The sequence below is a fragment of the Xanthomonas sp. LMC-A-07 genome, from assembly GCF_030208825.1.
Lineage (GTDB): Bacteria > Pseudomonadota > Gammaproteobacteria > Xanthomonadales > Xanthomonadaceae > Xanthomonas > Xanthomonas campestris.
Genome location: NZ_JARVTF010000005.1, coordinates 230,686 through 342,533, shown reverse-complemented (window position 1 = coordinate 342,533; position 111,848 = coordinate 230,686). Strand labels below are relative to the sequence as shown.

The 111,848-nt window shown below is 66.0% G+C and carries 112 protein-coding genes, 1 tRNA gene and 4 other RNA genes (2 of these 117 only partly in view); 68 read left to right on the top strand and 49 right to left on the bottom strand.

Annotation, left to right across the window (positions count from 1 at the left end; genetic code table 11):
- Positions 1-182: the final stretch of a glucose/quinate/shikimate family membrane-bound PQQ-dependent dehydrogenase gene (locus QRM89_RS04500; RefSeq protein ID WP_285447385.1), read on the top strand. 2,290 nt of this gene lie to the left of the window's left edge; only the last 182 of its 2,472 coding nucleotides appear in the window; the start codon falls outside the window, past its left edge; it ends in the stop codon at positions 180-182.
- A gap of 218 nt (positions 183-400) precedes the next feature.
- Here QRM89_RS04500 and QRM89_RS04495 read toward each other — a convergent pair whose 3' ends face one another.
- From QRM89_RS04495 to hutI, 5 genes are all read right to left on the bottom strand, one after another.
- Complete coding sequence (locus tag QRM89_RS04495) at positions 401-1,138, bottom strand: hypothetical protein (RefSeq protein WP_285447384.1); 738 nt, start codon at positions 1,136-1,138, stop codon at positions 401-403.
- 173 nt (positions 1,139-1,311) lie between these two features.
- Positions 1,312-2,979 carry a urocanate hydratase gene (hutU, locus tag QRM89_RS04490; RefSeq protein ID WP_285447383.1) on the bottom strand — a complete coding sequence of 556 codons (1,668 nt, stop codon included), beginning with the start codon at positions 2,977-2,979 and terminating at the stop codon, positions 1,312-1,314.
- 15 nt (positions 2,980-2,994) lie between these two features.
- The gene (gene hutG / locus QRM89_RS04485) at positions 2,995-3,837 is read right to left on the bottom strand and encodes an N-formylglutamate deformylase (protein ID WP_285447382.1); all 843 of its coding nucleotides are present in this window, start codon (positions 3,835-3,837) and stop codon (positions 2,995-2,997) included.
- Positions 3,838-3,871: 34 nt separating this feature from the next.
- Positions 3,872-5,413 carry a histidine ammonia-lyase gene (hutH, locus tag QRM89_RS04480; protein WP_285447381.1) on the bottom strand — a complete coding sequence of 514 codons (1,542 nt, stop codon included), beginning with the start codon at positions 5,411-5,413 and terminating at the stop codon, positions 3,872-3,874.
- Between the two features lie 12 nt (positions 5,414-5,425).
- The gene (gene hutI, locus QRM89_RS04475; RefSeq protein WP_285447380.1) at positions 5,426-6,631 is read right to left on the bottom strand and encodes an imidazolonepropionase; all 1,206 of its coding nucleotides are present in this window, start codon (positions 6,629-6,631) and stop codon (positions 5,426-5,428) included.
- Between the two features lie 60 nt (positions 6,632-6,691).
- On the opposite strand from hutI, the gene QRM89_RS04470 reads away from it, so the two are divergent.
- Together QRM89_RS04470 and hutC are read left to right on the top strand one after the other, a co-directional pair.
- Positions 6,692-8,062: a formimidoylglutamate deiminase gene (locus tag QRM89_RS04470; protein ID WP_228425039.1), complete on the top strand. Its 1,371-nt coding sequence runs from the start codon at positions 6,692-6,694 to the stop codon at positions 8,060-8,062.
- A gap of 52 nt (positions 8,063-8,114) precedes the next feature.
- Entirely contained in the window at positions 8,115-8,852 is a 738-nt protein-coding gene (gene hutC / locus QRM89_RS04465; RefSeq protein ID WP_285447379.1) for a histidine utilization repressor, read from the top strand.
- 178 nt (positions 8,853-9,030) lie between these two features.
- Here hutC and QRM89_RS04460 read toward each other — a convergent pair whose 3' ends face one another.
- The 3 genes from QRM89_RS04460 to QRM89_RS04450 all read right to left on the bottom strand — a co-directional run bounded on the left by QRM89_RS04460 (position 9,031) and on the right by QRM89_RS04450 (position 11,242).
- Positions 9,031-10,029, bottom strand: a complete 999-nt coding sequence (locus QRM89_RS04460) for a restriction endonuclease (RefSeq protein ID WP_285447378.1) — start codon at positions 10,027-10,029, stop codon at positions 9,031-9,033.
- Positions 10,030-10,270: 241 nt separating this feature from the next.
- Positions 10,271-10,831 carry a phasin family protein gene (locus tag QRM89_RS04455; RefSeq protein ID WP_012438652.1) on the bottom strand — a complete coding sequence of 187 codons (561 nt, stop codon included), beginning with the start codon at positions 10,829-10,831 and terminating at the stop codon, positions 10,271-10,273.
- 135 nt (positions 10,832-10,966) lie between these two features.
- Positions 10,967-11,242: a polyhydroxyalkanoic acid system family protein gene (locus tag QRM89_RS04450; RefSeq protein ID WP_014507417.1), complete on the bottom strand. Its 276-nt coding sequence runs from the start codon at positions 11,240-11,242 to the stop codon at positions 10,967-10,969.
- A 111-nt stretch (positions 11,243-11,353) separates the two neighbouring features.
- Here QRM89_RS04450 and QRM89_RS04445 point away from each other — a divergent pair, with 111 nt between their 5' ends.
- Positions 11,354-12,163, top strand: a complete 810-nt coding sequence (locus tag QRM89_RS04445; RefSeq protein WP_011036768.1) for an FHA domain-containing protein — start codon at positions 11,354-11,356, stop codon at positions 12,161-12,163.
- On the opposite strand, the gene msrQ is transcribed toward QRM89_RS04445, so the two are convergent.
- Entirely contained in the window at positions 12,105-12,761 is a 657-nt protein-coding gene (gene msrQ, locus QRM89_RS04440) for a protein-methionine-sulfoxide reductase heme-binding subunit MsrQ (protein WP_285447377.1), read from the bottom strand. The genes QRM89_RS04445 and msrQ overlap by 59 nt on opposite strands.
- A gap of 150 nt (positions 12,762-12,911) precedes the next feature.
- A complete protein-coding gene (gene msrP, locus QRM89_RS04435; RefSeq protein WP_285447376.1) occupies positions 12,912-13,880 on the bottom strand; it encodes a protein-methionine-sulfoxide reductase catalytic subunit MsrP in 969 nt (322 codons plus the stop codon).
- A gap of 175 nt (positions 13,881-14,055) precedes the next feature.
- On the opposite strand from msrP, the gene serC reads away from it, so the two are divergent.
- The 3 genes from serC to aroA all read left to right on the top strand — a co-directional run bounded on the left by serC (position 14,056) and on the right by aroA (position 17,842).
- Entirely contained in the window at positions 14,056-15,141 is a 1,086-nt protein-coding gene (serC, locus tag QRM89_RS04430) for a phosphoserine transaminase (RefSeq protein WP_285447375.1), read from the top strand.
- Between the two features lie 66 nt (positions 15,142-15,207).
- A complete protein-coding gene (pheA, locus tag QRM89_RS04425) occupies positions 15,208-16,410 on the top strand; it encodes a prephenate dehydratase (protein WP_285447374.1) in 1,203 nt (400 codons plus the stop codon).
- 115 nt (positions 16,411-16,525) lie between these two features.
- Complete coding sequence (aroA, locus tag QRM89_RS04420; protein WP_285447373.1) at positions 16,526-17,842, top strand: 3-phosphoshikimate 1-carboxyvinyltransferase; 1,317 nt, start codon at positions 16,526-16,528, stop codon at positions 17,840-17,842.
- On the opposite strand, the gene QRM89_RS04415 is transcribed toward aroA, so the two are convergent.
- A complete protein-coding gene (locus tag QRM89_RS04415; protein WP_285447372.1) occupies positions 17,826-18,389 on the bottom strand; it encodes an energy transducer TonB in 564 nt (187 codons plus the stop codon). The genes aroA and QRM89_RS04415 overlap by 17 nt on opposite strands.
- Positions 18,390-18,502: 113 nt before the next feature.
- Positions 18,503-19,159: an energy transducer TonB gene (locus tag QRM89_RS04410; protein WP_285447371.1), complete on the bottom strand. Its 657-nt coding sequence runs from the start codon at positions 19,157-19,159 to the stop codon at positions 18,503-18,505.
- A gap of 109 nt (positions 19,160-19,268) precedes the next feature.
- On the opposite strand from QRM89_RS04410, the gene serS reads away from it, so the two are divergent.
- The 4 genes from serS (at position 19,269) to QRM89_RS04390 (ending at position 22,612) form a co-directional block, all read left to right on the top strand.
- Positions 19,269-20,549 carry a serine--tRNA ligase gene (serS, locus tag QRM89_RS04405; RefSeq protein ID WP_115540116.1) on the top strand — a complete coding sequence of 427 codons (1,281 nt, stop codon included), beginning with the start codon at positions 19,269-19,271 and terminating at the stop codon, positions 20,547-20,549.
- A 277-nt stretch (positions 20,550-20,826) separates the two neighbouring features.
- The gene (locus QRM89_RS04400; RefSeq protein ID WP_285447370.1) at positions 20,827-21,846 is read left to right on the top strand and encodes a LysR family transcriptional regulator; all 1,020 of its coding nucleotides are present in this window, start codon (positions 20,827-20,829) and stop codon (positions 21,844-21,846) included.
- 174 nt (positions 21,847-22,020) lie between these two features.
- Positions 22,021-22,110 (top strand) — tRNA-Ser (locus tag QRM89_RS04395).
- 139 nt (positions 22,111-22,249) lie between these two features.
- The gene (locus QRM89_RS04390) at positions 22,250-22,612 is read left to right on the top strand and encodes a hypothetical protein (protein ID WP_285447369.1); all 363 of its coding nucleotides are present in this window, start codon (positions 22,250-22,252) and stop codon (positions 22,610-22,612) included.
- A gap of 379 nt (positions 22,613-22,991) precedes the next feature.
- On the opposite strand, the gene QRM89_RS04385 is transcribed toward QRM89_RS04390, so the two are convergent.
- From QRM89_RS04385 to QRM89_RS04355, 7 genes are all read right to left on the bottom strand, one after another.
- The gene (locus QRM89_RS04385) at positions 22,992-24,176 is read right to left on the bottom strand and encodes an FAD-dependent monooxygenase (RefSeq protein WP_285447368.1); all 1,185 of its coding nucleotides are present in this window, start codon (positions 24,174-24,176) and stop codon (positions 22,992-22,994) included.
- 43 nt (positions 24,177-24,219) lie between these two features.
- Entirely contained in the window at positions 24,220-24,669 is a 450-nt protein-coding gene (locus QRM89_RS04380; RefSeq protein WP_228879281.1) for a MarR family winged helix-turn-helix transcriptional regulator, read from the bottom strand.
- 219 nt (positions 24,670-24,888) lie between these two features.
- Positions 24,889-24,960, bottom strand: a non-coding RNA gene (locus QRM89_RS04375) — sX9 sRNA.
- Positions 24,961-25,017: 57 nt separating this feature from the next.
- On the bottom strand, positions 25,018-25,695 hold the full coding sequence (locus QRM89_RS04370; RefSeq protein WP_285447367.1) for a glycosyltransferase family 2 protein: 678 nt from the start codon (positions 25,693-25,695) through the stop codon (positions 25,018-25,020).
- The gene (locus QRM89_RS04365; RefSeq protein WP_285447366.1) at positions 25,692-26,288 is read right to left on the bottom strand and encodes a class I SAM-dependent methyltransferase; all 597 of its coding nucleotides are present in this window, start codon (positions 26,286-26,288) and stop codon (positions 25,692-25,694) included. Before QRM89_RS04365 ends, QRM89_RS04370 begins: the two co-directional genes overlap by 4 nt.
- Positions 26,285-27,046, bottom strand: coding sequence for a PIG-L family deacetylase (locus QRM89_RS04360; protein WP_285447365.1), 762 nt, complete (start codon positions 27,044-27,046; stop codon positions 26,285-26,287). Before QRM89_RS04360 ends, QRM89_RS04365 begins: the two co-directional genes overlap by 4 nt.
- The gene (locus QRM89_RS04355) at positions 27,034-28,029 is read right to left on the bottom strand and encodes an acyl-CoA dehydrogenase (RefSeq protein ID WP_285447364.1); all 996 of its coding nucleotides are present in this window, start codon (positions 28,027-28,029) and stop codon (positions 27,034-27,036) included. The genes QRM89_RS04360 and QRM89_RS04355 overlap by 13 nt, the downstream gene beginning before the upstream one ends.
- Positions 28,030-28,150: 121 nt before the next feature.
- On the opposite strand from QRM89_RS04355, the gene QRM89_RS04350 reads away from it, so the two are divergent.
- From QRM89_RS04350 to QRM89_RS04340, 3 genes are all read left to right on the top strand, one after another.
- A complete protein-coding gene (locus QRM89_RS04350) occupies positions 28,151-28,327 on the top strand; it encodes a hypothetical protein (RefSeq protein ID WP_183111275.1) in 177 nt (58 codons plus the stop codon).
- Entirely contained in the window at positions 28,311-28,928 is a 618-nt protein-coding gene (locus QRM89_RS04345; protein ID WP_075285787.1) for a DUF488 domain-containing protein, read from the top strand. Before QRM89_RS04350 ends, QRM89_RS04345 begins: the two co-directional genes overlap by 17 nt.
- 175 nt (positions 28,929-29,103) lie before the next feature.
- Positions 29,104-29,334 (top strand): DUF1653 domain-containing protein, encoded by a 231-nt coding sequence (locus QRM89_RS04340; RefSeq protein ID WP_165349476.1) that lies wholly within the window; start codon positions 29,104-29,106, stop codon positions 29,332-29,334.
- Between the two features lie 35 nt (positions 29,335-29,369).
- Here the strand turns inward: QRM89_RS04340 and QRM89_RS04335 are convergent, their stop codons facing one another.
- Complete coding sequence (locus QRM89_RS04335) at positions 29,370-29,588, bottom strand: hypothetical protein (RefSeq protein WP_285447363.1); 219 nt, start codon at positions 29,586-29,588, stop codon at positions 29,370-29,372.
- Positions 29,589-29,649: 61 nt separating this feature from the next.
- Between QRM89_RS04335 and QRM89_RS04330 the strand changes: the two genes are divergently transcribed.
- Positions 29,650-29,874 (top strand): hypothetical protein, encoded by a 225-nt coding sequence (locus tag QRM89_RS04330; RefSeq protein ID WP_161960811.1) that lies wholly within the window; start codon positions 29,650-29,652, stop codon positions 29,872-29,874.
- A gap of 230 nt (positions 29,875-30,104) precedes the next feature.
- A non-coding RNA gene (locus QRM89_RS04325) (sX9 sRNA) lies at positions 30,105-30,179 on the top strand.
- A gap of 159 nt (positions 30,180-30,338) precedes the next feature.
- Here QRM89_RS04325 and QRM89_RS04320 read toward each other — a convergent pair.
- On the bottom strand, positions 30,339-31,076 hold the full coding sequence (locus QRM89_RS04320) for a DNA/RNA non-specific endonuclease (protein ID WP_042598859.1): 738 nt from the start codon (positions 31,074-31,076) through the stop codon (positions 30,339-30,341).
- Between the two features lie 251 nt (positions 31,077-31,327).
- On the bottom strand, positions 31,328-31,669 hold the full coding sequence (locus tag QRM89_RS04315; RefSeq protein ID WP_141763469.1) for a hypothetical protein: 342 nt from the start codon (positions 31,667-31,669) through the stop codon (positions 31,328-31,330).
- A gap of 91 nt (positions 31,670-31,760) precedes the next feature.
- On the opposite strand from QRM89_RS04315, the gene QRM89_RS04310 reads away from it, so the two are divergent.
- On the top strand, positions 31,761-31,925 hold the full coding sequence (locus QRM89_RS04310) for a hypothetical protein (RefSeq protein WP_183111662.1): 165 nt from the start codon (positions 31,761-31,763) through the stop codon (positions 31,923-31,925).
- Positions 31,922-34,789 carry a PAS domain-containing protein gene (locus QRM89_RS04305; RefSeq protein WP_285447362.1) on the top strand — a complete coding sequence of 956 codons (2,868 nt, stop codon included), beginning with the start codon at positions 31,922-31,924 and terminating at the stop codon, positions 34,787-34,789. Before QRM89_RS04310 ends, QRM89_RS04305 begins: the two co-directional genes overlap by 4 nt.
- Positions 34,790-34,811: 22 nt before the next feature.
- On the opposite strand, the gene QRM89_RS04300 is transcribed toward QRM89_RS04305, so the two are convergent.
- Positions 34,812-35,186, bottom strand: coding sequence for a response regulator (locus QRM89_RS04300; RefSeq protein WP_081340786.1), 375 nt, complete (start codon positions 35,184-35,186; stop codon positions 34,812-34,814).
- Positions 35,187-35,379: 193 nt separating this feature from the next.
- Here QRM89_RS04300 and QRM89_RS04295 point away from each other — a divergent pair, with 193 nt between their 5' ends.
- Complete coding sequence (locus QRM89_RS04295; protein WP_115572835.1) at positions 35,380-36,876, top strand: ATPase domain-containing protein; 1,497 nt, start codon at positions 35,380-35,382, stop codon at positions 36,874-36,876.
- The gene (locus QRM89_RS04290) at positions 36,863-38,935 is read left to right on the top strand and encodes an ATP-binding protein (protein WP_184396033.1); all 2,073 of its coding nucleotides are present in this window, start codon (positions 36,863-36,865) and stop codon (positions 38,933-38,935) included. The genes QRM89_RS04295 and QRM89_RS04290 overlap by 14 nt, the downstream gene beginning before the upstream one ends.
- A 37-nt stretch (positions 38,936-38,972) precedes the next feature.
- Here the strand turns inward: QRM89_RS04290 and QRM89_RS04285 are convergent, their stop codons facing one another.
- The 14 genes from QRM89_RS04285 to QRM89_RS04220 form a co-directional block, all read right to left on the bottom strand.
- Positions 38,973-39,698 (bottom strand): tetratricopeptide repeat protein, encoded by a 726-nt coding sequence (locus QRM89_RS04285; RefSeq protein ID WP_285447361.1) that lies wholly within the window; start codon positions 39,696-39,698, stop codon positions 38,973-38,975.
- On the bottom strand, positions 39,698-40,099 hold the full coding sequence (locus tag QRM89_RS04280) for a cytochrome c-type biogenesis protein (protein WP_225443923.1): 402 nt from the start codon (positions 40,097-40,099) through the stop codon (positions 39,698-39,700). Before QRM89_RS04280 ends, QRM89_RS04285 begins: the two co-directional genes overlap by 1 nt.
- 47 nt (positions 40,100-40,146) lie before the next feature.
- Complete coding sequence (locus QRM89_RS04275) at positions 40,147-40,689, bottom strand: DsbE family thiol:disulfide interchange protein (protein ID WP_285447360.1); 543 nt, start codon at positions 40,687-40,689, stop codon at positions 40,147-40,149.
- Positions 40,686-42,683 carry a heme lyase CcmF/NrfE family subunit gene (locus QRM89_RS04270; protein WP_012438593.1) on the bottom strand — a complete coding sequence of 666 codons (1,998 nt, stop codon included), beginning with the start codon at positions 42,681-42,683 and terminating at the stop codon, positions 40,686-40,688. Before QRM89_RS04270 ends, QRM89_RS04275 begins: the two co-directional genes overlap by 4 nt.
- A gap of 66 nt (positions 42,684-42,749) precedes the next feature.
- Positions 42,750-43,220: a cytochrome c maturation protein CcmE gene (gene ccmE, locus QRM89_RS04265; protein WP_040941453.1), complete on the bottom strand. Its 471-nt coding sequence runs from the start codon at positions 43,218-43,220 to the stop codon at positions 42,750-42,752.
- The gene (gene ccmD, locus QRM89_RS04260) at positions 43,217-43,420 is read right to left on the bottom strand and encodes a heme exporter protein CcmD (protein ID WP_011036838.1); all 204 of its coding nucleotides are present in this window, start codon (positions 43,418-43,420) and stop codon (positions 43,217-43,219) included. The genes ccmE and ccmD overlap by 4 nt, the downstream gene beginning before the upstream one ends.
- Positions 43,417-44,175 carry a heme ABC transporter permease CcmC gene (gene ccmC, locus QRM89_RS04255; protein WP_042598868.1) on the bottom strand — a complete coding sequence of 253 codons (759 nt, stop codon included), beginning with the start codon at positions 44,173-44,175 and terminating at the stop codon, positions 43,417-43,419. The genes ccmD and ccmC overlap by 4 nt, the downstream gene beginning before the upstream one ends.
- A gap of 8 nt (positions 44,176-44,183) precedes the next feature.
- Entirely contained in the window at positions 44,184-45,518 is a 1,335-nt protein-coding gene (locus QRM89_RS04250; protein ID WP_285447359.1) for a S8 family serine peptidase, read from the bottom strand.
- Positions 45,515-46,168, bottom strand: coding sequence for a zf-HC2 domain-containing protein (locus QRM89_RS04245; protein ID WP_285447358.1), 654 nt, complete (start codon positions 46,166-46,168; stop codon positions 45,515-45,517). The genes QRM89_RS04250 and QRM89_RS04245 overlap by 4 nt, the downstream gene beginning before the upstream one ends.
- Positions 46,165-46,746: a sigma-70 family RNA polymerase sigma factor gene (locus QRM89_RS04240; RefSeq protein WP_011036842.1), complete on the bottom strand. Its 582-nt coding sequence runs from the start codon at positions 46,744-46,746 to the stop codon at positions 46,165-46,167. Before QRM89_RS04240 ends, QRM89_RS04245 begins: the two co-directional genes overlap by 4 nt.
- Positions 46,747-46,808: 62 nt before the next feature.
- Complete coding sequence (locus QRM89_RS04235; protein ID WP_285447357.1) at positions 46,809-47,594, bottom strand: hypothetical protein; 786 nt, start codon at positions 47,592-47,594, stop codon at positions 46,809-46,811.
- A gap of 258 nt (positions 47,595-47,852) precedes the next feature.
- The gene (locus QRM89_RS04230) at positions 47,853-48,248 is read right to left on the bottom strand and encodes a c-type cytochrome (RefSeq protein ID WP_042598872.1); all 396 of its coding nucleotides are present in this window, start codon (positions 48,246-48,248) and stop codon (positions 47,853-47,855) included.
- 33 nt (positions 48,249-48,281) lie between these two features.
- Positions 48,282-49,628, bottom strand: coding sequence for a cytochrome c (locus QRM89_RS04225; protein WP_042599102.1), 1,347 nt, complete (start codon positions 49,626-49,628; stop codon positions 48,282-48,284).
- 56 nt (positions 49,629-49,684) lie between these two features.
- Positions 49,685-50,278 (bottom strand): cytochrome b/b6 domain-containing protein, encoded by a 594-nt coding sequence (locus QRM89_RS04220; protein WP_042598873.1) that lies wholly within the window; start codon positions 50,276-50,278, stop codon positions 49,685-49,687.
- Between the two features lie 330 nt (positions 50,279-50,608).
- On the opposite strand from QRM89_RS04220, the gene QRM89_RS04215 reads away from it, so the two are divergent.
- The 14 genes from QRM89_RS04215 (at position 50,609) to QRM89_RS04150 (ending at position 64,202) form a co-directional block, all read left to right on the top strand.
- Positions 50,609-51,031 carry an FdtA/QdtA family cupin domain-containing protein gene (locus tag QRM89_RS04215; RefSeq protein WP_114997883.1) on the top strand — a complete coding sequence of 141 codons (423 nt, stop codon included), beginning with the start codon at positions 50,609-50,611 and terminating at the stop codon, positions 51,029-51,031.
- Positions 51,028-51,699 (top strand): acetyltransferase, encoded by a 672-nt coding sequence (locus tag QRM89_RS04210; protein ID WP_115572841.1) that lies wholly within the window; start codon positions 51,028-51,030, stop codon positions 51,697-51,699. Before QRM89_RS04215 ends, QRM89_RS04210 begins: the two co-directional genes overlap by 4 nt.
- 4 nt (positions 51,700-51,703) lie before the next feature.
- Positions 51,704-52,657, top strand: a complete 954-nt coding sequence (locus tag QRM89_RS04205; RefSeq protein ID WP_285447356.1) for a hypothetical protein — start codon at positions 51,704-51,706, stop codon at positions 52,655-52,657.
- Positions 52,644-53,576 (top strand): GNAT family N-acetyltransferase, encoded by a 933-nt coding sequence (locus QRM89_RS04200; RefSeq protein ID WP_285447355.1) that lies wholly within the window; start codon positions 52,644-52,646, stop codon positions 53,574-53,576. Before QRM89_RS04205 ends, QRM89_RS04200 begins: the two co-directional genes overlap by 14 nt.
- Positions 53,576-54,688 carry a DegT/DnrJ/EryC1/StrS family aminotransferase gene (locus QRM89_RS04195; RefSeq protein ID WP_285447354.1) on the top strand — a complete coding sequence of 371 codons (1,113 nt, stop codon included), beginning with the start codon at positions 53,576-53,578 and terminating at the stop codon, positions 54,686-54,688. The genes QRM89_RS04200 and QRM89_RS04195 overlap by 1 nt, the downstream gene beginning before the upstream one ends.
- Positions 54,685-55,938, top strand: a complete 1,254-nt coding sequence (locus QRM89_RS04190) for an O-antigen translocase (protein ID WP_285447353.1) — start codon at positions 54,685-54,687, stop codon at positions 55,936-55,938. The genes QRM89_RS04195 and QRM89_RS04190 overlap by 4 nt, the downstream gene beginning before the upstream one ends.
- Positions 55,935-56,885: a glycosyltransferase gene (locus tag QRM89_RS04185; protein ID WP_285447352.1), complete on the top strand. Its 951-nt coding sequence runs from the start codon at positions 55,935-55,937 to the stop codon at positions 56,883-56,885. Before QRM89_RS04190 ends, QRM89_RS04185 begins: the two co-directional genes overlap by 4 nt.
- A complete protein-coding gene (locus QRM89_RS04180; protein WP_285447351.1) occupies positions 56,882-58,012 on the top strand; it encodes a hypothetical protein in 1,131 nt (376 codons plus the stop codon). Before QRM89_RS04185 ends, QRM89_RS04180 begins: the two co-directional genes overlap by 4 nt.
- Before the next feature lie 37 nt (positions 58,013-58,049).
- Positions 58,050-58,904: a Wzz/FepE/Etk N-terminal domain-containing protein gene (locus tag QRM89_RS04175; protein ID WP_285447350.1), complete on the top strand. Its 855-nt coding sequence runs from the start codon at positions 58,050-58,052 to the stop codon at positions 58,902-58,904.
- A gap of 161 nt (positions 58,905-59,065) precedes the next feature.
- Complete coding sequence (locus tag QRM89_RS04170; protein ID WP_228439991.1) at positions 59,066-59,911, top strand: class I SAM-dependent methyltransferase; 846 nt, start codon at positions 59,066-59,068, stop codon at positions 59,909-59,911.
- Between the two features lie 12 nt (positions 59,912-59,923).
- Positions 59,924-61,138, top strand: coding sequence for an amidohydrolase family protein (locus tag QRM89_RS04165; protein WP_285447349.1), 1,215 nt, complete (start codon positions 59,924-59,926; stop codon positions 61,136-61,138).
- 8 nt (positions 61,139-61,146) lie between these two features.
- Positions 61,147-61,845, top strand: coding sequence for a class I SAM-dependent methyltransferase (locus QRM89_RS04160; RefSeq protein ID WP_285447348.1), 699 nt, complete (start codon positions 61,147-61,149; stop codon positions 61,843-61,845).
- 123 nt (positions 61,846-61,968) lie between these two features.
- Complete coding sequence (locus tag QRM89_RS04155; protein WP_285447347.1) at positions 61,969-63,093, top strand: glycosyltransferase family 4 protein; 1,125 nt, start codon at positions 61,969-61,971, stop codon at positions 63,091-63,093.
- Positions 63,090-64,202 carry a glycosyltransferase family 4 protein gene (locus QRM89_RS04150; protein ID WP_161961911.1) on the top strand — a complete coding sequence of 371 codons (1,113 nt, stop codon included), beginning with the start codon at positions 63,090-63,092 and terminating at the stop codon, positions 64,200-64,202. Before QRM89_RS04155 ends, QRM89_RS04150 begins: the two co-directional genes overlap by 4 nt.
- Positions 64,203-64,219: 17 nt before the next feature.
- Here QRM89_RS04150 and QRM89_RS04145 read toward each other — a convergent pair whose 3' ends face one another.
- Together QRM89_RS04145 and QRM89_RS04140 are read right to left on the bottom strand one after the other, a co-directional pair.
- Complete coding sequence (locus QRM89_RS04145; protein ID WP_285447346.1) at positions 64,220-65,434, bottom strand: nucleotidyltransferase family protein; 1,215 nt, start codon at positions 65,432-65,434, stop codon at positions 64,220-64,222.
- Positions 65,435-65,486: 52 nt separating this feature from the next.
- Entirely contained in the window at positions 65,487-66,974 is a 1,488-nt protein-coding gene (locus tag QRM89_RS04140) for a radical SAM protein (RefSeq protein WP_285447345.1), read from the bottom strand.
- Between the two features lie 220 nt (positions 66,975-67,194).
- Here QRM89_RS04140 and QRM89_RS04135 point away from each other — a divergent pair, with 220 nt between their 5' ends.
- Together QRM89_RS04135 and QRM89_RS04130 are read left to right on the top strand one after the other, a co-directional pair.
- Complete coding sequence (locus QRM89_RS04135; protein ID WP_285447344.1) at positions 67,195-68,283, top strand: HPr kinase/phosphatase C-terminal domain-containing protein; 1,089 nt, start codon at positions 67,195-67,197, stop codon at positions 68,281-68,283.
- A 39-nt stretch (positions 68,284-68,322) separates the two neighbouring features.
- On the top strand, positions 68,323-70,023 hold the full coding sequence (locus QRM89_RS04130) for an ABC transporter ATP-binding protein (protein ID WP_285447343.1): 1,701 nt from the start codon (positions 68,323-68,325) through the stop codon (positions 70,021-70,023).
- Positions 70,024-70,103: 80 nt separating this feature from the next.
- On the opposite strand, the gene QRM89_RS04125 is transcribed toward QRM89_RS04130, so the two are convergent.
- Entirely contained in the window at positions 70,104-71,510 is a 1,407-nt protein-coding gene (locus QRM89_RS04125; RefSeq protein ID WP_285447342.1) for an MFS transporter, read from the bottom strand.
- Positions 71,511-71,931: 421 nt separating this feature from the next.
- On the opposite strand from QRM89_RS04125, the gene QRM89_RS04120 reads away from it, so the two are divergent.
- A complete protein-coding gene (locus QRM89_RS04120) occupies positions 71,932-72,933 on the top strand; it encodes an LLM class flavin-dependent oxidoreductase (protein WP_042598887.1) in 1,002 nt (333 codons plus the stop codon).
- Positions 72,934-72,993: 60 nt separating this feature from the next.
- Positions 72,994-73,494, top strand: a complete 501-nt coding sequence (locus QRM89_RS04115) for a pyridoxamine 5'-phosphate oxidase family protein (RefSeq protein ID WP_285447341.1) — start codon at positions 72,994-72,996, stop codon at positions 73,492-73,494.
- 31 nt (positions 73,495-73,525) lie between these two features.
- On the opposite strand, the gene QRM89_RS04110 is transcribed toward QRM89_RS04115, so the two are convergent.
- Positions 73,526-74,200, bottom strand: coding sequence for an exopolysaccharide biosynthesis protein (locus QRM89_RS04110; protein ID WP_042598888.1), 675 nt, complete (start codon positions 74,198-74,200; stop codon positions 73,526-73,528).
- Positions 74,184-75,494, bottom strand: a complete 1,311-nt coding sequence (locus QRM89_RS04105; RefSeq protein ID WP_014507468.1) for a hemolysin family protein — start codon at positions 75,492-75,494, stop codon at positions 74,184-74,186. Before QRM89_RS04105 ends, QRM89_RS04110 begins: the two co-directional genes overlap by 17 nt.
- 273 nt (positions 75,495-75,767) lie before the next feature.
- On the opposite strand from QRM89_RS04105, the gene QRM89_RS04100 reads away from it, so the two are divergent.
- From QRM89_RS04100 to QRM89_RS04090, 3 genes are all read left to right on the top strand, one after another.
- Positions 75,768-76,394: a DUF47 family protein gene (locus tag QRM89_RS04100; protein WP_011036867.1), complete on the top strand. Its 627-nt coding sequence runs from the start codon at positions 75,768-75,770 to the stop codon at positions 76,392-76,394.
- A gap of 9 nt (positions 76,395-76,403) precedes the next feature.
- Complete coding sequence (locus QRM89_RS04095; protein ID WP_011036868.1) at positions 76,404-77,531, top strand: inorganic phosphate transporter; 1,128 nt, start codon at positions 76,404-76,406, stop codon at positions 77,529-77,531.
- Positions 77,532-77,741: 210 nt separating this feature from the next.
- Positions 77,742-78,503 (top strand): YdcF family protein, encoded by a 762-nt coding sequence (locus QRM89_RS04090; protein WP_285447340.1) that lies wholly within the window; start codon positions 77,742-77,744, stop codon positions 78,501-78,503.
- Between the two features lie 54 nt (positions 78,504-78,557).
- On the opposite strand, the gene QRM89_RS04085 is transcribed toward QRM89_RS04090, so the two are convergent.
- A complete protein-coding gene (locus tag QRM89_RS04085; RefSeq protein WP_285447339.1) occupies positions 78,558-80,054 on the bottom strand; it encodes a S10 family peptidase in 1,497 nt (498 codons plus the stop codon).
- 142 nt (positions 80,055-80,196) lie between these two features.
- Between QRM89_RS04085 and QRM89_RS04080 the strand changes: the two genes are divergently transcribed.
- Positions 80,197-80,994: a CDP-diacylglycerol diphosphatase gene (locus QRM89_RS04080; RefSeq protein WP_285447338.1), complete on the top strand. Its 798-nt coding sequence runs from the start codon at positions 80,197-80,199 to the stop codon at positions 80,992-80,994.
- Positions 80,995-81,261: 267 nt separating this feature from the next.
- Here QRM89_RS04080 and parE read toward each other — a convergent pair whose 3' ends face one another.
- Positions 81,262-83,151 carry a DNA topoisomerase IV subunit B gene (gene parE / locus QRM89_RS04075; protein ID WP_273672906.1) on the bottom strand — a complete coding sequence of 630 codons (1,890 nt, stop codon included), beginning with the start codon at positions 83,149-83,151 and terminating at the stop codon, positions 81,262-81,264.
- Between the two features lie 163 nt (positions 83,152-83,314).
- Between parE and QRM89_RS04070 the strand changes: the two genes are divergently transcribed.
- The 9 genes from QRM89_RS04070 (at position 83,315) to truD (ending at position 91,263) form a co-directional block, all read left to right on the top strand.
- Positions 83,315-83,554 carry a hypothetical protein gene (locus QRM89_RS04070; protein WP_019237729.1) on the top strand — a complete coding sequence of 80 codons (240 nt, stop codon included), beginning with the start codon at positions 83,315-83,317 and terminating at the stop codon, positions 83,552-83,554.
- Positions 83,555-83,720: 166 nt separating this feature from the next.
- Positions 83,721-85,385 (top strand): CTP synthase, encoded by a 1,665-nt coding sequence (locus QRM89_RS04065; RefSeq protein ID WP_103699625.1) that lies wholly within the window; start codon positions 83,721-83,723, stop codon positions 85,383-85,385.
- Positions 85,386-85,796: 411 nt separating this feature from the next.
- Entirely contained in the window at positions 85,797-86,627 is an 831-nt protein-coding gene (gene kdsA, locus QRM89_RS04060) for a 3-deoxy-8-phosphooctulonate synthase (RefSeq protein WP_011036875.1), read from the top strand.
- The gene (locus QRM89_RS04055) at positions 86,624-86,986 is read left to right on the top strand and encodes a hypothetical protein (RefSeq protein ID WP_228426648.1); all 363 of its coding nucleotides are present in this window, start codon (positions 86,624-86,626) and stop codon (positions 86,984-86,986) included. The genes kdsA and QRM89_RS04055 overlap by 4 nt, the downstream gene beginning before the upstream one ends.
- A 125-nt stretch (positions 86,987-87,111) precedes the next feature.
- Entirely contained in the window at positions 87,112-88,404 is a 1,293-nt protein-coding gene (gene eno / locus QRM89_RS04050; RefSeq protein ID WP_011036877.1) for a phosphopyruvate hydratase, read from the top strand.
- Positions 88,405-88,407: 3 nt separating this feature from the next.
- On the top strand, positions 88,408-88,773 hold the full coding sequence (gene ftsB, locus QRM89_RS04045; protein WP_011036878.1) for a cell division protein FtsB: 366 nt from the start codon (positions 88,408-88,410) through the stop codon (positions 88,771-88,773).
- Positions 88,770-89,567: a 2-C-methyl-D-erythritol 4-phosphate cytidylyltransferase gene (gene ispD, locus QRM89_RS04040; protein WP_115004454.1), complete on the top strand. Its 798-nt coding sequence runs from the start codon at positions 88,770-88,772 to the stop codon at positions 89,565-89,567. Before ftsB ends, ispD begins: the two co-directional genes overlap by 4 nt.
- A gap of 5 nt (positions 89,568-89,572) precedes the next feature.
- Positions 89,573-90,064, top strand: a complete 492-nt coding sequence (gene ispF, locus QRM89_RS04035; RefSeq protein ID WP_076055558.1) for a 2-C-methyl-D-erythritol 2,4-cyclodiphosphate synthase — start codon at positions 89,573-89,575, stop codon at positions 90,062-90,064.
- A gap of 95 nt (positions 90,065-90,159) precedes the next feature.
- Positions 90,160-91,263: a tRNA pseudouridine(13) synthase TruD gene (truD, locus tag QRM89_RS04030; protein WP_285447337.1), complete on the top strand. Its 1,104-nt coding sequence runs from the start codon at positions 90,160-90,162 to the stop codon at positions 91,261-91,263.
- Positions 91,264-91,381: 118 nt separating this feature from the next.
- Here the strand turns inward: truD and QRM89_RS04025 are convergent.
- Positions 91,382-91,457, bottom strand: a non-coding RNA gene (locus QRM89_RS04025) — sX9 sRNA.
- A 60-nt stretch (positions 91,458-91,517) separates the two neighbouring features.
- Positions 91,518-92,057: a Smr/MutS family protein gene (locus QRM89_RS04020; RefSeq protein ID WP_070693324.1), complete on the bottom strand. Its 540-nt coding sequence runs from the start codon at positions 92,055-92,057 to the stop codon at positions 91,518-91,520.
- A 99-nt stretch (positions 92,058-92,156) separates the two neighbouring features.
- Here QRM89_RS04020 and surE point away from each other — a divergent pair, with 99 nt between their 5' ends.
- Genes surE through QRM89_RS04000 form a run of 4 tightly spaced genes read left to right on the top strand, consistent with a single transcriptional unit; the run spans position 92,157 to position 95,022 of the window.
- Positions 92,157-92,936 (top strand): 5'/3'-nucleotidase SurE, encoded by a 780-nt coding sequence (surE, locus tag QRM89_RS04015; protein ID WP_285447336.1) that lies wholly within the window; start codon positions 92,157-92,159, stop codon positions 92,934-92,936.
- Positions 92,933-93,610: a protein-L-isoaspartate(D-aspartate) O-methyltransferase gene (locus tag QRM89_RS04010; protein WP_011036884.1), complete on the top strand. Its 678-nt coding sequence runs from the start codon at positions 92,933-92,935 to the stop codon at positions 93,608-93,610. The genes surE and QRM89_RS04010 overlap by 4 nt, the downstream gene beginning before the upstream one ends.
- 18 nt (positions 93,611-93,628) lie before the next feature.
- The gene (locus QRM89_RS04005) at positions 93,629-94,243 is read left to right on the top strand and encodes a YqaA family protein (protein WP_115555835.1); all 615 of its coding nucleotides are present in this window, start codon (positions 93,629-93,631) and stop codon (positions 94,241-94,243) included.
- Positions 94,240-95,022, top strand: a complete 783-nt coding sequence (locus QRM89_RS04000) for a peptidoglycan DD-metalloendopeptidase family protein (RefSeq protein ID WP_042598898.1) — start codon at positions 94,240-94,242, stop codon at positions 95,020-95,022. The genes QRM89_RS04005 and QRM89_RS04000 overlap by 4 nt, the downstream gene beginning before the upstream one ends.
- Before the next feature lie 206 nt (positions 95,023-95,228).
- Here the strand turns inward: QRM89_RS04000 and QRM89_RS03995 are convergent, their stop codons facing one another.
- On the bottom strand, positions 95,229-95,603 hold the full coding sequence (locus QRM89_RS03995) for an Mth938-like domain-containing protein (RefSeq protein WP_285447335.1): 375 nt from the start codon (positions 95,601-95,603) through the stop codon (positions 95,229-95,231).
- 16 nt (positions 95,604-95,619) lie between these two features.
- Positions 95,620-95,925 carry a ribosome assembly RNA-binding protein YhbY gene (yhbY, locus tag QRM89_RS03990; RefSeq protein WP_011036888.1) on the bottom strand — a complete coding sequence of 102 codons (306 nt, stop codon included), beginning with the start codon at positions 95,923-95,925 and terminating at the stop codon, positions 95,620-95,622.
- Positions 95,926-95,990: 65 nt separating this feature from the next.
- Between yhbY and rlmE the strand changes: the two genes are divergently transcribed.
- From rlmE to QRM89_RS03955, 7 genes are all read left to right on the top strand, one after another.
- Positions 95,991-96,623, top strand: coding sequence for a 23S rRNA (uridine(2552)-2'-O)-methyltransferase RlmE (gene rlmE, locus QRM89_RS03985; protein WP_012438562.1), 633 nt, complete (start codon positions 95,991-95,993; stop codon positions 96,621-96,623).
- Between the two features lie 61 nt (positions 96,624-96,684).
- On the top strand, positions 96,685-98,625 hold the full coding sequence (gene ftsH / locus QRM89_RS03980; protein ID WP_016945233.1) for an ATP-dependent zinc metalloprotease FtsH: 1,941 nt from the start codon (positions 96,685-96,687) through the stop codon (positions 98,623-98,625).
- 312 nt (positions 98,626-98,937) lie between these two features.
- Positions 98,938-99,840, top strand: a complete 903-nt coding sequence (gene folP, locus QRM89_RS03975) for a dihydropteroate synthase (RefSeq protein WP_285447334.1) — start codon at positions 98,938-98,940, stop codon at positions 99,838-99,840.
- Positions 99,840-100,823, top strand: a complete 984-nt coding sequence (miaA, locus tag QRM89_RS03970) for a tRNA (adenosine(37)-N6)-dimethylallyltransferase MiaA (RefSeq protein ID WP_285447333.1) — start codon at positions 99,840-99,842, stop codon at positions 100,821-100,823. Before folP ends, miaA begins: the two co-directional genes overlap by 1 nt.
- A gap of 76 nt (positions 100,824-100,899) precedes the next feature.
- Positions 100,900-101,178 (top strand): RNA chaperone Hfq, encoded by a 279-nt coding sequence (gene hfq, locus QRM89_RS03965; protein WP_011036893.1) that lies wholly within the window; start codon positions 100,900-100,902, stop codon positions 101,176-101,178.
- Between the two features lie 11 nt (positions 101,179-101,189).
- A complete protein-coding gene (gene hflX / locus QRM89_RS03960) occupies positions 101,190-102,509 on the top strand; it encodes a ribosome rescue GTPase HflX (RefSeq protein WP_011036894.1) in 1,320 nt (439 codons plus the stop codon).
- A 411-nt stretch (positions 102,510-102,920) separates the two neighbouring features.
- Complete coding sequence (locus tag QRM89_RS03955; protein WP_016945236.1) at positions 102,921-103,415, top strand: CinA family protein; 495 nt, start codon at positions 102,921-102,923, stop codon at positions 103,413-103,415.
- Positions 103,416-103,604: 189 nt separating this feature from the next.
- Here the strand turns inward: QRM89_RS03955 and QRM89_RS03950 are convergent.
- Positions 103,605-103,679: non-coding RNA, sX9 sRNA (locus QRM89_RS03950), on the bottom strand.
- Between the two features lie 360 nt (positions 103,680-104,039).
- Between QRM89_RS03950 and QRM89_RS03945 the strand changes: the two genes are divergently transcribed.
- From QRM89_RS03945 to alaS, 6 genes are all read left to right on the top strand, one after another.
- Positions 104,040-106,457, top strand: coding sequence for a TonB-dependent receptor (locus QRM89_RS03945; RefSeq protein WP_285447332.1), 2,418 nt, complete (start codon positions 104,040-104,042; stop codon positions 106,455-106,457).
- Between the two features lie 425 nt (positions 106,458-106,882).
- A complete protein-coding gene (gene ubiB / locus QRM89_RS03940; protein ID WP_285447331.1) occupies positions 106,883-108,559 on the top strand; it encodes a 2-polyprenylphenol 6-hydroxylase in 1,677 nt (558 codons plus the stop codon).
- Positions 108,560-108,625: 66 nt separating this feature from the next.
- Positions 108,626-109,267 carry a transcriptional repressor LexA gene (gene lexA, locus QRM89_RS03935; protein WP_115530210.1) on the top strand — a complete coding sequence of 214 codons (642 nt, stop codon included), beginning with the start codon at positions 108,626-108,628 and terminating at the stop codon, positions 109,265-109,267.
- A gap of 172 nt (positions 109,268-109,439) precedes the next feature.
- Entirely contained in the window at positions 109,440-110,471 is a 1,032-nt protein-coding gene (recA, locus tag QRM89_RS03930; protein WP_285447330.1) for a recombinase RecA, read from the top strand.
- A 115-nt stretch (positions 110,472-110,586) separates the two neighbouring features.
- Positions 110,587-111,075, top strand: coding sequence for a recombination regulator RecX (recX, locus tag QRM89_RS03925; protein ID WP_285447329.1), 489 nt, complete (start codon positions 110,587-110,589; stop codon positions 111,073-111,075).
- Positions 111,076-111,176: 101 nt separating this feature from the next.
- On the top strand, positions 111,177-111,848 hold the start of the coding sequence (alaS, locus tag QRM89_RS03920; protein WP_285447328.1) for an alanine--tRNA ligase. Its footprint extends 1,977 nt past the window's final position; only the first 672 of its 2,649 coding nucleotides appear in the window; it begins with the start codon at positions 111,177-111,179; the stop codon falls past the right edge of the window.

Here is a 111,848-nt window from a genome sequence, read left to right as displayed (position 1 = left end):
CGATCGACCTGGCCACCGGCAAGGAGCTGTGGCACGCCAAGCTGCCGGCCGGTGGCCAGGCCAATCCGATGGTCTACGCCTACGGCGGCCGCGAGTATCTGGTGATCATGGCGGCCGGTCACCACTTCATGGAAACCCCGGCAGGCGATGCCCTGGTGGCCTACGCGTTGCCGCAGCGGTAAGCGGCAACGCGGTTGGTTGGATCTGTAAATCAGAAACGCGCCGCTTGCGGCGCGTTTCTTTAGCGCGCATCCCTCGCAACCCGTCCAGACGCGCAGCTCGGACAATCAGCCCGAGCGCTCAATTCAAGGCGCGATACGAAGGACCTGCGCGGATGCGTTGTAAGAAAGCAAACGTCCCAGATTCCGCGCTGCACGCCTCAGGCACTCAACCCAGGCACTCAGTTCACAGCACTTGCAAGACTGTCTTGCTCTTCCTTCACGGCATCCTGCACGTCCTGCGCCAGTGTGGCCTTGACGATGATCGAGCGGATGGCGTCGGTGGCCTCTGACAGCGGTATGTCGCTGCTCAGGCGTTGGAAGGTATCGCGGCTGTTATAGCCGGAACCATCCTTGAGGTAGTGCTCGTACATCGACAGCAGATCCTGGCACGCCGTGATCAGCGCAGCCGCGTTGCCACGCAGCAGCGCATGGCCGATCTGGTCGAAGCTGTGCAGGCAATCGGCCAGCCAATGCAGGTCGTAGCGTGCAGTGCTGGGTTCGGGCGCGTTGTGGCCGCGGCTGTAAGCGCTGTAACGGCGCAGGCTGCGTGCCACGCGCGCGACATGCGCAAACAACGTGCCGATTTCCGCAGCGATATCCAGGCGCTGCACCATCACCATCGGAATCACCTGGTCGGGCGTGTCTGAAGACTGCTGCACCGAGGCATTCTGTTCCTGCTGATCGAGCGATTGCTTCAACACCGTGTAGCTGCGTTGCAGGGACTCCAGCTCCAGCGTGGTCGACGCCGCACGTGCTTTCAGCTGCGACAGCGCCGCCTGATAGCGCGCAAGACTGTCCTGGGTGCTGGCGTGCTGCCCGTACTCGGCAGTGAGCTGGCGCCCACGCACGAACGCCAACCCCGTGGCGATGAGCGCCCAGAGTGCGAAGGCAGGCACCAGGTAGATCAGGATGCCCATGGAGGCTCCTCGGAACGATGCATATCTTGTCGGCCAGGAATCGGCAGACTTGAGCGCTTTCGCTTGAAGATGCTCGATGTGCAGTGCCGCGGCCTTTGCGGCAACCGCCAACTAGGGGCTTGCGCGTGGCTTCGCCCCACTGACAGCGCGTGGCGCTGTCAGTGGGGCCAGGCTCAGCTCAGGATGCCCGGCAAATCCAGGCCTTGGTCCTTCGCGCACTCCACGGCGATGGCGTATCCCGCATCGGCATGCCGCATCACGCCGGTGGCCGGGTCGTTCCAGAGCACGTGTTCGATCCGCTTGTCTGCTGCTTCGCTGCCGTCGCAGACGATGACCATGCCGGCGTGCTGCGAAAAGCCCATGCCGACGCCGCCGCCGTGATGCAGCGAAACCCAGGTGGCGCCGCTGGCGGTGTTGAGCAGGGCGTTGAGCAGGGGCCAGTCGGAGACCGCATCGGAGCCATCGGCCATCGCTTCGGTTTCGCGATTGGGCGAGGCGACGCTGCCGGAGTCCAGATGATCGCGGCCGATCACCACCGGTGCCTTCAGCTCGCCGCTGCGCACCATCGCGTTGAAGGCCAGGCCGAGCCGATGGCGGTCGCCCAGGCCGACCCAGCAGATCCGCGCGGGCAGGCCCTGGAAGGCGATCTTTTCAGCGGCCATGTCCAGCCAGCGGTGCAGGTGCGCATCGTCGGGGATGAGTTCCTTGACCTTTGCATCGGTCTTGGCGATGTCTTCCGGGTCGCCGGATAACGCCACCCAGCGGAACGGCCCGATGCCGCGACAAAACAACGGCCGGATATATGCGGGCACGAAGCCGGGGAAGTCGAAGGCGTTGTCGATGCCTTCTTCCAGCGCCATCTGCCGCAGGTTGTTGCCGTAATCCACGGTGGGCACGCCGAGCGCATGGAAGGTGAGCATGGCGCGGATGTGGTTGGCCATCGAGTCGCGCGCGGCGGCTTCCACGTCCTTCGGCGCGCTGACGCGCTGTTCGTCCCACTGCTCGACCGTCCAGCCCTGCGGCAGGTAGCCGTTGACCGGGTCGTGCGCGGAGGTCTGGTCGGTCAGCAGGTCCGGCTTGATGCCGCGCAGCAGCAGTTCGTCCAGCACGTCGGCGACATTGCCGAGCAGGCCGACCGACAGTGGCCTCTTCGCGGTGCACGATTCCTCGATCAGACGCAGCGCCTCGTCCAGCGAGTCGGTCCAGGTGTCCAGGTAGCCGGTGCGCAGGCGCATGTCGATGCTGGAGCGGCGGCATTCCACCGCCAGGCAGGAGGCGCCGGCCATCAACGCGGCCAGCGGCTGCGCGCCACCCATGCCACCGAGCCCGCCGGTAAACAGCCACTTGCCGGCCAGGCTGCCGCCGTAATGCTGGCGGCCCATCTCCACGAAGGTTTCGTAGGTGCCTTGCACGATGCCTTGCGCGCCGATGTAGATCCAGCTGCCCGCAGTCATCTGGCCGTACATGGCCAGGCCTTTTTTATCCAGTTCGTTGAAGTGGTCCCAGGTGGCCCAGCGCGGTACCAGGTTGGAATTCGCGATCAACACGCGCGGTGCGTCGGCGTGGGTGCGGAACACACCGACCGGCTTGCCCGACTGCACCAACAGGGTCTGGTCATCGTCCAGGCGGGTGAGTGCGGCGGCGATCGCATCGAAGGATTCCCAATCGCGCGCGGCGCGGCCGATGCCGCCGTACACCACCAGTTCCTCCGGACGCTCGGCCACGTCCGGGTCCAGATTGTTCATCAGCATGCGCAGCGGCGCTTCGGTGAGCCAGCTCTTGGCGGTGAGCGTGCTGCCGGTGGCGGCGCGAATGACGCGGGTGGAGTCGTGACGGGTCATGCCAAGGTCCTTCAATCAACGGTGAGCGGCGGGCGTGGCGCCCGCGGCGAAATCCAGGCAGGCGCGCAACACATGCCGCAAGACGGCGCGCAGTGCGGCTGCGTGTAGCGGTTGCCACGGCGTTGGCCAGGTGTCCGGTGTGATCTGTTCCGGTTCCTGCATGTAGCCGCGGCAGGCCAGTTCCATCTGCAGCGCGTGCACGCCCTGATCCGGCCGCGCGTAGTGGCGGGTGATCCAGCCACCCTTGAAACGGCCGTTGCGCACGGTGCTGGAGCCGCTGCTGCGGCACAGCTGTTCCACCGCATCGGCCAGTGCCGGATCGCAACTGGCATCGTCGTTGCTGCCGATGTTGAACTGCGGCAATTCGCCGGCGAACAGGTGCGGGATGTGCGAGCGGATCGAATGCGCGTCATAGACCACGATGCGCGGATGCAGTGCGCGCAGACGTGCAATTTCATCGGCCAGCGCAGCGTGATACGGGTCGAACCATTGCGTGCGCCGCAATGCGATCTGTGCCGGATCCGGCGCCTGCCCATCGCGGTACAGCGGCTGATTGTCGAAGGTGGTCAACGGGCACAGGCCCGTGGTGTGCTGGCCGGGATACAGCGAGGCACCACTCGGGTCGCGATTGACGTCGATGACCGAACGCGAAATCGCCGTGCGCACGGTGGTAGCGCCCAGGCTCTGCGCAAAGTCGTAGAGCTGATCCACCCACCAATCGGTATCGCGGCAGGCCAGCCATGGCGAGACGAAGTGGTTGGCCACGCTCTCCGGCAGGTCGGTGCCGGTGTGCGGGAAGCTGATCAGCAGCGGTGCGTCGCCGCGCTGCACGTGCAGCCAGTCGGGCAGGGCGCTCATGCGCGCGCTCCGCGATGCGAGGCGGTGGGCCGGCTCATGCGCTCAGCTCCACGCCAGGCAGTGCGATGCCTACCGCAGTGGCGAGGGCGCCCGAGCGCACCAGCGCGCTGGCGGCCAGCATGTCCGGATGGAAGTAACGGTCGTCCTGCAGCGTGGGCACCGGCGCACGCAGCAGTGCGCGCGCGGCTTCCAGTGCGGCGCTGGAGCGCAGCGGCGCGTGGAAATCGCAGCCCTGCACGGCGGCCAGCAGTTCGATGCCGATGACGTGCGCGGCGTTGTCGGCCATCGCCAGCAGGCGGCGTGCGCCATGCGCTGCCATCGACACGTGGTCTTCCTGGTTGGCCGAGGTCGGAATCGAATCGACGCTGGCCGGGTAGGCGCGTTGCTTGTTTTCCGAGACCAGCGCGGCGGCGGTCACCTGCGGAATCATGAAGCCCGAGTTCAAGCCGGGGCGTGGGGTGAGGAACGCCGGCAGGCCCGAGAGCGCCGGGTCGACCAGCATCGCGGTGCGGCGCTCGCTGATCGAGCCGATTTCGCACACCGCCAGTGCCAGCATGTCGGCCGCAAAGGCCACCGGCTCGGCGTGGAAGTTGCCGCCCGACAACGCCTCGCCGGTATCGCTGAAGACCAGCGGGTTGTCGGACACGCCATTGGCTTCGATTTCCAGCGTGCGCGCGGCCTGGCGCATCACATCCAGTGCTGCGCCCATCACTTGTGGCTGGCAGCGCAGGCAGTACGGATCCTGCACGCGCACATCGCCCAGCCGATGCGATTCGCGGATGGCCGATTCCGCCATTAGCGCACGCAAGGCGGCAGCAGTCGCGATCTGCCCGGGTTGCCCGCGCAAGGCATGGATGCGCGCATCGAAGGGCGTGTCCGAGCCCTTGGCCGCTTCCACCGACAGCGCGCCGGTGACCAGCGCGGCCTGCAGCACGGTTTCGATCTCGAACAAGCCGGCCAGCGCGCAGGCGGTGGAGAACTGGGTGCCGTTGAGCAGCGCCAGGCCCTCTTTGGCACCGAGCACGCGTGGCTGCAGCTGCGCCTGGGCCAGCGCGTCCGCCGCCGGCAGGCGCTGATCGCCGACAAACGCCTCGCCTACGCCGATCATCACCGCGGCCAGGTGCGACAGCGGCGCCAGGTCGCCCGACGCACCCACCGAGCCCTGGCACGGCACCACCGGGGTGATGCCCTGACGCAGCATTGCCTCCAGCAGCGCCAGGGTATCGGGCTGAATTCCCGAGGCGCCCTGCGCCAGGCTGGTGAGCTTGAGCGCCATCATCAGCCGCACCACCGGAACCGGGGTGGGGTCGCCGACGCCGGCCGCGTGCGAGAGCACGATATTGCGTTGCAGGGTCTGCAGATCGTCGCGTTCGATCCGCACGCTGGCCAGCTTGCCGAAGCCGGTGTTGACCCCGTACACCGGCTCGCCCCGCGCCACGATCGCCTCCACCGTCTGCGCGCTACGCAACACCGCCTGCGCGCAGGCAGGGTCCAGGGTGACTTCGGCACCGCGATACAGCGCACGCCACTGCGCCAGGGTGACCTGGCCGGGCTGCAACACAACAGACGCACTCATGACGACTCCGGGTCAGCAAGGATGCCCGCGCCAAACGCGGGTGTGGAGAGGGTTGAAGCCCATGCGGTAGACCAGATCGGCCGGCGCGTCGATGTCCCAGATCGCCAGATCGCACTGCATCCCGGCGCGCAACCGGCCCAGCCGGTCGCTACGTCCGAGCGCACGTGCCGCTTCACGGGTGAAGCCGGCGATGCATTCGTCTACCGTCATGCGGAACAAGGTGGCGGCCATGTTCATCGCCAGCAGCGGGCTGGTCAGCGGCGAGGTGCCGGGGTTGCAGTCGGTGGCCAGGGCCAGCGGTACACCGGCCGCACGTAGGGCAGGAATGGGCGGCAACTGGGTGTCGCGGGTGAAGTAGAACGCGCCCGGCAACAGCACTGCGACGGTGCCGGCGTGCGCCATCGCATCAATGCCGGCCTGGTCCAGATATTCGATGTGGTCGGCCGACAAGGCACCGTAGCGCGCGGCCAACGCGGCGCCGTGTTGGTTGCTCAATTGCTCGGCGTGGATCTTGATCTGCAGCCCGTGCGCCTGCGCGGCGAGGAATACCTGTTCGGCCTGCGCCGGCGAAAACGCCAGGTGCTCGCAGAACACGTCCACCGCTTCGGCCAGGCCCTGCGCCGCCACCGCCGGGATCATCTCCTGGCACACCGCATCGATATAGGTTTGCGCCTGCGCGCCGGGCGGCACCGCATGCGCGCCCAGGAAGGTGGGCACCACCTCCACCTGCCGCAGCGTGGCGAGCTGGCGCGCGACGCGCAGCTGCTTGATTTCGTCTTCCAGCGTGAGGCCGTAGCCGGATTTGATCTCCAGCGTGGTCACGCCTTCGGCGAGCAGCGCGTCCAGGCGCGGCAGGCTGGCGGCGAGCAAAGCGGCATCATCGGCGGCACGCGTCGCGCGCACGGTCGCCACAATGCCGCCGCCGGCCGCGGCGATCTGCGCATAGCTGGCGCCGCGCAGGCGTTGTTCGAATTCATTGGCGCGATTGCCCGCGTACACCAGATGGGTGTGGCAATCGATCAGGCCGGGGCTGATCCAGCGCCGCTGGCAATCGTGGATTTGGGTGGCCTGTAGCGGCGGCGCATCGGCCGCCGGCCCGGCGTACACGATGGTGCCGTCCTGGCAGGCGACCACACCATCGTCCACGCTGCCCAGGCCGCCGTCGCCAGCGTCCAGCGTCATCAACCGCGCGTTGTGCCAAAGGACATCGCAATGCATGGCGCAGGCCTGTGTGGTCTGATATGTATATACAATAGAGTCGGCAACCGAGGGTGTCCAGTGGCAGACCAAACAGTGCAAGCGTTGTGGGCGGCCCGGGCGTTGTTGCCCGATGGCTGGGCCAGCGACGTGCGGATCACCCTGGCGCACGGGCGCATCGCCGCTGTGCAGACGGAGGCCGCACCCGCCACCACCGATACCCGTGCCGAGGTACTGCTGCCCGGGCTGGGCAACCTGCATAGCCATGCCTTCCAGCGCGGCATGGCCGGGCTGACCGAAGTGGGCGGGCGCAGCGGCGACAGTTTCTGGAGCTGGCGCGAGCTGATGTATCGCTTCGTCGACCGCCTGGACCCGGACAGCCTGCAGGCCATTTCCGAGCAGGCGTATGTGGAAATGCTGGAAGCCGGCTTCACCCGCGTGGGCGAATTCCACTATCTGCACCACAGCGTCAGCGGCGCGCCGTACGCGCAGCCCGCCGAAATGGCCGAGCGCATTGTTGCGGCGGCCGCGGGCACCGGCATCGGCCTGACCCTGTTGCCGGTGTTCTACGCGCACTCGGATTTCGGTGGGGTGCCACCGAACCCTGCGCAGCGGCGGCTGATCCACGATATCGACGGCTTTGCCCGGCTGTTGTCGGACTGCGCGCGCAGCCTGGCCGCACTGCCGGACGCGGTGCTCGGGCTGGCGCCGCACAGCCTGCGCGCGGTAACGCCCACGCAGCTCGCCGCGCTGGTGCCGCTGGTGGATGGCCCCATCCACATCCATATCGCCGAACAACAGCGCGAGGTGGAGGCCTGCCTGGCCTGGTCGGGGCAGCGCCCGGTGCAGTGGCTGTACGCCAATGCGCCAGTGGATGCGCGCTGGTGCCTGGTGCACGCCACGCATGTGGAGGCGGGTGAGCTCGACGCAATCATCAGCAGTGGCGCGGTGGTCGGCCTGTGCCCGATCACCGAGGCCAATCTCGGCGACGGCCTGTTCCCGATGCAGGCATTCGCCAGCCGCGGTGGGCGCTTCGGTGTGGGCTCGGATTCGAATGTCTTGATCGATGCGGCCGAAGAACTGCGGCTGCTCGAATACGGCCAGCGCCTGCACCTGCGCGCGCGCAATGTGCTGGCGCCCGCCGACACCTCCAGTGGTCGCTGGTTGTACAGCAGCGCACTGGCCGGCGCGGCGCAGGCGCTGGGGAGTGGGCAGCCCGGGATCTGCGTCGGTGCATCGGCCGACCTGCTGGAACTGGACCCCACCCATCCGGCGCTGCTGGCACGCACAGACGATGCGTTGCTCGACAGCTGGCTGTTTGCCGCACGCGCTGGCGCGGTGCGGCATGTCTGGCGTGCCGGGCAGTGGGTGGTGCGCGATGGCCGCCATGTGGCGCGCGTACGTGTCGCCGCACGCTTTGCCGCCGTCATGCAAACGCTGTTGCACGGGTGATCGGCGCGATCTGCGAAGCGGGCACAATGCAGGTCTCACCGGAGACCCTGTCGTGACCACCGCCACCACCGCCGCACCCGGAACCTTGCATCAGCGGATCCGGCAGGACCTGGAGCAACGCATCCACAGTGGCGACTGGCCGCCCGGGCACCGCGTGCCGCCCGAGCATGAATTGATGGCGCAGTACGGTTGCTCGCGCATGACCGTCAACAAGGTGCTCGGCCTGCTGGCCGACGCCGGCATGATCGAGCGCCGCCGCCGCACTGGTTCGTTCGTCGCACGGCCGCATCCGCATCTGGAGCAGGTGGCGCTGTCGATCCCGGACATCGAAGTGGAGATGACCACGCGCGGCCATGTCTACCAGTTTCAGCTGCTGTCGCGGCGCGTGCGCGCAGTGCGGCAACGCGTGCCGCAGGAGCGTGCGCTGGGCAGCCGCGGCAAGTTGCTGGCACTGGAAAGCGTGCATTTGGCCGATGGCAGTCCGTTCGCCTTGGAGCAACGGGTCATCGACATCACCACCGTGCCCGAGGCGCTGGCGCAGCCATTCGACACCATCGCGCCCGGTAGCTGGCTATTGCGCAACGTGCCCTGGACCCGTGCCGAGCACCGCATCAGCGCGATCAGTGCCGATCCTGCCCAGGCCAGATGCCTGCAGGTTGCCGATGGCGCGGCCTGTTTGGTCATCGACCGGCACACTTGGCGCGGCGACCAGCCGGTCACCTATGTGCGGCAGCTATTTCTGGGCGGGTCTTACGATCTGATTGCACGCTTCGCGCCGGGCATGCGCTGAGCGATTCCGTACTGCGCACGTCGAGCTTGCGCGCGCATGCGGCCGGTGGCGGCAGGGTGCGTACTGGGTAAATGGACGGGTTGGATGAAGCGACGGGCAAGGCGAGCGGTGGGCAAGGTGGTCGCGGCTGGCGGGTGTCGCGCAGAACGCACCGCCCGCACGCATCATTCCGCGCGACTCAAATCGTCGTGCATTGCCGCCAGCGCACCGGCTCGGCAACGCCGGCGCGCGGATTGAGCTGCACCCGCACCGTGCGCAGGTAGGGGTAACGCTCCAGTTCGCGGCAAATCAGCGGCCAGGCGGTCGCATCGTCCACGGTGCGGTCCACCGCCAGCGTCAACTGCGTCAGCCAGATTCCGCGCACCAGTCCCGGCGTCTGCGCCAATGCCTTGGAGACTTCGCGCTGGTAGCCCTGCAACGTGGCGAGGTCTGGCTCGTCGCCGGCGGCGACCGGTGTTGCCGCTGGAGTCGACGTCGCTGGTTGTGCGGCCGATGCCGGAGCCGGCGCAACAGCCGGTGGAGCAGCCGATGTCGCACTTGGTGCGGGAGTCAGTGCTGCAGCGCGTGGTAGTGGCTGCGCGGGCGGCACCTCGGTCGGCTGCAGGGCCACTGCCATCACCACCCCCAGCGTTGCCGCCGCTGCGCCGGCAATCACGGTGTGGCGGATCGCCCGGCGCCTGGCCGCGCCGACCACGCCGGTTTCGATATCGCCGGGCAGGTAGGGCTTGAGCAGCGGCCACAGCCGCGCGCCATTCAGCACCTCGATGGACTGCTTGTCGGCCGCGGCCATGCCTTCACGCTCCATCCGGCCTTCGGTGACCATCACCCCGCCATTGGCGCCGGCCAGGCGGGCCATCGCGCCGAGTTCGTTCACCGCAGCCACGCCGATGCGATACCCGCGGCCATGTTTGCAGGCCACCAGGCGGGTGCCGTGCTCGGTCTGCATCATGAAATCGGCGGTGGGCAGGCCGTCTTGCGGCAACTGGGTGGGCTGCCAGCCGCGCTGGTCCTGCAGCACCCGCAGCACCACGGCGGAAAAGTCGCGCCAATGCATCGCGGCCAGCGCGCGTACGCCTTCGGTCAGTTCGTTGGCGCGTCGGCGCACCAACCAGAGATAGCCACTCACCGCCAACCAGAGCAGGAGTGCAGCCACAAGCGCCAACATCCAATGGGACATGAGTATCTAGCGAAGCAATGGCGCGTCTAACGAAGCAGTGCGCTTAGAAGAATCCTTCGCGGCAGATTCGTCAATGGATCGCGGTCGGTGAATGCACGAGCCGTGACCCAGGCAGCGAAAGACCCGCCAGTCCGAAGCCGTGAGGGGAGGGGAGCAAACGGACTTCGTGTTGCAGGACTGGCGGGTCGTCCCGATTGTCTAAAAAACCATGCTGCTTTGCAACAATCCAGTTACGCAGGGTTTATTCGCCGTCAAAGGCCGCAGTGTGCGTAGCTGCGGGACCACTGCCCGGCGTTGCGGTGCCAGACGCGTTTTCGCTACTCGCGGCCTGTGCGGCCTGGTTGGCGGTGCGGTTGGCCCGCTTGGTCGCAGCCGTGTTCGCGCGCACCTGTGCCTTGAGCGACTCCACCTCGCGACGCAGGTTTTCCAGCTCGTCCTGCTCGGGGATGTTGAGGGTGCGCAATACGCCCTTGACGCGTTCGTCGAAGGCCTTGCCCAGCCGGTCCCAGCCACGCACCGCGGTATCGCGCGCCTGCTCGAACTGGGTTTCTACTTCCTCGCGCAATTCGTCTGCGCTGGCCGCTGCCTTGCGCTGGCCGCTGCGTTCGTACGCGGCGCCTTCGCGTACCAGCGAGTCGAACAGTTTGCTGCCTTCGCTCTGCACACGACCCAGGGCGCCGAGCCCGGCCAGCCAGACGGTCTGCGCCGATTCGCCGAGCCGGCGCGACACCTGTTCGGCCTGCGCCTGGAACCCATGGGCCGCGTTGCCGCGGTTGCCGTTCTGATCGTATCCGGTCGTCATGCGATGCTCCTGTCGGTTGCGGACTGACGTTGCCTCACCCTAGTGCCGGTCCTGCATCGGCCAGGTGAAGCATCCATCAAGCATCCGCCTGCAGGCTATGGCGCAGGTGACTTGCGGCTGAAGCCAGGAGCTGGATCAGGCCAGCTTTTCAGCCAGCAGGCGGCGGATCTCGGACTCGACCATCGGCTGCATGGCCGACAACAAAAAGCCCAGCTCAGCGGTGACATGCACCTGCTGCGGCAGCAGATTGATCGCCCCGTCCACGCCCGCCCGCGCGATGCGCAAGGTGTCGCCTTCCCAGTGCGAAGCGATGCCGTAACGATCGGTCAGCTTGCGTGCCGCCTCCTCGATCGCCGCACGGGCCTGCGCCGGCGTTCTGGAATGGTCGTGGCGGATATCGATACTGGACATGGGTTCCTGAAGTCATGCGATGGAGCGCGCATTGTGCGCATGTGCGGGGCGCGCTCCAAGTGCGGCGGCATGCGCTATGGGGCTGCGGGCAAACCTGCTAGGCTGCGGCGGGTGCGCGATCTGCAAGTTCATTTCACCCACCGGCAGCAGCCGGATCATCCTCTCCAGCCCGGCGTCCACCGGATCGTACGCCATGCCTCCGGCAGCGTGCGGATCGTCGACGATGCCCAGGGCGCGTTGCTGTTGGCGCAGTTCTGCCTGGATCAGCGCGGTCTTTGGCTGCAGGTGGCCAACGGCATTCGCGGCATCCACGTCAACGGCCGGCCGGTGCGGCGTATGGCGCTGTTGCGTGCCGGCGACGCGTTGTATGCCGATGGCGTGGAGATGCTGTTGCGCAGTGCGCCGTCCAGCGCGCCGGCCAACGACATCCAGGACGACGATGCCGGCCTGAGCGAAGTCTGCCTGCTGCTGCGCGGGTTGGGCGGCCGCCATCATGGGCGCAGTTTCACGCTGGACCGTTCGCGTTTGGTCGGCAGCGACCCGGCGGCGGACATCGTCATCGACGATCCGGCCTTCGCCGCTCAGCATGCCCGCCTTGAACGGCATGGCGACCGGGTGCTGATTCGCGACCTCGGCTCGGAAGAGGGCAGCTGGATCAACGGCGTGCAGGTGCGCGATGGCTGGCTGCAAGCCGGTGATCAGGTCGTGTTCGACGCGCGCCACCGTTTCGTGGTGGAAGTGCCCAAGATCCAGCACGACGCCACCTGGCATGTGCCCGAGAGCGACCCGCAACCGTTGCCGCGCGTAAGCGAAGCCCCGACCCGGGCGCCGGTAAAGGTGGCCCGCTGGCCGTGGCTGCTGCTCAGCGCGGTGTTGCTGGCGGCGGCGCTGAGCGCCTTGTTGTGGTTCGGCGCGCGCTGAGCCGTTTCCACACGCGCCACCCCAGCAGCAGCGCCAGGATGCCGGCATACAGCGCCGGCTCGCGGATATCGGATTTGACCAGCCACCAGAAGTGCAGCACGGCCAGCAACCCGATCGGGTAGATCAGCATGTGCAGCCGGCCCCAGTTGCGCTTGAGTCGCCGCATCCAGCCCTGGGTCGAAGTAATCGCCAACGGCACCAGGAGCAGCCAGGCGGTGAAGCCAACCGTGATGTACGGGCGTTTGACGATCTCTTCGAAGATCTGCGTCCAGAACCCGCGCAGGTCCAGCCACAGGTACGCGGTGAGGTGCACGCTGGCATAGAAAAACGCATACAGGCCGAGCATGCGGCGGAAGCGGATCAGCACCGCCTGGCCGGTCAGCTGCCGCAGCGGCGTAATGGCCAGGGTGATCAGCAGAAGGCGCAGCGCCCACAGCCCGGTGCGATGTTCGATCTCGGCCACCGGGTCGGCACCCAGCGCGTCGCTGCCTTGCTGCCACACCTGCCAGAACTGCCAGCCCAGCAGCGCAATGGGCGCGAGCACGGCGGCATGCAGGGCGGCCTTGGCAGCGATCACGGAAACGGATGTCTTGGCCATGCGATCTCGAAGATGAAGCGATGCATCGCAGCCGCGATGCGTTGGTTGTCGTAGGAGCGCACTCGGGCGCGAGAGGCAGTCCCGGGAAAGCCATCGCGCCCGGGTGCGCCCCTACAGACAATGGTGGATGTCACGCTGGGCGTTGCGTCCCTAGAACCACTTTTTCAGATCCATCCCCGCGTATAACGAAGCGACCTGGTCGGCGTAGCCGTTGAAGGGCTTGGTCGCAATTCGCTCCGCAAACAACTTGCTGGCGGTGCCGGCAATGCGGCGCTCGGTCTTCTGGCTCCAGCGCGGATGATCCACGGCTGGATTGACGTTGGAAAAGAACCCGTACTCGGACGGCTGCAGGTCATGCCAGGCGGTTTCCGGCATCTTCTCGACGAAGCGGATCTCCACGATCGACTTGATGCTCTTGAAGCCGTACTTCCACGGCACCACCAGCCGTAGCGGCGCACCGTTCTGCTGCGGCAGCGGCTTGCCGTAGAGCCCGGTGGCGAGCAGCGTCAGCGGATGCATGGCCTCGTCGATGCGCAGGCCTTCGCGGTAGGGCCAGTTGATCGAGCGGTAGCGCACGCCGGGCATCTGCTGCGGGTCGGCCAGCGTGGTAAAGGCCACGTACTTGGCCTTGGAGGTGGGGGCAAAGCGCTTGAGCACTTCGCCCAGCGGCACGCCCGTCCACGGGATCACCATCGACCAGCCTTCAACGCAGCGCAGCCGGTAGATGCGTTCTTCGGCGCTGATGCCCTTGAGCAACTCATCCAGCGACAGGCTGCCGGGTTTTTCGCACTCGCCACTCACCTTCACCGACCACGGCGACAGCTTGAGTGTCTTGGCCGCCTTGGACGGGTCGGTCTTGTCGGTGCCGAACTCGTAGAAATTGTTGTAGCTGGTGACATCTTCCAGCCGGGTGAGTTCCTCGGCGGTGCGGAAGCCGCTGCGCGCTTGCGCGGGTGTCACCACAGTCTTCGGCGGAGGCGGCGGATCGGCCTCGGCGCACCCGGCCACGCTCAGCGCAGGCGTCAGCGCAAGTAATTGCAGCAAGCGCCGCCGGTCGCGATAAACGGCCTCATCGGTGATCTCGCTGGACGGCGTCTTCAAGGCATCGCGAAGTGACATGGCAGGCTCCAGGCAGTGGCTGCAAGGTGAGACTAACGGACCAGGACGAAAGTTCTGCTCCAGGTCTCCAGACTACGCGGCGCAGGGTCAAAAGGATGCAGGTGCAACCGTTTGTCGGCGCTGCCAACGCGGATGCGCTGCGGCATACTAAGAGGCTAGCTCGACAAGGTGTGCCATGACACGCGCGTTCAATTTCAGTGCCGGCCCTGCGACATTGCCGGAATCGGTCCTGCGGCAAGCGCAGGAAGAGATGGTCGAGTGGAACGGCGTGGGTGCCTCGATCGTGGAAATCAGCCATCGCAGCGCCGACTTCATGGCGGTGGCCGCCGCCGCCGAGGCGGACTTGCGCATGCTGTTGTCGATTCCCGACGACTACGCGGTGCTGTTCACCTCCGGTGGCGCGACCACCATCCAGGCGCTGTTGCCGCTGAATTTCGCCGCGCCCGGCCAGGCGGTCGATTACGTGGTCAGTGGTCACTGGGGCAAGACCGCGATCAAGCAGGCCACGCCGTATGTGGACGTGCGCGTGGCAGCCGATGGCCAGCCCGGCGGTTATGTCGACATTCCGCCGGTCGCGAGCTGGACGCTGTCACCGCACGCCGCGTACGTACACATCACTGCCAACGAAACCATTCACGGGGTCGAGTTCCGCGACACGCCGGACGTGGGCACCTTGCCGCTGTTCGCCGACTTCAGTTCGTCGATCGCCTCCGAGCCGCTGGACATCAAGCGCTACGGCCTGATCTATGCCGGGGCGCAGAAGAATCTGGGCCCGGTGGGTATTTCGGTGGTGATCGTGCGCCGCGAATTGCTCGAGCGTGCCGGCCAACCGCGTGCAGACATCTTCAATTACGCCTCGCACGTGGCGCGCGATTCGATGCTCAACACGCCGCCCACCTGGAACTGGTATCTGCTCGGTCTCACCGTCAAATGGATGCTTGAGCAGGGTGGGGTGGCCGCATTCGCGCAGCGCAATGCTGAAAAGGCCGCGTTGGTGTACGGCGCAATCGATGGCTCCGGTGGCTTCTATCGCAACCAGGTGATGCCGACGGTGCGTTCGCGCATGAACATCCCGTTTTTCCTGGGCAATGAGCAGCTCGATGCGTTGTTCGTCAGCGAATCCAAGGCGGCCGGCTTGCTCGCGCTGAAGGGGCACAAGGCCGTGGGCGGGATCCGCGCTTCGCTGTACAACGCCATGCCGGTGGCCGGTGCGCAGGCACTGGTGGCCTTCATGCACGATTTCCAGCAGCGCCACGGCTGAGTCCCCCACAACCGCGGCATTGCCGCGCTGGCGCAGTGCGCCGTTTTATTGAAGGAAAGCCCCCCGATGGCTCCCAAGCCCAAGAACACCAACACCGCTGGCGGCAACGCCAAGTCGGCTACCAAGGCCAGCAGCAAGAAAGCCGCCAAGTTAGCTGGCAAGGACAGCGCCAAGCCACTGGCAGCCGCTGCGCCGGTGCTGGCCGATGTGCGTGCCAAGATCGACGAGATCGACCGTGGCATCCAGGCGTTGATCGCCGAGCGCGCCAACTTCGCGCACCAGGTCGGCAAGGCCAAGGGCAAGCTGGCAGCGGCGGTGGATTACTACCGCCCCGAGCGCGAAGCGCAGGTGCTGCGCATGGTGGTGGACCGCAACGAGGGTCCACTCAGCGATGAAGTGCTGGTGCATGTGTTCCGCGAAATCATGTCTGCGTGCCTTGCGCAGCAGGAGCCGCTGAAGATCGGGTATCTCGGCCCGGAAGGTACCTTCAGCCAGCAGGCAGTGCTCAAGCATTTCGGCCGCTCGGCGGTGGGTCTGCCGATGGCAACCATCGAAGAAGTGTTCCAGGAAGTGGAAGCCGGCAATGCCGATTTCGGCGTAGTGCCGGTAGAAAATTCCGGCCAGGGCACGATCCAAGTCACCCTGGATATGTTCCTCACCTCCAACCTCAAGATCTGTGGCGAAGTCGAGTTGCGTGTGCACCAGTACCTGCTCTCGCGCAACGGACGCCTGGAAGACATCGAACGCATCTACGCGCATTCGCAGTCGTTTGCGCAGACCGCCGGCTGGCTGCGTTCGCACTTGCCCAAGGTGGAGAAGATTGCGGTCTCCAGCAATGCCGAAGGCGCGCGCCGTGCGCGTAATGCCGAGGATGCAGCGGCCATCGGTGGCGAAAGCGCCGCACACGTGTATGGCTTGAAAAAAGTCATCATGAAATCGATCGAGGACGATGACGACAACACCACGCGCTTTCTGGTGATCGGCCGGCAGATTTTTCCATCGTCCGGGCATGACCGGACCTCGGTGCTGGTGTTCATCCACGACAAGCCGGGCGCATTGTTCGACGTACTCAGCCCGTTCGCGCGGCATGGCATCAGCATGAACCGCATCGAATCGCGGCCGTCGCATCAAGCCAAGTGGGAATACGGCTTCTTTATCGACTTGGCCGGCCATGTGGAGGACGAGTCGATGAAACAGGCACTGGCCGAACTGGAAGCGCATTCGGCACAGATCAAGGTGCTTGGCTCGTATCCGGTCGCCATTCCCTGAGCAGCGCATCGGCTGCGGCGCCGCGTCGGCCCTGACGCGGCGCCTGTCTCTACACCGCCTTCCTTCCCAAATGCATTGCTGACCGCAGCGATGCCGTCGCAATCGGATCATTCGCATGAGCAACAGCACGCAACACTGGATCGCACAGCGCGGCACCGCGCTGCAGGGCAGCCTGACCATTCCCGGCGACAAGTCGGTTTCGCACCGCGCGGTGATGTTCGCCGCACTGGCGGATGGCACCTCGAAGATCGACGGCTTTCTGGAGGGCGAAGACACGCGCTCCACCGCGGCGATCTTTGCCCAGCTGGGCGTGCGCATTGAAACGCCGTCGGCGTCGCAGCGCATCGTGCATGGCGTTGGTGTGGACGGCCTGCAGCCGCCGCAGGGGCCGCTGGATTGTGGCAACGCCGGCACCGGCATGCGCTTGCTGGCCGGCGTGCTCGCGGCGCAGCGGTTCGATAGCGTACTGGTGGGCGATGCGTCGTTGTCCAAGCGGCCCATGCGCCGCGTCACCGGTCCGCTGGCGCAGATGGGCGCACGTATCGAAACCGAATCGGATGGCACGCCGCCGCTGCGGGTGCACGGCGGCCAGGCGCTGCAAGGCATTACGTTTGCCTCGCCGGTGGCTAGTGCACAGGTCAAATCGGCCGTGCTGCTGGCCGGGTTGTACGCAGCGGGTGAGACCTCGGTGAGCGAGCCGCATCCCACGCGCGACTACACCGAACGCATGCTCTCCGCATTCGGCGTGGAGATCGCGTTTTCTCCTGGTCAGGCGCGTCTGCGTGGCGGCCAGCGACTGCGCGCGACCGATATCGCGGTGCCGGCAGATTTTTCATCGGCGGCGTTCTTCATCGTAGCCTCCAGCATCATTCCCGGCTCGGACGTGACCTTGCGTGCGGTGGGGCTGAATCCGCGGCGCACGGGTCTTTTGGCCGCACTGCGGCTGATGGGCGCCGATATCGTGGAAGACAATCACGCCGAACATGGCGGTGAGCCGGTAGCGGACCTGCGCGTGCGCTACGCACCGCTGCAGGGCGCGCAGATTCCCGAAGCGCTGGTGCCGGACATGATCGATGAGTTCCCGGCGCTATTCGTCGCCGCAGCTGCAGCGCGTGGCGACACGGTCGTCAGTGGTGCAGCGGAATTGCGCGTCAAGGAATCCGATCGTCTCGCCGCGATGGCCACGGGCCTACGCGCGCTCGGCATTGTGGTGGATGAAACCCCGGACGGTGCCACCATTCACGGCGGCACGCTAGGCAGTGGCGTCATCGAGAGCCATGGCGATCACCGCATCGCAATGGCATTTGCCATCGCAGGCCAGCTGTCCACCGGGACGGTACAGGTCAACGACGTGGCCAACGTGGCGACCTCATTCCCGGGTTTCGACAGCTTGGCGCAGGGCGCCGGGTTCGGGCTCAGCGCGCGTCCGTGAATTCCACCGGCACCTGCACGCTGCTGACGACCGCATGGCCGTCACGCAGCGCAGGTTCGAAGCGCCACTGACGCAGCGTTTCCACTACAGCTTCGTCCAGGCGCGGATCCGGGCTGCCCTGGCGCTCCACGATGGTCACCGCGCTGACGCGGCCCTGCACGTCCAACTGCAGCCGCGCGATGCGGCTGCCGGCGCTGCCATCCTGCAGAGCCTGCGAGGGGTAACTGGGCATCGCGTTGCCGGGCAGCGGTTGCGGCTCCTGGCTGCTGATCGGCGGGCGCACCGGCAGATGCGGGATCATCATTGCCTCACGTGGCGCATCGGACGCGGGCAGGACCTGGCGCGCCATCGGCGCTGGAGCATCAGTTGCCAGCGATTCGTCGCTATGCCGCGCCCACCACCAACTGGGAATGACCACCAGCACGGCAAGCACGGTCGCCCACAACCAGGGCGAGGCACCGTCGCTGTCGTGATCACGCACGCGGCGGCCTGGGTCGCGCGGCAGCGGTGTGGCGTGGTGGGATGAAGACTGTGAGGTGAAGGACATGGCCAACCTCCGGGCGCATCTTTGGGATGACACCCACAGTCTGGTCGGCCTTGCCTGAGGCGCAGCTAAGGCGGCGCCTTCACATCCCGGTCGGCGACCGGGCGAGGTTCAGCTTACTGAGCGGGCTTGAACTCGAACGGGATATCGATACTGCCAGCCACCGGCTGGCCGCCGCGCTGGGCCGGGTGGAAGCGCCAGCGACGCACCGCCTCCATCGCGGCGCGGTCCAGATCCCGCGAGCCGCTGCGCTGCACCAGCGCCACGCCGCCTGGGTTGCCGGCGGCATCCACGTCAACCCGCACCACCACATCGCCCGCATCGCCACGGCGCAGCGCCGCTGCGGGATAGCGTGGCGGCGGCATCTGGCCCTGCATCGGCACGGGCCGATCACCGCCTGCAACGGGCGCGGCGCTGGTCGGGGCGCCAGGTGCACCGGGTACTGCGTCTTCGGGCAGCGGGGCCGGTGCGGGCGGCGCAGGCGGGGTGGTTTCCACCAAAGTGGGCGCGTCTTCGGGCGGCTTGGCCTGCGGCATCTCGATGGAGCCATCCTGCGCCGGTAACGGCGCCGGCAGCGGCTGGATGGTGTCGGCGGGTGCGCCAGCGGTTGGTTGTGCGGGCGAGGCTTTGTAGAAGTCGTCCTTGCGCCCGGTGGCCCAGACCAGCAGGAACAGCAGCAGGCCCGCGACGAACGCGATACCGGCAATTTTCAGGGCGTGGCGGGGCAGACGCAGAACGATGTGGCGATCGGACGCAGGGCGGGGCGCGGGCATAGGGCTCACCTGAAGGATCAGGCCGATTCTGGCATAGCATCGGTGAATCGATCGCAGCGACTGTCGGAACAGGCGATAATCCCCGGCTCCCACCAAAAACGATCCTCCGATGCTAGATCCGGCCCTGCTTCGCCAACATCCCGCCGACCTTGCCGAGCGCCTGCGCAGCACGCGCGGCTTCGACTTGAACACTGCGGAACTGGAGTCGCTGGAGAGCGAGCGCAAGCGGATCCAGGTGCGCACGCAGGAGCTGCAGAGCCTGCGCAATTCCAAGTCCAAGGCGATCGGCCAGGCCAAGGCCAAGGGCGAAGACGTGGCGGCGTTGATGGCCGAAGTGGCCGGCTTTGGCGATGAGCTCAAGGCATCGGAAGACGCGCTGGATGTCATCCGCGCGCAGCTGGAAGGCATTGCACTGGGCATTCCCAACTTGCCGGCCGCCGATGTGCCCGCGGGCAAGGACGAGAGCGAGAACGTCGAGCAGGCGCGCTGGGGCACGCCGCGGCAGTTCGATTTCGCAGTCAAGGATCATGTCGAACTCGGCGCGCCGCACGGCTGGCTGGACGGCGAAACCGCAGCCAAGTTGTCCGGCGCGCGTTTCACCGTGCTGCGTGGCCCGATCGCCCGCCTGCACCGTGCGCTGGCGCAATTCATGCTCGACCTGCATGTGGGCGAGCATGGCTACGAAGAAACCAACGTGCCGCTGCTGGTCAACGCCGATTCGATGCGCGGCACCGGCCAGTTGCCCAAGTTCGAAGACGATCTGTTCCAGACCGAAGTGGGCGATTCGAAGCGTTATCTGATTCCCACCTCCGAAGTGCCGCTGACCAATATCGTGCGCGATGCCATCGTCGACGCCGAGCGCCTGCCGCTGCGCATGACCGCCCATTCGATGTGCTTCCGCGCCGAAGCGGGCAGCGGTGGCCGCGACACCCGCGGCATGATCCGCCAGCACCAGTTCGAGAAAGTGGAACTGGTCACCGCGTGCAGCCCGGAAGACAGCGATGCCGAACACCAGCGCATGACGCGCTGCGCCGAAGTGGTGCTGGAAAAACTGGGCCTGCCGTATCGCAAGGTGCTGCTGTGCACCGGCGACATGGGGTTTTCGGCGATCAAGACCTACGACCTGGAAGTGTGGCTGCCCTCGCAGGCGACTTATCGCGAGATCTCTTCGTGCTCCAACTGTGGTGATTTCCAGGCGCGGCGCATGCAGGCACGCTGGCGCAATCCGGCCAGCGGCAAGCCGGAACTGCTGCACACGCTCAACGGCTCCGGCACCGCCGTGGGCCGCGCAATGATCGCAGTGATGGAGAACTACCAGAACGCCGATGGCTCGATTGACGTGCCGGACGCACTGCGCCCGTACATGGGCGGGCTGGAGCGGATTGGCTGAGCGTCATTGGACTGCTGCGCAGCCGTTTGGCTGCAGGGTCGTGAGCGCATTAGATAGCTGGTAGTCATGCGGCTGCCGCAGCGTTCGGCCGGCCCAAGCGAGCGCCAGCGTTGCATGGGCAACGACGTTCGACGCAGTAACCCAAAAGTGTTCGTAACCCAACGGGGCCGGTGACGGCCCCGTTGGCGTTTGAGGCACGTGGCACAAGGCGTGACGACGGACACGTTCGTTGCTCGATTGGGATAAAGGTGATTAAATATCGCGCATCGTTCTATCCATGGGTACCTGCGCCATGCACGACCTGAATGACCTGTACTACTTCGCGATGGTGGTGGACCACGGCGGCTTTGCGGCTGCCGAGCGCGCGCTGGGGATTCCCAAATCGCGTCTGAGCCGCCGCATCAGCCAACTCGAAACCGACCTGGGCGTGCGCCTGTTGCAGCGCTCCACGCGCCGTTTCGCGGTGACCGACGTCGGCACCAGCGTGCACCGACATGCGCAAACCATGCTGGCCGAAGCGCAAGCCGCGCGCGAGGTGGTCGACCGCCTCAGCGCCGAGCCACGCGGCCTGGTGCGCGTGAGCGTGCCGGTGTCGCTGGCACAGATCCAGTTACCGAAACTGCTGCCGCAATTCCTCGGTAAATACCCGAAGGTGCGGCTGCAGCTCAACATCAGCAATCGCCGCGTCGATGTCATCAACGAGGGCTACGACGTCGCATTGCGCGTGCGTTCGCGTCTGGATGACGACGGCAGCCTGGTGATGCGCAGCTTTGGCCAGGTGCAGGAGTTGCTGGTTGCAAGCCCCAAGTACCTGGACCGCGCCGGGCGTCCGAAGGATCCGGGCGAGCTGGCCAACCACACCACCATGAGCACCAGCGAGGACGAAGCGCACCAGCGCTGGGAACTGCACGGCCCCAACGGCGAGATGCGCCGCGTGGACCTGCAGCCGCGGCTGGCCGGCTTCGACTTCCCGCTGCTGCAATCGATGGCGCGCGACGGCTTCGGCATCACCATGCTTCCGGAGACGGTGTGCGCCGAAGCGGTGCGCAATGGCGAACTGGAAGTGGTGCTGCCGCATTGGTCGCTGCCGCAAGGCATCTGCCACGCCGTGTTCGCCTCGCGCCGCGGCCTGCTGCCGGCCGTGCGTGTGTTTATCGACTTCCTGGCCGAACACCTGCCGCAGGAAATCGAGCGCTCGCGCCTGGATTGCGGCGGCAACTGCGCCGAACTGGCGGAAAAGCTCAAGCGCGCCACCGCCGCAGCGGCCCCGCGCCTGGTGGTGGCCGAAGCCGGCTGAGCCAACGCCGACGCGTGGGCAAACCGGCCCGGGCATGCGAGAATGCGCGCCCGGGAGTGATCCCGGCGGTGGCAGCCCCAAGCAGTTTGGCGGTCACCACCTCAGCGCCACCTGCACTGCATGGTGGCGCTCGTGCGGGCGACCAAGGCCGTTGGCGCACGCACCAGCAGCATCGGAGAGATGGCCGAGCGGTTTAAGGCACCGGTCTTGAAAACCGGCGAAGGGTCAAACCTTCCGTGGGTTCGAATCCCACTCTCTCCGCCATATCGTCTGGTGCGTTCGACCTCGACCGCCGCTAAGCCTCGAATAGTTAACTCCGAAGGCTCTCCTCCCTCCTGCATCTCGACATCGCATTCGCGGAAGACACGGTTCACTACCGCATGTCTCGACATTTCTGCCACGCATGCGTAGCGCGACTCCCAAGCAAGCAGCTGACGCGCCTCTCCGCACCCCAGATGGCCGGTATCTCGTAGTCCGCGGGCGCTTGTGGCGCGCGAACAATCCTGGGCTACCGGCAGAAGCACGCGATGCGCTGGTGCATGCCTTGATGGACGCGCGACGTGCGGTCAAAGCGGCGCTACGTACGCGCGACGCCATGCAGCTCAAAGCAGCGCGCGGTGAGGTGGATGCTGCAAAAACAGGACTCGGTGAGCGTGGGGCGGTCTGGTGGAACGACGGTGCACCCGATTTCAATCGTCACCTGATCAAGAATACGCCTTACGCCGATTGGTTCGCCAAGCAGGAAGCAGGTCAGGAAACGGATTAAGCCTGCTAGCTACCGTGGTACACAGGCGCACTTCCCGCCAAGCCGCCGAGATCAAGAACAATAAAGGGAATTGATGATTGCTTGGCGTAACCACGCTAAGCGCGAAAGAAAATTACGTTCCGCGAGCCTGCGCTGATATGGCGGAGAGAGTGGGATTCGAAGCCCGAAGAGTTCGGCGGGAGTGGGGGCTAAACCCGCATCGAAACTTGCATTGCCTGTTCAGTCATCGAGCCGCGTAGCCTCGTCGCCTACAGCATGACTGCGGTAAGCATGCTGTGCATGCAGGCTGCGCCATAGCATCCAGCTACGTGGTGGCGTGCAGATCCGCTCACTGTTGCATGGCGCAACAACTCACGCGGCGCATCTCATTGCCGCAGCCTCAGTCATAACGCGACAAATCCGGCGCCTGGATGTCCGGGGTCATGAAGGTGTTGGCAAGGCCTTGCACGCTGGGTTGGCTGGCGAGCTTGAGCACGCCGTGTAACAGGCGGATGCCGAGCCGGCTGTGCGGGTTCATCAGGCGTGGGCCGATCTTGGGGACGCCCTGGCCTTGTTCGACCATGGGCCGCATGGCTGCGTCGTAGGCTTGTGCCGCGTGCTCCAGGTCCTGGTTGCGCACGATCTCGCAGGTCAGCACATAGGCGCCGGTGACGGCGAGGGTGGCACCAATGCCGGCCAGGGGTGTTGCGCACCAGGCTGCATCGCCGGTGAGCAACACGCGGCCGGTGTGCCAGCGCGGCATGCGCACCTGGCGCAGTGCGTCGAAGTAGAAGTCGTCGGTGGTGCGCATGCCTTCGAGCACGCGCGGGGTTTGCCAGCCGGCATCGGCGAAGCGTTCTTGCAGGTAGCGCTGCTGCGCGGCCACGTCCCAGTCTTGCGCGCCATCTGGTGGCTGCTGGATCGAGAGCATTGCGCGGGTGGTGCCGTGCCGGTCTGGCCGTAACGAGACGCTGCGGCCGGCGGGGGCGTGATACCAGCGCCACATGCGGTCATCGTCGGCTGCGCGCGGGATGGTGAAGTAGGCGATGGTCAGGTCCATCCAGCGCGGTGCGTTCTCGCCGGGGAAGACCAGCTCGCGTGTGGCCGAACCCACGCCCTCGGCGACGATGACAGCATCGAAGCGTTCGCTGCGCCCGCTGTTGAAAGTGACAATGGCGCTTGCAGCATCGTCTTCGATGGCGGTGATGCAGTCGCCGAAGCGGTAGGTGACGTGGTCACGTGCAGCGTCGTACAGCAGCCGCGCAAGGTCGCCGCGCAGGATTTCCATTTCGGCCGTGGGGCCGTCGCCATCCAGTGCGTCGGTCTTGAATTCGGCGGCGGGCGCGCCGTCGGCGTCCACCCAGGCGGTGCCTTCCTCGCCCGTGCCCTGTGCAAGTGCGGCCTGTTCCAGGCCCAGCCGGCGCAGGACGTCACGCCCAACGCCGCGGATGTCGATGTTCTGGCCGCCGTCTCTGAAGCCGGCGGCGCGCTCCACCACGGTGACGTCGACTCCGTGGCGGGCGAGGGTGAGGGCCGCAGTATTGCCGGCAATGCTCGCGCCGGTGATGAGGATGCGACGCGTCATGGGTGTGCCCGGGCTGGAAATATCAGGCGTGATATTACATGGTCTACGCAGACCGCTCCAGGTTGACGATCAGGCGCTGCAGCAAGGCAACCGTTTGCGCGGCTTCCTGCTGGGTGAAGCCCTGCAGCGCCTCGGCATTCAGATCCAGCAGCACCTGGCCGCCGATCGTCGCCATCTTGCGGCCACTGGCGGTGAGCGACACCAGCGCGGCGCGGCGGTCCTGCGGGGTGGCGGTGCGCTTGATGAGCTTCTGTGCTTCGAGCTTGCCCAGCAAGGCGACCATCGCCGGCTGCTTGACCGCCGAGTCGTTGACCAGGTCGCGCTGCAGCATGGGGCCCTTCCACGACAGCAGCAGGATCGGGCCGATCAGCGCCAACGAGACGCCGTGCTGCCTGAGCGCGCTGTCGACCAGCCTGTTGAACACGCGCGCGGCGTGGTTGGCGAGGTATCCCGGTGCGACTGCGGCGCCGGGGTGGATGTTCTGATCCTGCATGGGCAAACCATGGTGATGCCGTGAGGCCGTGCGGCGATTTTATCGGCGTTGGCGCCATGCAGGTGGGGGCGCGTGCGGATCACCGACAAGCTGCCGAACGAAGCCAGAGGCTGCTTGAGACGTATTGCCACCCCGGAGCGATTCGCAGTAGCTGCGCGTGTCGCTTGGTCAGTCCGGTTTGAGCTCGCTGGCGGATAGGCTGGCCGCCAGCCTTAGAGCGGCTAACAACGTAGCGAGCAGTCGTCAGGTGGGTGCGGACGGCGCGGAGGAACCGGGGTGTACGGGGTACATGCCGATTCCGAGCACCGGCTGCGCAGTCGTTTTGATCGCTGCTCTTAGTTGAGAGGGTCAGCCCAGGCTTGGGCTGGCTGCCAGCAGGGCTGCTTCCAGGCGCAGCAGATAATCGGCGAAGCCGCCACTGGCACGTGCACTGCGGCGCGCACTGGTGTTCACCACCGGGCTGGCCAGGCGCGCGATGCGCATGCCGGCCTGTTCCAGGGCGGCGACCAGCGCGACATCTTCGCTGCTACTTGCGTTGGAAAAGCCGCCGGCGGCCAGATAGGCGGAGGTCCGCATGCCCAGGTTTGCGCCATGCACATGCGGATGGCCGTCGTGCCGGATTTCGCTGGCCAGAAATGCGGCGCGGGTCTGGCTCAGATGATCGCGCCAGTCGGTCACTTCCACGACGCCGCAGAAGGCATCTGCCGCGCAGGCGAGTTGTGCCGCAAGCCAATCGGGCGGGACGCGGGTGTCGGCATCGGTGCACGCCAGCCAATGCGCACCGCGCGCGATGGCCGCGCGTGCGGCGGCCGCGCGTGCAACGCCCACGCCGCCGCACACCTCCTGGGTGATCGCGCCATGCGCGCGGGCGATGACGCCGGTTTGATCGGTGCAACGGTCCAGTGCGACGTGAATCTCGACCGCTTCGCTCTGCAGTGCCGGGTGCTGCGCGGCCACGCGGATGGACTGCAGGCACGGCCCGATCAGCGCCTGCTCGTTATGCGCGGGGATGGTGACCGCGATCATCGCAACTGCTCGCGTTGTGCGATCGAGGGGCCGGCCATCCATGCCTGTAGCAGGAAATCTGCGTCTTCGTAGCGGCACAGGGTGTCGCGCGCCAGCACCTGATCGAGCGCTTGATGCACGTGCTCCGCACTGCGCACCGCGCCTTCGAACGGATGCCGCCAGTGGCAAGCCACCAGGCAACCTTGCGGCGCCAGCGATGTGGCGAACAAGGCGACGGTGCGCTCGAATGCGGTGGCGTCGAGGTAGTAACCGACTTCGCTGAAGACGATCAGGTCGAACTGTTCGGTTGGCCAGTCGGCCGGATGGTTGGCTTGTTGCAGCGTGATGCCTGGGTGCTGCTGCACGCGCTCGCTGGCCAGCTTGACGGCGTGATGGGAAAGATCGGTCGCCAGCAAGCGGGTGCAGCGTTTGCCGAGCTCTGCGGTAAGCTCGCCATTGGAGCAGCCGAACTCCCAGCCGCGGTCGACCAAGGGAAAGGGCAGGGCGGCCAACAGCACGGCGCGCTTGCGTTGCTCGTACCAGCGCGAGCGGTAACCGAACGGGTCAGCGTCCGCGTAGAGCTGCTCGAAGTCGTCGCTGTTCAACACGCTCATGCGAAGAACACTTCGAACGTGCGATCGAAACGCGCCAGCACATGCGGCGGAAGAATCGGCTCGTTGACCGGCGGAGTGCAGGTGCCGAGCTGGGTGGAAAAACACGTGATCGCGCGCTGTTTGGCGGCGTGCACGGCGGGCGTGAGCTCGAAACGCAGCGCGCGGTCGTCCTCGAAAATGCCGTCGCCCGGCTGCGACCAATGCCATGCCCACACCGGATAGGTGAGCAGGCGCGCACCGTGGCGTGCGCAGGCGGCGCGGGTGGCACGCGCGGCGGCTTCGTGGTCGGGGTGGCCGTCGCGGTGCCAGGTGACCAATACAAGATCCTCTGGCTGGAGATAGCTGGCAATCGCGTGCGTCATGGCGTGTTCGTGCTCGTGCAATGCGCCGTCTCCAAGATCGCAATGGGTCACCGCGTGATTGGTCAGCCCAAGGGCCGCCAGTGCCGCATCGAGTTCCTGCCTGCGCGCAGGCGCCAACAGGTGCGGTGCCCAGGCGGGCACGTGCGGGTAGGCCATCTCGCCATCGGTCAGCGCAATCACACAGACCGGAATGCCGTGTGCTTGCGCGGCGGCCATCACACCACCACAGCCAAGCACTTCATCGTCCGGGTGGGGCGCAACCACCACCAGCCGCCGCGCATCCTGCAGCAGCGCGCCCAGTGACACTTGCGGCATGTGCTTGAGCACGGCGGCAGCGCGCCACACCGATTCCGGCGTTCCGGTGCCTTCGATCGACTGCCCTGCTAGAGCGTCCATGCGGCCGCCTCCTGGTGGCAGCGCTCGCCCAGTGATTGCAGGTCGCGCTCTGCATGGTGTTGGCGAATGAAGACCAGCAGATCTGCACACCGCTGCGCATGCGCGCCCTGCATGCATAGCGGGCCCGGGCCGAGCGCGCGGGCGACGCGATCCACGGTGTCGCGGGCGATGGCCTCGACACTGCCGCGCAGCTGCATTACCTCGCGCTGATGCGCCAGGTGTGGCTGCGCATCGATGCGTGCCGCCAGCTCGCGCATGAGCGCACGTGTGCTGGCCAGGCCGGCATCGATGGCGCCAAGGTGCGCAGCGGCGTGTGGATCGCGGCGCACACGCGGTGATTGCCGTAATACGTCTGCCACCGCCGTGGTCGCACCAAACCAACACGCGGCAATGCCGGCGCCGCCGTGCCAGAACCCCGGGCGAGCCAGATAGCCGTCATCTGCGGCGACCAGCTGTGCCGGCGTGGCAGAGAATGTGACGTTGGCCGTTTCGATCGCGCGCATGCCGAGCGCCTGCCACGCGCTGGCATCGATGCGAACGCCGGGTTGATCGAGCGCGACGGCAAACAGGCTTGGAGCACCCTGGTGCGGCGCGGTGACCAGTGCATGCGTGACTTGCGCTGCGCCCGAGCACCAGGCTTTAGTGCCGTGCAATGCGTTGCCGGTGAAGTGCATGTCCGTGCCGGGCGGCTCGGCCGCCCACACGGCCCAGTACTGCCCTGGCTGCATGAGATCACTGCCCAGATCCGCGCAGATGGCCTGCGCGTCGTAGTGCGCCTCCAGCAATTTGGCAACGCACAAGTCCGCCGCCGCGATGTCGGCGAGGATGCGCCAGCGTGCGAGGGTGTTTCCGCGCCCTGGCAAGGGCAGCGTGGGATGCATGGCCAGCCACGTAGTTGCTGCGGCCAGGTCGAGGCCGCTCTGCGCGGATGCTGGAGAAGGTGATGACGAAATGAGTGTCATCGGGCTGATGCGTGCGTTCATCACGAAAAGCTAAGCAGCGCTCGGTGCAAGAGGTGTGAGGCGGTCATCGCGGTGCGGTGATGACGCCGGTTGAGTTGGCTTGGGTGTGCTGTGAGTAGGCATTCACAAGGATTCGTTAGCGGTGCAAGCAACAGAAAGCCTTTATGTCGCGGCGCTGCCGCATTTGCAGCGACGTTGCGAAATTGCAGCCAGCAAACACATGCACTGGCGCAACAGCCAGTTCACCTCGCGTGCGTGGCAGATCTTTTACGGTCGCACTGAACTTTCGCGATCAATGAATCATGGCGATGAACAATGAAACGCCGCAGATCCACGAGGTGCGTGCCTTGGACGAAGCTGATGCCGGTGCTCCCAGCACCCTCTGGACGATTGGTCATTCCACACGCAGTTGGGAAGCGTTTGTCGCACTGCTGCACTTGCACCGCATCGAGGCGGTGGTGGATGTGCGGCGCTTTCCTGGCTCCAGGCGGTATCCGTGGTTTGCAAGTGACGTAATGGCATCGGCGTTGGCCGAGATCGGCTTGGCCTACGTCTGGTTGCCACAGCTCGGTGGACGCCGTCGTGCGCAGCCGGGGTCGCCGAATGGGGCCTGGCGTAATGCCGCGTTCCAGGGCTATGCCGACCACATGAACAGTGCGGAATTCCAGCAGGCATTCACGCAGGTGACCACGCGTGCGGCGAGCACGCGTAGCGCGCTGATGTGTGCAGAGGCGCTGTGGTGGCAATGCCACCGCCGGTTGATTTCCGATCTGCTGGTGCACCGCGGCCATGCGGTGTTGCACGTGATGAGCGAGAAGCCCGCGCAGCCGCACCAGCTGACGCCTGGCGCGCAGGTGGCAGGCGCAGATTTGATCTATCCGCCGCAGCAGGGCGCTTTATTTGCGGAGCACGATGCGTAGCCTGCACGCATCGCGCACAGCGCCTAAGCAAGCTGCAGTGTTTTGACGCAAGTCTGCCAGCACGCGTCATGTCGTCTGCTGATCGCGAGCGCGAGCCCTGCAGTCCGCTGCCTCTGCGCAACGCGGTCGGCAAAGCTACGCTACCCTTGCGCACTTCCACTCATGACGCATGCCCATGCCTTCCTTGCCTCCACTCCCGTCCATTGAGCCCGGCCGTTATCGGCATTTCAAAGGGGGACACTACGAGGTGTTGGGCGTGGTTCGTCACAGCGAGACATTGGCGCCGCTGGTGCTGTACCGCCCGCTCGAGACGGACGTAGGGATGTGGGTGCGGCCGTTCGAGATGTTTGTGGCGCAGGTCGAGGTAGCGGGCATGATGCGGCCGCGGTTCGAACGGATCGGCTGACCGCAGGCCCTGCGTCGCTTCTGCCGCTTCGATGCTTACTCGTCGCGCTGGAGGTCGAGCGCTTGCCGCGATAGCAGGCCAAGTTTGGAGGCGAAGGCGATCACCAGCTCCACTGCTTCGGCGCCATCGTCGGGATAGCGGCGGAGCAGGTCGCGCTCGAACGCTTCGATCGCCTCCCACGGATCCGCGCTGGTCGCCACGCGCCGGCAGAGCTGCTCGAACAGACTGGTGGGCGGGTGAGGTGGGGGCGCCATGGCCGAAGTGTGGCGATGGCGCGTCTCATGTCGTGAGACGGTGTGGCCGATACTGAGTCGGATGGATCGAACCGCGCTGCGCACCCATTTGGATCATCTCGATGCCGCGGTGCCGGCGTTGCTGAAGTCGTGCCCGGACCGCTGCCATTTCTGGCAAGCATTTGCCGGGATGGCTGAGGTCATCGAGGCACGCGCATTGTCGGTCGAAGATGCACGCTTTGTCGGTCGGCGCATCGACGAGATTCTGGCCTGGCATGGTCTTGAAGAGCGCGGCCGTGATGCGTAGGCGCTGCGCGGCGATCCAGTTCCACACGTAAACCGACAGGCCACCGCGCTCGAGGCCAGCCACGGCCACGCGGTGGCTCGGCATCGGGACGCACTGCAGTTGCGGCGCGCGTATGCATCGGCGTGGACGTCGGGCACGAACCTGATCACAAACGCGCCACCGATGTTTAGAGCAGCTATCAAAACTACTGCGCAGCCGCCAGGCGGGCGCGGCCGGTGCTCGAAATCCTCATGTACCCACGTACATTCCGGTTCCTCCGCGCCGTCCGCACCCACCTGACGACTGCTCGCTACGTTTTGTTAGCCGCTCTTAGCAGTGCGGGCGAACGCCAAGAGACAATCTCGCCGGCCTGCAATGCATGGAGCACAAGCAGGTAGCAGCTTTAGCATGTAGCGCGACTATGCGCCGCGCACAAAAGCAAAAAGCCCTGCGGACAGGGCTTCTTGCGTATTACGTCAGATCGGTTAACCCAGGTCGCAATTGCTCGGCTGCGGCCAGGTGGTTGCAGGCAGCATTGCCTTCACTGCGGCGGGTGCGGAGATGCCGATCTCGCTGGCACCGTAGAGGTCTTCCAGCTCGTCGATGCTGACGATGTAGCTGTCGAGCGAGCCAAGCGTGGCGCTGTTGGGAATCAGCCAGCTGATCGCGCGCGTGCCGCCGCCCGGGTTGGCGGTGATGATGGTCTTCCAGAAGAAATCCGGTGTGCGGATGCCGTGGCTGGTCAGAAAATAATCGTTGCTGGTGTCGCTATAGATCACGCCGCCATAGACCTGCACGCTGGCGATATCGCGATAGCACTCGGCGACATTTTCTGCACGCACCCAGATGCCCTGGTTGAAGCCAGCCACCTGCGGCACGATGTTGGACATGAAGTTCGCGCGGCGAATATAGGTGGCGTTGTAGTCCATGTGGTTGGAGGTGACCAGATGGCCACGGTCGTAGCCGGAGCGCACGCTCGCATACGAATTGGTGGTGGTCTGGCCGGCGCAACCGCTGGGCAGGTCGGTGTCGAGAAAGAAGCTGGACGGACGCGCGGCCGAGCCGGTGTCGGCGGTGAGCGTGTATTCGTAACGCAAGGCCGTGCGGTTGGTGCAGTCGTAGCGCAGCAGGAAGCCGCCCTTGTTGAGCGTGACCACCTGGGCCTGGGCACCGGCACTGAAGGTGGTGAGGAGGAAAACGGCGAGGAAGATTCCCAAACGCATAGCGGCACATCTCCGTGGGTGGTGTGTCTGTCAGTTAGGCGCACGCCGCTGGCGCCAGGCACCGGAAAGGTCCGCCGCCTGTCGAGCGAGATACGTGATTGCGTTGATGTCGCGGGCAGCCGAAGGCCGCCTGTGTAGGCCTGTCAGTGAATGGTGGTTGCCGCGCCCCTATCGCCACGCAGTGGCACGCGGTGAATTAGATATCCGTCAAGCGAGCGCGAGCGTCAACGCTGGATTTCGCGAGCTGTGACTCAGCGCAAAAACTTCAACTGTGTAAGAGCGCGATCACCTGCGTGCAAACAAACTGTCGTGCACGTGCTGCATTGTTGTGCATGCGCGCGCACTGAATGCAGCAATTGCTTGGTTGCACGCCAATGGTGCATCAACCCATCAAGACGCGTTCTGGATGCACAGCAAGGCCGAATCGCCAGATCACGGCCGATTGGCAAACACGCAAGCATCAGCATGCGGCGTATTGCACTTACAGCAGCATCCAGCGGCGCGGCGTGATTGAGCGCGCTTGCGTGGCTGATGCCTGCCACACCATCAGCAAAGAACGCGACACCTTCATCAGCGACCTGCGACAACAGCAACCAGCACTCCAGGCGTGCGTGCTGGACGTGGCTGCGCCGCACTCCCATCATTGGCGGCAGCGGCTGCTAGCCATGGTCACCTGCAGCTGCGATGTCGCATTCCCTTTGCTTTCTGGTGTTCAGACACATGTATGCACGCGTGACCACGGATGCCACGGCGTTGCTCGCCAGCGTCAACGCCGTAGAAGTTTTTATCGGCGAGGTGTCGCTGCCGTGCGCGATGATGGCCCTGCATGTGCGGCGGGCGCGCGCGTGACGGCGGAATTTCCGCACGGTGCCAGCACCATGGCGCAAGCGGTGCGCGAGCACGATTGGGCGCTGACGCCGCTTGGGCCGCTAACACAATGGCCGGCACCGCTGCGCAGCGCGGTCAACCTCATCCTCAGCTCGCCCGAAAGCATGTATCTGGTGTGGGGCGAGGCGCTGACATTCTTCTACAACGACGCCTACACCCCGATCCTGGGCCCGCGCCAACGGCGTGCGTTGGGCGCGCCGTTGCGCGCGTTGTGGGCCGATGCGTGGGACGCCGTGCGTGGGCCGATCGAGGCCGCGTTTGCCGGCCACGCGTCGCGCTTCGAGGAAATGCCCATCGGCATGAATCGGCACGGCAGCCCGGAGCAGACCTGGTGGACGTTTTCGTTTTCGCCGATCTATCTGGACGATGGCCGCGTCGGCGGTGCGTTCTGCGTCACCAACGAGGTCACCGATCGCAAGCTGGCGCAGCAGCACTTGGCCGACGAACACGAACGCCTGATCCGGTTGTTCGAGCAGGCGCCGATGTTCATGGCGTTCCTCACCGGGCCGCAACATCGGGTGGAGTTCGTCAACGATGGCTATTCGAAGCTGATCGGGCACCGCGATGTGATCGGCAAGCCGCTGGCCGAGGCATTGCCGGACGCGGCCGAGCAGGGCTACTTGCAGCCGCTGGACGAGGTGTACCGCTCCGGCCGTGCGTACACGGCCAATGCGCTTGCCTACACCATGCAGGCCGAACCGGACGGTGCAGTGGAGCGGCGCCTGCTGGATCTGGTGTATCAGCCGATCACCGGCAGCGATGGCGCGATCTCCGGCGTGTTCATCCAGGGCCTGGATATCACCGACCGCCTCAGCCTGGAACGCGCCGTGCGCGAAGCGGAGGTGCGCAACCGGCAGATCCTGGACAGCGTGATGGATTACGCCATCATCGCCACCGATCTGCAGGGCCGGGTGACGTCATGGAATGAGGGTGCGCGGCGCATCCTGGGCTGGTCCGAGGCCGACATGCTGGGCCAGACGCTGGAGCGCACCTTCACCCCCGAGGACATCGCACGCAAGCAGTTGCTGATCGAAATGGCGAGCGCGTTGGAGACAGGCAGCGGCACGGATGAGCGCTGGCATGTGCGCAGCTCCGGCGAGCGCTTCTGGGCCAACGGCTCGATGATGGTGCTGCGCGAGGAAACCGGCGCAGCCATCGGGTTCGTGAAGGTGTTGCGCGACCGCACCGCCGAGCGCCTGGCCGGCGAAGCGCTGCTCAAGAGCGAGCGCCGCCTGGATGCACTGGTGCGCGCGTCGTCGCATGCGATCTTTTCGGCCAGTGCCGATTGGAGCGCCTTGCGCCACCGCGTGGGCAATGGCGTGCTCAGCGACGACCTGCCGGCTAATCCACGTTGGCAGCAGGAGCTGGTGCATCCGGACGATCGCGCGCAGCTGGCACAAGCCATTGCCACCGCCATCGCAAACACGGCCAGCCTGGATGTGGAGTACCGCGTCAATCTTCCCGACCAGCAAACCGGCTGGACGCAGATGCGTGCGGTGCCGCTGCTGGATGCGCACGGACGCATCATCGAGTGGTTCGGCACCGCCACCGACATCACCGACAAGCGGCAGGCCGAGGCGCAGTTGCGCCAGCTCACCGATACCCTGGAAGAGCGCGTGCGCGAGCGCACCGCCGAGCTGTTGCTGGCCGAAGAAAAATTGCGCCAGAGCCAGAAGATGGAAGCGGTGGGGCAGCTCACCGGCGGGCTGGCGCATGACTTCAATAATCTGTTGACTGCCATCAGCGTGGGGCTGGAGCTGCTGCAGACACGCATTGCGCAAGGCCGTTACGACCGGCTGGAGCGCTATGTGGAGATGGCGCAATCCAGCGCGGCGCGTGCGGCGGCGCTAACCCAACGCCTGCTGGCGTTTTCACGGCGGCAAACGCTGGCGCCCACCCCGCTGGAAGTGGAAGCGCTAGTGCGCGGCATGCGCGAGATCATTGCGCGCACGCTGGGGCCATCGATCGCGCTGCAACTGCGTGCCGATGCACAGGCCTGGCAGGTGCTCGTCGATGCGCCGCAGCTGGAAAACGCCTTGCTCAACCTGTGCATCAATGCGCGTGACGCCATGCCCGATGGCGGTGCCCTGACCATCGCCATTACCAATGCCGAGCTGCGTGGCAGCGCCGCGCAGCAGTTGGAGCTGCCGGAAGGGCAATACGTGTGCCTGAGCGTGCAGGACACCGGCACCGGCATGAGCGAAGAGGTGATGGAGAAGGTGTTCGAGCCGTTCTTCACCACCAAGCCGATCGGGCAGGGCACCGGCCTCGGTCTGTCGATGATCTACGGGTTTACCCGGCAGTCCGGCGGGCAGGTGCGTATGCATTCCGAAGCCGAGGTCGGCACCACCATGTCGCTGTATCTGCCGCGCTTTACCGGCGAACCGTTGCCCGCCGACCAGGCCGCCATCGACGCGCCCACGCTGCCAACGGCCGGCGACAGCAAGACCGTGTTGCTGGTGGAAGATGAAGCGCCGATCCGCATCCTGATCTGCGAAGTGCTGACCGATGCCGGCTACCGGGTCATCGACGTCGCGGACGGCAGTACGGCGGTGGAGCGCCTGCAATCGGCGGAAGTGATCGACCTGCTGGTGACTGACGTCGGCCTCACCGGCGCGCTCAATGGGCGCCAGGTGGCCGATGCCGGCCGTCTGCAGCGCCCAGCGCTGCCGGTGTTGTTCGTGACCGGCTACGCAGCGAGCGCGGCCGTAGGCGCCGGGCAACTGGAAACAGGCATGGAAGTGCTGACCAAGCCATTCCTGGCAGCCGACCTGGAGCGCAGGGTCGGCCAACTGCTCGCACGCTCTGGCGGCGGTGCAGGCTGACTGCCACTGACGGTGCGGCCGGTTACAGCGAAGTGCGGACGGTGTCCAGCAGATCGCGCAGCGTGAACGGCTTGGTGAGCAGACGCATGCCGCTGGCCAGAAAGTCCTTGCGCGCCGATGCCGCACCTGCGAACCCGGTCATGAACACGATGGGCAAGCTCGGGTACAACACACGGGCGCTGTCGGCCAGGTCGCGCCCGTTCATGCCGGGCAGGCAGATATCGGACAACAGCAAATCGAAGACCGGCAGGTTCTGCAGCTGCTGCAATGCAACTTCCGCATCTTCTGCAGCGACCACCGTATAGCCTTCGTCACTCAGGATGTCGGTGGTCATCAGGCGGATAGCGTCGTTGTCTTCCACCAGCAGGATGCGTGCGTGTGCAGTTGCGTGATTCACCAAGAGCCTCAAAACCATCTGTCGCGGTGCAGCGATCTGCGTGCAACGCTAGGGCAGGGGCCGTGAGGGTTGCGTTGGGGCAGGTGTGACGGTGTCCAGCGGCAGGCCTGGCAGCAAGCTGAGCACTTCAGCCGGCTTCGGTGAAGGAGTGAATGCGCGTGTTAACCTGAATGGCCTAGGGACACTTCATCCAATGACCTCAACGCGTATCGCCACGGGAACAAGCGGACTCGACACCATCCTGCGTGGTGGGTTGCCGTCCAACCGGCTGTACCTGCTCGAAGGCCAGCCAGGCTCGGGCAAGACCACGCTGGCGCTGCAGTTCCTGCTGGAAGGCGCGGCCAAGGGCGAGAGTTGCCTGTACATCACCTTGTCCGAAACGCTGGATGAGCTGCAGGAAGTTGCGCAGTCGCATGGCTGGTCGCTGGATGCGCTGCATATCTTCGAGCTGGCATCGGCCGAAGCGTTTCTGGGCGACGGGCGGCAGCAATCCATCCTGCACCCGTGGGAACTGGAACTGGATGGCACCGTCAAGCTCATCCAGGCCGAGGTGGACCGGGTCAAGCCGCAGCGCGTGGTGTTCGACTCGTTGTCCGAATTGCGCCTGCTGGCGCAGGACTCGCTGCGCTACCGTCGCCAGGTGCTGGCGCTCAAGCAGTTCTTTGCACCGCGCAACATCACCGTGCTGCTGGTGGACGATCTGACCGGCACCAGCGAGGGCCGCGATTCGCATCTGCATAGCCTGTGTCATGGCGTGGTATCGCTGGAGCGGTTGACGCTGGATTTCGGCGCCGCACGTCGGCGCATGCAGGTGCAGAAATTACGCGGCGTGGATTTCATTGCCGGCTATCACGATCTGTCGATCCTGCGTGGCGGCATGCGGATCTATCCGCGCCTGATCGCCTCCGACCACCATGTCACCTTCATCGGCGATGCCGTGTCGAGCGGGGTGCAGGAAGTCGACGATCTGCTGCACGGCGGGCCGTTGCGTGGCACTAGCACCTTGCTCACCGGCCCGGCCGGCAGTGGCAAGACCAACGTCGCCCTGCAATACGTCGCTGCGGCGTGTGCGCGTGGCGAGCACTGCTGCATCTTCGAATTCGACGAGCGCACCGGCACCTTGCTGGCCCGTGCCGAATCGCTGGGGCTGGATCTGCGCCGGCATCTGGAGTCGGGGTTGCTCGAGCTGCGCCAGATGGATCCGGCCGAACTGTCGCCGGGCGAGTTCGCCTGGCAGGTGCGCGCCAGCGTGGAGCAGCGCAACTGCCGCCTGCTGGTGATCGACAGCCTCAACGGTTATCTGTCGTCGATGCCGCAGGAAAAACAGCTGATGCTGCAGATGCACGAGCTGCTGTCGTATCTCAACCAGAGCGGCGTGACCACGTTCCTGATCAATCCGCAGCATGGTCTGGTGGGCACGATGTCCACCGGCAACCTCAACATCTCCTACATGGCCGACACCGTCATCCTGTTCCGCTTTTTCGAAGCACAGGGCCGCATCCGCAAGGCGCTGTCGGTGATCAAGAACCGCAGCGGTGCGCACGAAGATGCCATCCGCGAGCTGCGCATCGGCAATTCGGGCATTCGCCTGAGCGCGCCGCTCAACGACTTCCACGGCGTGCTGACCGGGACGCCGCATTTCATCGGTGACGAGGCGCCGCTGCTGGGCAACGATCTTGCGCGGCGTTGAGGCCCCCGGCTGCACGGTCCACATCGTGGCGCCATTTGGCCGTGATGCGGAGAGCATTGCGGTCATCCTGGATCGTCAGGACCTGTCGGTGTGCATCCATGATTCGCTCGCGCAGATGGCGCGGCAGCTGGACGACTCCGCCGGCGTGGTGGTGCTGACCGAAGAAGCGGTGGCCGGTGATGTGGAGGCCTTGACCGCCGCGCTGCAGGCGCAGCCGCCATGGTCGGACATTCCGTTCGTGCTGCTGCGCTCCTCGCGCGGGGCCTATTACAACCGGCACACCACGCTGCCGGCGGCGGCGATCAACGTCATCGAGCTGGAACGCCCGTTGGGTGCGGTGTCGTTGCAGAGTGCCATTTCCACGGCGCTGCGCTCGCGTCAGAAGCAATTCGTCATCCGCGACCAGATGGCGCAGCTGGCCGAAAGCCAGGCGGCGCTGGCGCTGAGCGAAGCCGAGCTGCGCCGCGTCACCGATGCGTTGCCGGTGCTGATCGCCTTTATCGACAAACACCTGATCTACCGCTTCGCCAACCAGGCCTATGAAGTGTGGATCGGGCAGTCGCCCGCCGCTGTGGTGGGGCGGTCGCTGGACGAGGTGATGGGGCCGGCGCTGGTGCGCCAGCGGCGCGGCTGGATCGATGCCGCCCTTGCCGGGAAGGCGCTCACCGTGGAGGTGAGCTGGCCGCATGCAGATGGCCGCCGCCGCGATGCGGAGATCCGCTACCTGCCACGCTTCGATGCACATGGCGAGGTGGACGGCTTTCATGTGTTCGCCACCGACGTGACCGCGCGCACCGTGGCGATGGAGTCGATCCAGCAGCAGGCCACGCTGCTCGAAGCCAAGGTGGCCGAACGCACCGCCGAGCTGGAGCAGCAGATGCAGGCGCGCGAAAGCAGCGAAGCGGCGCTGCGCCAGGCACAGAAGATGGAAGCGGTGGGCCAGCTCACCGGCGGCATCGCGCACGATTTCAACAACATGCTCACCGGCATTCTCTCGGCACTGGATCTGGCGCGGCTGCGCATCGACCAGGGCCGCAGCGAAGGGCTGGGCCGGTTCCTGGATGTGGCCTCGGCCTCGGCGCTGCGCGCTGCGGCGTTGACCCAGCGGCTGCTGGCGTTTTCGCGCCGGCAATCGCTGGAGGCCCGGCATCTGCACGTCAATGACCTGGTGGTGTCGCTGCAGGAATTGCTGGCGCGCACGCTGGGCGAATCGGTACAGCTGGTGACCGACCTGCAGGCGGACATGCCGGCGGCGTACGTGGATGAAAACCAGCTGGAAAGCGCCTTGCTCAATCTGGCGATCAATGCGCGCGACGCCATGCCCGATGGCGGCCAGCTGCGCATCGCCACCCGGCATCTGACTGTCACCGACGCGCCGTTGCTGCTCGGCCGCGGCATCACGCTGGCAGTGGGCGGCTATGCGGTGGTGTCGGTCACCGACAGTGGCACCGGCATGACCCCGGACGTGCTGGAGCGGGTGTTCGAACCGTTCTACACCACCAAGCCGATCGGCCAGGGCACCGGCCTTGGCATGTCGATGATCTACGGCTTCATGCAGCAGTCCAACGGCCAGGTGTGGGTGGAATCGGAACCGGGCGCGGGGACCACCGTCAGCCTGTATCTGCCCTCCGGCGTCAACGTGCACGATGCGCGCCCGGCCGTGCTGCCCAGCAGCGTGGTCGCCGGGCAGGGCCAGCAGGTGCTGGTGGTCGAAGACGATGCACAGGTGCGGCTGCTGGTCACCGAATTACTACAGGAGCTCGGCTACCAGGCCGAAGTGGTGGCCGATGCCGATGCGGCATTGCCGATCCTGGCCTCACCGCAGCGCATCGATCTGCTGGTCACCGATGTCGGCTTGCCTGGCCTCAACGGCCGCCAGCTGGCAGAGATCGCACGCCAGTCGCGTCGCGATCTGCCGGTGATCTTCATGACCGGCTATGCGGAAACCGCGCGCGATCGCGGCGAATTCCTGGGCGAGGGCATGAGCATGATCGCCAAGCCATTTACGCTGGGCGAGTTCAGCGGCAAGTTGCACGAAGTGCTGGGGCCTTCCGCGTAACGCTGCGCGTGCGTCGCTGCGCCACGCGCTGCAGGGATCAACGCGTGGCTGCCTTCGATTGCCGCGCGCTGGCCAGCGATTGCGCCACCGCGATCTTGTCGGCAACGGCCTGTTGCATCGGCGAGCCGGTGTCCAGCAACCCATGCAGATGCTGCCAGTGGTCGGTGGCCGCGGCGTAATCGTGTTGCTGGAAATCACTGATGCCCAGCAGCCACAGGCCGCGCTGGTTGTCCGGCTCGGCGGCAACCACCCGCTGCAAGCGTGCCCGCGAGGACGCGTCGATGGCGAAGTCTGCACGCGTGGCCATGTCCGAGGCCACCCAGCCCACGATGGCCGCGCTGTTGTACGGTGCCAGCTGCAACGCCTGCGCATACGCATCGCGTGCCTCGGCAGGGCGGTTTTCCTGCTCGTGCGCCTTGGCCTGCTGCATCCAGCTGGTGAGCGCCTGTAGCGCGGCGGCCTGTTGCGCGTCCGGAGTTGGCGTTGCCTCCACCGCAGCAGTCATGCCTGATGCAGACGCTGCACTACCAGGCTGCGCGAGGGCGCTTGCAGCCGCACGCTGTGGTTGCACGTTCGCAATTGCATCGGGCGTGCCGACCAGGCGATACAGCCCCGCCGTGCCCAGTGGCAGGCCCAGCATCAGCAGCAACGGCAGCGCATGCCGCGCGCTGCCGTTGCGCTGCGCATGCTGGCGTACCGGCATCACCAGCAGCGCCGTGGCGCCCACCACCATCGCGGCGCTTGCGAGATAAAAGCCCATCATCACCAGTCTTCCTCGGTCTGTGGCGCCACCGGTGTGCCGGCACGCGCCCGTTTGCGCACGGTGTGCAGGACCACGGCCGCGCCTGCGCCCAACATCAGCAACGGCCCGAACCACAGCAGCCAGGTGCCGCGCTTGACCGGTGGGTCGTACAACACGAAATCCGAATAGCGCTCCACCATGTACTGCTTGATCTGCGCATCGCTACGGCCGGCCTGAAGTTGCGCGAACACCTGGTGGCGCAGGTCGCGGGCCAGGTCTGCATTGGAGTCGGCCAGGTTCTCGTTCTGGCAGACCAGGCAGCGCAGCTGCGCAGTCAATCGCTGGAAGCGTGTTTCTTCGTTGCGGTCCTTGAACGGCAACGGGTCCACCGCCTGGGCGGCCAGCGGTGGGGCCAGCAGCATGCCCAGCAGCAGCGCCAGCAGCAGGCGCGCGATGCGTTGCCGCAGGCTCACGGTGCGCCTTGGGACAAGCCCGCAATCGCCGGCATCAACTCGTTGCGAATGACCTCTGGCGTCAGCACGCCGATGTGCTTGTAGCGGATCATTCCGTGCGCATCGATCAGGAAACTTTCCGGCGCGCCATACACGCCGAAATCGATCGCGGTCTGGCCGGGCTCATCGGCAATCACCATGCCATAGGGATTGCCGTGCTGCGCGAGCCAGGCGTTGGCATCGGCCGGCACGTCCTTGTAGTTGTAGCCGATCAACGCCACGCCGAGCGTGTGGCCGTGCGCCATCAGCACCGGATGCTCCTGCGCGCAGGCGGCGCACCAGCTGCCGAAGACATTCAGCACGTAGGGCTTGCCCAGCAATTGATCGCGGGTGACCTGCTGCTGCGGTTGATCCAGCAGCGGCAGCGAGAACGCCGGCGCCGGCTTGCCGATCAGTGGCGAGGGCACATCGCGCGGGTTGTGCTGCATCGTCCAGTAGATGCCGAAGCCGAACAGCGCGGCCAGCGCCAGAAAGCCCAACAGGGGCAGGAGGCGGTTCACAGGTGCGACTCTCCGGCAACGGCGAGGGGAGTGGGGGCGATGGGAGCAGGCGACGACACCGCGGCAACCGCAGGCGCCGGTGCGCGGAAGCGCCGTGCGCAGGCGCTGACGAATCCGCCCAGCATCATCAACAGCCCGCCGGCCCAGATCCAGCGGATCAACGGCTTGTAGTAGAGCCGCAGCGTCCAGTCGTTTTCGATGTGCTGGTCGTCCAGCGGCTCGCCCAGTGCCACGTAGAGGTCGCGGGTGGCGCCGGCGTCGATCGCCGATTCGGTCTGGATGCGCTCACTGCTGTACAGGCGTTTTTGCGGATGCAAGGTGGCCACCGGCGCGCCATCACGGCTGACCTGCACGCTGCCTTGTTCGGCTTTCCAGTTGGGCCCATCCACCAGCTGCACGCCATCGAAGCGGAAGCTGTAGCCGGCGATCTCCGCGCTCTGGCCGGGCGCCAGCCGCACGTCGCGTTCCACCGACAGGCTGTCCGACACCAGCACGCCGGCCACGAATACCGCCACACCGGCGTGCGCCAACAACATGCCGGCCATCTCGGCAGGAAAGCGACGCCCGCGCGGCATCTCGCGCCAGCGCTTGTGCATGTACAACGCGGTGCCGGCAGCCACCCAGGCGGCCGCACCGATGCCGGCTATGGCCTTCGCCTGGCCCTCGGCAAACACGCTGGCGACCAGTGCGCAGGCGATGGCGGCAATGCCCGCACGCGCGCCCAGCGACAGCAGCGGTGCCATCTCAGCCTTGCCCCAGCGCAGGTACGGGCCGAATGGCATTAACAGCACCACCGGCGCCATCAGCAACGGAAACAGCAGGCCGAAATAGGGCGGGCCCACTGACACTTTGCCCAGGCCGAACGCATCGGCCACCAGCGGGAACAAGGTGCCCAGCAACACCATCGCCGCGGCCACGGTGAGCAGCAGGTTGCCAACCAGGATCGCGGTCTCGCGCGAGGCCGCTGCGAACGGTTTGCCGGTAGCGATCTTGGGCGCGCGCAGCGCATACAGCAGCAGCGAGCCGCCCACCACCGCCACCAGGAAAATCAGGATGTACAGCCCGCGCCGTGGGTCGGCGGCAAACGCATGCACCGAGGTGAGCACGCCCGAGCGCACCAGGAAGGTGCCCAGCAACGACAACGAAAATGCCAGGATCGACAGCAGGATGGTCCAGGCACGCAGGCTGCCGCGTTTTTCGGTCACCGCCTGGGTGTGGATCAGCGCGGTGCCCACCAGCCACGGCATGAAACTGGCGTTTTCCACCGGGTCCCAGAACCACCAGCCGCCCCAGCCCAGTTCCGCATACGCCCACCAGCTGCCGGCCACGATGCCGGCGGTGAGGCAGGCCCAGGCGACGTTGGTCCATGGCCGCGCCCAGCGCACCCAGGCCTGTTCGAGTTCGCCGCCCAGCAGTGCGGCTACCGCGAACGCGAACGCCACCGAGAAGCCGACATAACCGGTGTAGAGCACCGGTGGGTGGAAAGTCATGCCCGGGTCCTGCAGCACGGGATTGAGTTCCCTGCCGTCGAGCGGAATCGGCGACAGCCGCCCGAACGGATTGGAGGTCAGCAGGATGAAGGCCAGAAAGCCCACCGATACCAGCCCCAGCACCGCCAGCACGCGTGCGGCGAAGTGCTGCGGCAGGTGCCGGCTGCAGGCGGCCAGCAGCACCGTCCAGGTGGACAGGATCGCGATCCACAGCAGCAGCGAACCTTCGTGCGCGCCCCACACCGCGGCGATGCGGTAATACCAGGGCAGGGCGATGTTGGCGTTGTCGGCGACATAGCGCACCGAAAAATCCAGCGACAGCAGCGACCAGGCCAGCAGGCCGAAGGCCAGCCACACGAACACCGCCTGGCCGGCGGCGGCAGGCCGCGCAACCGCCATCAGCGCGGTGTTGCCGCGCCAGGCACCGATCAGCGGCAACACGCCCTGCGCCAGCGACAACAGCAACGCCAGGATCAGCGCGATCTGGCCAAGTTCAGGCGTCATGGGCGTGGCGCTGCGGGCAACGGGAGAGGGTCATCTGGATCCGGAGTGATGGAGCGGTGGCGCGGGTCAGCGCACACCGCTCAACGGGGCCGCGGCCGCTGGGATCGGCTTGCCGACGTGGCCTTCGGCCATCGCGTCCTTGAGTTCCTTCGGCATGTAGGTTTCGTCGTGTTTGGCCAGCACTTCGTTGGCGACAAAGCGCCCCGCCTGCATGCGGCCGTTGGCGATCACCGACTGGTTGTCACGGAACAGGTCCGGCAGGATGCCGGTGTATTCCACCTGCGTGGCGGCGTGCTTGTCGATCACGGTGAAGGTGACGGTGAGGCTGTCGGTGGCGCGCTGGATCGAGCCGGCCTTGACCATGCCGCCAAGGCGGAACTGCTGGTAGCCGGCCGCCGCGCCCGCATCCACCTGGCTGGGCGTGAACAGGTAGCTCATGTTCCGCTGCAGGGCGAGCACGATCAGTGTCACCGCCAGCGCCGCCGCCGCCAGCACGCCGATCACCAGCCAAAGGCGTTGTTTGCGGGTGGCGTTCATGCGTCGCGCTCCAGCACCGGCACCGGCTGCTCGCGCGGCCGGCGCGGTGCCTGCCGTTGCAGCTGTCCGCGCAGTTGCGCGGGCAAGCGCCGCCGGCGCAGCCACGGGGCGATCAGGTCGGCCAGCAGCACCAGCACGAACAAGGCATACGCGGTCCACACGTAGGCGCCGTAGCCGCCCATGGCGAGAAAGGCGCTCATGCGGTGCGCTCGGTCAATACGATGCGGCGTGCCCAGTCCTTGCCGCTTTCCAGCGCAAGCAGGTCCACCCGCACGCGGCCGAACAGGCTGGCCACGTAATACAGCTTGGTCGCCACCAGCATCAGCAGCAGCGGCCACAGCATGTCAGCGCCCATCTTGGAGGGGCCGAGCAGGCGCACCGTGGAGCCCTGGTGCAGCGTGTTCCACCACACCACCGAGTAATGCACGATCGGCAGGTTCACCAGGCCGACCAGCGCCAGCAGCCCGGCCGCACGCATCGCCTGGCGGCGGTCTTCCACCGCGTGGTACAGGCCCAGCACGCCCAGGTACAGAAACAGCAGCAACAGCTCGGAGGTGAGCCGGGCATCCCAGGTCCACCAGGTGCCCCACATCGGCTTGCCCCACAGCGAGCCGGTGCACAGGGTGATCAAGGTGAAGGCGGCACCGATCGGTGCCGAGGCCATGGTGACCACTTCGGCCAGCTTGATCCGCCAGATCAGCGCAATGAACGCCGATACGCCCATCGCCGCGTAGATGAAAAGACTCATCCAGGCGCTGGGCACGTGGATGAAGATGATGCGGTAGGCGTCGTGCTGCTGATAATCCGGCGGCGCCAGCACCAGCCCGCCGTAGGCGGCCACCGCAGCCAGCAGCAGTGCCAGGCCCAGCGCCCACGGGCGCACCACACCGGCGAACCGGTAGAAGGTGGGCGGCGAGCTGAGCTTGTGCAGCCACAGGGGAATCCACTTGGCCATGCGCGTCGTCAGTTGGAGTGTTTGGAAAGCGCCAGCGCGTCGACCGCGGCGCCGGCGTTGACCTGCAACTGGCCATCGGAGACCTTGCTGGTGCGCTGCATGAGCGCACGCAAGGCGTTGGCGTCCATCGATGGCGACAGCGACAACAGCAACGCGGCCATGCCGCTGACATGCGCGGTGGCCATCGACGAGCCGGAGGTGAAGTCGTAACGGCCGTTGGGCTGGGTGGTCAGGATGTCCTTGCCCGGTGCGCTGAGCACGCCGGGCAGTGCAGCCGTGGCGCTGCTGCTGCGCACTACCAGCACGCCCGGCACATCGTTCGGAAAGCCATCCAGGCGCCCGTTCGGCGGCATGGCCGCGACCACGATGCGGCCCTGGTCGACCAGGTGGGTGAGCATCTTGCGCAGCAACGGGTCGGCCGGGCCGCCCAGGCTCAGATTGACCACGCGCGCGGAGCTGTTGTTGATCGCCGCCAGCGCCTTGGCCAGGGTGAACGAATTGCAGCGGGCGGTGCTGCCGGTGCTGCCGGTGCTGCCGGCGCTGGGGGCATACCAGCAGGCCTTGTAGATGCTCAGCATGGCCCGCGGCGCCATGCCGACGATGCCCTGATGGTTGTTGCTGCCGGCGGCGATGATGCCGGCCACTTCGGTGCCGTGCGAATCGGTGCTGGTGGTGACCGGGGTGTCGTCCACCAGGTCGTGCACCTCGCGGATGCGTGACTTCAGATCCGGGTGGCTGGTGTCCACGCCGGTGTCGACCACGGCCACCGTCACACCGCGGCCCTGGGTGACGGCCTGCGCACTTGCCGCGTCGGTGGCGATGAAGCCGCGTTGCAGGTCCACGTACGGGTCGTTGTAGCTGGTCAGGGCGCCGGTCTTTTCCGAGGCATCGGTGGAAAACACCGAAAATTCCTGCACCGGTTGCACCAGCTCCACACCGTCGTCGTCGGACAGCGCCTTGATCAATTCGTCGCGCGAGACACCGGCCGGCGGGTGCAGCACCGCGCAATACAGGCCCAGCGAGGTGATCGGCCAGGCCGAGACTTCGCGCAACTGGTAGCGCTGCTTCAACGCTTCCATGCGGGCGGCCGCATGCTGGCCGGCGCCGTAGTAGCTGGAGGCGTACCCGATCAGGCTGGAGCCGGCACGCGCCGGCGGCGCGGTGAGCGGGTTGGCCACCGCCAGCAGGATGTCGCGGCTGCTGTCGGGCACCTTCGCGTCGGCGTCCGCTTTCTCTGCCTCGGCAGCCGCGGCGATGGCCTGCGGATCGGCCGCCTGCGCGCACACTGGGGCGGTGAGGCTCAGCAGCGCCGCCAGCAGACCGATGGCCCAGGGCGTGGTCATGGCGCGGACACGATCTCGGCCAGCCGGATGCCCGGGGTGGCGCGCAGCTGCTGCACGGTCTGTTGCGACGGCGCCGGCGGCTGTGCGGCCGGCACCACGGTGTAGGCGCCCATTTCGTTGGGGCCACCCACCACCTGCAACTGCTGTGCATGCAGCAGGCGATCCCAGTCGGCGACGGTGAGGGCGGCATCCGGTACCACCCGGATCGCGCCCTTCGGTACCGGCAAGGCAGTGGCGCTGCTGAGCGTGCGGTAGTCGTGCACGGGCGCCGGCGCAGCCAGCTTGACGCCCATGACGCCCAGGCCGACTGCCTGCACCAGGGCGGCGGCGGCCAGCGCGCGGACCGTCCAGCTGCCTGAGCGGCGGGCCGGCGGTGCGCGTGCCGGGACCGGCACCTGTTCGGGCGCATCGATCTTGCCGAGCAGCCGCAGCAGGCCGGCATTGGCATCCAGCTTGACCGCGCAGGGCAGGGCCAGCGCTTGGCGCAGGCGGCTCTGCTGGGCGAACTCGGCGCTGCACGACGGGCACTTGGCCACGTGTGCGATCAGCCAGGTGTTCTCTTCTTCGCTGGCGCTGTCCAGCAGGACGGCGGGCATCAACTCCCAGGCGTGCGAGCATTCCTTGCCCGGCGCGATGAAGAACGTCTTCATTGCATGGTCTCCGTAGATGGCGCGCTGCCGGCCAGGCCGGGCAGCACATTGCGTAATTTGACCCGCGCATGGAACAGCCGGGCTTTGATCGTGCCCACCGGGCACTGCATGATTTCGGCGACTTCTTCCAGCTTGTGGCCGACGCCGTAAACCAGTTCGATCACCAGCCGCTGGTCCGGCGACAGCCGTTCCATGCCTTTGTCGAGCCAGTCGCGCAGTTCGCGGTCGTCGTTGTCGTCGGTACTGGGGGCATGGTCTTCGACCGTGGCGGTGTCGTCGATGGCCTCGCCGTCATGCTGGCGCAGGCATTTCAAGCCGCAGCGGTAGGCGATGCCCATGATCCAGGTCGACACCTGCGAATCGCCGCGGAAGTCGCCGGCTTTTTGCCAGGCGATCCAGAAACAGTCGTTGATCGCTTCTTCGATGATGTCCGGGCGCCGGGTCAGACGCGACAGGAAGCGACAGAGCCGCCCGTGATAGGCGGTGTACATGGTCGCCAGGGCGTCACGGTCGCCCGCAGCCATGCGGCGCAGCAGCATGCGGTCGGTCGCGTCACCCAGGGTATCGGTGTCAGTCATCGAAGAGGCGCTGCAAAGGTTATCGGTCAGTGCCCATCACCGGGCAAAAGGTTGCGTCTGGATCAGAACGACTTGGAGACGCTGCTCAGCCAGGGGGTTTCGCCCGGCCCGCCCTGCATGCGCGGGGTGTTGCTGCTGGTGATCACGCGCTCCAGCTTCAACGCCCAGCCGGCACGGCTCCAGCGCAGGCCCACCTGTCCGTATTGATAGCGGCCGGCTTCGCTGGCGCCGTAGGCCATTGCCGGAAATCGCGACGACCCCGCGCCCAGCACCAGGCTGACATCGTGACGCAGCGGCACATTGGCGGTGACGTCGACCGCCACATTCCACGGCGACTGCTCGGCGCGCGGGAAGTTGAAGACCGAGACCGAGAAGGTGAGCACATCGCGGTAGGACCAGGCCAGGCTGCCTTCCTGACGGTCGAAGGTGCGCGTGGCCTGATTGGTCGGGTAGCCGTAGTACAGCGCGCTGGCCTGCATCTGCCAGCGGTCGCCCAGCATCCAGGCACGCCCGATCTGGGCGGTGACCGCCACCGGGTCGCTCAATGACGGCGACTGCAGCGCGCCGGACACCGAGACCGACCACCCGGGTGAGGGCAGCCAATAGCCGGCCATCTGCAGGGTGGCCTTGTCCGGCGCGATCGAGATGCCGCGGTCGATCAGGCTGGAGGACAGCGAAACAGCGCCGCCTACGTTGTCAGCCAGGGCGTGGCTGCACGGCCCCAGCGTGAGCGCCAGGGCGAGCCATAGGCCGTGGCTGCGGACGCGGTGGCGGCCGGGCCACGGGTAGCCTGCGTTTCGAAAGGAGGCCAAAGCGCCGCGGCGCAGGCGGGCAGGCGGGGTCAGCATGGCCCACAGCTGCCCGCTGCCATGCTCAATTGGGCATAGCAGGGCGGGCAATCGGCGCTGGCGATGAAGGCGTGCGGCAACGGTGGGTGTCTACGATGAACGGTGGGCGATACTGCCCGGTCGGGCCAGGTGCAGCCGCGTCGGCAACAGCAGTTCCGTTCGTATACGCGAACAAATCACTGCCGACAACGCGGCTGGCCCAGGGCAGTCAGGCGCCGTGCACCGCGCCTGACCGCCCGCTGCCGGTCATGCCCAGCCTCATTTGAGGCTGTTGAGATAGACGATGAGTGCGTCCAGCTCCTTGGGATCATCCAGGCCTTCGTACTTCATCTTGGTGCCGGGGAGCGCCTTGGACGAAGACTGCGACAGGTAGGTCTTCAGCTGTGCCGGCGTCCACTGCCACTTGCTGTTCTTGAGCGCGTCCGAGTAGTTGCTGTAGTCCGGCAGGCTGGCCGCCTGGCGGTTGCCAATGCCGAACATGGACGGGCCTTTCTTGTTCTTGCCTTGCGCCGCGCTGTGGCACTCGGCGCATTCGGCCATGAAGGTGTCCTTGCCCGCACCGTCGGCGGCACGTGCCGACGGTGCCAAGGTGGCGCCGGCCAATAGCAGGCCGGCGAGCGGGGCGCACAACAGGGTCTTGTGGAATGGATGCATGGGGGTCCGTGGGAGTACGTGCAGCGATGGGGATCAGAACGCCAGGTTCACCGACAGCGAGAAGCTGTCCAGATCGCGCGGGTTGGTGATCGGGGGGCCACGGAACACGTTGGAGGTGCTGCCGTTGAACTTGTCGAAGCGGAACCAGCCGGCCGATACGCGCAGGTTGGCGTTGGTGGTGTAGGTGCCTTCGCGGCCGAACGGGCTCCAATACACCAGGATCAGATTGCTGGTGGTGTCGGGAATGCCGACCGGCGAATAGCGCGCCGCATCGAATGAGCCGGTGTTGATCATGTGCGCGGCCAGCACGCCGTAGGTCTGCTTGAACGCGTAGTTCATGCTGAGGGTCTGGTCACGCACGCTGCCGCGATCCAGCGGGCCCATGCTCGGGTCCGAGGACACCAGCGGGCTGCCGTACTTGCGGCGCTCGTAGACATTGACGTAGGCCAGCGACATGGTGTGTTCGCGGGTGCCGAGGAACTGATAGGTCAGGTCGTAACCCAGGTCGGTGAGGTCGTCGCTGGGCCCGTTGCGCGGCCGCTGGCGGCGCGTGTTCAACGCGGTCATGCCGATCGAGAAGAACTGCCGCTTCATGTCCTTCATGTAGGCCACGCGTGCATAGCTGGTGTCGCTGAGCCTGCCCGGGTCGCCGTTGATGGGCCAGCCCAGGCGGTCCTGCGTATCGGTGGAGAGCGCCTTGTAGGTGCCCACTTCGCCATACCAGTTGCGGTCGTACAGGCCGTACACGCTGGCGCCGATCACGCGGTTGGACAGTGCCGAGGAGCTGAGCATCGTGGAGGCGCCGCCATTGGAGGCCGGTGTCAGCGTCGAGGCATTCGGCAGTACGTGGATCGGGTCGGAAATGCCGGGGTTGTTATTGACGCTGACGCCGAGCATCGCGTCCTTGCCCGCCATCTGGAACGGCTTGCTGACAAAGCGCAGATCCACATCGTCCAGGCGCGTGTCGAAGGTGGCATTGCCGCTGTTGTTGGAGCGGATCTTCGAATAGCCGCCGATGTTGTCGTTGACCCGGCCGGCCAGATACAGGTCGGCCTGGGTGAGGCGCGCGGTGCTGTCGCCGCGGCTGGGGTTGGTGCGGGCCCAGGTGAGCTGGCCGGACGCCGGGATTTTGGTGCCGTTGCCGTCGGTGTCGGTGAAGCCGCCCAGCTTGAAGCGCATGCCGTAGGGCGTGAGCGAGGGACCGTAGGAACCGATGTGGCAGTCTGCGCACGACGAACCGGTTTGCCGCGCGAACGAGGGAATGGCCTGGGCCTGGGTGCTGGCAAGCAGCAGCAACGGGCCGGACACGCACAACATGGAGGTCAGCGACGCCGTGCGTGCGGCATGGGTGCGGCGGGGGGCGGGCAGTGTGGAAGGCATGGGAAGTCCTTGTTCGGCGGTACGGGAGCGGGCGAGGGCGGGCAGCAGGAAGCGGGTCATCGGTGGTGTTTGCCGGGCAGCACGCGATGCAGCAGGCCATCGCGCAACACCAGGTGATGCACGAGTGCGGCAACGATATGCACCGTGACTAATGCGAGCAGTGCCCAGGCCGCATTCAAGTGCCAGGTGCCGAGGGTGTCGGCCAGGTCCTCATCCGCGGCGACCAGGTTTGGCAGCGTTATCCCGAACAGGTAGACCGTCTTGCCGTAGGCATTGCTCAGCGACCAGCCGATCAGCGGCAGCGCGAGCATCAGCGCGTACATCGCCACATGCGTGCCACCGGCAGCCAGGCGCATGATCAGCGGCGAGGGCGGCCCGGGCGGCAAGGCGCGCAAGCGCAGACGCAGGCTGACGCGTAAGACAAAGAGCAACAGCACCATCAGGCCGAAGTGGCGGTGGCCTTCCAGCAACCACTGCCGCAGGGCGCGGCCCTCCAGTTCGGCGCGCAGCAGGATCAGGCTGGCGGCCATTACCAGGCACAGCACCGTCAGCCAGTGCAGGACACGCATGGAGCGGGGCAGGGGAACCACGCGCGGCGCGGTGGTCGCCGACGGCGGCGGCAGTGCGTCGGCGCCGTTACTGGCGGACATGTCAGGGGCATGCCGTGGGGCATTCATCGGGTTGGGGTCCTCTTCGGAGGTGGTCGTTGGATCCGGCAATGCGATGCGTCGCCGGGCCTGCGCTCCCCACGCCGGCCATGACAGCCAGGTGAACGTGCACGGATATGTGCGGCGATGCCGACGAAAGGTTGCATCGCCGTGAAATCGCACCGCCGGTGCGTCGTGTATGGGCGTGTGCGCACCGAGATGGGCGTGCCTGTCTGGCGTGTGCGCATGGCGTGACGGGCCGCAACCTTTCGCACATCCGGACGCACTCAGGCATGTCGCACTACGTGCAGTCAGCGGTTACGCCCCCGAAACATGGCCATCGAACGCATCCAGTTGCATACGCACGGCGACGACCGCGGGCTGCTCATTTCGTTGGAGCAGCAGCGCAACGTCCCGTTCGAGATCCGTCGCGTGTACTACATCTTCGGTACGCGCCAGGGCGTGCATCGCGGCCAGCATGCGCACCGCCAGCTCAATCAGCTGGCAGTTGCCCTGCATGGGTCGGTGACGCTGCTGCTGGATGAAGGCCAGGGCCAAGGCCCGGAAGAAGTGGTGCTGGACGACCCGTCGCAGGGCGTACTGCTCGGGCGCATGGTGTGGCGCGACCTGCATCATTTCAGCGACGACTGCGTACTGATGGTGCTGGCCGACCAGTACTACGACCCGGGCGACTACATCCTGGACTACGACGAATTCCTCACCGAAGCCCGCGGCGTCAGCCGGCTGGAGGCATGAGCATGCGCAAGCCGTTGGTCATCATTGGAGCGGGCGAGTTTGCGCAGATCGCCTGCGAGTATTTTCAGCACGACAGCGACTACGACGTGGTGGCCTTCAGCGTGGAACGCGATTTCCTGCTGCGGCCCACCCTGGCCGAGTTGCCGGTACTGCCGTACGAAGACCTGGAGCTGCATTACCCGCCGGAGGCAGTGGAGGTGTTTGTGGCGATTCCCGCCACGCAGCTCAACCGGCTGCGCACGCGCTTCTATGCAGACATGCTGCAGCGGGGTTACCGCTGTGCCAGCTATGTGAGCTCGCGCGCCTTCGTCTGGCGCAATGCGCAGATTGGCGCCAACTGTTTCATCTTCGAAGGCAATGTCATCCAGCCGTTCACGCGCATTGGCGACAACTGCATCCTGTGGAGCGGCAACCACATCGGTCACCGCACCGTGGTGCATGACCACGTGTTTCTTGCATCGCATGTGGTGGTGTCCGGCTATTGCGAGATCGGGGCGCGCAGTTTCCTCGGCGTCAATGCCACGCTCAGCGACAAGGTGCGCATTGCCGAGGACAACATCATCGGCGCCGGTGCCTTGGTGACGCGGCATACCGAAGCGCAACGCGTCTATGTCGGTGCGCCCGCGCGCGCGGTGGCCGGTAAGTCCAGTCTCGACGTGGTGCTCTGAGCCGATGTTCGCCTGGGAAAAACGGGGCCTGGTCTTCGACGTCGCGCGCGATGGCGTGGGCGGCTGGATGCAACATGCGGCGCTGACACCCACGCCGTACCGGCGTTCGGCCGAGGTGTTGCGCGTGTACGCGGGATTTCGCGATGCGCAGGGCGTCAGCCGCATCGGTTATGTCGATGTGCGCGCGGACGCACCCACGCAGGTCGTCGGTGTCAGTGCGCAGCCGGTGCTGGATATCGGCCGCGACGGATGTTTCGACGACAACGGCATCATTCTGGGCGATGTGGTGGACGGGCCCGATGGCCTGTACATGTTCTACGTCGGCTTTCAGCAGGTGGCCAAGGCAAAGTTTCTCGCCTTCACCGGGTTGGCCGTGTCCACCGATGGTGGCGACAGCTTCCAGCGTCGCCAGGAGACGCCATTGCTGGATCGCGCGCCAGGGCGCAGCACGATTGCCGCGGTGCATTCGGCACGCTTCGAAGATGGCGTCTGGCGGCTCTGGTATGCGGTGGGCGACGCGTGGGAAGTCATTGGCGGTACGCCCTTTCCGCGCTACCACATCCGCTATGCGCAGACCGAGGATCTTCAGCAGATTCCACGCGATGACGTGGTGTGCCTGGCGCCTGTTGGCGACGAATACCGCATCGGACGCCCGCGGGTGTATCGCTTGGGCGAGCGCTACCTGATGTATTTCACCCGTGGCGATATCCATGGCGGCTATGTCCCCGGTTTTGCCGACAGCCATGACGGTGTGCATTGGGCGCGGGACGACAGCCAGTTGGGTCTGGCCTTGTCGCAGGACGGATGGGATGCGCACACGCTGTGCTACCCGGCACTGATCCAGCAGGACGATCGCGTGTTGATGTTCTACAACGGCAACGCGATGGGGCGCGATGGCTTCGGTCTGGCCGAGGCCCCCTTGCCGATGCAGCTGCAGGGGCGCCATGTTTTCGGTTAGGCCATACCACGCTGATGATGCGCAGGCTTGGGATGACTTGGTGGCCAGCTCGCGCAACGGCAACCTGCTGCATCGGCGCGGCTACATGGACTATCACGCCGAGCGCTTTACCGACGCGTCGCTGCTGATCGAGCGCGAGGGAGCAATCGTGGCGGTGTTGCCAGCCAACCGGGAGGGCGCGCGGGTGAGCAGTCATGCCGGGCTGACCTACGCTGGTTTGCTTTCGTCCAGTGCGCTGCGTGCGACCGGCACGCTGGAGGTATTCGGCCTGATTGGCGCGCACTACCGGGCGCAGGGCGTGCAGGAGGTGGCGTACAAGCCGGTGCCGCATCTGTTTCATGCCTTTCCGGCCGAAGAAGACCTGTATGCGTTGCATCGCCTGGGCGCGCAGCTGTGCCGGCGCGACCTGTCCTCGGCGATTGCGCTGCGCGAGCCATTTGCCTTCAGTGCCGAACGTCGCCGCGCCATTGCCAAAGCGCGCAAGGCCGGCATCCAGATCCACACCAGTACGGATCTGGTTGCCTTCCATGCCTTGCTGAGCGATGTGTTGCACCGCCATGACGCCACGCCAACCCATCGGCTGGACGAACTGCAACTGCTGCAGGGGCGCTTTCCGAACGAGATCTTGCTGCACGAAGCGCGCCTGGAAGGCGAATTGCTGGCCGCCGCGCTGGTGTTCGATTTTGGCCGCACCGTCCACACCCAGTATCTGGCCGCCTCCGAGCGCGGACGCCAGCTGGATGCCTTGAGTCTGCTGTTGGGCGAGCTGATCGGCACGGTGTACGCGCAGCGACATGCTTTCAGTTTTGGCATTTCGACCGAGCAGGGCGGGCAGGTGCTCAACGACGGGCTGGTCACCCAGAAGGAACGTTTCGGCGCGCGCGCCGTGGTGCAGGATTTCTATTTGTGGACGCTGTGATGGATGTGCCGTTTCTGGATTTGCGTGCCGTCAACGCGCGCTACGCGGATGCGCTCAAGGCCGCCGCTGCGCGGGTGATCGATTCGGGCTGGTATGTGCTTGGCCAGGAGCTGGCGGCGTTCGAAGAGGAGTTCGCCAGCTACTGCGGCGTGCAGCAGGCGGTGGGGGTGGGGAACGGGCTGGATGCGTTGTCGCTGATCCTGCGCGCCTACCGCGAGCTGGGCGTGTTGCGCGAGGGCGATGAGGTGATCGTGCCGGCCAATACGTTCATTGCGACGTTCCTGGCGATCAGCCACAACCATCTGGTGCTGGTGCCGGTGGAGCCGGATCCGCACACCTTCAACGTGGATCCGTGCAAGGTGGAGCGTGCCATCGGGCCGCGCACGCGCGCCATTCTGGCCGTGCATCTGTACGGACAGCTTGCCGACATGCCGGCACTGCAAACGTTGGCGCACCGCTATGGCTTGCTGCTCATCGAAGACGCCGCGCAAGCGCACGGCGCAAGCCGTGATGGCGTGCGTGCCGGCGCGTTTGGAGATGCGGCGGCGTTCAGTTTTTTTCCCACCAAGAACCTTGGTGCGCTGGGCGACGGCGGTGCGGTGGTGACCTCCGACCCGCGCCTGGCCGAGCGCGTGCGCGCGCTGCGCAACTATGGCTCGGAGGTGAAATACCAGCACCTGTTCCAGGGGGTCAATTCGCGCCTGGATGAGCTGCAGGCGGCCTTTTTGCGCGTCAAGCTGGGCTATCTGGATGAGGAGATCGCTCAGCGCCGCGCAGTGGCCCAGCGCTACCTGCGAGAGATCGATCACCCCTGGATCACGTTGCCCCCGGTGGCGCATGCCGAGCAGCACGTCTGGCATCTGTTCGTGGTGCGTAGCCCGCGCCGCGATGCCTTGCAAAGCCATCTGCAGCACCTCGGCATCCAGACCCAGATCCATTACCCGGTGCCGCCACACCTGCAGCCGGCCTATGCAACGCTGGGCGATACCTGCCTGCCGATCAGCGAGCAGCTGCATCGCGAAGTGTTGAGCCTGCCGATGAGCCCGGCGCTGGACGATGCGGCCGTCAGCCGCGTCATCACCGCCTGCCAAGTATTCGGTAGCGCACCGTGAATCTGCTGCGCAGCAGCGCTTACACCGGCGTTGCAACGCTGGCCAAGCTGCTGGCGGCGCTGGTGGTGATCAAGTTGGTGGCGGTGTTTGCCGGCCCGCAGGGAGTTGGCCGGCTGGGGCAGTTCCTGGCCCTGATGTCGGTGCTGGCGGTGCTGGCCGGTGGTGGCATCAGCGCCGGGATCGTCAAGTACGTGGCGCAGTACCGCAGCGATGCACTCGCGCTGCAACGGCTATTGAGCGCGGCGCTCGGCTACGCCTGTGGTGCGGCGTGCGTGATGGCGGTGCTGGCGCTGGTCTTCAGCGACGTGCTTGCCGAACGGTTGTTGGGCGATGCACAGGCGCGTTGGCTTATCTGTGTGCTGGCGGTGGCGCAGATCGGCATCGCGCTGGTCAACTACATCCTGGCGATCATCAACGGCTTCATGGACGTGCGCCGGCTCGCCATCGTGCAGGTGAGCGGGGCGGTGCTGAGCGTTTCCCTGGTCGCCTGGCTGGGCAGCGGGTGGCAGTTGCAAGGTGCCTTGCTGGCATTGGTGCTGGGCCAGGTGCTGTGGTTGATCGCCGCCGTGCCGGCCTTGCTGCGCAGCCCGTATTTCCAGCGCGAGATGCTGCGCATGCGGCTGGATGCGCAGATGACCCGCCAGCTTGCGGCGTTTTCGGTGATGACCCTCACCGCCACCCTGGTGCCGCAGCTGGTGGGCATGCTGGTGCGTGATCATCTGGCGCTGCAGTTTGGCTGGCAGCAGGTCGGCTACTGGCAGGCGGTGAGCCGGGTCTCCGATGCCTACCTGTTGTTCTTTACCACCGCGATCAACGTCTATTACCTGCCCAAACTGGCCTCGCTGCAGGACCGCCAGGCGCTGCAGCGCGAGCTGCGTACCGCCTATCGTTACGTGATGCCCGCGGTGGTGGCGATGGCCGCGGGCGTCTACCTGTTGCGTGACTGGGTGACCTGGTTGTTGTTCGATGCCCGCTTCGCCGCGGCCGCTCCGTTGTATGGCCCGCAGCTGCTCGGCGACGTGATCAAGATCGCCGCGTTCGTGCTCTCCTACGTGATGCTGGCCAAGGCGATGACGCGGCTGTTCGTGATGTCCGAATGCGTGTTTGCCGCCAGCTATCTGGGGCTGGTGTACCTGTTCACTGCGCAGTTCGGCCTGATCGGCGCCATGTATGCGTTCCTCGTCAACTACGTGCTGTATCTGCTGTTCAACATCGTGGTGGTGCGCCGCTATCTGAGGGCGACGGCATGAGCGTGCTGGAACGCCCGAGCGGACCTGCGCGCTGGCCGCTGGTGTCGGTGCTGATTCCCGCGTTCAACCACGCGCGTTTCGTGCAGCGCTGCCTGGACAGCGTGCTGGAGGACCCGTACCCGTCCAAGGAGATCGTCATCATCGATGATGGCTCCAGCGATGACACCGGCGAGCGGATCGCCGCATGGATCGCGCTGCATGGCCATCGTGTGCCGGTGCAATTCGTCCAGCGCAGCAACCGCGGTGTGGCGGCCACGCTCAACGAGCTGGCATTGCGCGCGCGGGGGGAGTATCTGCGGCTGGGCGCCAGCGACGATTACCTGCTGCCAGGTGGGCTGGATGCGCAAGTGCGCTATCTGCGCGCGCATCCGCAAAAACTTGCGGTGATCGGCGATGCGCGGGTGGTGGATCAGCACGGGCAGCTGCTGCATGCCAGCGCCATGCGCGACCTGCATAGGGTGGATACCGCCCTCTATGGGTCGGACGCCGGCCTGCGCCGCGCGGTGATCCGGCATTGGGCGGTGAGTGGCGCGGTGGCGCTGCTGCGACGCAGTGCCTTCGACGCGCGCACCGGCTGGGATGAATCGCTGCGGATCGAAGACTGGGATTTTTTCCTGCGCCTGGCAGCACGCGATGCATTGGGATTCGTCGATCTGCCGGTGTGTGCCTACCGCTTGCACGGCAGCAATCTCAGCAAGACTGCCGATGTGCGTGCACGTATTGCCAACCTGAGCGAGTCACGCGAGGTGGCGCTGCGCTGCGTGGAGCTGTTCGACGCGCCCGAACAAGGCTTGCTACGCGCGCAGGCCCACTATATCGCCGCGAAGGTCGCCTTCCTGCGGCGGCAGCCGATCAGAACGCTGGGCCACCTGTTGCGTTATGCGTGGTTGTCGCTGCCTGCGCAGATGCGCAGTGGCCGCCTGCGCCCACAGCGGGGTGTTGCATGAGTCTGTTGCGCCGCCCGGCCACGTATTTGGCACTGCCGCTGTTGCTCAGCTGTGCGCTGACGCTACTGACCTACACGTTGCCGGACGGGTATCTGGACGGGATCGCACTGCTGGCGGCCGCCGCCTTGGTCGTCCTGTTGCTGGATGGCGTGCTGGGCACCCGCTTGCCAAGCGTGCAGCAGTTCCGCCTGCAGCGGTATGCCGGCACGCGCGAGTCGTTCCTGGTAATGGCGCTGGCGGCCGGGGTGGCGGTGTTCTGCCTGCTGGACGTGGCGTTGTTTCCGATTCCGCTGTTCAGTGATCCGTCTTCGTATGCCACCTTGAGTCCGCTGCGGGCACATGTGCGGCACATCTCCAACATGTGCTGGATCCTGCCGCCGGTTGCGCTGCTGTGCGTGCGCCACCGCGGGCTGCGCACCGTGATGGTGCTGGTGGGGTTTGTATTTCCGATCGTGGTGATCGACCGCAACCGCATCTTTGCCGGGCTGTTCTCGTTCGTGGTGGTGCTGTTGCTGCGCCGCGACCCCGCGCGGCAGCTGCCCTGGAAGCGCATTGCCTTGCTGGTGATGGCGGGTGGCGCGGTGTTCTCGGTGCTCGGCGCGCTGCGTTCGGGCTCGCTGGCCACCGTGGCGCTGCCCTTCAGCGCGTTCTACCGCGCCATGCCGCAAGGCGTGCAATGGCTGCTGCTGTACATCAGCGCGGGCCCGTACAACTTCGGCGCGATCCTGGCCAAGGGCTACGTCAATGCTAGTTTTCTGGTCAATCAGCTGGTGCCGCTGAGCGGCTCCATTGCCACTGCCGGCACCAGCATTCCGCTGGATGCGCCCAACATCAACGTCGGCACCGAGTTCTTCCCGTTCCTGATGGCCTGGGGCGCACCCGGCGCGGTGATCGCACTGCTGGCGCTGTATGCCGCCTTGCTGTGGAGCGTGCGCCGGCTCAATGCGTCGCTGTCGATCTTCCAAGTGCTGATTTTTTTGCGGATCGCCTACGCCTGCCTGATGTCGCCGTTCGCCCCGCAGGCATTCACCTGGACCAACTTCGCCTTCATCGGCCTGTGCCTGGGCTTGCACGCCTGCACGCTGCTGTTGCCGAACCGCCGCGCCGTGCCGGTTGCCTCCGCGTAGCCGCCCCCGTTTGTTTTCGATTACCGAGCCAAGCCTGATGAAAGATGAAGACGAGATCTACCTGATCGACCTGTGGCGCATCCTGCTGCGCGAGTGGCGCTGGGCGCTCGCCGCGCTGCTGGTGGTGCTGGCAATCACGTTCGCCTTTACCCGTGTGGCCAAGCCGCAGTGGGAGGCCACGGCCTGGATCCAGGTCGGCGAAATCGGGCCGACCCCGGCCGGGCGTGATCCCAAGGTGGAGCCGTTCCAGCGGGTGATCGACCGGATGAAGACGCGGCTGTTCCAGGACGCGGTGCTGACGCAGGCCGGCGTGCCGCTGAAGAGCCGTGCCGCGCAGCTGTACCGCGGCAGTCTCAAACCCGATCCGGACCCGTATGCCAACCTGATCGGCATCACCATCCGTGCCGACTCCGCAACACAGGCGCGCACGCTCGCAATGGCCACCGTGGCGCAGCTGCAGGCATTGCATGGCCAGACCAACACCGCGGCGTTGGCGCTCGCGAAGACGCGCCTGCGCGGCCTGGACGAAGACCTGCGCGTTGCGACGGCCAGCCGCACGCAGCTGCAGCAGCAGCTGGGCAACCCGCAAGCCAATAGCCAGGCCACGCCTGCGCAGGTGCTGGCCGGCGTCCTGCTCACCGACAGCAACACCACCATCCGCGCCTTGAAGACCGAGCGTGACGATCTGGTCGCACGGCTCACCGAGCGCTACACCTACCAGACCTCGCTGGCGTGGCCACTGTATGTGCCGGACCACCAGGCGTTCCCGAACGCGATCATGGCCTGGGCTGCCGGCATTCTCGGCGGCGGTGCGCTTGGCGTACTGGCCGCGGTGTTGCGCAATGCCGTGCGCCGCGGCGGACGCGGGCAGCCACCGCACGCGGTGGTGTAAGCGCTGCGAAGTGCATTCGTTCGATCCAGATCGCACCCACGCAGTGCCGCAACCAAAGTGGCGGCAGCCGGCACTCACGGTTCAATCAAGCGATGCCGTGAGTGCGGCGCCGCGTCTGGAGAGTGTCGTGACAACAGCAGGACCGGTGGGAGAGCGTGCGCATGTCGGCAACCAATGAGCCACTGGCGCGGCGTGGCCGCGGTGTGGATGCGTCGCAGTTGCTGGAAACCCAGCGTGCCTTCGACAGCGTGGCCGCCGACTACGATGGGCCGCGCGGCAATAATGCGCTGATCCAGCGCATGCGCACCACGCTATGGGACACCGTGGCCACCGAACTGCCGGTCGGTTCGCGGCTGGTGGACCTGGGCTGCGGCACCGGGCTGGATGCAGGCGAGTTCGCCAGCCGTGGCTATAGCGTGCTGGCCACCGACTGGTCGCCGGCCATGGTGGCGCGCACCCGCGAGCGTGCTGCCCGACAAGGCCTTGAGGAGCGCCTCACTGCCGCGCATGTCGGCATCCAGCAGCTGGAGCGGCTGGAAGGCGAGTTCGATGGCATGTATTCCAACTTCGGCCCGCTCAACTGCGCGCCGGACCTGCCGGCCGTCGCTGCCGAGTGCGCACGCCTGCTGCGCCCGGATGGCTGCCTGGTGTTTTCGGTGATCGGGCGGATCTGCCCGTGGGAAGTCGGCCACTACGCATTGCGCGGCCGCTTCAAGCGCGCGGCGGTGCGTGCGGCGCAGGGTGCGACCGCGGTGGGCATGAACGGCCACACCATCTGGACCTGGTACCACCTGCCGCGCGAGTTCTACCGCGCCTTCAGCCAGCACTTCGTGCTCGATCGCTACCAGGCGCTCAGCCTGTTCCTGCCGCCGCCGTATCTGGTGGACTTCTATGAGCGCCATCCGCGCCTGTCCGCGCGTCTGGGGCAGTTGGACGACCGCATGGGCGGCTGGCCGTTGCTGCGCGACATGGGCGATCACTTCCTGATCGTGATGCGCAAGCGCTGAGTGGAGACCGCGATGGCCATGGCCGATGTGTGCCTGCACGGCGCGCGCGCGATCACCCTGGCCGGGCCATCGCGCGCGCCGGTGACCCTGCGTGCCGGCCACTTCGGTGGCACGCTGGGCACCGGCACGCTGCGGCTGGATCTGCAGGGGCATGTGCTGGCCCCGGGCCTGATCAACGCGCATGAGCATCTGCAGATCAACGCCGTGCCGCCGCTGCCGCAGAGCGCACCGTTCGCCAACAGCTATGCGTGGATCGATGCCTTTCAGGCGCATTTCCAGCGTCGCGACGTGGCCGTTGCGCTGCAGGTGCCCAAGGACATACGCCTGCGCCAGGGCGGGCTGAAGAATCTGCTCGCCGGGGTTACCTGCGTGGCCCAGCACGATCCCTGGCACGCCGCACTGGATGCGGCCGATTTCCCGGTGGCGCTCCTGCGTGCATTCGGCTGGAGCTATGCGTTGGGCGGGCCAGCTTATGGTCCTCCGGTGCAGGAGAGTTTCGCCGCGACCCCGGCCGAGCAGCCCTGGATGATCCATCTGGCCGAAGGCACCGACGCGGTTGCACGCGCGGAGCTGGACGCCTTGGACCGTCTCGGTTGCCTGGCCGGCAACAGCGTGTTGATCCATGGCGTGGGGCTGGGCGAGCAGGATATCGACCGCATCATCGCCTGCGGTGCGGCCGTGGTGTGGTGCCCGTCGAGCAATCTGGCGCTGCTCGGCCAGACCCTGGACCCCTGGCGTCTGTGCATGGCCGGGCGGCTGGCGCTGGGTAGCGATGCGCGCGTCAGCGGCGGGCGCGACCTGCTCGACGATCTGCGCCTGGCCACCGACAGCGGGTTGGCCCCGGACCTGCTGCTGGGCCTGGCCACGCATCAAGCGGCGCGCATCCTGCGCCTGCCCGCGCGCGGCAGCCTGGCACCGGGCGCGGTGGCCGACCTGGTGATCGTGCGCGACCGCGGCGGTGAGCCTGCGGCGAGTGTGGTGGGCTGCAGCCGCAGCCAGCTGCGCGCGGTGATCCGCGATGGCAAACCGCGGATTGCCGACCCCGATTTCGCTCACTGGTTCGATGCGGCCGGCATCGCAACCGTGCCGGTGTTGCTGGATGGCTGCCCCAAATTGCTGGACGCCACGTTGGCCGATCCACAGGTGCTGGCACTTGAACCCGGCGTGCAGCTGCTGTCGCCGCACACGCATGTCGCAACGCGCGTGGCATTTGGAGCCGCGCAATGAACAGTGCAATGAGCAGTGTGCCCATCCTGGAACCGGCCGCAGCGTATGCGTTGTGGGCGCAGGCGTATCCGCCGCACGCGCACAACCCGGTGATGCTCGCCGAGCAGCGCGCCATGCTGGCGCTGTTGCCCACCGACCTGCGCAGCCAGCATGTGCTCGATGCCGGCTGTGGCAGCGGGCGCTACATGCTGCAGGCGCTGCAACGCGGCGCTGCGCAGGTCACTGGCGTAGACCTCTCGCCGGAAATGCTGCAACGCGCTGCGCACGAACTGGCGCAACGCTGGCCCACCACGTGCTTCTCCCTGCAGCAGGGCAGCCTGGAACAGTTGCCGGTGGGCGATGCCATGGCCGACATCACCGTGTGCGGTTTGGTGGTCGGGCATCTGCCACGGCTGTGGACGGCGCTGGAGCAACTGCGGCGCGTCACCCGCATCGGCGGCAGCGTGCTGTGCAGCGACGTGCATCCGATCGGCCATGCGCTGGGCTGGCGACGCGACTTCAAGGCCGACGGCCAGCACTACGCCATCCGCCATACCCAACATCTCTACAGCCATTGGCATTCGGCATGCGCGGCGCTGGATCTGGCGATCGAGGCGGTGGCCGAGCCGATGCTCGATCCTGCCGACATTCCGCCCGGCGCGCGCTTCGACACCGCCGCGCTGCAAGTGCCGGTGGCGCTGGTGCTACGCCTGCGACGGCTCGCATGAGCGGCATGGTGAGCGGTGTGCAGGTGGCGTCTTGGCGCCGCGCCGTGCAACGGGTCGTGCAGAACGCGGGCAGTCGTGCTCACATCGCGCGCGCCGCACGTCACCTGCGCTCCGGGGACTGACGTGCACGTGGCCCATCTCAGTCTGCTGCCCGCGCCAAGCGGCTGGGATGCCGCGCAGGTATTCGCGCAGTGGCCATCGCTGGCCGATATTGCCGAAGCAGTTGCCAGCACCGGCACCCAGGTGACGGTAGTGCAGGTGTCTGCGCCCACCGAGCAGCTGACGCGGCAGGGCGTGGCGTATCACTTTCTCGACCCTGGCAAGCGCGGCAGCGCCGCACGTGCGCGGCGGCTGGCTGATCTGTTGCAGCAGCTCGACGTTGCGGTGATCCATGTGCACGGGCTGGAATTTGCCGGCGATGCGCGGCGCCTTGCAAGGTTGTTGCCGCAGGTGCCGATCGTGCTGCAGGACCATGCCAATCGGCCGCCGCGCTGGTGGCGCAGGCCGGTGTGGCGCGCGCGCTACGCGGCGGCGGCCGGCATCGCGTTCACCTCGCTGGCGCTGGCGCAGCCCTTCGTCCGTGCCAGGCTGTTTGGGCCGCGCACGCAGCTGTTTGCGATCCCCGAATCGAGCAGCCGCTTCACGCCGGGCGACCGCATCCAGGCGCGCGCGGTCACCGGCCTGGCCGGCGACCCATGCGTGCTGTGGGTTGGCCATTTGAGCGAGGGCAAGGACCCGCTGTGCGTGCTGGATGCCGTGGCCATGGCGGCAGCGCGCTTGCCTGGCCTGCGGCTGTGGTGCGCCTTCCATGAGGCGCCGCTGCTGGAGGCGCTGCGCCAGCGCATCCATGACGACCCACGGCTTGCATCACGCGTGCACTTGCTGGGCAAGGTCACGCATGCGCAGATTCAGCAGCTGCAGCGGGCGGCGGATGTGTTCGTCTCTGCCAGCCATGCGGAGAGTTGCGGCTATGCCGCGCTGGAAGCCTATGCCTGCGGAACGCTGCCGCTGCTGAGCGACATTCCCGCCTTCCGCGCGCTCAGCGACAACGCGGCCATGGGCGCGCTGTTTCCGGTGGGCGATGCCGCGCGCCTGTCCGATCTGCTGGTGGCGCACGCACGCCAGCGCCCCAGCCGGGCGCAGGTGCGTGCGTATTTTGATGCGCGGTTGTCGTTTGCCGCAGTGGGCCGGCAATGGCGCGACGCCTACACACAGGTGCTGCGCACGGCAGCGGGGCAACGGCAATGAAACTGGCGGTAGTGGTGCCCGGTGGCGTGGATCGCAGCGGCGAAGTGCGCGTGATTCCGGTGTTTCTGACCTTGATCGACTGGTTGGCGCGCAACCACGAGGTGCATGTGTTCGTGCTGCACCAGGAGCCGGAGCCGGCGACCTGGATGCTGCGCGGCGCCACCGTGCACAACATCGGCCAACACCGCACCCGCCTGCGTGCGATCGCCGCGATCCGCGAGGAGCATCGGCGCGCGCCATTCGACGTGGTGCAGGCCCTGTTTTCAGGCTATTGCAGCTTGATTGCGGTGGTGGCGGCCAAGCTGCTGCGGCGGCCCAGCGTGGTGCATATCGCCGGCGGCGAGCTGGTCGCGCTGCACGGCATCGGCTACGGCGGCCGCCGGCGTTGGCGCGGGCGCCTGCGCGAGGCGGTGATCCTGCGCCTGGCAGACCGTGTCACCGCGGCCAGCCTGCCCATCATTGCTTCGTTGCATGCGCTGGGCGTGACGGCGCAGCGTGTGCCGCTGGGCGTGGACCTGCGCGCCTGGCCACCGGCGCCGCCGCGGGCACGCAGCGGCGGTGTGGCGCGGCTGCTGCACGTGGCCAGCCTCAACCCGGTCAAGGATCAGACCACCTTGCTGCGCGCCCTGGCTGCCCTCAAGCGTGCCGGCGTGGCGTTCGTGGTGGACATCGTCGGTGTCGACACGCTCGACGGCAGGATCCACGCATTGGCCGAACAGCTGGATCTCAGCGCGCAGGTGCGCTTTGTGGGCTTCAAGACGCAGCGCGAATTGCGCCCGATCATGCAGTCCGCTGATCTGCTGCTGATGTCCTCGCTACACGAAGCCGGGCCGATGGTGTTGCTGGAAGCCGCGCTGGTGGGCGTGCCCACGGTGGGTACGGCGGTGGGTCATCTGGCCGAGTGGGCGCCGAGCGCCGCACTGGCGGTACCACCGGGCGATTGGGCCGGCCTGGCCGAAGCGATCCGCCAGGTGCTGGCCGATGACGAACTGCGCCTGCGGCTCGCCTGGGCCGCGCAATGCCGCGCCACCCGCGAAGATGCCGGGCTCACCACCCGGCTGTTCGAAACGCTGTACCGCGAACTCTGCGCGCAGCGACCGCTGCGCTGATCAACTGCAGGTTGGACTCAGGCCGGCTGCAGATACCCATCCAGCGCCGCGCGCACCACGTACAACATGTCGGTGCGTGGCACCGGCCGGGTGAGGCGCGTCATCAGTCGCCGCGTCTGTGACTGGCGCACCCATGGCTGGTCTTGCAGCCACAGCTGCGTGCGCAGCATGTCGGCGCGCTCCTTGCGGCTCTCTGCCGACGGCGCGATGCGCTGGCGCAGGTACTGGCGTGCCTCGCCCAGCGAGCGTGACCATTCGATGCCGGGCAACGCCGGCAGCCACAGGTTGGAGCAGGACGCGGTCGTCAAGGTCAGGCGCGCGGCGCGCATCCGCAACAGCGGCGCACACTGCGCACGCAGGCGTGCGAGCACCGCGGCCGGCACCACACCGCCGTAGTAGCGCTGCAGCAACAGCAGCGGCGGCAACGCCCACCACGGCGGCGCAGCGCTGTCTTCCCACAGCACCTCCCAATCGCGCGGGCCCATGCGTGTGACCAGCAGCGCCAAATCGTGCAGGTGCATCAGGCGGATGCTGCGGTGGCAAATACCGCCGGCGGCGTGCAGCAGCAAATGGCACATCAACGCGCCAATCGACGGATAGGCATTCAGACCCGGCTGCGGCCGCTCCGGCAGTACACGCGCGGTGATGTCCACACACGCCACCGGCAAGCGTTCCTGGATGCGCGTGTGCAGCTCGATACTGATCGGTGCATCGCGGTGCTCGCCCAGCCCGGCCACGGCCTCGCCGTGCACCGGCTTGAACACCTGGTGCTTCCACTGGTCGAACGAGGCCACATAGCCCAGCGCACACAGCAGCTCGGCCGCATGCGGTGCATCCTCTGGCTCCACCAATAGATCGATGTCGGCCATGGGCCGGTCGCCGGGCAGATACACGCCCAGCCGATGCAGGGCAGTGCCCTTGAGTCCAGTCACTGCAATGCCGGCACTTCTTGCGGCGGCATCGATCTGGGTCAACAGCAAGGCGATACGGCCATGGCGATGCGCTACGTGCGTACGCTGCTCATCCAGGAAACGTGTCCATTCGGCTGTCTGCCACAGCGATTGGCGTTGCAGCAGCGGCGAAACACCATGTGCGGCGGCGGCGGCGGCGGCCAGCTGCCATTGCAGGCGGTCCCAGCGTGGCGGCGCCTCGCTGGGCTGCGCAAGCTCCCGGGCGAGCCGTTCGGTGGCCGTGCGCAGGCCATGTTTGATCGTGCGAAGCGAAGGCTGCATCGAGGCAATCCGGAAAAGAGGTAACAACGGTGGTGCAGGGCGCTGGCGAGTTTCAGCCGACCAGCACGCTGGCCAGCTGACGCACTGGTCGCGCTGCCGCCGTCAACGGTTCGGTGCGATGTGCGTGCTCGGAGGCGATCAAGCTGTCCCAGCGCTGCTCCAGCGCTTGCCACGCCTGCGCATACGCCACATCGCCCATCGTGGTGCGCGCCTGCTGCAGGTCCACCTCGGTGTGCAACAGATTGCGCACGCTGCGGTAGAACTCCGAGTCGTAGGCACCGCGGAACATCATTGCCAGGTCGTCGCTGTCCTGCCAATGCGTCTTGCCACCCAGCTGATTTTTCACTTCCTCGTAGAACTTGGTGCCGGGCAGCGGATACGACACGCTGACACCGATGAGATCCGGTGCGGCCTCGCGCACCAAGGCGCGGGTGGCCAGGATGTCGGCGAGTTCTTCGCCCAGATAGCCCAGCTGGATGAAGAAGCCCACGCGGATCCCGCGCGTACCCAGACGGCGGCGTGCGGCGATGACATCGGCCACCTGCGTGCCCTTGGTCATCTTGTCCAGGATGCGCTGGCTCCCGCTCTCCGCGCCCAACCACGCCTCGGCGCAACCGGCACGCGCCAGGGCGGTGGCCATGCGGTCGCTGGCAAGATCGGCGCGCGTCTGGATCATGAAGGGGATCGCACCATCGGCATCGCTGAGCTGCTCGGCGAAGGTTTCCACCCAGTCGATATGGAAACCGAAGATGTCATCGGCCATCCAGATGTGATCGGGCCCAAATGTGCGCTTGAGGTGGATCATCTCTGCGGCCACGTCTTCGGCGCTGCGGCGCTTGTAGTGGTTGCCCCAGATCGGCTTGGCGCACCAGTTGCAGCGGAACGGGCAGCCGCGCGATGCGGCCATGTTGAGGCTGAAATAGCCGTGGCGTTGTTGCCAGAAGGTGCGATAACGCGGGATGTCCACCAGGTCCCACGCGGGCAAACCGCTCAGCCGCGCATCCGGCGGCTGCGCGCCCACGTGTTCGCGAGCGGCGGCCGGATGCGCGGTGGCGATGCGTGCCACGCCGTCCAGCCAGGTGTCGGGTGCGCACTGTGGGTTCGCGTCCAACCGTGCCACCAGTTCCAGCAACGGCGCGATACCTTCGCCGATCAACACCGCATCGGCACCGGCGGCCAGAAACACGTCCGGATTGTCGGAGGCATCGGAGCCGGCCACCAGCACGCGGCAGCCCTGCGCGCGTGCGGCGGCGATCATCGTGCACGCCGCCTCGCGCATGCGGCTCAGGCACATCTTGGTGAGGAAATTGAAGTTGTCTTCGTAGAACACCACCAGGTCCGGCTGCGCAGCCTGCAGCGCGCCGGGGTAGTCCTGCACGTCATCGGCGAGCATGGCATCGAACAGGCTCAAACGATGGCCGTGTTCGCGCAGCAAGGCGGCCACCTGCAACGTGGCAAGCGGCGGATAGGGCTTGCCGCGTTCCCATTGTTTGGGGTCGTAACGCAGGAAGTACGAATGACTGACCTGGATCTTTAGCATCTGCGCAAGGTTCTCGTTCTGTCGCCAGGTGGGCGCAGCAGCGGCGCGCGCAAGACACCGGCATTCGGCTCGGCAGTAGGTGCGCATGCAAGCCACTTTGGTTGTGCCGATGCACAAGCCGTGCGCTGCGCGCCGTTCATGCGCGCAGCTGGCAATGCGACGCAACCTTTCGGCGGCCGAGCCGCACACACCGGCTGAATTTGTGCACGGATGGAACGGCATGCCGCAGTCGGCCGCAGTGGCGGAATTGGCGCCAATCAGCGCGTTGTGGGCGGAGCGCGCGCACGCTGCAATGCCGGCCCCGCTGGATCCGTTTGACGAGCAACGGCCACGCCGGCATGGCGTGCGCAAGCAGGTACTTGGCGCGTCGTTCCACTTCGAAAGCGACAGCCCGGCGCTGCTTGCGCTGGTCGAGGCGGCGTATGCCGGGCTGCCTGAGCATCGCTTCGATGGCGCGCCGCAGTTCCATATCACCCTTGATGTGGTGGCGCGTGCGCCGCGGCTGCCGGTGGCCGAGCCGCCGCCGGTTCGCACGCATGCCGCTGCCGGCCTGCTGTGCGGGGTGATGGACGAGTGCAACTACCTGATGGTGTCGGTCGCCGAGCGGCGCGCCATGGTGGTGGTGTCGGACGACATGCTGGTGCATGCCTATCACCTGCGCTACGAGTTGATCGAATTCGCGGTGTTCCTGTTGGCAGCGCGTGGCATATCGCTGGTGCCGCTGCACGGCGCCTGCGTTGGCTGGCAAGGCCGTGGTGCGCTGTTGCTCGGGGCCAGTGGCGCCGGCAAGTCGACCCTGGCCTTGCACAGCCTGTTGCGTGGGCTGCAGTTCGTGGCCGAAGACGGTGTCTTTGTGGAGCCGCACCATCTGGTTGCAACCGGCGTGGCCAACTTCCTGCATCTGCGGCCGGCATCGCTGGGCCTGCTGGACGCACCCACCCGCGCCTGGATCAGTGCGGCGCCGACCATCCGGCGGCGCAGCGGGGTGGAAAAGTTCGAGGTCGATCTGCGCGATAGCCGCGCCGTGCTCGCGCCGGCACCGCTACCGTTGGCGGCGGTGGTGTTGCTGAGCGATGTACCGGCCACCGATCCGGCCCACCTGCTGACGCCGATGGCGCACGAGGAGATCGCTGCGTGCCTGGCGGCGGATCAGCCATATGCGGCCGGCCAGCCCGGCTGGTCGCATTTCATCGCGCAGGTGCAGCAGCGTGGCGTGTACCGCATGCAACGCGGCGCGCATCCGGATGCCGCAGTGGATGCGCTGCTGCAGCTGCTGCACCGCGCCGCACCCTCACTGCCGGGCGCGTGAGCGCATGGCGCAAGACGTGAGCCCATGACGAGCGCTGAAATGGACGCCGCCACATCGCGTGCATCGGTCCGCGTGGTGGTGCGCAGCTTTGCCGCCACGCTGGTGCGTGCCGATCGCAGCCGCATTGCGCTCTACGTGCTGTTGTCGCTCGCCGCCGCCTTGGCGGGCAGCGCGGTGGCCGTGTGCCTGGTGCCGCTGGTGCAGCCCGGCCAGGGCCTGCGCGTGGCCGGGCAGGTACTGGCCCTGCCCGGCGGCCTGCCATTGCAGGCGAGCCTGTTCGTCCTGGTAAGCCTGCTGTTTGCCGTGTTGCGCTGGCAGAGCGCGCGGTTGGCGGCCCGCTTGACCAGCCGCTATGCCAGCGGCCTGCGCCAGCGCGTGCATGCCTCCTTGCTCGAGGCGCCATTGCCGGCCTTGGCCGATGCCAGCTCGGCGGAAATCGCCAACGTGCTGACCTACAACATCGAGATCGCCACGCAGGGGTTCAGTGCGGTGCTGCAGTTGCTGGTGGCCGGCATCACCGCAGTGGTGAGTGTGTGTCTGGCGCTGTTGATCGTGCCGGGTGTGGTTGCCGCCGCGCCGGTGTTGCTGGTGCTGGCCTGGTGCGGGCTGAGGGCCTCGGGCAGTGCGCAGCAGGCCCGCATCAGTCGCGACTACGTGGCCGACATGACCCGGCTGTTCTGGCTGAGCGAGGACTTCCCGCGGCGGCTGCGCCACGTGCGCTCGTTCCAGCGCGAGGATGTCGAAACCGGTCACTACACGCGCATTTCCGATCGTCTGGGGCAGGGCTACGCGCAGCAGCAGGCACTGGTGGCCAACAGCCGCCTGCTGCTGGAGCTCACCGCAGTGGCCGCCATCGCCGGCATTCTGGTGGTGGCCAACCTCTGGCAGGGCGCCGATCGCGCCGCGTTGATCACCGTCAGCCTGTTGCTGGGTCGCTTGTTGCCGTATCTGGTGTCCACTCGGCAGAGCGTGCAGCAGTTGCGCTCGGCGTGGCCGGCCTTGCAACTGTGGCGCCGCTACGTGGCGCTCGCCGCCCCGCGTAGTGAATCGACACGCGCGGATGCTTCGACATTGCCGGCGCCGGTGCAGATCGATCGCGTCACCCTGCTGCAGCCACTGTCCGCGCTGCAGATTCCCCCCCTGGCGCTGGTGCCCGGTCAGATCACCCTGGTGGTGGGGCCATCGGGCATCGGCAAGAGCAGCCTGATGGATGTGCTGTCGGGCCAGACCGCGCCGTTGCACCTGCAAGCACGCATAGCGGGCCGCATGCTGGGGTTTCCCGAGTACCGCGCACTGATCCGCCACAGTGCGTATGTGGGGCAGGGCGTACGGCCATGGCAGCGATGCGTGCGCGATTGCCTGGAGTGGGCGCTGCCCGGCGCGTCGGAGGCACACATGTGGGCGGCGCTTGCCGATGTCGGCCTGGGTGCACGGCTGCAACGCGATCCGCTCGGGCTGGATGCGCCGATCAATGGCAGTGATGGCCGGCTCTCCGGCGGTGAACTGCAACGGCTGTTGCTGGCACAAGTGTTGTTGCGCGCCCCAGCGCTGGCCTTGCTGGACGAAGCAACCAGCGCACTGGATGCGCAGTCCGAGCAGCAGGTGCTGTGCATGTTGCGCCAGCGGTTACCGCAGACCGCTCTGGTGGTGGTCTCGCATCGCACCAGCCTGGCCAGCATCGCCGACCACACAGTGCCCCTGGGTGCTGCGACGACTACCCCCGCTGAAACCGTGCCGTAGCGCAGCGGCCCGCATCACCATCAACGCACGACACGCGTGCGACTCCGCACGGCTTTCCGCTACACGGCACTACACGGCAATCACCCGGCGATCTCTTCCAGCGCACGATTGCGCGTGCGTGGGCCGAACGCAGCAATCACGCTGGCCACGATCGTCATGCTGATCACGATGAAGGCCAGCACGCCGTGGCTGCCGGTCTGCGCCAGCAGCCAGCCGATCAATACGCTGCTGCCGGCCGTGGACAACCGGCTGAAGGAATAGCAAAAACCCACCGCACGTGCGCGCAGTGCCGTGGGGAACAGTTCGGCCTGGTAGCCGTGGTAGGCAAAGCTCATCCACGCATTGCAGAAGGCAATCATCGCCCCGCAGGCAATCATGCCCAGCGGCGCGTGCTGTAGCGCGAAGAGCACGCCAAATACCACTGCGCCCAGTGCCGATGCACTGATCTGCCATTTGTTCTCCCAGCGATGCACAACACGCAGCAGCAACAGCGGCGCCAACGGGTACGCGAGCGAAATCGCAAACGCATACGCCAGGCTCTTGGTCACCCCGGCGCCTTGCGCATTGATGAGCGCAGGCAGCCAGTTGCCGAAACCGAAGAAGCCAATGGCCTGGAAGATCTGGAACACCACCAGCATGCCGATACGCCCGCGGTAGGGCGGCCGCCACAATGCGGATAGACGGCTATCGGGTGCGGCAACCCGGTGCACCGGTTCCGGCGGCGGCAACGCCTGGCCAGGATCGCGGCTGCAGGCAGCTTCGAGCTGCGCCATCACCGCCTCGGCCTCGGCATGCCGCCCTTGCGCCGCCAGCCAGCGTGCGGACTCCGGTAGCCGGCTGCGCAGCCACCAGATCGCCAGCGCAAACACACCGCTTAGCAACACCACCCAGCGCCAGCCACTGACACCCAATGGCGCATGCGGCACCAGCAGCCAGGCGGTCAGCGCCACGCTGGGCACCGCCAGGAACTGCAGGAAAAACGCGAACGCAAATGCGGCCCCGCGCATGTGACGCGGTACCAGTTCGGACAGGTAGGTATCGATGGTCACCAGTTCGATGCCCAGCCCGATCCCCACCACAAAGCGCAGCACGATCACTGCGGTGGCAGTGCTTTGCAGGCCCATGGCCACCGTGGCGGCGGTGTACCAGACCAACGCCACCGTGAACACCAGGCGGCGGCCGAAGCGATCGGCAAAGGGGCTGAGCAGGGCGGCCCCAACGAACAGGCCGAGAAAGGTCGCCGCGGCAAACGCGGCTTGATCGGACATGCCGAAGGCGCCGTCGTTGCCGCTGGAAAAGATGCCGTCGCGAATGAGCCCCGGGCTGATATAGGCGGTCTGGAACAGGTCGTACAGCTCGAAGAACCCGCCCAGCGCCAGCAGCCCGACCAGCCGCCACAGCGTGGCGCTGGCGGGCAGGCGGTCGATGCGCGCGGCGATCTGCGCACTGCTCGCCGTCGCGGCAGCGGAGGTGGAAGAAGACGTCATTGCAGGCGCCAAGGGGCAGGGTGGCTGAGCATAGCCAAGCCAGCTGCGGCATTGCGCAGTGCGGCTTCGCCACCTGCGCTGCGTGTTCGCAAGGGGGTGACTGCTCTCTAGACCTGCCCGCAGGCGGCGGCTGCAGCGCGACTTTGCGTGGACTTACCACTGCGGGCCGGGCGCGCAATGCCGTGCCCCACATGCGCACGCATGCCTCGCGGCTGCCGTTCGCTGGCCATCAATCCGCTCAAGCAAGCACGACCATTCCCGCGGCACCACACGCTTCGCTGCCGTCTGCCCGACCGCCACAGACGCGCCCACCGGTGTTCACCTGCTGGGACGCTGTAATCCCCCAGCCAGCCCTTGTACCGCTGGCAATGCGCGCAGCGCAGCCCCATCTCTGTCCCATCATTCTTCCCGGAGTCATCCAATGACGCCCATTTCCGTGCTGGACCTGGCACCGGTCTGCGAAGGCAGCGACACCACCCACGCCTTCGCCAACATGCTCGATCTCGCGCAGCACGCCGAACGCTGGGGTTACCAGCGCTATTGGCTTGCCGAGCACCACAACATGCCGGGCATCGCCAGCGCCGCCACCGCGGTGTTGATTGGCCATGTCGCCGGCGGCACCAAGACCATCCGCGTGGGCGCCGGGGGCATCATGCTGCCCAACCACGCCCCCCTGCAGGTGGCCGAGCAGTTCGGCACGCTGGCCTCGCTGTATCCGCAGCGGATCGACCTGGGCCTGGGCCGCGCGCCCGGCACCGACCAGCCCACTGCCCGCGCTCTGCGCCGGTACTTCGACAGTGCCGACCACTTTCCGCAGGACGTGGCCGAGCTGCTGCGCTATTTCGCCCCGGCCGTGCCGGGCCAGTTGGTGCAGGCCGTGCCCGGTGCGGGCCTGGACGTGCCGGTGTGGCTGCTCGGCTCCAGCCTGTTCAGTGCGCGGCTGGCTGCGGCGATGGGGCTGTCGTTTGCCTTCGCCTCGCACTTCGCACCCGATGCAATGGATGAAGCAGTGGCAATTTACCGCCGCGAATTCCGTCCCTCCGCGCAGCTGTCCAAGCCGTACGTGATGCTGGCGCTGAACGTGGTGGCTGCCGAAACGCATGCGCAGGCACGCAAGTTGTTCACCACCCAGCAGCAGAGCTTCGTCAACCTGCGTCGCGGCCGGCCGGGCAAGATTCCGCCGCCGGTGGACGACATCGAAACGTTCTGGCAGCCGCATGAAAAAGCCGGCGTGGAGCGTGCATTGGCCTGCACGGTGCTCGGCGATGCGGATCAGGTGGCGCAGGGCGTTGCCGCCTTCATCGAACGGCACGCACCGGACGAGCTGTTGTTCACCGCCAATATCTACGAGCACGCCGCGCGTCTGCGCTCGTTCGAGATCGCTGCGGCGGCGTGCCGCGAGCTGGACGTGACCACCGCGTGATTCACGTTGCTTTGCGCACCGATCCGCTCAGATGCAGCCACATCTATTGGGAGTGACTGCATGCAGATCCAGGAACGTGGCGAGAGCATCAAGCAACTGGCGGAATTGATCCGCGGGGTGAACGTGGCAATGTTCACCACCGTGTCGGCCGACGGCCGGCTGGTCAGTCGGCCGCTCGGAACGCAGGAAGTGGAGTTCGATGGCGACCTGTGGTTTGCCACCGCCGCCGACAGCCCCAAGGTGGCAGAAATCGCCGCCGATCCGCGCGTCAATGTCGCCTATGCCTCGGCATCGAAGAACAGCTACGTCTCGGTGGCTGGCACTGCGCGGGTGATCGATGACCGCGCCAAGATCGAGCAACTGTGGTCGCCGGCAATGAAGGTGTTCTTCCCCGGCGGAAAGGACGACCCGAACCTGCGCCTGATCCACGTGCGCGCCGAATCGGCCGAGTATTGGGACGGCCCCGGCGGGCTGCTCGGCAAGGCGCTGTACTTCGTGATGACTGCAGTGACCGACGATCCGGGCAGCCTGTCGGACAACTGCGTCGTGGACCTCAAGTAAACCGGGTAATGCAGGTGCCTGCCGTCTGCGCTCAGCGCCAGGCGGCGGGCCACCAGCCACGGATCAGGTCCACCAATTGGTCGGAGGTCACGCCAAAGGCCGCCACCGACAGCAACGCCGCGCTCCAGCCAACCAGCAGCAAGGCGCCATCGCGTTCGAGCAATGCCAGCGCGAACAGCAGCAGGATCAGCCCGAAGATGTAGTTGGTAAATGGGATCGGCAGGGTCAGCAGAATGCCGACCAGCACCAGCAGCAAGCCGGTGAATACCTGCGCCGGCCGGCGATCGACCAAGCCGTGCAGGCGCGGCTTGAGCAGCCGGTCCAGGCGTCGCAGTGTCGGCGCCAGCCGCGTCATGAAGCGTTGGCCGGTACTGCGGCGCGGCCCGCGTTCGCCGATGAAGCGCGGCACCCAGGGCTTGCGCAGGCAGCACATCATCTGCACGCCAATGAGTACCGTCAGCGGGCCGCTGATGCCCCCGGCCACGCCTGGAATGGGAATGAAAGATGGCAGGATCGCCAGAAACAAAAACACGCCGAACGCGCTTTGCTGCAGATCGGCCAGAATCTCGCGCACGCGCAGCACCTGCTGCGGGTCGCCGTCGCTGAAGGCAGCCAGCAGGCTGCGGATCCCTTCGTTGCGGTAGCGCATCTGCTCGCGGTCTGCCGCCGCATCGGGCGGCGGCGCGGCATCACCCGACGATGTCATCGCTGTCCTCGTCGCCAACGCGGCGCAACAGCAGTTTGTCTACGCGTGCACCGTCCAGGTCGACGATCTCGATGCGCCAGCCGGCCCAGTCGAAGAATTCGCCGGCCTGCGGAATGCGGCCGAAGTAGTAGATGCACAGGCCCGCGAGCGTGTGGTAATCGCCCTCATCGGCTTCCGGGAGCTCGGCGCCCAACACTTCGCGCAGTTCTTCCACCGGCAGCGAGCCATCGATCAGCAGCGAGCCGTCTGCGCGCGTGACCACGAGAGCATCGTCGTCGGTGTTTTCCACCGCCTGCAGGCGGCCGACCACGGCGCCCATCAGGTCGCTGATGGTGACCAGCCCGCGGATCTCGCCGTATTCGTCCACCACCAGCGCCATCGACTGCTGTTCTTCGCGGAAGATTTCCAGCAGCTTCATCGCATGCGTGGATTCGGAGACGAACAAGGTGTCGCGCAGGTTCTGGAACAAGTGCGCGCCGTGGCCATCCATGCGCGTCACCAGCGATTTGACCTCCAGCACGCCGGCAATGTCCTGATCGCTGCCGCGGTACACCGGGTACCGCGAGAACTCGTGTTCGCGCATCACATGCAGGTTGCGTTCGGGTTCGGCGTTGGCATCCAGCCAGGCGATGCGGTTGCGTGGCGTCATCAAGCTGTCGGCGGTGCGGTCGCCCAGGCGCATCACCCGGTTCATCATGTCGCGCTCGTGCGCGTCGATCACGCCGGCTTCGTGGCTTTCGGCCACCAGCATGCGGATCTCTTCTTCGCTGACAGACGCCGATTCGTCCTTGCCCATGCCCAACATGCGCAGCACCAGCCGGGTGGAGCGCGCCAGCACCCACACGCCGGGCGCGGCGATCTTCGCCAGCCAGGCCATCGGCACGGCCACCACGCCGGCAATGTCTTCGGAATTGCGCAGGGCCAGGCGCTTGGGCACTAGCTCGCCGAAGATCAGCGTCAGGAAGGTGATCAGCGCCACCGCCAGGGTCTTGCCGATCACCGGCGCGTACGGGTCCAGCGCCGGCACGATGCCCTGCAGCCAGGTGCCGATGGCGATGCCGATCGCCTCGCCGCCGAACACGCCGGTCAGGATGCCGATCAGGGTGATGCCGATCTGGACCGTGGACAGGAAGTTTTCCGGGCTCTCGGCCAGGGCCAGCGCCCGCGCGGCGCGCTTGCTCGAGCCTGCCATCTGCTTCAGGCGGCTCTTGCGCGAGGTCATCAGCGACATCTCCGACATGGCGAAGAAGCCGTTCAACAGAATCAGGGCGATGACGATCAGGAACTCAACCACGGGCGCATTCCCCGGTCAGTGAAGGGGAGGGCGGGGTGGGACGCGGGTCGCCGGCGGCCTCAAGGGCGGAGCGGCAACAGGGGGGGCTAGGGTCGTCTTCCATAGGATGCGCCCGAAGGCGCGGTGGCATGTTAGCAAATCACAGGGTGGTTCGAGCCGGGAAATGCCCATGTGAAGGGACCGCGCAGCACCGATATACCCAGACAGGTCATGGAACGGTCATAATTCGCCCTTGGTGCCGTCTCTCCCTCGACGGCAGGAAGTCCTCCACCCATGTTCTCGTTGCAGACCATCTTCGGTTCCGGCAAGCAGTTCTACGCGCTTCTGAACGAAGCGGCCGAGGCCGCCTACGACAGCACCAAGGCCTTGCACGCCATGATGCGCGAGTCCGACCGGCAACCCGCGTTGGACGCTTTCAAGCTGGCCCGCCTGCGCGAACGCGCTGCCTCCGACAAGATCGGCCAGGCGCTGGTGGACAGCTTCATGACCCCGATCGAGCGCGAAGACATCGAAGCGCTGGGCTCGGCGTTGTACAAGATTCCCAAGCAGGTCGAGAAGTTCGCCGACCGCTATTCGCTAGCCACCCAGCACCTGGAACACATCGATTTCGCCCCGCGCGCCTCGATGCTGGAGCAGGCCGCCGCGGTGGTAGTGGAAATGGTCACCGACCTGCCGCGCATGAACATCGACCGCATGACCGCGCTCAACGACAAGCTGCGCATGCTGGAAAACGAAGCCGACCGTCTGATGCTCGAGCTGTACCGCGACATCTATTCCGGCCGCCTGGATACCCTGCAGATGTTCCTGCTCAAGGAGTTCTTCGAGATCCTGGAAAAGGCCATCGACCGTTGCCGCGAGGCCGGTGTGGTGGTGTACCAGATCGTGCTGAAGAACAGCTGAGGTCGCCGCGTGCTTACCCTTGTTCTGGTGGTGATCCTGGCGGCGCTGGTGTTCGAGTTCATCAACGGCTTCCACGACACCGCCAACTCCATTGCCACCGTGGTGGCCACCAAGGTGTTGTCGCCAGGCTGGGCGGTGATGCTGGCGGCCGGCATGAACCTCATCGGCGCGCTCACCGGCACCGCCGTGGCGCTCACCATCGCCTCGGGCCTGCTCAATACCAACGTGGTGGATGTCACCCCGCAGGTGATCCTGTGCGCGCTGCTGGGCGGCATCATCTGGAACCTGATCACTTGGTGGAAGGGGCTGCCGTCGTCGTCCTCGCACGCCTTGATCGGTGGGCTGTGCGGTGCAGGCCTGGCCGCCGCGCACAACAACTGGGATGCGCTGATCTGGTCGGAAAACATCGGCAACTGGGCGAAGAACAAGGGCCTGTTGTGGAAAGTGTTCGTGCCGATGATCACCTCGCCGATCGCCGGCTTCCTGCTCGGCATCGTGGTGATGCTGCTGCTGTGGGCGTTGATCGCCGGCATGGCCAAGCTGGGCGGGCCGATCGGCCGGCTGGCGCGTCCGCGCTGGGTCAACGCGTTCTTCGGCAAGGCGCAGATCGCCTCGGCGGCCTACATGGGCTACGCGCACGGCCATAACGATGCGCAAAAGACCATGGGCATCATCGCGATGACCCTGATCGGCGCGCAGTCGGCCGGTGCACTGGACGATCTGCCGAGCTGGCTGTCGTTTCTGCATCCGGGCACCGGGCTGGCCGCAGGTGCCGGCATTCCGATGTGGATCGTGCTGACCTGCGCAGTGGTGATGGCTGCCGGTACTGCCTCGGGCGGCTGGAAGATCATCAAGACGCTCGGCCACAAGATGGTCAAGTTGCACCCCATCCACGGCTTTGCGGCGGAAACCAGTTCGGCCACCGTGCTCACCGTGGCCGCGCACTTCGGCATGCCGGTGTCCACCACGCACAGCATTTCCACCGCGATCATGGGCGTGGGCTTTGCCAAGAATCCGCGCTCGCTGCGGCTGGGCGTGATCGAACGCATCGTCTGGGCCTGGATCCTCACCATCCCGGCTGCCGGTGGCGTGGCGTATCTGATCCTGCGCGGGTTCGAACTGTTCGGCTGGACCTGAGGTCTGTCGCGCGGCGGTCATCTGCATCGTCGACGATGCGCCGCCCCGCGCGGCAATGTCCGACGCTTGCGCGGATGCGGTCAGTAGTCCACGCATGAGGCATGCTGGCCGGGGGATGGATGCGAGACGCGCGCCGCTTTCATGCGTCACGCGCCAGCGTTGCGCGACGCCAACGCCTGAAGTCCCGCTCTTGGCTGACGGAGACGCAAGATGATGCTGTCGCTGGTCTGTGTGCTGTTCGGCTTTGCCTGGCTGATCGATCGGCTGGGCATGCGGCGCTTCTCGCGCCTGGTCGGCGCGCTGAGCCTGCTGCTGGTGCTGGCCGTAGGCTGCGGCCCGCTGCCGTCGTGGATGCTGCGCGACCTGCAACGCACTGGCGCCAACGATTTCACTGACTGGGGCGCGCGCAACGCCATCGTGCTGCTTGGCGCGGGCACGGTGCGCTCCGACCGTGCGGGTGCGCCGGCCGAAGCGAACGTGTTTGCCTATGGCCGCATCGTCGAGGCGGCGCGCCTGTACCGCGCTTGCGCCGCCACCGGCAACGACTGCAAGATCGAGATCAGCGGCGGCGATGCGCGCGGGCTCGGGCTGAGCGAAGCGGTGGTGTACCGGCGGGTATTGCTGGGCTTGGGCGTGGAGGCCGGCGATCTGATTCTGGAGCCGGCCAGCATGACCACCTGGCAGAACGCGCAGTTCAGCCAGCCGCTGCTGCGCGCGTACCGGCCGCAGCGCATCGTCTTGGTGTCCTCGGCCACGCATCTGCATCGCGCCGAGCTGTATTTCCTGCACTTCGGCATGCGCACCACGCCGGTCCGCTCGGACTGGTTGCGGGCCTCGTGGTCGCTGCTGCCGCAGAGCTACAACTTCACCCTGGCCGATGTGGCGCTGCACGAATACCTGGGCATCGCGCGTTACCGTGTCTACGAATGGCTGGGCTGGAACGTGGAGGCCACGCTGCCCGGTGCGCTGTGATCGCTGCAAGGCATTGCGCACTGTCGGCGACTGCTGCCGCCGGCAGGACCAACCTCAGCGTGTCTCGTACATCGCCTTGACGTCGCTGCGGAACGCGGCCTGGCTGTCGGCGCGGTTGTAGAACATGTGGCCGCCTGGGTACTCGCGTACCTGCACGCGCTTCGGGTCGCTGCCCATCGCCGGCATCTGGTCCACGGTGAGCACCGAACCCATGAAGGGGCAGGAGAGGTCGTTCCAGCCGTGCGCGATCAGTACGCGCAACTTCGGGTCGATCGCCACCGCCTGGCGCAATTGCGTCACCGCGCCCTTGCGCAGCTCATCGTCCCAGTCCCAGAGCTTGTTGACGTCGTAATTGAGCGCCTGGTAGCGCGCATCGATCTTCCAGCCCACCACGCGGGTCACGAAGTCCACCATCGCGGTGGTGGTGGGCGCGATGATGCTGTCCAGCAGTGGGTCGTTGGCGCGTTGCTCGGGGTCGTTGGGGAACGGGTCGAACGCGGTCACGTTGGAATCGTAACGGCTGCCCAACTCGCCTTTATCGCGGAAGACTTCGCGCAGATACGCCTGGGTTTCCAGGCGCCCGCCGGAGCGCCGCACATAGGCCGGATCCAGTCCGGTCATGCGCGTGACCTGCTGCAGCATCGCCTCGCTGGCCTGCGGGTCGGTGCGTCCTTTCATCAGTGCCACCGCGTAGTCGCCGCGCGTGTAGTCGATGACACGGCGCATCGCCGCGTCGGTGAGCTGGCCCTGGCGTTCCAGGTGCGCGGCGGCGATGGAGGGCAGCGTCATCATCCAGGCAAGCGGCGACACATCGCTGTTGTCGTCCAGGGTCGGGTTGAGGTACGGCGACACCAGCACCACGCCATTCATCGCCACGCCCAGGCGGGTCTGCAGGTAGTGGGTGATGCGTGGGCCGCGGAAGCCGCCGTAGCTTTCGCCCACTAGGTATTTGCGTGCCTGCAGGCGGCGATTCTTGAGCAGCCAGTCGTAGACCACGCGGGAAAGATATTCGACGTCAGCCTGCGGGTTGTAGAACTGCTTCTTGGCCTCGTCGTCACTGATCAAAGAGCGGCTGAAGCCGGTGCCGATCGGGTCGATGAACACCAGGTCGGTGAAGTCCAGCCAGGTGCCGGGATTGTCGCGCAGCGCGGCCGGTGCCGAGGCGCTGTCGCCTTCGGCGCCAAACGCCACCACCTTCGGGCCGATCGCGCCCATGTTGAGATACACCGATGAAGCGCCCGGGCCACCATTCAACGCAAAGGTGACCGGGCGGTCCTTGCCGTCGACGGTGTAGGCGGTGAAGACCACCTCGCCGGTGGTCTTGCCCTGCGCATCGCGGACCGGCAGGGTGCCCACAGTGGCGGTGTAGCTCAGTGCGCGCCCGGCCACGCGGGTGCTCTGGCGTACGCTGGCATCGGCAGGCAAGGGCGCCGGTTTGGTAGCGGGTGCATCGGCGGCGGGGTCGGTCTTTTTATCTGCCGGCGCGGCCGCCAGGGCCGGCCCGCCCAACAGAAGAAGCGTCAGCACGCTGGCGCGCAAGAAAGAAGGCATGGTGGTCAACAGCGATGGGGGAGTGACGATCCTAGGCGCCTGCGATCGCTGTTGGATGTGCCCAAAGGCATGGCAGGACGCGCTGACCGAAGCAGCGCGGCTGGTTATGATGGCGCGCCGCAGGCACTGGTTGAAGACGAACGTGCATTGCCGTGTTGCCCAACTCCTTGCTGCCACGCTGTTGGTGGCCGGCTGCGCCTCGCCGCCGCCGGCACCGCCGCCGGTGCGGCATGCCAGCGATCCGGATGCACTATGGCGCATCGTCACCACGCACTGCCTGCAGGCCGGGCCGGTGCCGGACGATTGCGCCGCGGTGTGGCCTGATCCGCAGCGGCAGGCGGTGGTACTGAAGGACAACCACGGCCGCTTCCAATACCTGCTGGTGCCCAGCGTGCGCGTCAGCGGGATCGAAGATCCCTCGCTCTTGCAGGCCGATGCGCCGAACTATTTCGCCAGCGCATGGTCGGCGCGCAGCTTCGTTGCATCCGCGCTGGCGCAGCCGTTGCCGCGCGCCTATGTGAGCCTGGCGCTCAACTCGCCGCACGGGCGCTCGCAGGAGCAACTGCACATCCACATCGATTGCCTGCGCCCGGATGTCTACGCCGCTCTGCGGCGTGAGCACGATCAGATCGGCCCGCAATGGCGTGCGTTGGCCGAGCCCTTACTGGGCCATGTGTATCTGGCCAGGACGCTGCCGGGCGATATGCTCAACGACGATCCGATTCGCCTGCTCGCCAGCGCCATTCCTGCCGATGCGAGCCTGCGCGATTACTCGCTGGTGGTGGCGGGCGCGCAGTTGGACGACGGGCAGCCGGGCTTCGTGTTGCTGGCGACGCGGCAGGATGCGGCCACCGGCAATCGGGCCAGTGGCGAAGAATTGCAGGACCACGCCTGTGGCCTGGTCACCGGCGCGCGCGAGGTGTTGCCGGGTGTGCGCTGAGTGATACGGGAGCGCGTGGCTCGCGATGCGTGCTGAAGCGATTGCTGCTGCGCGCTGTTTGATGACGCGCGCATCGGGATCCAGTGAAGCGTCAGGTGTTTGAACGTTCTACACGCATATGCGCCGCCGTTACACGCTGCTGCGATCCGAGCTCTGCTCGGCCCCTGTATGCGGTGAGGTCATTCCAGAACACGCTCACTTCCGCGCGAAGAGATGCCTTCTCGCCGCTGCAACGAGCAGCGAGAAGCAGTTCCGAATCGCCGCGTCCTAGACTTCCAGCGACGCCAGGTCGCCCTTGGTTTCCAGCCACTGCTTGCGGTCGCCCGCGCGCTTTTTGGCCAGCAGCATGTCCATCAACGAGCGGGTCTGTTCGCCGTCGTCGATCGTCAGCTGCACCAGGCGGCGCGTGTCGGGGTGGATGGTCGACTCGCGCAACTGCTGCGGATTCATTTCGCCCAGGCCCTTGAAGCGGGTGACGCTGATCTGGCCCTTCATCTTTTCGCGCGCAATCTTGTCCAGCAGCGTGGTCTTTTCTTCCTCGTCCAGCGCATAGAACACCTGCTTGCCCACGTCCACGCGGAACAGTGGCGGCATCGCCACGAACACGTGGCCGGCGGCCACCAGTGCGGGGAAATGCTGCAGGAACAGCGCGGTGAGCAGGGTGGCGATATGCAGGCCGTCGGAGTCGGCGTCGGCCAGGATCACCACCTTGCCGTAGCGCAGCCCGGTGATGTCGTCCTTGCCCGGGTCGCAGCCGATCGCGATCGCCAGGTTATGCACTTCCTCGGACGCCAGCACGCTGCCGGACGCCACTTCCCAGGTGTTGAGGATCTTGCCGCGCAGCGGCAGGATCGCCTGGAAATCCTTGTCGCGCGCCTGCTTGGCCGAGCCGCCGGCGGAGTCGCCCTCCACCAGGAACAACTCGGTCCGCGACAGGTCCTGGCTGATGCAGTCGGCCAGCTTGCCGGGCAGGGCAGGGCCCTGGGTGACCTTCTTGCGGACGATCTGCTTTTCGGTCTTCAAGCGCGCACTGGCGCGGTCGATGGCGATCTGCGCGATCTTCTCGCCGATCTCCACGTTCTGATTGAGATACAGGCTGAAGGCATCGTGCGCTGCGCCTTCAATGAAACCGGCGGCCTGGCGCGACGACAGCCGTTCCTTGGTCTGCCCGGAGAATTGCGGGTCGGTCATCTTCAGGCTGAGCACGAAGGTGACCCGGTCCCACACGTCTTCCGGCGCCAGCTTCACGCCGCGCGGCAGCAAGTTGCGGAAGTCGCAGAACTCGCGCAACGCATCGGTCAGGCCCGAGCGCAGGCCGTTGACGTGGGTGCCGTGCTGCGCGGTGGGGATCAGGTTGACGTAGCTTTCCTGGGTCAGCTCGCCTTCCGGCACCCACGCAGCCGCCCAGTCGACAATCTCGGTGTCCTTCTTGAGGCCGCCGGCGAACAGATCCGCAGGCAGCAGCTCGCGGTCGGCCATTTCGCCCTTGAGGTAGTCGCGCAGGCCGTCCTCGAAGTACCAGCTGTCCTGCTCTCCGGTGGCCTCGTCGTGCAGCTTCACGGTCAGGCCGGGGCATAGCACCGCCTTGGCGCGCAGCAGATGGCGCAGCGCCCGCACATTGAACTTGGGGGTGTCGAAATACTTGGGGTCGGCCCAGAAACGCAGCCGCGTGCCGGTGTTCTTCTTGCCGACCGTGCCCACCACTTCCAGCTTGGAGGCGGCGTTGCCGTCGCGGAACTCCATGCGGTGCTCGTTGCCTTCGCGCTTGATGAACAGCTCGACCTTGGTCGAGAGTGCATTGACCACGCTCACGCCCACGCCATGCAGGCCGCCAGAGAAGGTGTAGTTGCGATTGCTGAACTTGCCGCCGGCATGCAGACGGGTGAGGATCAGCTCCACGCCGGGGATCTTCTCCTCCGGGTGCATGTCCACGGGCATCCCGCGGCCATCGTCGGAGACCTCGCAGCTGCCATCCTTGTACAGGGTCACTTCGACCTGCTTGGCGTGACCGGCCAGCGCCTCGTCCACCGAGTTGTCGATGACTTCCTGCGCCAAATGGTTCGGGCGCGCGGTGTCGGTATACATGCCAGGGCGGCGCTTGACCGGGTCAAGGCCCGACAGGACTTCAATATCGGCGGCGTTATAACGGGTGTTCATGCATCTCGTTGGCACGTGAAACGACGCGCAAGTGTGGGGTCTGGGGCGATTTTTTGCACGCGACAGGCGTTCAGTGCCCGGCCGGGCGCCGCTGACTATGCTGGCGTTGGATTCGGAACCAAACGTCCCCACCTTAGGATGTCACCGAACCAGGAGCAGACCCATGAAGTTCAAGCACATTCTGATGCTCACCCTGGGCGCCGCCGCGGTTGCAGCACTGCCGGCCATTGCGCAGACCGCTCCGCCACAGGGGCAGGGCGCCAGCGCGCAGAAGGCCAATGACGACAAGGCCAAGACCGAGGCCGAGCGCAAGGCCGAGCGGCGCGCCGCTGCTGCCAAGGCTAAGCCGGAAGCCGGCCAGGCCCCGCGCGAAGAAGAGGAAGAAGAGAAGCCGTCGCGCTGAGGACAGCGCAGGTTTCGCCCGCAGACGCCCCGGCTCCGGCCGGGGCGTCTGCATTTGCACGGTGTGCGTGCATCCAGTGGCGTCACGGACGCCTGGAGTGCACGCAACCCTTGGGCATTCGCCCGTCACCCGTTAAACTATGGCTTTCCGGGAGGCCTTGAGCCCCATGACTCCCCTGATTTTTGTAACAGGCGGTGTAGTGTCCTCGCTAGGCAAGGGCATCGCCGCTGCTTCGCTTGCGTCCATTCTTGAAGCGCGTGGCCTCAAGGTCACGATGATGAAGCTGGACCCGTACATCAATGTGGACCCGGGCACGATGAGCCCGTTCCAGCATGGTGAAGTCTACGTCACCGATGACGGCGCCGAAACCGATCTGGACCTGGGCCACTACGAGCGCTACGTGCGCACGCGGTTGTCGCGCAAGAACTCGGTCACGACCGGCCGCATCTACGAAAACGTGATCCGCAAGGAGCGCCGCGGCGACTACCTGGGCGCGACCGTGCAGGTCATTCCGCATATCACCGATGAAATCCGTCGCTGCATCGACGAGGCTACGGCCGGCTTCGATGTGGCGTTGATCGAGATCGGTGGCACCGTGGGCGATATCGAGTCGTTGCCGTTCCTGGAGGCCATCCGCCAGGTGCGCACCGAACGCGGCGCCGAGAAGGCCATGTTCATGCACCTCACCCTGGTGCCGTACATCGCTGCGGCCGGTGAGTTGAAGACCAAGCCGACCCAGCACTCGGTCAAGGAGCTGCGCTCGATCGGTATCCAGCCGGACGTGCTGCTGTGCCGCTCCGAACAGGCGGTGCCGGATTCGGAACGCCGCAAGATCGCGCTGTTCACCAATGTCTCCGAGCGTGCGGTGATCAGCTGCCCCGACATCGATGTGCTGTACGGCATGCCGCTGGAGCTGCGCCGCCAGGGTCTGGACGAACTGGTCATCGATCAATTCAAGCTGCGCGACAAAGTCGCCACGGCCGACCTATCCGAGTGGGAAGCGGTGGTCGATGCGGTCAAGCATCCGCTTGATGAGGTGACCATCGCGGTGGTTGGCAAGTATGTCGATCACCAGGACGCCTACAAGTCGGTGGCCGAGGCGCTCAAGCACGGTGGCCTGCGTCAGCGCACCAAGGTCAACCTGACCTGGCTGGAAGCGCAGGATCTGGAAGGCAGCGACATGGCCGCATTGCAGGGCATCGACGGCATTCTGGTGCCCGGCGGCTTCGGCGATCGCGGCTTCGAAGGCAAGGTACAGACCTCCAAGTACGCCCGCGAGCACAAGGTGCCGTATTTCGGCATCTGCTACGGCATGCAGGCGGCGGTGGTGGACTATGCCCGCCACGTGGCCGACCTGGACGCTGCCAACAGCACCGAAAACGATCGCCAGTCGCCGCACCCGGTGATCGGCCTGATCACCGAGTGGCGCACCGCCACCGGCGAGGTCGAAAAGCGCGATGAAAAATCCGACCTGGGCGGCACCATGCGTCTGGGCCTGCAGGAGCAGCGCCTGAAGCCGGGCACTCTGGCGCGCGAGGTGTACGGCAAGGACGTGGTGGCCGAGCGGCATCGCCATCGCTACGAGTTCAACAACCGCTACCGCACCCAGCTGGAAGATGCCGGCCTGGTGATTTCCGGCAAGTCGATGGACGACACGCTGGTGGAAATGGTGGAGCTGCCGCGCGATGCGCATCCGTGGTTCCTGGCTTGCCAGGCGCATCCGGAATTCTTGTCCACCCCGCGCGACGGGCATCCGCTGTTCATTGGCTTCGTGCGCGCCGCGCGCGAGAAGAAGGCCGGCGGCAAGCTGTTGAAGGAAGCGCGTGCGTGAGCCGTTCCTTCTCCCGTTGGGAGAATGTGGTCCGTAGATGTGGATGGTGGGGCGCCGCAACGCACTGGAAGGTGGCAGCCATGACGAATGTGTCGACGCGGAAGCCAAGGCAAACCAAGTTGCTTTAGCAATGCTTCGCAACCATACCCTCACCCCAACCCCTCTCCCGGTGGGAGAGGGGCTCAAATCAAAAAGCGCGCAGCAGCTCCCTTCTCCCATCGGGAGAGGGGGCGCGAAGCGCCGGATGAGGGGCGCCGCAACACACCGGAAGATGGCGGCCCTGATGAACGCGTCGCCACGCGCCAACCAACGCAAACCACCCGGCTTCATAAGCGCTTGGTGCCCTTATTCGTACCCTCACCCCAACCCCTCTCCCGGTGGGAGAGGGGCTTCAATCAACAAGGTGACCTGATGAAACTGTGTGACTTCGAAGTTGGCCTGGATCAGCCGTTGTTCCTGATTGCCGGCCCCTGCGTGATCGAGTCGATGCAGCTGCAGCTCGACGTGGCCGGCAAGCTCAAGGAGATCACCGGCAAGCTCGGGATCAACTTCATCTTCAAGTCGAGTTTCGACAAGGCCAACCGCACCTCCGGCACCAGCTTCCGCGGCCCCGGCCTGGAAGAAGGCCTGAAGGTGCTGGACGCGGTGAAAAAGCAGATCGGCGTGCCGGTGCTCACCGACGTGCACGAATACACCCCGATGAATGAGGTCGCCGCCGTCGTCGACGTGCTGCAGACCCCGGCCTTTCTGGTGCGCCAGACCGACTTCATCAAGAACGTCTGCGCCGCCGGCAAGCCGGTGAACATCAAGAAGGGCCAGTTTCTGGCGCCGTGGGACATGAAGCCAGTGGTGGACAAGGCCAAGTCGACCGGCAACGAGCAGATCATGGTCTGCGAACGTGGCGCCTCGTTCGGCTACAACAACCTGGTCAGCGACATGCGCTCGCTCAGCGTCATGCGCGACACCGGCTGCCCGGTGGTGTTCGATGCCACCCATTCGGTGCAGTTGCCGGGCGGGCAGGGCAGCAGTTCCGGTGGCCAGCGCGAATTCGTGCCGGTGCTGGCACGTGCCGCGGTCGCAGTGGGCATTTCCGGCCTGTTTGCCGAAACCCATCCGGACCCGTCCAAGGCGTTGTCCGATGGCCCCAATGCCTGGCCGCTGGACCGCATGGAAGAGCTGCTCGAGACGCTGATGGAACTGGATGCAGTGACCAAGAAGCACGGGTTCGCGCGCTTCGCATGAGTCCTGATCCATGGGCGCAGGCGGCAGTGCGCCGCCAGCGCCGGCAGTGGCGTCACTGGCCCTGGGGCTGGATGGCGCTGGGCCTGTCGCTGTCCGCGTGGGCCTGTTTTGCGGTAATGGCCTTCCTGGCGGCCGCCAGCTTCGGCATGCCGGGCGACGGCAGCCATGCCATGCAGGCCACGCGCACCCCGATGCTGGCCACGCTGGTGGTGGGCGCGCTGGTGACGTTGGGCGGCCTGGTGGCCGGCCCCATCGCGCTTCGGCTGGGTCGCCAGCCTGTCGCCGCGGCGATGGGGCTGGCGTCGCTGCTGTTCTTGCTCTTGTTGTTTGGCTTGTCGCTGCTGGGCGTGATGGCCTAGTGGCGCGCCGGCTGGCTTGCCGTGCGTTCGCTGCCCATGCGATTTGGCAACGGGGCAGTGTGCGGCGATAATCCGGCAGCTTGTTTCCGGTGTACTTCCCCCCTTACTGGTAACCGATCGGACCTATGACCACTATTGCCAAGATTCTCGCCCGTGAAATCCTCGACTCCCGCGGCAATCCCACGCTGGAGGCGGAAGTCACGCTGGCAGACGGCTCGTTCGGCCGCGCCGCCGTGCCCTCGGGCGCCTCGACCGGCACCAAGGAAGCGGTGGAACTGCGCGACGGCGACAAGACCCGCTACCTGGGCAAGGGCGTGCGCAAGGCCGTGGAAAACGTCAACGGCACCATCGCCGAGACGCTCAAGGACTTCGATGCCGCCGACCAGCAGGGTCTGGACCGTCGCCTGATCGACCTCGACGGCACCGAGAACAAGGGCCGCCTGGGCGCCAACGCGTTGCTGGGTGTGTCGCTGGCCGCCGCGCATGCGGTCGCCGCCTCGCGCAAGCAGCCGCTGTGGCAGTACCTGTCCACCATCACCGAATCCGATGTCGCCCTGCCGGTGCCGATGATGAACATCATCAACGGCGGCGCGCATGCCGACAACAATGTCGACTTCCAGGAATTCATGGTGCTGCCCGTGGGCTGCAGCTCGTTTTCCGAAGCGCTGCGCGCAGGCACCGAGATCTTCCATTCGCTCAAGTCGGTGCTCAAGGGCCACGGCCTCAGCACGGCGGTGGGTGACGAGGGCGGCTTCGCCCCGGACTTCCGCAGCAATGTCGAAGCGCTGGACACCATTCTCGAAGCGATCGGCAAGGCCGGTTACACCGCTGGCGAAGACATCCTGCTGGGCCTGGACGTGGCCTCGTCGGAGTTCTACGACAACGGCAAGTACAACCTGGTGGGCGAAAACAAGCGCCTGACCAGCGAGCAGTTCGTCGACTTCCTGGCCGACTGGGTGGCGCAGTACCCGATCATCAGCATCGAAGACGGCCTGGCCGAAGACGACTGGGCCGGCTGGAAGCTGCTGACCGATCGCGTCGGCAAGAAGGTGCAGCTGGTGGGCGACGATCTGTTCGTCACCAACCCGAAGATCTTCAAGGAAGGCATCGACAGCGGCACCGCCAACGCGATCCTGATCAAGGTCAACCAGATCGGCACGCTGACCGAGACGCTGGAAGCCATTGCCATGGCGCATGCGGCCAACTACGCCTCGATCGTGTCGCACCGTTCGGGCGAGACCGAAGACACCACCATCGCCGATATCGCCGTGGCCACCACCGCCACCCAGATCAAGACTGGCTCGCTGTGCCGCAGCGACCGCGTCGCCAAGTACAACCAGTTGCTGCGCATCGAGCAGGCACTGGGGTCCGGCGCGCGTTACGCCGGCCGCGACGCGTTCGTTTCGCTCAAGCGATAAGCCGTGCGCAACTGGCGCTGGCTCCTGCTGGTGCTGGCGGTACTGCTGGCGTGGCTGCAGTACCGCTTCTGGTTCGGGCCTGGGAATTCCGGTGAAGTGATGATGCTGGAAGCCCAGGTTGCCCATCAGACACGGGATAATGAAGGCCTGCGCCAACGCAATCAGGCATTGGCGGCAGAGGTCAAGGATTTGAAGGACGGCGAGGCAGCAATCGAGGAACGCGCGCGCAGCGAGCTGGGCATGATCAAGCCCGGCGAAACGTTCTATCGCGTGGTCGAAGATGCGCCGCTGTTGCCACCGGCAGCGCAGGAAGCAGCACCGCCTGCACAACCGCCCGCGGCGTCTGCCGACCCGGTAGATCACCCATGACCGGTTCGGTGTGGGCGATTGTCCCGGCGGCCGGGCGTGGCACGCGCTTCGGCGGTGCGGTGCCAAAGCAGTATTTGCACGCGGCGGGCCAGCCGCTGATGGCCTACACGTTGGCGGCCCTGGCAGCACATCCGGCGGTGGCCGGGATCGTGGTGGCGATTGCCCCCGACGATGCCGATTGGCCGGGCTGGACAGCCGTGCACGCCAAGCCCGTGCTCACCTGCGTGGGCGGCGCCACGCGTGCGGCGTCGGTGCTGGCCGGGTTGCTGGCGTTACCCGACGGCGTGCGCGCCGATGACTTTGTGCTGGTGCACGATGCGGCCCGGCCCAATCTGGCGCTGGCCGATCTGGACCGGTTGCTGGAGATCGGTCGCGGCGATCCGGTCGGTGCCATTTTGGCCGCGCCGGTGCGCGATACGCTCAAACGCGCAGGCGACGATGGCGGGATCGATGGCACCGAGCCGCGCGAGCGGTTGTGGCGCGCATTGACGCCACAGTTGTTCCGGCGCCATCAGTTGATCCGCGGCCTCACCGAGGCATCGGCTGCCGGCGTGGACGTGACCGACGAGGCGATGGCGATCGAGCGGCTTGGCTTGCGTCCCTTGCTGGTGGAAGGTGCCGAAGACAACTTCAAGGTGACCACGCCTGCGGACCTGGCGCGTTTTGAATTCGAGCTGGCGAACCGCGACCGCGGTGGCGCAAGCCGGGAGGCTGAGCGCAGCGCTATGCCCTCTGCTGCAACGTCCGTTTTTTCCGATGCGCGTTCTGCGGCGTCCGGTTCCGAAGAGGTGTAAGCAACATGTCCTTCAATTTCCGCATCGGCCAGGGTTACGACGTGCATGCGTTCGGCCCGGGCGATCATCTGATGCTGGGTGGCGTGCGCGTGGCGCACAGTCACGGCGTACTGGCACACAGCGATGGCGACGTGGTGCTGCATGCGTTGTGCGATGCGATGCTCGGTGGTTTGGCGCTGGGCGATATTGGCGTGCATTTTCCGCCCTCCGATGCGCGTTGGAAGGGCGCTGACAGTGCGCAGTTCCTGCAGCACTGCGACCAGTTGCTGCGTGATCGCGGCTGGCGGGTGGGCAATGCCGACATCACGGTGATCTGCGAACGACCCAAGGTAGGCCCGCATGCGTTGGCGATGCGCGAGCGCATTGCCGGGCTGCTGGCCATCGAACTGGATGCGGTGAGCGTCAAGGCGACCACCAGCGAGAAACTGGGATTCACTGGGCGTAGCGAAGGCATTGCCGCACAGGCCGCGGTGCTGCTCGGCAAGATCGCCGCCTAACTGGCGTCGCACGCGCGAGGCGTGCGATTGCATTCTGACGCCGGCGGTGCCGGCAGCATGCGTACGTCACCTGTCGCATCTCACTGGACTTTCCCATGAGCGATTCACCCGTTTTGCCGCGCGCGCATGGCGCCGCGGTGCTCACTGCGGCAATGCGCAGCATTGCCGAGGATTTCCAGGTTGATGAGTTGCCCGCGTTCGATGCATCGGGTGAGGGCGAGCATCTGCTGCTGACCGTGCGCAAGCGTGGTCAGAACACCGCTTACGTGGCCAAGCGTTTGGCGCAGTGGGCCGGCATTGCGGAGATGGGCATTGGCTACGCGGGTCTGAAGGACCGCCATGCGGTGACCACGCAGCGCTTCAGTGTGCATCTGCCCAAGCGTATCGCCCCGGATTTGCGTGCGCTGGACGATGACGACATGCAGGTGGTGGAGCACACCTGGCACAACCGCAAGCTGCAGCGCGGCGCCTTGCATGGCAATCGCTTCATGCTGACGCTGCGTGAGGTGGTGGGCGATCAGGTGGCCATCGATGCGCGCCTGCACGCGATCGCTGCGCGCGGCATCCCCAACTGGTTTGGCGAGCAGCGCTTCGGCCGCGATGGCGGCAATGTCGCTGCGGCATTGGCGATGTTCGGTTACACGCGGCAGCTGGATGGCACGCTCGCGCCGGCACCCAAACGGCGCCTGCGCAACGATCAACGTTCGCTGCTGTTGTCGGCAGCACGCTCGGCACTGTTCAACCAGGTGCTGACTGCGCGCGTGGAGCAGGGCAATTGGGATGCGCCACTGGACGGCGAGGCCTGGATGCTGGACGGCTCACGCAGCGTGTTCGGTCCCGAACCCTGGAGCGAGGTGTTGGCCGAGCGTCTGGCGCGTTTCGACATTCATCCCAGCGGCCCGTTGTGGGGCGCTGGCGAATTACGCTGCAGCGCTGATGCAGCGGCGATTGAGCAGGCGGCAGTGTCGGATCCGCAATCGCTCGCGTTACGCACGGGTTTGGAGGCGGCCGGCCTCAAGCAGGAGCGCCGCGCGTTGCGGCTGCGTCCGCAGGCGTTGGCACATGCCTGGTTGGACGCGCAGACGCTGCAGCTCACCTTCGCCTTGCCACCTGGGTGCTATGCAACCGCGGTGTTGTGGGAACTGGGCGAGGTCGTCGATGCAGCGCGCGTTGCACCGCAGTCGCGTTCCGAGGGCTGAGTGGTACGCCAGCACTAGCATTCCCGCAGGAGAGGCCTTGGCCGCGATGAGGCGTTACGACAACGCCTCATCGCGGCCGGGCCCGCTCCTATGATGGATGACCGGTGCCACTGAGAGCGGCTATAAAAACGTAGCGAGCAGCCGTGAGGTGGGTGCGGAGGGCGCGGAAGAACCGGTGTGCAGGAGTGGTACACGCCGATTTCGAGCACCGGCCGCGCCCGCCTGGCGGCTGCGCCGTGGTGTTGCTAGCTGCTCTAACGCCGTGCCAACAACACCAGCAGAGCACCGGTTCCGCCTTGCGTGGGCGGTGCGGAATGGAAGGCCAGCACATCGTTGCGCTGGCGTAGCACACGGTCCACCAGATTCTTCAGCACCGGTGCGCCACTGTCCGATTGCAGGCCCTTGCCGTGGATGATGCGCACGCAGCCGTGCTCGTGTGCATGCGCTTCCAACAGGAACTGGCGTAGCAAGGCGTCGGCTTGCGCGGCAGTGGCGCCGTGCAGGTCCAGTTCGTCCTGCACCGAAAACTGCCCGCGCTTGAGTCGCTGGAACAGCCGCGCGGGCAGGGTATCGCGGCGGTAGCTGGCGGTGTCACCAGCTTCCAGCGGCGAAGAATCACGCAGCAGCCGCGCGAATTCGCTCTGCGCCTCGGCTTCGTCGCGCTCGGCCATACGCGCACGCGGCTTGGGACGCGGCTTGGTGTTGGCGGGCGGCGCGACGGCGCGGATCGGCTTCACTTCGCCAATGGCTGCACGGAACAGCGCGCCGTCGTCTTCGTCTTCAGGATGCGACATCGTCACAGCGTACCCTGCCCAACCTCAGGCGCAAGCGAAGATCAAGCGAGAAGCGGACGGACGCATCCGGTATCATGGCCGGGTTTTCCGAGGAGTCCCATGCGCGTACTGGTTAGCAACGACGACGGTGTCGACGCCCCCGGCATCCAGATCCTGGCCGAGGCGCTGCGACGCGCCGGTCATGAAGTGATGGTAGTCGCGCCCGATCGCGATCGCTCCGGTGCCAGCAATTCGCTGACCCTGGATGTGCCGATCCGCACCCGCCGCATCGACGCGCAGACCTGCGCGGTTGCCGGCACACCCACCGACTGCGTGCATCTGGCGCTCACCGGCATGCTCGATTACGACCCGGATATCGTGGTCTCGGGCATCAATAATTCCGCCAATCTCGGCGATGACGTGATCTATTCGGGCACGGTGTCTGCTGCGATGGAAGGGCGTTTTCTCGGCCTGCCTGCAGTAGCGGTCTCGCTGGTGACGCAGAATCACGAAGTCCATCATTTCGAGACCGCCGCACGTGCCGCGGTGGAAATCGTGGCGCGGTTGAAGGCCGACCCATTGCCCGCCGACACCATCCTCAATGTCAACGTGCCGGATCTGGCCTGGGCGGATGTGCTCGGTTTCGAAGTGACGCGTCTTGGTAACCGGCATCGGTCCGAGCCGTGCGTGCCGCAGAGCGATCCGCGTGGCCGTACCGTCTACTGGATCGGCCCGGCCGGTCCCGAGCAGGATGCCGGCGCCGGCACCGACTTCCACGCCGTGCGCACCGGGCATATCTCGATCACGCCGATCCACGTCGACCTCACCCGCTACCAGGCGCTGGACACCGTCGCCGGCTGGGTCGGCGGCCTGACCGCTGCGCTGGACGCGCCGGCATGACCCCGCGGCTGCGCCTGCAACCGGAATCGGTGGGGATTGGCATGACCTCGCAGCGGGTGCGCGACCGTCTGGTCGAGCGTTTGCGCGAGTCCGGCATCCAGGACGAGGCCACGCTCAACGCCGTGCGCACCGTGCCGCGTCATCTGTTCATCGATGAAGCGCTGGCCTCGCGCGCCTATGAAGACACCGCGCTGCCGATCGGCCATGGTCAGACCATTTCCCAGCCATGGGTGGTCGCGCGCATGACCGAGGCAGTGCTGCAGGTGGCGCCGAAGAAAGTGCTCGAAGTGGGCACCGGCTCTGGCTACCAGGGCGCGATCCTGGCGGCACTGGGCCTGGAGGTCTATACCGTCGAGCGCATCGGCGATCTGCTGCGCCAAGCGCGCAAGCGCTTTCGCCATCTGGGCATGAACGTGCGCAGCAAGCACGACGATGGCCGGATCGGCTGGCCGGAACACGGCCCCTATGATGCGATCGTGGTCACCGCGGCCGCGCCGGCGCTGGTCGACGCCTTGGTCGATCAGCTGGCGGTCGGTGGCCGGTTGGTGGCCCCGGTCGGTGGCGCCTCGTCGCAATCGCTGGTGCAGCTGACGCGCGGCGCCGATGGCGAGATCGCGCAAGAGGTTCTGGCGCCGGTCACGTTCGTCCCGCTGTTGTCGGGCATGCTGGATTGAACCCATGAGAGTTTCTCGATGAAGATATTCGGGCCGTTGTACGACGTGGCCATCCGTTGGTCCCGCCACCGCCGCGCACCAGCGCTGCTGACCGGCCTCAGTTTCGTCGAGGGCTTCATCTTTCCGGTCCCGCCGGAAGTGATGCTGGCGCCGATGTCGCTGGCAGAACCGCGACGCGCGCTGTGGTTCGCCACGCTGAGCCTGATCGGATCGCTCAGCGGTGCGCTGGTGGGCTATCTACTTGGTCACTTCGCGTTCGCTGCCTTGCAGCCGCTGATCGAGTGGCTGGGCTGGAGCGCGCGCATCGACGAGCAGGTGCAGAACCTGCGGCAGGTGGTGGCCGAATCGCCGTGGAAGGCGTTCTGGTTGCTGGTGATCGTGGGCTTTACGCCCATTCCCTTGAAGATCTTTACCTGGGCCTCGGGCGTGGTCGGCGTGCCGATCCTGCCGTTCATCGCCAGCATGCTGGTGGGGCGCGGCAAGCGCGTGTACCTGGTGGCCGGCGCGATCCGCCTTGGCGGCGCGCGTGCGGAAGCCGCGCTGCACCGCTGGATCGAACCCCTGGGCTGGGTGGCGATGGCGGTCCTGGCGATGGTGGCCGGCTGGCTGGTGTGGAAGGCAACGAACGGATGAGCAGGGCGCAGATGAAATCGGTACGCAAGACAGCGGTGATGCTGGTGGTGGCGGCAGGGCTGACGGCCTGCAGCAGCGCGACAGTGGTGCGCTCGCCCAACTCGGGCAGTGGTGGTGGCGCTTCACGGCCCAGTGCCGCGCCGCGTCCGTCGGTACCGCGTCCCGGTGCCACCGTGACCGTGCAGCGCGGCGACACGCTATATGCGATCTCGCGCCGTACCAATATCACCGCGCCGGACCTGGCTGCCTGGAACGGGCTGTCTTCGCCGAACACGATCTACCCCGGGCAGACGCTCAAGCTGTATCCGCCCGGCGCGAGCAAGCCTGGTGCAAGTGCACCGGTGGCCAGTGGCGGCACCGTGGTTCCGCCGCGCCCGGCCGCACCGATTGCGGCCCCGGTCAGTAGCGGCTTCAGCTGGCGCTGGCCGGCCGACGGCGTGGTGGTGGGGACCTTCGTCACCGGCGAGACCACCAAGCAAGGCGTCGACATTGCCGGTGCCAGCGGGCAAGCCGTGCGCGCCGCAGCCGATGGCGTGGTGGTCTACTCCGGCGCCGGCCTGGTCGGCTACGGCGAGCTGATCATCATCAAGCACAACGACCAGTGGCTGTCGGCCTACGGCCACAACCGCAAGCGCCTGCTCAACGAAGGCCAGAACGTAAAGGCCGGGCAGCAGATCGCCGAGATGGGCCGCAGCGGCGCCGCCCGCGACATGCTGCACTTTGAGATCCGCTACAACGGCAAGCCGGTTGACCCGCTGCTGTATTTGCCTAAGAAGTGAAGCTGGGAATTGGGAATCGGGAATCGTAACGGCCTTGGCTGAGGCGCTACGGTAAGGCGCGAATTCTGCGTTTCACCAAGGGTGCGTTATCCAGCGAAGTGGCATGGCTTGCTTGACAGCGACCAGTGCTTCGGCAGGCTTTGCCCGAATCCCGAATCCCGAATCCCGAATCCCGAATCCCGAATCCCGAATCCCGAATCCCCAACTCACCCGCCTACGATCATCGCCAGCGCCACCCGGCGGCCTTCGCTGGCCAGCACGTTGTAGGTGCGTGCCGCCGCCGCGTTGGTCATGGCTTCCAGGCCGATGCCGCGGGTCAGGCAGGCGGCCAGGACATCCGTAGACGGGAACCGCTGGCGCTCGCCGGTCCCCAGCAGGATCACTGCCGGGCTCAACGCCAGCACGGCGTCCATGTGGGCAGGCTGCAGCTGGTCGAGCGAGGAGACGGGCCAGTGTTCCACCAGCTCGTCGGGCATCAGGATGAAACTCTGCTGCAGAATCTGCTCGTTCACCTTGGCGTGGCGGCCATCGGCCGCGCGTAGCGCGTAGGTGTAGTCGGGGTGTTCCTGGTTCAAAGGCATGGCAGAACTCGTCGGGTCAGCCGCGCGGCAGCACGATCTGGCGCTTTTCCTTGCTGGGGCGGTACAGGATGGCGACATGGCCGATGCGCTGCACCAGCGCGCAGCCAGTGTGTTCGATGATCTCGGCGATCAACGCGTCGCGGGTTTCACGGTCTTCCGCTGCCACCTTCACCTTGATCAGCTCGTGGCGTTCGAGCACGTCTTCCAGCTCGGCCACGAATGCCGGCGTGACGCCCTTGCCGCCGGTCTGCAGCAGTGCTTTGAGATCATGGGCCTGGCCGCGCAGGAAACGGTTCTGGGCGGAGGTTAGAACGATGGACATGCAGGATCGAAAGGAAGCAAAGGGTGTTCAGGGTATCATGGCGGCCCGTTCGGACCCCTTTGCCAATGCCTTCCCGTAGTAAAAGCAGCCAGCGCTGGCTCAAGGAACACTTCGCCGACCCCTTCGTCAAAAAGGCCCAGGCCGAAGGCATGCGCTCGCGTGCCGCCTACAAGTTGGAAGAGCTGCTGCAGCGCGACCGCCTGCTCAAGCCCGGCATGGTGGTGGTCGACCTGGGCGCGGCGCCGGGCGGATGGTCTCAGCAAGTGCGCAAGTCGATGGGTGCGAGCGGCCGGGTGGTGGCGCTGGACATCCTGGAGATGCCGCCGCTGGCCGGGGTGGAGTTCCTTCACGGCGACTTCAGGGAGCAGGCCGTCCTATCGGAGTTCGAGGCCATGCTGGGCGATGTGCCGGTAGACCTTGTTCTGTCGGATATGGCCCCCAATAAGAGCGGTATGGATGCGGTCGACCAACCGCGGATGATGCACCTGGCGGAACTTGCCATGGAATTTGCCGACACCCACCTCAAGGTGGGCGGGGCATTCCTGATCAAGCTGTTCCAGGGTGTAGGGTCCGACGACTACATTCGTGAGCTTCGCCGCCGCTATGAGAAGGTGACGATTCGCAAGCCGGCGGCCTCGCGAAAGCGCTCCGCGGAAGTTTATGTGCTTGGTCAGGGCAAGCGTGCCCAGATCAAGTAAGCTGCCTACGATGATTGTTTTTTCAAGAATAGAAGAGTAGAGGGCACCGGAGCCAATGAGGATGAACGACTTGACCAAGAATCTGCTGCTATGGGTGGTCGTCGCGGTTGTGCTGATGGTCGTCTTCCAGAGCTTCTCGCCGCGCATGGCCGGCGGAGTGGGCCCTGACTCGATCACCTATACCCAGTTCCTGAAGGAAGTGGATTCGGGCCGGGTGAAGTCGGTGGATTACACCGATGAGACCAACTTGGCCGTCAACGCGATCCGCTTCAAGCGCACCGACGGCAGCGAAGCCACCGTCTACGGTCCGCGCGACGACAAGCTGGTCGACGTGCTGTACAGCAAGAACATCGAAATGACCCGCCAGAAGCCGTCCACCGGGCCGGGCTTCTGGTCGCTGGTGCTCAACTTCCTGCCGGTCATCCTGATCATCGGCTTCTGGCTGTTCATCATGCGCCAGATGCAGGGCGGTGGCGGCGGCGCCAAGGGGGCGATGAGCTTCGGCAAGTCGCGCGCCAAGCTGCAGGGCGAAGACCAGGTCAAGGTCACCTTCGCCGACGTGGCGGGCTGCGACGAAGCCAAGGAAGAAGTGGGCGAGCTGGTCGACTTCCTGCGCGATCCCACCAAGTTCACCAAGCTGGGCGGCAAGATTCCGCGCGGCGTGTTGATGGTGGGCCCGCCGGGTACCGGTAAGACCTTGCTCGCCAAGGCGATCGCTGGCGAAGCCAAGGTGCCGTTCTTCAGCATCTCCGGTTCGGACTTCGTCGAAATGTTCGTGGGCGTCGGCGCCAGCCGCGTGCGCGACATGTTCGAGCAGGCCAAGAAGCATGCGCCGTGCATCATCTTCATCGACGAAATCGATGCGGTGGGTCGTCATCGCGGTGCCGGTCTGGGCGGCGGTCATGACGAGCGCGAGCAGACCCTCAACCAGTTGCTGGTCGAGATGGATGGCTTTGAAGGCGGCGAAGGCGTGATCGTGATTGCTGCGACCAACCGCCCCGACGTGCTGGATCCCGCGCTGCTGCGTCCGGGTCGCTTCGACCGCCAGGTCGTGGTCGGCCTGCCGGACGTCAAGGGCCGTGAGCAGATCTTGCGCGTGCACATGCGTAAGCTGCCGCTGGCCGACGACGTCGTGCCGCTGGTGATTGCACGTGGTACCCCGGGCTTCTCCGGTGCCGATCTAGCCAACTTGGCCAATGAGGCTGCGTTGTTTGCCGCACGTGGCAACGAGAAGGAAGTCCGCATGGACCACTTCGACCGTGCACGCGACAAGATCCTGATGGGTGCCGAGCGCCGCTCGATGGCCATGAGCGAGGACGAGAAGACCCTGACTGCATATCACGAGGCTGGTCATGCCATTGTCGGCCGCCTGGTGCCTGAGCATGACCCGGTCTACAAGGTCACGATCATTCCGCGTGGTCGCGCCCTGGGCGTGACGATGTACCTGCCGGAAGGTGACCGCTACTCGATGAATCGCGTGGCGATCGAATCGCAGCTGTGCTCGCTGTATGGCGGCCGCGTTGCCGAAGAATTGATCTTCGGTGGCGACAAGGTCACCACCGGTGCGTCCAACGACATCGAGCGCGCCACCAAGATGGCCCGCAACATGGTCACCAAGTGGGGCCTGTCCGATGAACTCGGCCCGGTGGCCTACGGCGAGGAAGAGGACGAGGTGTTCCTGGGCCGTTCGGTGACCCAGCACAAGAACGTCTCGGATGAGACCGCACGCAAGATCGACGAAGTGGTGCGGTCGATCCTGGACAAGGCGTACAGCAAGACCAAGACCATCCTCACGGAGAATCTGGACAAGCTGCATGCGATGTCGCAGCTGCTGTTGCAGTACGAGACCATCGACGTGCCGCAGATCGACGCCATCATGGAAGGCCGCGACCCGCCGCCGCCAGCTGGCTGGGGCAAGTCCGACAAGGACGGTGGCAACAACAACGACAAGGGTAGCCCGCGTCCGTTGCCGCCGATCGCAGGTCCTGCCGAGCAGCTGTAACGCCTGGTGGTCAGCTGCATGAAACGCGCAAGGCCAGGAGCGATCCTGGCCTTGTTGCATTGTGGTGGATTGAATTGCCAGTCCAATGTCAGTGGCTCCTGCGCCACCGATGGCAAGTGCCGGGATGATGTGCAGAGGCCGATGCGCTGCGCGACAATGCCCGCCCCACGCCAGTGACTAAGCGGGGCTGAGGTTGCCGCTGTCTCAACCACGCGTCACCGCGTTCCGCGACAAGATGCTGCGAGGCGAAATGCGCGCACTGCTGCATGCCAAGTGCGCATGCGGATCCTTCTTCCTGATCGAGAATTGCCGATGTTCGACACCACACCGCAATTGAACTGCGCCGGCCGCCTGCTGCGCCTGGATGGCCCGCAGGTGATGGGCATCGTCAATGTCACGCCGGACTCGTTCTCCGATGGCGGCCAGCACACGACGGTGGACGCGGCAGTGGCCCATGGGCTGCGACTGGTCGCAGAAGGTGCGGCGGTGCTGGATGTGGGCGGTGAATCCACCCGGCCTGGCGCCAGTGCGGTATCGCTGGAAGAGGAACTGCAGCGCGTGATCCCGGTGATCCAGGCCCTGAGCGCGCAGACCGATGTGCCGATCAGCGTGGACACCTACAAGCCCGAGGTCATGCGCGCCGCAGTCGGCGCGGGCGCGGGCATGATCAACGATGTACACGCGTTGCGGTCGCCGGGCGCGCTGGAGGCCGCTGCGGAACTCGCAGTGCCGGTGGTGCTGATGCATGCGCTGAGCGCACCGCACGCGATGCAGGCCGAGCCGCATTACGACGATGTGGTGGCCGAGGTGCATCGCTTTCTGGCCGAGCGCATTTTTGCTGCGGAAATGGCTGGCATCGACAAGCGGCGGCTGATCCTCGACCCCGGATTCGGCTTCGACAAAAGTACCGTGCACAACCTCACCGTGCTGGCGCAACTGCAGCGGCTGCAGGAATTTGGCCTGCCGGTGCTGGCGGGATTCTCGCGCAAGCGCACGATCGGTGAATTGACCGGTCGTCAGGTTGCGGCCGACCGCGTGCATGGCTCGGTAGCCGCGCATCTGATCGCCGCCCAACAGGGCGCGCAACTGCTGCGCGTGCATGACGTGGCGGCGACCGTGGATGCATTGAAGGTATGGCGTGCGGTGGCCGCAATTCCCACCCCGCGCGTGGCAGCACCTGCGGCGCCGACGATTCGCTGGCCGGACGAGGACTGATGGCAGTCGACCAGCGCCCGCTGGCGATCGCCGTGATGGGGCCGACCGCCAGCGGCAAGACGGCACTGGCGATCGAGGCGGCGCAGCGCTGGGGCGGCGAGATCGTCAGTGTCGACTCCGCGCTGGTCTACCGCGGTCTGGACATCGGTGCAGCCAAGCCGGACGCGGCGATGCGTGCGGCTGTTCCTCACCATCTGCTCGACCTGCGCGATCCCTGGCAGGTCTACTCGGCGGCGGAATTTGCCGCTGACGCGCGCACCGCCATGGCGCAGATCGTGGCGCGCGGCAAGATCCCGATCCTGGCGGGTGGGACGGGCCTGTATTTCCGTGCGGCATTGGAAGGGCTGGCGCAGATGCCAGAAGCCGACCCCGCGGTGCGGCTGGCGATCGCTGCTGAAGCCGAGCAGGTGGGGTGGGGGGCACTGCATGCGCAGCTGGCACGGATTGATCCGGTTGCTGCCGCGCGCATCCATGCCACCGACCCGCAACGCATCCAGCGTGCGCTGGAGGTCTACCGCATCAGCGGCAAGCCGATCAGCTACTGGCAGACGCGACCACCGGGGCCGCGAGCGCCGGTGCGGGTGCTCAAACTGGTGCTTGCGCCCCGGCAACGCGCGGTGCTGCATGCACGCATTGCCATGCGCCTGGATGCGATGTTGGCGGACGGCTTTCTGACCGAGGTCGAGCAGCTGCGCGCGTTGCCGCAGATGCGCGCGGTGGCGGCGCCACTGGATTTGCCGGCGGTGCGGGCAGTGGGCTACCGGCAGGCCTGGGAGTATCTGGATGGGGCCGGCAGCCTGGCCGAGTTCCGCGACAAGGCAGTGCAGGCCACCCGGCAGCTGGCCAAGCGGCAACTGACCTGGCTGCGTGGCGAGCTCGACGCACGCTGGTTCGACCCGGAGCGTGATCGCGGTCAATTGGAACAGGCGGTTGCCGGCTTCCTCGGCCAACGGCGCACTATGCAGCAGCCTTCAGCCGTGTAACATCCCGTTTCCGGGACCGGCTGGGGAAAGCAGGGTCGACCGGAATCATAAGAACAATAATGAAGAGGATTTTTCGATGGCCAAGGGGCAATCTTTACAGGATCCATTCCTTAACGCGCTGCGTCGCGAGCGGGTGCCGGTCTCTGTGTATCTGGTCAACGGCATCAAGTTGCAGGGTACGATCGAATCGTTCGACCAGTTCGTGGTGCTGCTGCGCAATACCGTGAGCCAGATGGTCTACAAGCACGCCATTTCCACCGTTGTTCCGGCGCGCAACGTGCGCGTGGGCCCGGGTGGCGGCTATGTGCAATCCAATGAAAACAACCAGGCGGAAGATGACGACGTCGAGCAATGATGGAGTAGTGCGTGTTTGATCGCTCACGCAAGGGTGAACACGCGTTGTTGATTCAGACCCACTCCGGTGGGCCTGCCGAAGAGGATGTGCTGGAGGAGTTCGCCGAGCTTGCCAAGTCGGCGGGCGCCACGGTAGCGGCCACGCTCACCGCGCGCATCGATAAACCCAGCCCGTCGACATTGATCGGCAGCGGCAAGCTGGAAGAGGTCAAGGCTGCGGCCGAGGCCACCGGCGCGGATCTGGTGCTGGTCAACCACACCTTGTCGCCGGGCCAGGAGCGCAACCTCGAGCGGTATCTGGAGCGGCGCGTGATCGACCGCACCGGGCTCATCCTGGATATCTTCGCGCAACGCGCGCGCAGCCACGAAGGCAAGTTGCAGGTGGAACTGGCGCAGCTGCGCCACATGGCCACGCGCCTGGTGCGCGGTTGGACTCACTTGGAACGTCAGCGCGGCGGTGCGATCGGTCTGCGCGGCCCAGGCGAAACCCAGCTGGAAACCGACCGCCGCCTGCTGCAGAAGCGTGTGGAACAGTTGCAGAAGCGGCTGGAAAAAGTCGAAGTGCAGCGTACCCAGATGCGTCGTGCGCGCATGCGCAGCGAATTGCCGCGGATTGCGCTGGTGGGCTACACCAATGCCGGCAAGTCCACGCTGTTCAATGCGTTGACCGGCGCCGATGCCTACGCGGCCGACCAGCTGTTCGCCACGCTCGACCCCACGGTGCGGCGCATTGCCTTGCCAGGCGGCAGCGCGGTGCTGGCCGACACGGTGGGCTTCGTGCGGGATCTGCCGCACGAACTGGTGGCTGCATTCCGGTCGACCTTGTCCGAAGCGCGCGATGCGGATCTGCTGTTGCATATCGTCGATGCGGCGGACCCGTTGCGCGAAGAACGTATCCATCAGGTCGATGAGGTCTTGCAGGCCGTCGGTGCAGGCGATCTGCCGCAGCTGCTGGTGTTCAACAAGATCGACAAGATCGAGGGCGCCGAGGTGCGCCATGACGCGCAGGACGGCATCCCCGACCAGGCACGTCGTGAGCGCGTCTGGATTTCTGCGCGTGATGGACGTGGCCTGGAAGAACTGCAGCGTGCGTTGGGCCATCGGCTGGACCTGCGCCACATCACCGGTTCGCTCCGCTTGCCGGCCTCTGCCGGGCGCCTGCGCTCCAAGCTGCATCAGCTAGAAGTGATCCGTAGCGAGCAGGTGGACGAGGAGGGCTGGTTGCTGGAAGTCGACTTGCCCTATGTCGAAGCCGAACGTCTGGCCGCCGGCGAAGACGGTGCACCGCTGCGCGCGTTGCTGCCCGATCGCCGTGAGGACTGGGAGACCTGATGCATGACGGTGCGGCCGCTGCAATGCGGCCGCTCCGGCATTGCATGTCATCCGTTGTTCCCGCGGCATCGCGTAACGCGCGTGTACTGCATGCTGGCGACCGAGGGAGTCTGTTAGCGGCAGATCCACCTTCCTGTGGTCGCTTGCGGCCTGGCAATGCGCATCGAGCACACGCGGCGGAGAATCTCGCAATAGAGCTATGAGCGTGTCTGCGGCTAGCAGGCAACGTGCTTGGTCGAGTGACTCGGTAGCTATTCCTTATCTGGTGCAGCCCGCGCGGGGGCAGTAGCGACGCGCTGTGCGCATCTAGCCACTGAACCGCGACCGCCCAGTAACCTGTCCTGTGCTGGTCTCACCGCAGACATTGGCGATGAATTGGGCTAAAACGTCGATTCCCCACACGCCGTGCCTATGTCCATGTCCACCGATTCCGAATTGCAGCAGCTGTCCGAGGTGTTGGGACAGCAGTTGCTTGCCGCGCGCGAGCGCCTGGTCACCGCCGAGAGCTGCACCGGCGGCTGGATCGCCAAGGCGGTGACCGATGTGGCCGGCTCCTCGCACTGGTTCGAGTGCGGCATGGCCGCGTACAGCTATGAGGCCAAGCAGGCCTTGCTCGGCGTGCGGCCGCAGACGCTGGAAGTACATGGTGCGGTGAGTCGCGAGACAGTGATCGAGATGGTTTCCGGCGCGCTGGTCAATTCCGGTGCCAGCATCGCCGTCGCGGTGACGGGCATTGCCGGGCCCGGTGGCGGAAGCGACGACAAGCCAGTCGGGACGGTCTGGATCGGCTGGAAGCGGCGCGGCGGCTACGCCACTGCGCAGTTGTTCCATTTCAGCGGCGACCGCGACGCGGTACGTCGGCAGACGGTGGCCGCTGCGCTACGTGGCCTGAGCGCCCTGCTTTAGCACGCGCATGCACACTGCTGCACGGCGCGCTGCTTTGTAGGTGCTGCAGGCACGCGCTGCGACGCCGTCATCCCGGAAGTGTTGAATACCCTGCAGTTGTAAGGCCGCGCCTCAGCGCGAGAGGCCGTTCGCGTTGCATGTAAGCAGCGGCAGTACCGCATCCTGCGAGGTCACGACCGATCTAAGAGTGGCTGACAAAACGTAGCAAGCAATTGGCAGGCGAGCTCGGACGGCGCATAGGATCCGGAGTGTAAGGCTGCACATGAGAATTCCAAGCGCCGGCCACGCTCACCTGTCGGCCGAGTAGTCGTGTTGATCGCTGCTGTAAACCGCGGCCGTGCTCACACAAGCGAGCACGGAGTCGCCTGGCGTTCGTCGCGCGAGCGATGGATTCGGTCATGCGCCCACTGCGTAGATGCGCGAACGGTAGCGTCGCTTGCGACACATCTCGCGGCCGTCGCCGCATGATGCAGTCGCAGCGTCTCACCGCCGGGGAACCCAATGCATATCGACCATCGACGCGGTGGCAGGCTTGCGCTTGCCATCTTCGTAGCGACGCACGCGCCCTGGCTGTACGCACAAGCGCAGAGTGACGCGCCTGCCGAACGCACGGAACCAGCGACCTTGGCCGCCTTGACGGTCACTGCGCAGAAACGCGAAGAAGCATTGCAGGACGTGCCGATCATCGTTTCGGTGCTGCCCGAGCAACTGCTGCTGGACAACGGCGTCCACGACATCAAGGATTTGCAGGTGCTGGTGCCGGGATTGATCGTCACCAGTACCCAAAGCGCCGCGCAAACCACTGCACGTATCCGCGGCATCGGCACGGTGGGCGACAACGCAGGCCTGGAATCTTCGGTGGGCGTGGTGATCGACGGGGTGCCGCGTGCGCGTAACGGTGTGGGGTTCTCGGACCTGGGCGAGCTGGAACGCATCGAGGTGCTGAAGGGTCCACAGGGCACTGTATTCGGCAAGAACACCTCGGCCGGCGTCATCAATGTGGTGACGCGCCGCCCCAGCTTCACGCGCAGCGCGGAAGCGGAACTGACGGCCGGCAACTACGGAGCGTTCGGTCTGGCTGCGGCATTCAACGATGCATTGGGCGAGACCAGCGCACTGCGTGTCTATGCCGCCAAGCGCCGCCGCGACGGGTTTGAAAATGTCGTGACTGGTGCCGGCCCGCGCACGGCGACCGACGACGGCGACCAGAATCTGGAGACCGGCCGCATCCAGGTGCTGTGGGAGCCGTCGCATGATCTGGCCATCAATATCGCGGCCGATGCCACCAATCGCGACGAGAACTGCTGTGTCACCGTCACCACCGAGCGTGGGTCGACCGCTGCGATCCTCAACGCACTGACGCCGGGCGGGCAGGGCACCATCGGGCAGGGGGATCCATCCCGGCGGCTGGCCTACAGTAATCGCAGCACCGCGCAGGACATTCGCGACCGTGGGGTGTCGGCGCAGGTGGACTGGACCACGCCCTGGCTGGGCGCGCCGGTGCTGACGTCCATCACCGCGTTACGCGACTGGACCTCGGTCAACGGCCTGGATTTCGATTTCAGCGCCGCAGACGTGCTGTACCGCGCACCGCAGCAGGATGAAATGCTCACCGGCTTCAGAACCTTCAGCCAGGAGCTGCGGCTGGCCGGTTCGAGTGAGCAGCTGGACTGGATGGTGGGCGCGTTTTACGCCGACGAAACCGTGCATCGCAACGAGTCGTACCGCTTTGGGGCTGCCTACGAGCCGTACCTCTCCACGGCGCTGCTGGGACGCATCAATCCGGCGCTGGCCGCACGTGCGGATGCACCGCGCTTTCTCGCCGATGCCACCGGCCTGCCTACCGGTTCGCTGTTTCGCGGCCAAGGCAGCCAGGACCGCTTCCGCCAGGATGGCCGGAGCGTTGCGGTGTTCACCAACAACACCTGGCATGCCACCGATGCGCTGGATGTGGTGGTTGGGCTGCGCTACACCTACGAACACAAAGCGCTGGCTTCCTCGTTCGAGAATCCGGACGGCAGCCCGGCCTGCGCGAGCTACTTCGCCGCGAACGGGCAGCTGGATCCGGCTGCGGCGCGACGCATTGGTGCGGCGCTGACTGCGCGTGGCGTACCGGCAGCAGCCGTTCCGAGCATCGCTCCGCAAGTGGTGGGCTTTACCTGCCTGCCGTGGAGCAACGTGGCGCATGACGGCCGCAGGACCCAGCAACAACTGACCGAGCGCGAATGGTCCGGCACTGCCAAGCTGGCGTACCGCTGGAACGACGCGCTGATGACGTATGTGTCGGCGGCGCGCGGTTACAAGGCTGGCGGCTTCAACCTGGACCGCGTGCAATCTGCCGACGGTTTGTCCACGGGCGTGCAAGGCATCGTGCCGGTGGACGACACCGCCTTCCCGGGCGAGTTCGTCGACAGTTACGAGCTTGGCGCCAAGACCACCTGGCTGGGTGGCAACCTGCTACTGAACGCCGCGTTGTTCTACCAGGATTTCAGCGACTTCCAGCTCAATAATTTTCTGGGCACCAGCTTCGTGGTGCGCGCCATTCCCACGGTGATCTCGCAAGGCGTGGACGCGGAAGTGCTGTGGCAGACCGGGTTGCCCGGCCTGATGCTGCAAGGTGGCCTCAGCTATACGGATACCGCCTACGGTCAGGACCGCCTGCCCGATGCGGACCTGGCATTGCTGCCCGGCAGCCGCACGAGTTTTGCGCCGCGCTGGTCTGGCAACCTGGCGCTGACCTACGAACACGCCATCGGCAGCCAGCTGATCGGTCGTGCCAATCTGGGCGCCAAGTACAGCTCCGATTACAACGTCGGCACCGACCTGGATCCGCAGAAGCTGCAGCCGTCCTACACCATCGTGAACGCGCGATTGGGCATCGGCGCCAGCGATAAACGCTGGCAACTGGAAGCCTGGGCGGAGAATCTTGGCAATGTGACCTATCGGCAAGTGGCCATCGATGCGCCGCTGCAGGCCGGCTCGTGGAATGCATTTTTGGGTGCGCCGCGCACCTTCGGTATGACGCTGCGCTTGCGTTACTGAGATAGGTGCAGCGCCCGCCTGCGCGCGCTTCCGCGCTGCATGGCCTGGGTGAATCCAGGGGCTGGGTGCGGCGTCTGCTTCAGGTGCGCAGGCGACAGATGCGGGCGGATCGGCTACAAACGTACATCGTTCCTGTGTGCATGACCCATGCGTTTGTCTCCTGCTTTCTCCTTGCGCGCGCTCGTCGCGCAGTCGCTCGCCACGGGCCTGCTGCGTCCCAGTGCGCGCACGCGTGTGCCGCAGCATGCGCCTCGCTTTCAACAGTCTGTGTGGATGGCACTGCGTGCTGATGCTGTGGGGTCCGCGCTGCTGATCGCTCCGCGTACGCGCGCGGCCGCTGCGTTATGGCGAGTCAACGTGCAGGGCAGTGTCCAGGCATCTGCGTCGCTGCGTTGCGCGATCGCTGCGTCGCAAGGAGCGCGCTGATGTGGGAAGCACTTGGCACCGTCCGTGACCTTGGGCGCCTGCAGGAAATTGCATCCGTCCTGATCCGCTATGGCTTCGGCGATGTGGTGCGGCGGATCGGCCTGGCCGACGTGCTGGAGCGTGCGGGCCGGCTGTTGCACTGGACCAATGCCGAAGGCCGTCTGCGCATGTCCGCGGCCACCCGCGTGCGTCGCGCGCTGGAAGAGCTCGGTCCAACCTTCGTCAAGCTGGGGCAGGTGCTGGCCACGCGCGTGGATCTGTTGCCGCCAGACTGGATCGAGGAACTCGGCGAGCTGCAGAACGCGGTGCCGGCGCTGCCGTTCGAACACATTCGCCCGCAGTTGGTGGCTGCGCTGGGAATGGAGCCGGAGCAGGTCTTCGCCCGGTTGGATGAAGAACCGCTGGCGGCCGCATCGCTGGCGCAGACGCATCGCGCCTGGCTGGCCGACGGCACCGCGGTGGTGCTCAAGATCCGGCGCCCCGGCATCGGCGACACCATCGATGCCGACCTGCGTCTGCTCGCACGGCTGGCCGAAATCGTCGAAACCCGCGCGCCGGATCTGAAGCGGTATCGCCCCGCCGAAGTGGTACAGCAGTTCACGCTGTCGCTGCGCCGCGAGCTCGATTTCGCCGCCGAGTGCCGCAATGCCGAGCGCATCGCCACCAATTTCGCCAACGATCCACAGATCCTCATTCCCGCCGTGCATTGGGAATGGACCTGCGAGTCGCTCAACGTGCAGGACTTCGTCGACGGCATTCCCGGGCGCGATCTGGTCGCAGTGGATGCCGCCGGCCTGGACCGCAAGGCGCTGGCACGCACCGGCGCCGGCATCGTGTTGAAGATGGTGCTGCAGGACGGCTGTTTTCATGCCGATCCGCATCCCGGCAATATTTTCTATCTGCGCGACGGGCGCATCGCGGTCATCGACTTCGGCATGGTCGGGCGCATTTCCGAACAGCGCCGTTTCCAGGTCGCGCAGCTGTTGCACGGCATGGTGAGCTACGACGCCGAGTCGGTGATCGACGTGTTGCTGGAATGGGCCGGCACCAGCCTGGACATCGACGAGCCGCGCCTGCAACAGGACATCGGCGCCTTCGTCGACGCCTATCGTGGCGTACCGCTCAAGGAACTGCGCATCGGCGCGATGCTGGGCGATGTCACCGCGATCCTGCGCGATCATGGGCTGACGTTGCCATCGGACCTGGCGCTGATGATCAAGGCCTTCCTCACCCTGGAAGGCATGGGGCGCCAGCTCGATCCGGATTTCGACATGGCCAGCGAAGCGCGCCCGTATCTCGAACGCGTGGTGCTGCAGCGGTATGCGCCCAGCGCGATGCTGCGGCGTGGCCGGCGCACGGTGACCGGGGCGATCGACCTGATCGGCGATCTGCCGCGTGATCTCAAGCGGCTGATCCAGGCCGCGCGTCGCGGCAAGCTGCAGCTGCACGTGGAAACGCGAGCCTTGCGCGAATTCGGCGAGCAGGTCGACCGCGCCGCCAACCGCCTCACCATGGGAATCGTCACCGCCGCGCTGGTGATTGGCTCGTCGATCGTGATGAACAGCGTTGGCGGCATTGCCAGCCGCTGGCTGCTGGCGCTGGGCGTCAGCGGGTTCATTGGCGCGGCCTTGTGCGGGGTCTGGATCCTGTTTTCGATCTGGCGCAGCCGCCGCTGACGCGGTCCCTGCGGCGGGGCAAGCAATCGCTTGCGCGCACGGTCGTTAGTAGTAATACTACTAATCATGGACCTGACCGATACCCAGCAAGCAATCCTCGCCCTCATCGCCGAGCGGATCGAGACCGATGGCGTACCGCCCTCGCAGACCGAGATCGCGCGGGCATTCGGCTTCAAGGGCGTGCGCGCCGCGCAATACCATCTGGAAGCGCTGGAGCAGGCCGGCGCCATCCGCCGCGTGCCGGGCCAGGCGCGTGGTATCCGGCTGGCCGGCGCCGCTGCGCACGCCAGGGCCGCCCCTGCAGAGGAGCAGGTTCGTGATGATGTGCTGCGCTTACCAGTGCTGGGGCGCGTGGCGGCCGGGTTGCCGATCGGCGCCGACATCGGGTCGGACGATTTCGTGGTGCTGGACCGGGTGTTCTTCTCGCCATCGCCGGATTACCTGCTCAAGGTGCAGGGCGATTCGATGCGCGACGAAGGCATCTTCAACGGCGACCTGATCGGTGTGCATCGCACCCGCGACGCCCGCTCGGGGCAGATCGTGGTGGCCCGGATCGACGAAGAGATCACGGTCAAGTTGCTCAAGATCGGTAAGGATCGCATCCGGCTGCTGCCGCGCAATCCGGACTACGCGCCGATCGAAGTGCTGCCGGATCAGGATTTCGCCATCGAGGGCCTGTATTGCGGCCTGTTGCGGCCCAACCGTTGAGCACTGCGCCGATGCATGCGCTGGCCGTTTCCCGAGCCGGTAGCGCAGAATTTCCTGCTGCCGCCACCAGGTTGGCCTCCCTAATCTAAGTGTGTCGCAGGCAGTCTCAGTCCGTGCGATACACCGCCGCTACATTAGCCCCATACCGAAATCACTGACGAGGATCACCCAGATGGATGAGAACAAGAAGCGCGCCCTTTCCGCCGCCCTGAGCCAGATCGAAAAGCAATTCGGCAAAGGCTCGGTGATGCGCATGGGCGACCGGGTCATCGAGGCCGTCGAGGTCATCCCGACCGGTTCGCTGATGCTGGACATCGCACTGGGGATCGGCGGCCTGCCGAAGGGCCGCGTGGTCGAGATCTACGGGCCGGAATCCTCGGGCAAGACCACCCTGACCCTGCAGGCCATTGCCGAATGCCAGAAGCTGGGCGGCACTGCGGCCTTCATCGACGCCGAGCATGCGCTGGACCCGATCTATGCCGCCAAGCTGGGCGTTAATGTCGATGACCTGCTGCTGTCGCAGCCGGATACCGGTGAGCAGGCGCTGGAAATCGCCGACATGCTGGTGCGTTCGAGCTCGGTGGACATCGTGGTGATCGACTCGGTTGCCGCGCTGACCCCGAAGGCCGAAATCGAAGGCGAGATGGGCGATCAGCTGCCCGGCCTGCAGGCCCGTTTGATGAGCCAGGCGCTGCGCAAGCTCACCGGCAACATCAAGCGCTCCAACACGCTGGTGGTCTTCATCAACCAGCTGCGCATGAAGATCGGCGTGATGATGCCGGGCCAGAGCCCGGAAGTGACCACCGGCGGCAATGCGCTGAAGTTCTACGCCTCGGTGCGCCTGGATATCCGCCGCATCGGTGCGATCAAGAAGGGTGACGAGATCATCGGCAACCAGACCAAGATCAAGGTGGTCAAGAACAAGCTGGCGCCCCCGTTCAAGCAGGTCATCACCGAGATCCTGTACGGCGAAGGCATCAGCCGCGAGGGTGAGCTGATCGATATGGGTGTGGAAGCCAAGCTGGTCGACAAGGCAGGCGCCTGGTACAGCTACGGTGATGAGCGTATCGGCCAAGGCAAGGACAACGCCCGCGGGTATCTGCGCGACAACCCGCAGGTGGCGATCAAGCTCGAAGCCGAGCTGCGCGAGAAGTTCCAGCCCGCCGAGGCGCCGCGGGAAGCCGGCGAGACCGAGAACGAGTGAGTTTTCCCTATCGCGGGGACGGCGGAGTCAGTGCCGTCGCTCCTCGCGGTAGTCCTATCGAAAGCCAGGAGGGCGGGCGCCACGGACGGCGCATTTATCTTCGGGACACGTCACGATGAGTGAGCAAGCGCCCGCACCGAAGCGGGGACGTCGGTTCAAGGAACAGACGCCGGTCCAACGTGCACTGGGATTACTGGTGCGCCGTGAACATTCCAAAAAAGAGTTGAGCCGCAAGTTGCAGGCGCGTGGCATCGAGCCCGAGGCCGCACAGGCGGCCGTTGAGCGGCTCGCAGGCGAGGGCTGGCAGGACGACGTGCGCTTTGCTGCCTCGGTGGTCCGTAACCGGGCCAGTTCGGGGTATGGGCCGTTGCATATCCGCGCAGAACTCGGAACCCATGGCCTGGATAGCGACGCGGTCAGTGCGGCGATGGCGACGTTCGAAGGGGACTGGGCCGAGAACGCACGCGATCTGATCCGCCGCCGTTTCGGTGAGGATGGGCCGGTTGACCTGGCACAGCGGCTCAAGGCCGCCGACCTGCTGGCGCGGCGCGGCTTCGATGGCAACAGCATTCGGCTGGCAACACGCTTCGACCTTGAGGACTGAGGGCGTCAGGCCTGCTACCCTTCGTGGTTTCAGGTTGTTCCGCCCCTCTGCGCCCACATCTCATGGGGTGACCGGGACCACCGCCCGCCCAATGCCAGCCCATGAACGCACCTGCCAAATTCAGCACTTCCCAGATCCGTAGTGACTTCCTCGCGTTCTTCGAGGGGAAGGGCCACACCATCGTGCCATCCGCGCCGCTGGTGCCGGGCAACGACCCGACCTTGCTGTTCACCAATTCCGGCATGGTCCAGTTCAAGGATGTCTTCCTTGGTGCGGAAAAGCGCAGCTACGTGCGTGCCGCGGACGTGCAGCGCTGCCTGCGTGCCGGTGGCAAGCACAACGATCTGGATTCGGTGGGCTACACCGCGCGCCACCACACCTTCTTCGAGATGCTGGGCAACTGGTCGTTCGGTGACTATTTCAAGAAAGATGCCATTGCCTGGGCGTGGGAGCTGCTGACGCAGGTCTGGAAGCTTCCGGCTGATCGCTTGCTGGTCACGGTGTACCACACCGACGAAGAAGCCTTTGAACTCTGGCGCGACATGATCGGCATCCCGGAAAGCCGCATCGTGCGCATCGGCGACAATAAGGGCGCGCCGTATGCCTCGGACAACTTCTGGCAGATGGCCGACACCGGTCCCTGCGGTCCGTGTACCGAAATTTTCTTCGATCATGGCGATCACATCGCCGGTGGCCCGCCGGGTTCGCCCGATGAAGATGGCGACCGCTTCATCGAAATCTGGAACCTGGTGTTCATGCAGTTCGATCGCCAG

Coding starts and splice junctions, on each gene's coding strand:
- QRM89_RS04495 (WP_285447384.1), bottom strand. CDS start 1,138: ATGGGCATCCTGATCTACCTGGTGCCTGCCTTCGCACTCTGGGCGCTC.
- hutU (WP_285447383.1), bottom strand. CDS start 2,979: ATGACCCGTCACGACTCCACCCGCGTCATTCGCGCCGCCACCGGCAGC.
- hutG (WP_285447382.1), bottom strand. CDS start 3,837: ATGAGCGCCCTGCCCGACTGGCTGCACGTGCAGCGCGGCGACGCACCG.
- hutH (WP_285447381.1), bottom strand. CDS start 5,413: ATGAGTGCGTCTGTTGTGTTGCAGCCCGGCCAGGTCACCCTGGCGCAG.
- hutI (WP_285447380.1), bottom strand. CDS start 6,631: ATGCATTGCGATGTCCTTTGGCACAACGCGCGGTTGATGACGCTGGAC.
- QRM89_RS04460 (WP_285447378.1), bottom strand. CDS start 10,029: ATGTCCCATTGGATGTTGGCGCTTGTGGCTGCACTCCTGCTCTGGTTG.
- QRM89_RS04455 (WP_012438652.1), bottom strand. CDS start 10,831: ATGACGACCGGATACGATCAGAACGGCAACCGCGGCAACGCGGCCCAT.
- QRM89_RS04450 (WP_014507417.1), bottom strand. CDS start 11,242: ATGTCCAGTATCGATATCCGCCACGACCATTCCAGAACGCCGGCGCAG.
- msrQ (WP_285447377.1), bottom strand. CDS start 12,761: ATGGCCAAGACATCCGTTTCCGTGATCGCTGCCAAGGCCGCCCTGCAT.
- msrP (WP_285447376.1), bottom strand. CDS start 13,880: ATGTCACTTCGCGATGCCTTGAAGACGCCGTCCAGCGAGATCACCGAT.
- serC (WP_285447375.1), top strand. CDS start 14,056: ATGACACGCGCGTTCAATTTCAGTGCCGGCCCTGCGACATTGCCGGAA.
- pheA (WP_285447374.1), top strand. CDS start 15,208: ATGGCTCCCAAGCCCAAGAACACCAACACCGCTGGCGGCAACGCCAAG.
- aroA (WP_285447373.1), top strand. CDS start 16,526: ATGAGCAACAGCACGCAACACTGGATCGCACAGCGCGGCACCGCGCTG.
- QRM89_RS04415 (WP_285447372.1), bottom strand. CDS start 18,389: ATGTCCTTCACCTCACAGTCTTCATCCCACCACGCCACACCGCTGCCG.
- QRM89_RS04410 (WP_285447371.1), bottom strand. CDS start 19,159: ATGCCCGCGCCCCGCCCTGCGTCCGATCGCCACATCGTTCTGCGTCTG.
- serS (WP_115540116.1), top strand. CDS start 19,269: ATGCTAGATCCGGCCCTGCTTCGCCAACATCCCGCCGACCTTGCCGAG.
- QRM89_RS04400 (WP_285447370.1), top strand. CDS start 20,827: ATGGGTACCTGCGCCATGCACGACCTGAATGACCTGTACTACTTCGCG.
- QRM89_RS04390 (WP_285447369.1), top strand. CDS start 22,250: ATGCGTAGCGCGACTCCCAAGCAAGCAGCTGACGCGCCTCTCCGCACC.
- QRM89_RS04385 (WP_285447368.1), bottom strand. CDS start 24,176: ATGACGCGTCGCATCCTCATCACCGGCGCGAGCATTGCCGGCAATACT.
- QRM89_RS04380 (WP_228879281.1), bottom strand. CDS start 24,669: ATGCAGGATCAGAACATCCACCCCGGCGCCGCAGTCGCACCGGGATAC.
- QRM89_RS04370 (WP_285447367.1), bottom strand. CDS start 25,695: ATGATCGCGGTCACCATCCCCGCGCATAACGAGCAGGCGCTGATCGGG.
- QRM89_RS04365 (WP_285447366.1), bottom strand. CDS start 26,288: ATGAGCGTGTTGAACAGCGACGACTTCGAGCAGCTCTACGCGGACGCT.
- QRM89_RS04360 (WP_285447365.1), bottom strand. CDS start 27,046: ATGGACGCTCTAGCAGGGCAGTCGATCGAAGGCACCGGAACGCCGGAA.
- QRM89_RS04355 (WP_285447364.1), bottom strand. CDS start 28,029: ATGAACGCACGCATCAGCCCGATGACACTCATTTCGTCATCACCTTCT.
- QRM89_RS04345 (WP_075285787.1), top strand. CDS start 28,311: ATGGCGATGAACAATGAAACGCCGCAGATCCACGAGGTGCGTGCCTTG.
- QRM89_RS04340 (WP_165349476.1), top strand. CDS start 29,104: ATGCCTTCCTTGCCTCCACTCCCGTCCATTGAGCCCGGCCGTTATCGG.
- QRM89_RS04335 (WP_285447363.1), bottom strand. CDS start 29,588: ATGGCGCCCCCACCTCACCCGCCCACCAGTCTGTTCGAGCAGCTCTGC.
- QRM89_RS04330 (WP_161960811.1), top strand. CDS start 29,650: ATGGATCGAACCGCGCTGCGCACCCATTTGGATCATCTCGATGCCGCG.
- QRM89_RS04320 (WP_042598859.1), bottom strand. CDS start 31,076: ATGCGTTTGGGAATCTTCCTCGCCGTTTTCCTCCTCACCACCTTCAGT.
- QRM89_RS04310 (WP_183111662.1), top strand. CDS start 31,761: ATGTCGCATTCCCTTTGCTTTCTGGTGTTCAGACACATGTATGCACGC.
- QRM89_RS04295 (WP_115572835.1), top strand. CDS start 35,380: ATGACCTCAACGCGTATCGCCACGGGAACAAGCGGACTCGACACCATC.
- QRM89_RS04285 (WP_285447361.1), bottom strand. CDS start 39,698: ATGATGGGCTTTTATCTCGCAAGCGCCGCGATGGTGGTGGGCGCCACG.
- QRM89_RS04280 (WP_225443923.1), bottom strand. CDS start 40,099: ATGCTGCTGGCCCCACCGCTGGCCGCCCAGGCGGTGGACCCGTTGCCG.
- QRM89_RS04270 (WP_012438593.1), bottom strand. CDS start 42,683: ATGACGCCTGAACTTGGCCAGATCGCGCTGATCCTGGCGTTGCTGTTG.
- ccmE (WP_040941453.1), bottom strand. CDS start 43,220: ATGAACGCCACCCGCAAACAACGCCTTTGGCTGGTGATCGGCGTGCTG.
- ccmD (WP_011036838.1), bottom strand. CDS start 43,420: ATGAGCGCCTTTCTCGCCATGGGCGGCTACGGCGCCTACGTGTGGACC.
- ccmC (WP_042598868.1), bottom strand. CDS start 44,175: ATGGCCAAGTGGATTCCCCTGTGGCTGCACAAGCTCAGCTCGCCGCCC.
- QRM89_RS04250 (WP_285447359.1), bottom strand. CDS start 45,518: ATGACCACGCCCTGGGCCATCGGTCTGCTGGCGGCGCTGCTGAGCCTC.
- QRM89_RS04245 (WP_285447358.1), bottom strand. CDS start 46,168: ATGAAGACGTTCTTCATCGCGCCGGGCAAGGAATGCTCGCACGCCTGG.
- QRM89_RS04240 (WP_011036842.1), bottom strand. CDS start 46,746: ATGACTGACACCGATACCCTGGGTGACGCGACCGACCGCATGCTGCTG.
- QRM89_RS04235 (WP_285447357.1), bottom strand. CDS start 47,594: ATGCTGACCCCGCCTGCCCGCCTGCGCCGCGGCGCTTTGGCCTCCTTT.
- QRM89_RS04230 (WP_042598872.1), bottom strand. CDS start 48,248: ATGCATCCATTCCACAAGACCCTGTTGTGCGCCCCGCTCGCCGGCCTG.
- QRM89_RS04225 (WP_042599102.1), bottom strand. CDS start 49,628: ATGCCTTCCACACTGCCCGCCCCCCGCCGCACCCATGCCGCACGCACG.
- QRM89_RS04220 (WP_042598873.1), bottom strand. CDS start 50,278: ATGTCCGCCAGTAACGGCGCCGACGCACTGCCGCCGCCGTCGGCGACC.
- QRM89_RS04215 (WP_114997883.1), top strand. CDS start 50,609: ATGGCCATCGAACGCATCCAGTTGCATACGCACGGCGACGACCGCGGG.
- QRM89_RS04210 (WP_115572841.1), top strand. CDS start 51,028: ATGAGCATGCGCAAGCCGTTGGTCATCATTGGAGCGGGCGAGTTTGCG.
- QRM89_RS04205 (WP_285447356.1), top strand. CDS start 51,704: ATGTTCGCCTGGGAAAAACGGGGCCTGGTCTTCGACGTCGCGCGCGAT.
- QRM89_RS04200 (WP_285447355.1), top strand. CDS start 52,644: ATGTTTTCGGTTAGGCCATACCACGCTGATGATGCGCAGGCTTGGGAT.
- QRM89_RS04195 (WP_285447354.1), top strand. CDS start 53,576: ATGGATGTGCCGTTTCTGGATTTGCGTGCCGTCAACGCGCGCTACGCG.
- QRM89_RS04185 (WP_285447352.1), top strand. CDS start 55,935: ATGAGCGTGCTGGAACGCCCGAGCGGACCTGCGCGCTGGCCGCTGGTG.
- QRM89_RS04180 (WP_285447351.1), top strand. CDS start 56,882: ATGAGTCTGTTGCGCCGCCCGGCCACGTATTTGGCACTGCCGCTGTTG.
- QRM89_RS04175 (WP_285447350.1), top strand. CDS start 58,050: ATGAAAGATGAAGACGAGATCTACCTGATCGACCTGTGGCGCATCCTG.
- QRM89_RS04170 (WP_228439991.1), top strand. CDS start 59,066: ATGTCGGCAACCAATGAGCCACTGGCGCGGCGTGGCCGCGGTGTGGAT.
- QRM89_RS04165 (WP_285447349.1), top strand. CDS start 59,924: ATGGCCATGGCCGATGTGTGCCTGCACGGCGCGCGCGCGATCACCCTG.
- QRM89_RS04160 (WP_285447348.1), top strand. CDS start 61,147: ATGAGCAGTGTGCCCATCCTGGAACCGGCCGCAGCGTATGCGTTGTGG.
- QRM89_RS04150 (WP_161961911.1), top strand. CDS start 63,090: ATGAAACTGGCGGTAGTGGTGCCCGGTGGCGTGGATCGCAGCGGCGAA.
- QRM89_RS04145 (WP_285447346.1), bottom strand. CDS start 65,434: ATGCAGCCTTCGCTTCGCACGATCAAACATGGCCTGCGCACGGCCACC.
- QRM89_RS04140 (WP_285447345.1), bottom strand. CDS start 66,974: ATGCTAAAGATCCAGGTCAGTCATTCGTACTTCCTGCGTTACGACCCC.
- QRM89_RS04135 (WP_285447344.1), top strand. CDS start 67,195: ATGCCGCAGTCGGCCGCAGTGGCGGAATTGGCGCCAATCAGCGCGTTG.
- QRM89_RS04130 (WP_285447343.1), top strand. CDS start 68,323: ATGGACGCCGCCACATCGCGTGCATCGGTCCGCGTGGTGGTGCGCAGC.
- QRM89_RS04125 (WP_285447342.1), bottom strand. CDS start 71,510: ATGACGTCTTCTTCCACCTCCGCTGCCGCGACGGCGAGCAGTGCGCAG.
- QRM89_RS04120 (WP_042598887.1), top strand. CDS start 71,932: ATGACGCCCATTTCCGTGCTGGACCTGGCACCGGTCTGCGAAGGCAGC.
- QRM89_RS04115 (WP_285447341.1), top strand. CDS start 72,994: ATGCAGATCCAGGAACGTGGCGAGAGCATCAAGCAACTGGCGGAATTG.
- QRM89_RS04110 (WP_042598888.1), bottom strand. CDS start 74,200: ATGACATCGTCGGGTGATGCCGCGCCGCCGCCCGATGCGGCGGCAGAC.
- QRM89_RS04100 (WP_011036867.1), top strand. CDS start 75,768: ATGTTCTCGTTGCAGACCATCTTCGGTTCCGGCAAGCAGTTCTACGCG.
- QRM89_RS04090 (WP_285447340.1), top strand. CDS start 77,742: ATGATGCTGTCGCTGGTCTGTGTGCTGTTCGGCTTTGCCTGGCTGATC.
- QRM89_RS04085 (WP_285447339.1), bottom strand. CDS start 80,054: ATGCCTTCTTTCTTGCGCGCCAGCGTGCTGACGCTTCTTCTGTTGGGC.
- parE (WP_273672906.1), bottom strand. CDS start 83,151: ATGAACACCCGTTATAACGCCGCCGATATTGAAGTCCTGTCGGGCCTT.
- QRM89_RS04070 (WP_019237729.1), top strand. CDS start 83,315: ATGAAGTTCAAGCACATTCTGATGCTCACCCTGGGCGCCGCCGCGGTT.
- QRM89_RS04065 (WP_103699625.1), top strand. CDS start 83,721: ATGACTCCCCTGATTTTTGTAACAGGCGGTGTAGTGTCCTCGCTAGGC.
- kdsA (WP_011036875.1), top strand. CDS start 85,797: ATGAAACTGTGTGACTTCGAAGTTGGCCTGGATCAGCCGTTGTTCCTG.
- QRM89_RS04055 (WP_228426648.1), top strand. CDS start 86,624: ATGAGTCCTGATCCATGGGCGCAGGCGGCAGTGCGCCGCCAGCGCCGG.
- eno (WP_011036877.1), top strand. CDS start 87,112: ATGACCACTATTGCCAAGATTCTCGCCCGTGAAATCCTCGACTCCCGC.
- ispD (WP_115004454.1), top strand. CDS start 88,770: ATGACCGGTTCGGTGTGGGCGATTGTCCCGGCGGCCGGGCGTGGCACG.
- ispF (WP_076055558.1), top strand. CDS start 89,573: ATGTCCTTCAATTTCCGCATCGGCCAGGGTTACGACGTGCATGCGTTC.
- truD (WP_285447337.1), top strand. CDS start 90,160: ATGAGCGATTCACCCGTTTTGCCGCGCGCGCATGGCGCCGCGGTGCTC.
- QRM89_RS04020 (WP_070693324.1), bottom strand. CDS start 92,057: ATGTCGCATCCTGAAGACGAAGACGACGGCGCGCTGTTCCGTGCAGCC.
- surE (WP_285447336.1), top strand. CDS start 92,157: ATGCGCGTACTGGTTAGCAACGACGACGGTGTCGACGCCCCCGGCATC.
- QRM89_RS04010 (WP_011036884.1), top strand. CDS start 92,933: ATGACCCCGCGGCTGCGCCTGCAACCGGAATCGGTGGGGATTGGCATG.
- QRM89_RS04005 (WP_115555835.1), top strand. CDS start 93,629: ATGAAGATATTCGGGCCGTTGTACGACGTGGCCATCCGTTGGTCCCGC.
- QRM89_RS04000 (WP_042598898.1), top strand. CDS start 94,240: ATGAGCAGGGCGCAGATGAAATCGGTACGCAAGACAGCGGTGATGCTG.
- QRM89_RS03995 (WP_285447335.1), bottom strand. CDS start 95,603: ATGCCTTTGAACCAGGAACACCCCGACTACACCTACGCGCTACGCGCG.
- yhbY (WP_011036888.1), bottom strand. CDS start 95,925: ATGTCCATCGTTCTAACCTCCGCCCAGAACCGTTTCCTGCGCGGCCAG.
- rlmE (WP_012438562.1), top strand. CDS start 95,991: ATGCCTTCCCGTAGTAAAAGCAGCCAGCGCTGGCTCAAGGAACACTTC.
- ftsH (WP_016945233.1), top strand. CDS start 96,685: ATGAACGACTTGACCAAGAATCTGCTGCTATGGGTGGTCGTCGCGGTT.
- folP (WP_285447334.1), top strand. CDS start 98,938: ATGTTCGACACCACACCGCAATTGAACTGCGCCGGCCGCCTGCTGCGC.
- miaA (WP_285447333.1), top strand. CDS start 99,840: ATGGCAGTCGACCAGCGCCCGCTGGCGATCGCCGTGATGGGGCCGACC.
- hfq (WP_011036893.1), top strand. CDS start 100,900: ATGGCCAAGGGGCAATCTTTACAGGATCCATTCCTTAACGCGCTGCGT.
- QRM89_RS03955 (WP_016945236.1), top strand. CDS start 102,921: ATGTCCATGTCCACCGATTCCGAATTGCAGCAGCTGTCCGAGGTGTTG.
- ubiB (WP_285447331.1), top strand. CDS start 106,883: ATGTGGGAAGCACTTGGCACCGTCCGTGACCTTGGGCGCCTGCAGGAA.
- lexA (WP_115530210.1), top strand. CDS start 108,626: ATGGACCTGACCGATACCCAGCAAGCAATCCTCGCCCTCATCGCCGAG.
- recA (WP_285447330.1), top strand. CDS start 109,440: ATGGATGAGAACAAGAAGCGCGCCCTTTCCGCCGCCCTGAGCCAGATC.
- recX (WP_285447329.1), top strand. CDS start 110,587: ATGAGTGAGCAAGCGCCCGCACCGAAGCGGGGACGTCGGTTCAAGGAA.